Source organism: Thiocapsa bogorovii, assembly GCF_021228795.1.
Lineage (GTDB): Bacteria > Pseudomonadota > Gammaproteobacteria > Chromatiales > Chromatiaceae > Thiocapsa > Thiocapsa bogorovii.
Genome location: NZ_CP089309.1, coordinates 1,498,918 through 1,609,160 on the forward strand (window position 1 = coordinate 1,498,918; position 110,243 = coordinate 1,609,160).

Sequence of the window (110,243 nt, forward strand, 5' to 3'; positions counted from 1 at the left end):
ACCATCCTGCACGTCCTCGCGCGCCCCTACGAGGATCGGCCCGAGCTCGCCGGCTACACCGAGCCGCCGCAGGAGAAGGAGCGTGTCTTGAGGACCTTCTGCGGGACCTGAGCCAACACTGTCGGAGAAGACCGATCATCATCCATTCGGAAGTAGCGCTTCCTTTTTGGAAGCATATCTTCAAAATAACAACACATTGTTTTTAATTTGGTTATTTCGGATTTCACCCAAATCGACGACGAACCCAAATCCAACCACTACACTAAGCTATTGATGATGATCGTATCCCACCCTGGCGCAATCTTTGCCGCGCTCCGGTTGCCGTTCTCGGCCAACCAGAACACCAACTGAGGGTGGGAGAAACGCGATGAGCTATCTGAAAGACGAGATCAACGCACGTGTCGATGCCTATGACCATTGGGCGACGCGCCGCCGCTACGGTCCGGACGGCCCCAACAATCGCAGACTCTGGGTATTGGCCTGTATGGACGAACGCCTGCCGGTCGATGAAGCGCTCGGGATTCGGGTCGATAGCCCGGTCGGCGGCGGCGATGCCCATTGCTTCCGAAACGCCGGCGGGATCGTCACGGACGACGCGATCCGATCGGCGATGCTCACCTGCAATTTCTTCGGAACACAGGAGATCGTTATCGTCCAACATACCCAATGCGGGATGTTGTCTGCGAACGCCAAGGACCTGGAAGCGGCCCTCCGGGCCAAAGGCGTCGACATCGACGCGCTGGCTCTGGATCCGACCTTGCCCGAGTTGAAGCTCGATCCGGGCGGCTTCGCGAAATGGATCGGGATGATGGACGATGTGGACGTGACCTGCATGAAGACGGTGGAGACCTTCCGAAATCACCCGCTGATTCCGAAGGACGTGGTCGTCAGCGGCTGGGTCTGGGAGGTGGAGACCCGGCGCTTGCGCCCGCCGGTACTCGATGACGAGAAGCGTGCCCGCACGGATGTCACCTCCGCGCAGTTCGGCGTCACGACGCCGCAACCCAACCGCTGGCGTTGATCGAAACGGCGCCCGGCTCGGGCGCCGATTTCCCTCGCCGCACGAGCCTTGCTCGACGACGAGCGTTGAAATCAAAAGGGAGTCATCCGATGCCGCTCTACGACTACCAGTGCACCTGCTGCCAAGCCTCCTTCGAGACCTCGCGGGCCATGACCGCCGAGCCGCCGCCCTGTCCCGCCTGCGGGGGCGTAACGGCTCGGGTCTTTCTCTCCGCCCCGGCAGTACACGGCCGCATGGCCCAGGGGCGCGATCAGGCCGTTCGCTCGCTGCAGCCTGCCGACACGCCGCAGACGCACAGACACGGCCCCGGATGCGGGTGCGGGCACGCGTGATGGCCGTTTCTTTTTTCGACCGAGAACGTTGACGGCATCGAACATGCCCGAAACGACCGATTCACCGTCACGCGCGGTCGCTTTTCTCCAATCCTTCGTGTCCGAGATCGCCAAGGCGATGGATCGGGCCGAATGTCCCAATTGTGCCGCTCACCTCGAGCACATCGAGCAGATCGGCTTGACGGCCGGTGTTTGCCTCGAGGAAAAGGCGCGCGAGGTTCTCGGCTCTTCGCAGCCGATGGACCGGGACCAATACGCTGACCTGATCGTCGAGATCAAGAATCAGATCGGCGGGCGATTTTCCCGCGCCTCCGGCGAGGCCGGGATGGTTCGGGTCGTCAACAGCCGCTGCCCCTTCGGCGAGCAGGTCAGACATGCACCCTCGCTCTGCCGGATGACGTCGAGCGTCTTCGGCGGAATCGCCGCGCGCCACTTCGGCTATGCGAAGGTGGAGTTGCGACAGACGATCGCGGGCGGGGATGGCTCCTGCGATGTCTGCATCTATCTGGATCCGCAGCTTGCCGCACGCAACGAGGGGACCGAGTACCGGGCGGACGGCGAGCGCCTGACCTCGGGAAACCTCACGACACTCATGACACCCAAGGTTCGGCGGCGACTGCGCGAGAACTGGTGCCCGCCGCCGGTCGGAATCGGCAGCCCCGATGCAGCCCTGCAGCCGATCGTCGCGGAGTCGGCGGCCATGCGCGATGCCCTGCGGGCCGTCCGGATCGTGGCCCCCACGGACGTGACCGTCATGATCACCGGCGAAACCGGCTGCGGGAAAGAGTTGGTCGCACGCGCACTGCATGGGCTCAGCGCCCGTCGCGACAAGCCGATGGTCACGGTCAACTGCGGGGCCATCCCCGAGAACCTGGTCGAAACGGCCCTCTTCGGACATGAGAAAGGTGCCTTCACGGGCGCCTACGAGGTCCACCATGGTTACTTCGAACGGGCCGAAAAAGGGACGCTTTTCCTCGACGAGATCGACTCGCTCCCGCTTTCGGCACAGGCCAAGTTGTTGCGTGTCATCCAGGAAGGCGAGTACGAACGCGTCGGCGGCAAGCGCTCTCTGCGTTCGGACGTCCGGATCATCGCCGCATCCAACCGTGAGATCGTGGCGCTGGTCGACGCCGGACATTTTCGCCGCGACCTCTTCTATCGACTCAACGTGGTACCGATCGCGATCCCGCCCTTGCGCGAGCGCACCGAGGACATCGACGCCCTGATCAGGCACATCCTCCGCAAGCTCGCCCAACGCTACGCCACGACCGAAAAGACATTGGTTCAAGCCGCTCGCCTGAAAGCCTTCTCCTACCCCTGGCCGGGCAACATTCGGGAGATGGAAAACGTCCTCGAGCGTGCCTTCATCTTCGCCGCCGATGCTCGGATTACAGACATCGACGTCCCGGTGACTGTGCCGAGCGAACCCGTCCCGGCATGGCGCGCGCGCAAACAGCAAGCCGCCAAGCAGGCCGAGGTCGACACGCTCGTCCGGGCCTTGGAGGTCAGTCACGGCAATGTCGATCAAATCGCGACTCAGATGGGGATCACGCCGCGAGCGGTCCGCATGAAGCTCAAGGCGCAAGGACTCAGGGCTGCGGACTACAGGTAGAGTCGCGACGGCTGCGCCGTCGCTCGTCAAAGACACCCCGCCTCCAGAAAACTGAAATAGGCCGTGCGGTTGAAGATGATGTGATCGGGCAACCCGATGTCCAGCAGCTCCCCTGCGGCCTTGAGCTCACGGGTCACATCGAGATCCGCCGGGGACGGCTCCAGACTCCCGGCGGGATGGTTGTGGGAAACGATCACGGCCGAGGCCCGGACGGTCAAGGCGTCGGCGAACGCCTCGCGCGGATGAACGTGCGTTCGGTCGACCAGCCCGATGAACACGGCCCGGATGTTGATGATCTCGTTCGCCCCGTCGATGCCGGCGCAGAGGAAATGCTCTTGCCCGCGGTCGGCACAATGGCGCACATGCGGCAACAAGTCGGCTTGCATCTCGATCCTTACCCAGTCGGGCTTGATGCGGCGACGCGCAAACTCCAGGGCCGCCATCACCAATGTCGATGAAATACTCCTTCTCGCCGAGAACGAGACGGTATTGGCGACCCACGAAACAGAAGCCGTAGCCCAGCTCAAAGAGGAAATCACGCAGTCGCTGGATCAGCCGGTCCTTGACCGCTTGACGCAGGCCGAGAAATTCGGGGTTGTAGGCGTTCTCGAGCATCTCGTCCGCCTGGTCGGAGAGATGCTCCGGCAGGGCGAGGTCGAATTTGTGGGTCTTGTTCTCCAACCTGGCCCGCTCGTAGGACCCGGCCTTGATCTGATTGAGCAGGACATTGCGCGACCAGCCGAGTCGGGCGGTCGCCTGAAGGTCGTATAAACGGGCGGCCGGGTCGTTCAGCTTTGCCAGTGCGTTGGCATGATGTCCCCAGGGAACGGCCGCGACCAGATCTCTCACGCACTGTGAGAGAGTTTCCGTTTGTTCGCGAATCAGCTCGTCTTTCGGACCAAGGGTGACGGTCCGCGTCGTCTCGGTTCCGCCGATCGTCAGACGTACGCGAAACGTCAGCTCGCTGTCGTAGAACTCTTGCTCCTTCTTGAGGTTTGCCGCCGTGAACGCCTTCTCGCACGGCTCGGTGACGGTGGCAGGCCGGTCGTTTTCGTCCAACTGCCAAAAGACGACGCCGACCTTGTGATAGGCAAAGTCTTAGCGCCGGAAACACTTGACCTGCTCGTCGAACAGTGGACCAGAGGACAGGGTGCCGATGTTCAGGCCCGTCCACCGAAGATGCCCTGGATTCTGCCAGGTTTCACCAAGTATCGGGGAATGCGATGGAGAACGTGCTGTGCGTCCTGTCGTCGGAACCTGCGAGAGCCAGCCAGGCCGAGGTCAATTCCGCGCAGGCATTCGATCACTGCGCAGATCCAACTCGACGGATTCGGCCGCGACGAAGGCCGACGGAGATCACCGGAATGATCGCAAAGATGATCGCGGGGGCGACTTGACAGGGAGCGGATGGCGACATAACCTTAATGCCAACGATTCGCATTTGTATAACGACTCGCCCGGAGTGACGGCCATGCCGAGAGAATCCCTATCCGAAAGCCCAAGTCAACGTGCACAGTCAGCCACCGCCATGCAGGCGGAACTGCCGCGGATCGACAGCAACGCGCTGCTGCGCGGCAACAACCTGCTTCTGATCGATCATGCGGGCGATCGCTACGTCCTGAGGATGACGCGAAACAACAAACTGATCTTGACGAAATAGCCGAGCAGACGCGTCCTCGCCGAGCCGTCGCCCGTATCCACAACCCTCATCAGCGCATCTCTCGGGTCTGGATCCAGATCAGTGCACCCTGCTCGACCGAAACCTCTTCGCCGTGGGGATTCTTCATCGGCTCGTCACCCTCGAGCAGCGCTGCGAACCCCCACCAACCCGCTCGGGGCATTGCATAACTGAAGACTCCGTTCGCATCGGTCTTGATGACCTGCGTGATGTAGGGATCCGCGGGCGGCGTGATCGAACCGTCGTTGCGCTACTCGACCTCGACCTCGGCCTCGGCAAAGGGGACCGGCTTTCCGTCTCGTTTGACGATCCCCTGAAAGAGATTGCCGGTCCAGAGTCCGTAGGGACGAACCTATAGTCAAGACGGTAGGTGAGTTTGCCGTCGATCTCCTGCGCCTGAAGTCTCGACTTAAGGTCTTCCCGACCGCCCGAACTCAGCACTCCCAACCGCACGGGCTCTCCCATGACCATCAGCGGACCACCCTACATCGGATGGGTGAAACGCATCTCCAGCGTCAGGGCGTTGCCGGTCTCGGCGTTGACGATATCCGTGGACGGGATGAGCTCTTGGAAATGGGCATCGGCATGGGCCGCGCTCATAAGCGCAATAGCGAGAGAGATCCGGATCGGGCGAGATTGGATGGACAAAGGCGTCATGATGGGCACCAACGACGGTTTGCGGATCGAGTGCGGGCTGAACCGCGTTTCCCGCCGACCTTGTTGGCCCCGCGGACTCAAAAGCTGCCGCCGATGTTTAGCGCCGCGACGATGATCTCCCAGTACCCGATCGCCGGCTCTAGCGCCCCGCCGGCGTCGCAGGAAGAGACACTGAAACGGCCGGAGTGCACGAACGCCTCGGTCATAAACCGCGTGAGCTCGTCGTTGGCGTAGGCGGGTTACGCGGGCGCCGCCGGATTCGGCAAACCGAGGCCGGCGTTTAGACCTCTCGATCCTGGATCGGCAGGGCGCTGCCCAGTTGGATCTCGGCTGCGACAAGGGCCGTCGAGGGGCTGCCTTGAACATCCCGACTCGATGCCGTGCCCTCTACCGGACCGATTCCTGGTCCGAACCGACTCCGAAGCGCAAAGGGAACGCGGGTGAAATCAACGGCGATCCGCTTCTCAAATTGGCGCCGGAGCTTGGCGACTCGGTCACCGTCGTCGTTCTCGCGGAAGCGACGGCGAAAGCGAGCTTCGAGCGTGGACTCCTCGCCGACCGCCGTGAAAGGCAGCGCGGCGAGGGCAATACCTCAGGGCATATGGTCGAGACCAATCTTGGATCCAGCGCGGGTGTTGGCATCTCCGGGGCGAAGAACCAACGGGAGGATCACGATGAGAGTTCCGACGAGGAGCAGGATCTCAAGTGCGTAGACGACATCGTACCCGACCCCCGGCCAAGCGAGATGCTCTCCGAAGACACCTCGATTCGCCATCCCCATGACGACATCCCGCAAAATACCTCCGGCGGCGAAGGCAAGACCCATCGCGGTCGCCTGAACAGCCCCCCATGCGCCGAGCGCCAATCCGCTGAACCCGCCCTCGGCGAGCGCCATTGCAGCGGTCAAGGTTGCCACCATAAATAGCCCGCCCCCAAAACCGATCAGCCCGGCACCGGCCCGATACAGCCAAACCGCATCAAGTGGGGCGGACAGGATGACCGCGGCGAACGCGAGTATTCCGATCAGAGCGCCGACCGCCGCAATACGGTAGGGCTCGCTACCACGCCCCATCAGCCGTGCGGCAAGCACAAAGGCGAGTAACGATCCGGCGGCCCAGATCGCGTTGAGCGCGGTCGTCTGAGAGACACTGAGTCCGAGGATCTGACCGCCGTAAGGCTCCAGTAGGATGTCCTGCATCGTGAATCCGAAGGTCCCTAGCCCAACCACCACCAGTAACCGGCTGGCTCGCCCGCCGCGGGTAAAGTTGCGCCACGTCTCCATAAACGGCGGGCGCGGTGGCGGATTGGCCGCTCGCTGCTGGTCGATCGCCTCCTGCTTCCAGAGGGCAACAACGTTCAGAACAATCGTCGCCAAGGCAACACCCTGGATGACCTGAATCAGCAGCTCGTTGCTGAAGTTCGTGAGCAGTTGCCCGAACAGGAGGGAGCTTGCCGCCCAAGCAGCCAGGAGGGTGACGTAGAGCAACGCCACGACGCGCGGACGCTTCTCCGGCGGCGAAAGATCGGTGGCAAGCGCCAAGCCCGCGGTTTGCGTCGTATGGAGCCCGGCGCCGACCAACAGGAAGGCAAGCGCAGCGCCCATCTGCCCGAGAACGTTGAACTGGTTATTGACATCGGCAAGGAGCAGCAGTGCGAACGGCATCATCGCGAATCCGCCGAACTGCATCATGCTTCCGAGCCAGATAAAGGGAATGCGGCGCAGGCCGAATGCAGAGTGGTGGTAATCCGAGCGATGGCCGATCAGCGCTCGCAGCGGCGCGAAAATCAGCGGAAGCGCCAGCATGAGCCCGACGAGCGACGCGGGCACGGCAAGCTCGACGACCATCACTCGATTCAGGGTTCCTTGCAGCAGCACCATCGCCATGCCGACCGAGACCTGAAACAGCGACAAGCGCAGGATCTTGCGCAGCGGAAAATCAGCCGACGAGACATCGGAAAAAGGCAGTATCCGAGGCAGCAGCTCGCGCCAGGCTTGCGCCCAGGGATCGTCGTTACGACTCATGCCGTGATCAGCTCCACATGTGAACGAGGCTGGGAAACAAGAGCGATGTCTTGAAGGACGGGGATTATCGCACTCGGTGCAGCAATGATCCACCATGCCCGGAACAGGACCGAAAGGCTGTAGGCCCGATCACGCGGGGCACGGCCAGGCATCGGACTCGCAGTCCTGAGGAGGGGTTGATTGCTCGACGGACGAGCGCCTTCGGGAGGGACGTCGGTTTCGGTCGGGGTCTGTGGATCGGCGATCATCGGTGTTTCGAAGGACGGGGTTGCCAGGTAGGACCATCCCCGCCCTTCGGGCACGATGGGCGCGCCGTGCGGCGCCGGCCCATCATCCTCGGGGCTACGCGGCGGCAGCCCCGTCACGCGTAGGCATCAAGCCCAGCCGAATCCCATCTGGAACACGACGGCATGCAGCACCAGCGCGATGATCAGCAACATGAAGAAGATCGGCATCAGCCAAGTTGCGGGGTTCAGAACCAACCACACCTTCCAATCGTCTTCCGGGTTTTTCGGTTTTGCGATTTCGCTCATGATCTTGTTCTCGTCGAGGTCGGGTTAATTAGAACCAAGGATTGGCAGCGATAATGAACAGATGCACCAATGCGGCAAGGCCGACATACGCGGTGTAGGTGATCTTGAACTGCTCGTGGAATTCCTTCGCTTGTTGTTCGGTCAAACCCGACAAGGATTGCTCGGCCATCGATGTATCTCCGATAGAGAGGTGTATGAGGGCGCCGCGTCAGAAATCGGCAGCCAAGTGTCTTATTGAGCAGGCGCTTCCACGGCGACCGGGGCAGCCGGCGTCCAGGCATTGCCCGGCAGCGAGAAGGCGTAGACGTGAACGGCAAGGGCGATGACCAGCAGCGCGGCAAACATCGGGATCAGCCAAGTTGCGGGGTTCAGCACCAGCCAAATCCGATAGTCCTGTTCAAGAGGCTTATAATTCATGACGTTCATTTAGGCCTCTCCTCTCAGAACCAGGGGTTGGCTGCAATGATGAACAGATGCACCAGCGCGGCAAGGCCGACATACGCGGTGTAGGTGATCTTGAACTGCTCGTGAAACTCTTTCGCCTGCTGTTCGGTGAGACCCGAAGGATTTGCCATGAGTTGAACTCCTTGATATGAGCTGCTGATACCGCCGCTTCGTTGGAAACGGTCGGTGACACGTGGGTGCATTGACCGCCACCCGATTCTCTGTGCCCGATCGCGCCAGGCTTGAAAACGTCGTAATGACCAGAGATCTTGTGTGTCATCTTAGCTTTACATTCGACAATGTCAAGGCAATTGGACAAATAACTTTGCCGATGTGGCGAAAAAGCGCACATCTAAATAGATTTCAATATGTTGGAAAGTCAGGACCGGCATCCCGAGCAAAGGATCGGGCGCGGCAGCCCTGGTCCCGGGGATTTCACATCGGGCTTGGCCTAGGGGGAACCGCGCCAAAAGGGCGCGCGCACGCACGTCGGCAAAGGATTAGGACTACAGACGACCGGCACACCAGGGGAGTGCGAAGACAACGCAAGGCAGGTTGAGGTGGCCGCGGAGACCGAGCGTAGCGGGCGCAGCGAGCAGGTTCCACCGCAGCACAAGCGGCGATATCGGAGGCAAAAAGCGGAGGAGATGGGGGCGAGCCCGAACGAGTTCCGAGCAATTGACCGGAGGTCAAAACGTCGATCGTCTTGGCCTGGAAATTGAGGACTCAAAAACAAGATGCGGCGGGTGTGAGCGGCAGATCTGTCGCTCACTACCCGCCGTCGACGACAGGCGCGCCGTGCGGCGCCGGCCCATCGTCCTCGGGGCTACGCGGCGGCAGCCCCGTCACGCGTAGGCATCAAGCCCAGCCGAATCCCATCTGGAACACGACGGCATGCAGCACCAGCGCGATGATCAGCAACATGAAGAAGATCGGCATCAGCCAAGTTGCGGGGTTCAGAACCAACCACACCTTCCAATCGTCTTCCGGGTTTTTCGGTTTTGCGATTTCGCTCATGATCTTGTTCTCGTCGAGGTCGGGTTAATTAGAACCAAGGATTGGCAGCGATAATGAACAGATGCACCAATGCGGCAAGGCCGACATACGCGGTGTAGGTGATCTTGAACTGCTCGTGAAATTCCTTCGCTTGTTGTTCGGTCAAACCCGACAAGGATTGCTCGGCCATCGATGTATCTCCGATAGAGAGGTGTATGAGGGCGCCGCGTCAGAAATCGGCAGCCAAGTGTCTTATTGAGCAGGTGCTTCCACGGCGACCGGGGCAGCCGGCGTCCAGGCATTGCCCGGCAGCGAGAAGGCGTAGACGTGAACGGCAAGGGCGATGACCAGCAGCGCGGCAAACATCGGGATCAGCCAAGTTGCGGGGTTCAGCACCAGCCAAATCCGATAGTCCTGCTCAAGAGGTTTGTAGTCGAATACGTTCATGGATCTCTCCTCTTAGAACCAGGGGTTGGCTGCAATGATGAACAGATGCACCAGCGCGGCAAGGCCGACATACGCGGTGTAGGTGATCTTGAACTGCTCGTGAAACTCTTTCGCCTGCTGCTCGGTTAAACCCGAAAGGCTTGCTTGCTCAGCCATGGTTTAAGCTCCGTCGTGAGAATGTGTAATTGCGCCGCCGATATCGATCGGGGGGCAGACCTCCGTGGCACCGACTACCTCCACGAAACACGCTTGCGTTCCTTATCTCCCGGAACGTTCGGACTGACTTGCTGTCCTTGTGTGTCATCTTAGCTTGACAGCTTTAGATGTCAAGTTCCTTTTACATAAAAAAAGAAGGGAAAGATCGGAACGTCGGCAGGGCTCGATTCAGCGAACGCGGGCGCAGCCCGCACGCGGCATCGGGCCGCATGCGTCCGAGGTTTCGGCTCACGGGGCGAAGAGGGGACGGCGGGCGGGGCGGTGGGCGAAAATCCGCCCACGCGAGATCGACTCAGAGAACGGACCGCAAATAGCGAAACAGCAATCCGAGGGCATAGATTGCAGCGAAGGCCACCACAGCGACCTTCAGCATGTAGAGAACCATCGTTTTGAACGGACGCAGGCTGTCGAGCGGCGTGGCCACGAGCTCAGTGCCCCCGTCCTCCACATCGCGGCCGGTAGCCTCCGCGGACGACTCTCGCGGGGACTCTTGGATCGACGCGCCGCCCCCACCGGCCCGCGGCTCCGCCTGCACGAGCTGGTACGGCGAGGTATTGGCAATCTTGAAGAACTGGATCTCGGCATCCTCGCCTTCGCGTTCGATCACGACCAGCTCGGTCCCTAGGCCGAGTCCCTGGTCGGACGCGAATTCCAGAGCGAACGCCTCGGCCGTTTCCGCCTCCCCCTTGGCCTCCCATGACTTGGGCTTATCCGGCCAGGTTCTCTTTGCAGCGTATTTCACAGATGTCTTCTCCCGACAGACCGACGTTGAAGCCGGGAGGCGCCTCGGATGGGCGTCTCCCCAAAGACTGCGGGGAATTGTATGGCTGGACCCTACGCTTGTCACCGACCCGCCCGGCGGCTCGGCAGTTTCCTTGTCAATCCCGGTCCTCGCAGAGGACCGAAACATCGGGGCATGACCGGGGACAGGTTGTCCTTTCTTGATCCTCCCCGATCGTCGGCGGAGGATCAGATCTGGCTTAGGCCGAACCGGACGGAGTCATCTGCGACTGGAGGTAGTTCTCGAGACCCACCCGCTCGATCAAGCCCAATTGTTGCTCGAGCCAGTCGGCATGGTCCTCTTCGGTGTCTTTGAGCAGCTGCAGCAGAACGGTACGGGTCTGGAAATCCTTGTGCTGCTCACAACAGACGATGGCATCCTTCAGCGCTGCAGCGACCTCGTACTCGACCTGAAGATCGTTGGCCAACATCTCCGGCACGTTCGCGCCGACGCGCAGGCCGTCGCGCTGGCTCAGATCGGGCGTAGCCTCCAGAAACAGCATGCGCCGGATCAACAGCGTGGCGTGCTCCTTCTCCTCCGTAGCCTCATGCTCGATGCGCGCGAACAGCTTGGCGAAACCCCAGTCCTCGTACATGAGCGAGTGGATAAAGTACTGATCGATCGCAGCCAACTCGTTGGAGAGTAGGCGCTGGAGGTGGGCGATGACTTCGGGGTGACCTTTCATGTTTGGATCTCCGGGGCTGCGGTGGTCAGATGGCCGACTCAAGATAGTTCGGCAACCCGACGCTCGCGATCAGTGAAAGTTGGGTCTCGATCCAGTCGATTCGCTCTTCGCTCGATTCCTGAATCTCTTCGAGGTGATGCCGGCTTACGAAATCCCCCTGCTGCTCGCAGTGTGCGATGGCGCTGGCCAGGGCCTCGCGGTAGCGCAGCTCCATCGTAAGATTGCCGTGCAGGATCTCGGGAACGTTCTCGCCGATCAGCAGCTTGCCGAGGTCCTGGAGGTTCGGCAACCCTTCCAGAAAGAGGACCCGCTCGACGATCGTGTCGGCCTCCTTCATGGTCTCGATCGAGGCATGGTAGACCCGTTTCTCCAGCGTCTTAAAGCCCCAGTTGCCGAGCATCCGCGCGTGCAGGAAATACTGATTGATCGCGGTCAGCGCTTCCTTGAGCACCGCGTTGTGATGCTGATTGATGGAGGGTTGGGATTTCATCTGGACTCGACCTTTGGAAATTGACTGAAGAGGCAACACAAAACTATCTTGACACAAATACGAATCATTCCTATCATTTTCTCAACACGCACGAGTTTCGAGGAAGTCTCATGTACGTATGCGTTTGCAGAGCCGTCACCGAGCGCCAGATCATCGCGGCGGCGGAGCGAGGTGCAGAACGACTCTCCGACCTGAGGAAGGAATTAGGCGTGCCCGGCGATTGCGGTCGCTGCGGGAGTTGCGCAAACGCGTTGTTGCGGCAGGTGCTCGAGAACCGCCGCTCCGAACCCGCAATGGCCGCCGCTGCCTTTTAGTCACCTCACGGCTCCTAACTCGGTTCAGCGCGATTCTTATGGAGCGGTTTCTTCGGTGGGATCCAGAGCGGCAAATCATCGAGACGCGACCGTCCACGAAGGAGGTGACGTCGAAACGCGTCGCTTCAAGTGCCCAACGGCGACACCGGAGATTCACGACGCTCCGAGGACCGTAAACGGACCGACGCCAAGAAAGCCTGCAACACCTGCGCAGACTTCGCTGTGTCGCGTTGATCGACGTGCGATGCCGACGCAGGCCGCGCGGCACCGGAATTGTCGCTTGATTCAATGACGGCGACGCGATCGCGTCGCCGTCCGTCAACAAGCCCCGCCCTCTAGTTCGAAACGGGTAACGCCGAAAGGTCGGGGCGCGGCGTCTCGGCCGTCTCCACCGGCAGGATCGGATACTCGATCCTCGGCTGTTCTCCGGTCAGCGAATGCAGGAAGGCGACGATCTGCGCCGCCTCCTCGTCGGAGATCTCGGTCCCGAGCTGAGCGGTTCCCATCAGAGCGACGGCCGCACCCAAATCCCAGACCGCACCTGAATGGAAATAAGGCGCCGTCAAGGCGATGTTGCGGAGGGGCCCGGCGCGGAAGACGTACTCGTCAGACACCGTTTTGGTCACCTCGAAGCGGCCCTTGTCGCCAGGGGGAAGGATATCGGCACCCGGCTTGGTGATGAGACCGAACGGGAAGTAGTCCTGCCCTCCGAGGTTGACGCCGGAGTGGCAGGCACTGCAGCCCTTTTCGATGTAAAGATCAAGACCCTGCTTCTGCTCGTGCGTCATGGCCGCATCGTTGCCTTCGATCCAATCATCGAAGGGCGAGCCCGGCGTGACCAAGGTCACTTCGAAGGCCTCGATGGCCTTGGCCATATTGTCGAAGGTGACCGGATCCGGCTCGTTCGGAAACGCCTTGGTAAAGCGCTCGACATACTCGGGGATGCTCTTGAGCGTGACGACAACGTTTCCCGGCTTGTTCGCCATCTCCACTCCGGCCTGGACCGGCCCCTTGGCCTGCTCCTTGAGATCCTCGGCCCGGCCGTCCCAAAATTGCGCCGCGTTGAATACGGCATTCAGCACGGTCGGTGAATTCCTGGGCCCCGTCTGCCAACCGTGGCCGACGGATGTCGGGAGGTTGTCGTCACCGCCCATGCCGAGGTTGTGGCAGGTGTTGCAGCTGATGACCCCGCTTGCCGACAGACGCGGATCCATGAACAACATGCGTCCGAGATCGACTTTTTCCCGCGTGACGGGATTGCCTGCAACCTCGGGCACGCCGGCGGGGATCGGAAGCAGTCCCGCGGATTTCGCCTTCTCGCGCAGAGCCGAATCGTCCGCCGCCGCCTGGGTCGCAACGAACCCGATCGAGACGGCCAAGGCGATTATTGTCTTCGTCATCGTAGAGATCCTCTTCAGGTTTTCGAGCCCCCATGGCGCAAGTCGCCATCGCAGGGCTCTTGGGATTTGCCGCATTGGATCGTGGGGTCGCGGACAAGGGCGGCTTGACCCGACTCGGCTGGCGTGCCGGACCCTTGTCGTAGCGCCGTTGCCGATCGCCTTTCGGAGCTTGGCACGGCACCCATCGGGTCCGGCACCGAGACCGCGATCGCACGCCGAACGGGAGACGCGACCTCAACGTCACCCCGGTCGCTCCGCATCTCGGCCGATTGTAACCGCACTGCGGAAGACCACGAAGAAGCCACTGGGACCGACATCGTACCCAACCTCCCCATCATCCCATCACGAAATCGCGTTATTATCCCGCTGCTGCACGCCGAGTCGTCGAACCCTCGACCCTCGCTTGCGAACGATGCCCAGGCGCGGTCTCGATCTCGAACAGTGCGTCTTCACGGCGCTGGCTCGCACCGCCTCTTATCATCAAATCCCGGCCGCATGCAGAGCCTCTGCGGCAGCGGTCGACCCGGCCATAACGTCCGACGAGCCACGTGAGATATTCGAGCAACATCCTCATCCCCGTGCTGATCGCCCTCTTGACGGTTGCGGCGTGGGCCCTGCTCAACCGGCCGGCGGAGGAGCCACCTTGGCCCAATCGGATCCAGGGCTTCTCGTTCGCACCCATGCGAGCACACAACGATCCGGCGAACAAGAATTTCCCGACCGTCGAGGAGATCGACGAAGACCTGGCGCTCCTACAGGGAACCGTCCATGCCGTGCGCACCTACACCGTGGAGAGCACGCTCGCGGCGATTCCGCGCTTGGCCGCGGCACGCGGCCTGAACGTGACGCTCGGCGCCTGGATCGGGTCGGACCTCGAGGCCAATGAAATCGAGCTCGCACGCTTCGGCGAGATACTGAGCAAGGGGTATCGAAACCTGGTTCGAGTGATGGTCGGCAACGAGGCGATCCTCCGCGAGGACGTTTCGGTCAGCGAGTTGACCGCCTATCTGGACCGAGCCCGCAAGATGACCTGGCTGCCCGTGAGCACTGCGGAGCCATGGCATATCTGGCTGAAACACCCGGAGCTCGCGGAGCATGTGGATTTCATCACCGTCCACCTGCTGCCCTACTGGGAGGGCGTTCCCATCGACGAGGCCGTAGCCTATGCCGTCAGCCGCTACAACGAGGTCAAAAAAGCCTTTCCGAACAAAGATGTCATCATCGGCGAGGTCGGTTGGCCGAGCAACGGCAGGCGCAATCGCGGCGCCGAGGCATCGCTGACGAATCAGGCGCGATTTCTGCGCAGATTTCTCGCGCACGCCGAGCAGGCAGGCTACGTCTACTATGTCATGGAAGCCTTCGATCAAACCTGGAAGGCCAGGATCGAAGGAGCGACCGGAGCCTACTGGGGCGTCTACAACACCGACCGCGAGCCCAAGTTCGTCTTCACCCAACCAGTGGTACGCATCCCGCACTGGCAAGAGCTTGCAGGCCTTTCCGTGGTCATGGCCATTCTGCTCCTGGTCTTTCTCTATCGGGACAGCTCAAGCCTCTCCAGCAAAGGCAAGGGTTTTCTCGCGCTCGTGATGTACGGGATCTCGACCGCTGCGGTGTGGATCGTCTACGACTACACGCGGCTGTACATGACGCCGGCCACCACCATCGTCGGCATCCTGCTTCTCGTCGGCGGGGTCGGCGTCATCGTGCTGATCATGGCCGAGACCCACGAATGGGCGGAGGCCTTGTGGCTGCGGCGTTGGCGCCGACCGTTCCCTTTGCGCTCGGTGCCCGAGGAGGAGCTGCCGTTCGTCTCCATCCACGTACCCGCCTACAACGAGCCACCCGAGCTCCTGACCGAGACGTTGGACGCCTTGGCGGCATTGGACTATCCGGGCTACGAAGTCTTGGTTATCGACAACAACACCAAGGACCCCGCTGTCTGGCAGCCGGTCGAGGCGCATTGCCGGCATCTCAATGCCGTGGTCGGCGAACGCTTCCGATTCTTCCACGTGGATCCGCTTTCAGGCTACAAGGCCGGCGCGCTCAACTATGCGTTACGCGAGACCGATCCGAGGGCCAAGGTCATTGCCGTCATCGACGCGGACTATATCGTGCAGCCGCTTTGGTTGAGACACCTGGTACCCGCCTTCCAAGACCCCGAAGTCGCCATCGTTCAGGCCCCGCAGGACTATCGCGACGCCGATCAGAACGCCTTCAAAGCCATGTGTATGGCCGAGTATCGCGGCTTCTTCCACATCGGTATGGTCACCCGCAACGAGCGCAACGCCATCATCCAGCACGGCACCATGACCATGATCCGGCGCCCGACACTCGACACTGTCGGCGGCTGGGCGGAGTGGTGCATCACCGAGGACGCCGAGCTGGGGCTGCGACTCTTCGAAGCGGGCCACAAGGCACTCTACATCCCTTGCACCTACGGGCGTGGACTCATTCCCGATACCTTTGCCGACTTCAAGAAGCAACGTTATCGCTGGGCCTACGGCGCGGTGCGCACCCTCAAGCATCATCGCCGCGAGCTGTTGGGGATCCGCAAGACCACCCTCTCGGCAGGCCAGCGCTATCACTTCGTCGCCGGATGGCTACCTTGGTTCGCAGACGGCTTCAACCTCCTGTTCAACTTTGCGGCGCTCGCGTGGTCCGTGGCCATGGTCATGTTTCCGCTCCAGGTGACGCCGCCCTACATGACCGTAGCCTTGGTTCCCTTGGTGTTGTTCGGGTTTAAGATGTCGAAGAGTTTCCTGCTCTATCGGCGCCGCGTGACGGCGACCCTGCGTCAAAGCTTCGCCGCCGGCGTGGCCGGGCTGGCCCTCTCGCACACGATCGCTCGCGCCATGTTCGGCGGTTTTATCTCGGGAGGCCTAGGCTTCTTCAGAACACCCAAGCTCGCACAGGCCCCGGCCTTCATACGCGCCCTGGCCGATGCACGCGAAGAAGGTCTTTTCGTCATCGCCTTCTGGCTCGCGGCCGGCCTGATCATGCTCCGCGACGACGCCTTCATGCTGGATGTCCGAGTCTGGATCGCTGTCCTGATCGTCCAGTCCATCCCGTATTTGGCAGCCATCGTCGTGTCTTTGATCAGCGCGGCCGAGACCTTGCCGGCAAGCCTGGTCGGTCCAATGCCCGAAATGACGGGCACAGGATCGACAGCCGAGATCGAGCACGGACGATAAGGCAAGCGTTCGACGCGCCGTGCGTCGAGCGTCGCGGGTTTTCTGCTGCCTGCCGTCTGCCGTCTGCCTTTAACCCTCACCACTCCGAACTCAGCGGTTCACGCTCGTCCCCATTCGAGCGTTCCGCGTCCTGCCGTACCGGAGACATCGGCTCGATTGCCGACGGCGTGTGAAGGCCCGCGATGGGTGATGGCTGCGTCCGCTCCGCCCTTTCCTTCCTCGACCATCAACAGACCGGGATCGGCCAGCGATACGGGCAAACCCCTTTATATTAGGGTTTACCCTATTGGTGATTTCCCCTATACTCGCGTCCAGGTTATCAACTGACCGGTATCAAGTGCGCCATCAACCTGCGCTAGCCGGCCGTTTCAAAGATGGTTTTCCTTATGAACAAAACGCTGATCTTCGCCTCGCTCGGGGTCTTTCTTCTTGTCTCGGGCCCGAATGCCGAGGCACGCGTCAAGCCCGGATTTGAGCAGAAGGGCATCGCTTCCTACTACCACGACAGCCTGCATGGTCGGAAGACCGCTAGCGGTGCCATCTACAACAAGAACATCCCCAGCGCAGCACACAAGACTCTTCCCCTCGGCAGCAAGGTCCGTGTGACCGACACCAAGACCGGCAAAAGCATCGTCGTCAAGGTCAATGACCGCGGCCCATTCGTGAAAGGGCGCATCATCGATCTTTCCCGCAGTGCCGCACGAGAACTGGGGATGATCAAGAAAGGTTTAGCGCGAGTCGAGGTCGAGGTCTTGAGCGTGCCGAGGACAAACGGCTCCTGATCCGATCTCGCCCGCCACATCACTCCCAACGAAACAGCCAAGCCGCCAAGGTCAAGAAGAGCATGGCGAGGCCGGCCAACAGGCCGATCTGCGGGAGAACCTGCATCACACCGGCGCCGTCGATCATGACGGCCCGCGCAGCGTCGACGATATGGGTCAGCGGCAGAAAACCGGATAGAATTCGGGCGGCGCCGCTGGCCCCCTCCATCGAGAACCACACCCCCGAGAGCAGCAGCATCGGCCAGGAGATGAGGTTGAGCAAACCGTCGGCGACCTCCTCCGTGCGCAAGCGTGACGAGACGATGAGTCCGAGGCTGATCAGGCAGAGCGCACCCGCCACATAGACCAGAAGCAACGCAAGGTAGGAGCCGCGCATCGGGAAGTCGAGCAAGAGACGAGCCCCGGTATAGACGACCAGGCTCGCCCCCAGAACCACCAGCAGCCGCGAGAGCACCTGCGCGGTGAGAAACTCCCACGGACTCAACGGCGTTGCCTTTAAGCGACGCAGCACGCCGTTCTTGCGATACCGCACGATCACCCAGCCGACACCCCAGAGACTGGAGAACATGATGTTCATCGCCAGCACGCCGGGCAGCACCCAATCGACATAGCGCAAGGCGGCACCGCTCACGGTCACCCGCTGCGGGGTCGTCCGCGAGGAGCCGCCATGGTCGCCAAGCAAGAGACGCTCGACGAGATAGCCGTTGGCCGACTCCGAATTGACCCAGTAACGCGGTGTCTCGCTCGGATCCACCAGTAGATCCAGCTGATGGCGCTCCACCTTCGCGATTGCCGCCGCCGTGTCGGTCACCGGGATGAACCGGACATGACGGGTCTTCAGGAAGGGGAAGCTCGCGACCGGTAATTCGGCGCCGTCCGCGATCACGCCGACCTTGAAGACGTCTCGCGACGCATCGGTGAAGATGAAGGCAAAGGCCAGCACCATCATGATCGGCATCAGGATGTTCCACGACAGCCCGGCCCGATCGCGATAAAACTCGCGGTTACGCGCGATGAGGATGGTCAGGATACGGCGCCACATGAGATGTTCCGGGTGTTTGGACGACAATCCGGACAATCGAGGCCGGATGATCAAGGCCGGGGGATCGAGGGGGCCCGAGCCGCACGGGCTCAAGAGCGTAGATCATGTCCGGTCAGTTTCAGAAAGAGATCTTCCAGATTGGGCGTCGCGACCCGCAGATCCGTCAGGTCGGCTCCGACGCGCTCGATCTCGGCCAACATCGGAGGGACCTCCTCGGCATAGATCTCGATGCGGCCGTCGCGCCGATCCGCACCCGCCGGGAGCGCGACACCCCTCGGCCATGCCGTTTCGGGCAAGCGAATCACGGTCGCGGGAAAGTGATCCCGAACCAGACGCGCAGGCTGACCCTCGGCGATGATCCGTCCATGGTCGACGATCGCGATGCGTTCGCAGAGCCGCTCGGCCTCTTCCATATAATGTGTGGTCAGGACGATGGTCTTGCCGCGCCGGCGTACGGTCTCGATCAGCCCCCAGAAGTTGCGCCTCGACTGTGGATCCAGACCGGTCGTCGGCTCGTCGAGAAACACCAGGTCCGGATCGTTGACCAAGGCGATGGCCAACAACAGGCGTTGGCGTTGGCCGCCCGAGAGCATGCGTGTGTCCCGATCCAGGATCTCCGCGAGATTGCAGAGCCGCACGAGCTCGTCTCGATCCGCGGTGCGCCGGTAAAGGGTCGCGAACATGTCGAGCGACTCGCGCACCGTCTGAAAATCCTGCAGCGCGGTCGCCTGAAACTGGATGCCGACCGATTCGCGATAGGTGCGATCAAGCGATCGCCCCCGATAAAGAACAGTGCCCGAGGTCGGGGTCTGGATTCCCTCCAGCATCTCCAAGGTCGTCGTCTTCCCGGCCCCGTTCGGCCCGAGGAGCCCGAAACACTGACCGGCTTCGACCCGGAAACCGATACCATCCACGGCGCGCACACCAGGGTAGAGCCGGACGAGATCATGGGCTTCGAGCAGACTGTTCACAGGCGCGCAGTATACGCGCTTCGCACCGGACACGGCGGGCCGAACCCGGACGGAGTCCTAGACTTCGCCCGGCCGATTCCACTGCCGACAGCCATCGCCGTCTCGCTCTGGACCCATGCCCTCGCCGCCCTGACCTTTGTGCTCATGCTGACTTCCTGCGCCTCTCCTGACATCGTGGAATCTCCCGACACCATCGCAAGGTCCCCCGCCCTCGGCATCGACCACGCGCAGATGGACGACGGCTATCGCCTGCCCCTGCGCGTCTGGGCCGGTGCCGAGCAGCCGCCGATCGTCGTACTCGGGCTACACGGCTTCAACGACTACGCGAACGCCTTCGCGCCCTTGGGCCACGAGCTTGCCGCCGCGGGCATCACCACCTACGCGGTCGACCAGCGCGGCTTCGGAGCCGCCGCCTTCCCCGGTCGCTGGCACGGCAGCGACCGTCTCGCCGCGGATCTGCGCAACCTGATCGATCTGTTGCGTGCTCGCCATCCCGATGCCCGTCTTTATGTCGCCGGCGAGAGCATGGGCGGCGCCGTCGTCCTGACCGCGACAGCGCAGGAGCCGCTGCCGGTCGACGGACTCATCCTGATCGCGCCCGCGGTCTGGTCGCGCGACACCATGCCCTGGTATCAACGCCTCGCCCTGGAAGGTGCCGTGCGCACCCTGCCCTGGTTGAAGTTGACCGGCGAGGGCATCCGCATCAGCCCGTCCGACCACATCGAGATGTTGCAGGCGATGGGCGCGGACCCGCTCGTCATCAAGGCGACCCGGGTCGATGCGCTCTGGGGAATCACCGACCTGATGGACCGCGCGCAGGCGGCGGCCCCCCACCTTCAAACCCCTGCCCTGCTGCTCTACGGCGAGCAGGACGAGATCATCCCCAAGAACGCCTTTTGCCGATTCCTGGCGAAACTACCCGGCACGGGTTCGGGTCTCACGTTCGTGCTCTACGAGCACGGTTGGCACATGCTCCCGCGCGACCGCCAGGGCGCACGGGTACGCGCCGACATCGCCGCCTGGCTCAAGGACCCCGATGCCCCGCTGCCGTCGGGCGAAACCACATCGCCGCGCGGCCCGCGGGCGCGCACATTTTGCGGCGACCCCGGCATACTCTGAAGATCGGACGCCCGAGACCCCGACGCATTAAGCGCTCCTCGGCGATCGGGATCGCAACATCCGCCGCCGACATGGAGAAGTTGTGCCTCGCTGTGCTCGGCACAACCTACGGCGAGACGCAGACTTGTACTGACACAAGCCGTGCCGGAACCTATCATCACCGGCTGAATTCAGACCGATAAGATCGCATCACCACCTCACTCATCCCGACCGGAGATCCAACATGGCCTTCACCCGTCGTCGCTTCACTCAAACCATGATCGGCGCACTCGGCGTCGCAATGCTGCCGCTGCGCCCTGCCGCCGCCAATCTGGTCGAGGGCCGCGATTGGCGCGCCGTCTCGCCGCCGCAGCCTGGATCGGCCCCCGACAAGATCGAGGTTCTCGAATTCTTCTCCTACGGCTGCCCCCACTGCATGGACCTCAACCCGATCATCAAGCCTTGGGCCGCCAAGCTGCCGGACGACGTCACCTTCCGGCAGGTCCCGGTGACCTTCGGTCGGGCCGCCTGGGCCAATCTCGCGCGACTCTTCTATGCGCTCGAATACAGTGGCGACCTGGATCGACTCAACCAAGAGGTCTTCAACGCGCTGCATCGCGACCGGACCAAGCTCTTCACCGAGAAAGACGTCTTCGCATGGGTCGCAAGCAAGGGCGTGGATGTCGCGACCTTCGAGCCCCTGTTCAATTCATTCGCGGTCGAGACTCAGATCAAGCGCGGCGACACCCTGGTCGAGCGTTATCGCGTCGATGCGGTCCCCATGATCACCGTTGGCGGTCGCTATGTGGTCGTCGGTCAACAGGCCAAGGGGTTCCCCGAAATGCTCGCGATCGCCGATGACCTGATCCTGATGGCACGCGAGCAAACGGCCGCGAGTTGACCGGGCGCGCAGCCGCGGCCGGACAGGGTGGCGAGGCCGAATCGGCGCCCCCGTCGGCCGAGGTCGCGCCGATCCCGGACAGCCTCGAGACCGCCGGTGCCGAGCGCGTCTCCACCGGACTTGCCGGACTGGATCACGTCCTCGACGGTCTGCGCACCGGCGACAACGTCGTCTGGCGGGTCGACGACATCGAGGACTATCGCGGGTTCGTCGAGCCCTTCGTCGCCCGGGCGATCGCGGACGGACGCGCCATCGTCTATCTGCGCTTCGGCCGCCATCCACCTTTGGTCGCGCCGGGACCCGGCATCAAGATCGTCTCGATCGACGCCCTGCGTGGCTTCGAGGCCTTCATCCGCCGTGTCTATCAGTTGATCACGGATCACGGCCGCGGCGCCTTTTACGTCTTCGACTGCCTCTCCGATCTGCTCTCGGCTTGGGCCACCGACCTCATGGTCGGCAACCTCTTCCAGGTCATCTGTCCCTACCTCTATCGACGCGACACCGTCGCCTATTTCGGACTCCTCTCGGGGGATCACTGTCACGCGACCATGGCGCGCATCCGCGAAACCACGCGAGTGCTGATCGATGTGCGGCGCGGCGACAACGCCTGCTACGTGCAACCGGTCAAGGTCTGCCAGCGTCAGTCACCGACCATGTTCCTCCCGCACGCGCACGAGGGCGGTGCCTTCCGACCGGTCATCGACAGCAGTGCGGCAACCCGCGTCTACGCCGACCTCGCGCGCCGGCACAACCGGACCGCGCACAGGCAACTCGACACTTGGGATCACCTCTTTCTGGACGCCGCACAAGCCTTGAACCGGACGGACGACGCGGAGCACTGCAGCGAGGTGCGCGAACGGCTCTATTCGGTCTTGATCAGCCGCGATGCACGTGTCATCGCCCTCGCCCGCCGCTACCTCGACATCCCGGACCTCCTCGAGATCCGCGCCCGAATGATCGGCAGCGGCTATATCGGCGGCAAAGCGGTCGGGATGCTGCTCGCCCGGAAGGTCCTGCTGCAGGACGACCCCGAACGTTGGGGGCGACATCTCGAGCCGCATGACTCCTTTTTCGTTGGCTCCGACGTCTACTACTCCTACCTGGTGCACAACGGCTGGTGGCCCAGGGTCATGCGCCAGCGCACCGAGGCGGGCTATTTCAGCGAGGCCCGGTCGCTACGGGAGGACATGCGCGGCGGCCGACTCCCCGACGAGGTCCGCGCGCAGCTGGAACGCATGCTCGACGACTTCGGGCAGTATCCGATCCTGGTGCGCTCGAGCAGCCTGCTCGAAGACGGCTTCGGCAACGCCTTTGCCGGCAAGTACGAAAGCCTCTTTCTGGTCAACCAAGGCTCGCCCGAACAACGGCTCGCCCAACTCGAGGAAGCGATCTGCCGCGTCTTCGCCAGCACGATGAGCGAGGACGCCCTCACCTACAGGCGCCAACGCGGGCTGGCCGACCTCGAAGAGCCGATGGCCTTGCTTCTGCAGCGCGTCTGCGGGCGCTATCACGGGCGCTGGTACTTCCCGGACGCCGCCGGCGTGGGCGTATCGCGCAACACCTTCGTCTGGGAGGAGTCCATGGAGCCGAGCGCCGGCATGGTCCGCCTGGTGATGGGGCTCGGCACGCGCGCGGTCGATCGCATCGACGGCGACCACGCCTGCGTGGTGGCCCTGGACCAACCCCACAAACGCCCCTTCCGGGACCGCGACGATGCCGCGCGCTTCTCGCAGCACGACGTCGACGTGCTCGACATCTCCGACAACCGCCCGCGCACGCTCGCGTTGCGCCATCTGACCGACGCGGCGGAGCTACCGCTGCGGTGGTGCGGCGAGATCGACCGGGAAGCCATGCAGCGCGCGCGCGCCGGCTCCCCCTCGGTCTGGCGTCTCACCTTCACGCCCCTGCTGCGCGAGACCGCCTTCGTGCCCCTGATGCAGCAACTGCTCCGGACCCTCGAAACCGCCTACGCCTATCCGGTCGACGTCGAATTCACCCTGCATCTGACCAACGACGGCACACCCTCCTTCAGTCTGGTCCAGTGCCGCCCGCTGCAAACGCTCGGCCTGAGCCCGCGTGTCGAGCTGCCGCGCAAGGTGCCGAGTCGGCGACTCTTCTTCGCCACCGACGGGCACTTCATGGGCGGCAATATCGACCAACCCCTAGCCCGCGTCATCCACGTCGACGGCCCGCGTTACAGCGCCCTGACGAGCGTCCAGAAGTTTGCGGTCGCCCGCCTGGTCGGCCATCTCAACCGTCGGATCAGCGATCGTGATACGTGCCCCACGCTACTGATCGGACCCGGCCGCTGGGGCAGCAGCACCCCCGAACTGGGCGTACCAATCCGCTTCGCGGACATCAGCCGGGTCGCCGTCATCGCCGAGGTTGCCGATCTCGGCGACGGCATGGTGCCGGACCTCTCCTTTGGTTCCCACTTCTTCCAGGACCTCGTCGAGTCGCGGATCGCCTATGTTGCGCTCTTTCCGACCGGCAACGGAGCGCGCTACAACCCCGGTTGGCTGAGCGCCCTCCCGGCGTCGAGTCGCATCCCCCTCGACCTCGACGACCCGCCGGACAACGCCGTCGCGCAGGCCCTCACGGTCTACGACGTGCACGATACCGGCCTACGCGTCGTCGCGGATGTCTTACGCCAGCGGTTGGTGTGTTATCAAGCGCAAGGGTGAAGCCGCCGCGCGCGGAACGCGGATTGCTCGGGAGGCGACGGCCTAGATCAACCCCATCGCCGACATGGCGTGCCCGACCTTCAGGAAGCCGGCGATATTGGCCCCGACCACATAGTTGCCGGGGGCACCGAACTCCTCGCTGGTTTCATGGCAGCGACGATGGATGGCCACCATGATGGTCTTCAGACGCTGCTCGGTGTAATCGAAGGTCCAGGAATCGCGGCTCGCGTTCTGCTGCATCTCGAGCGCGCTGGTCGCAACCCCGCCGGCGTTGGCCGCTTTGCCCGGTCCAAACGCAATGCCGGCATCCTGAAACACCCGAATGCCCTCCGGCGTGGTCGGCATGTTGGCACCTTCGGCAACCGCGATACAGCCCTGCTCGATCAACGTTTTGGCGTCCTTGGCGGTCAGCTCGTTCTGGGTCGCGCAGGGCAGCGCCACCTGACAAGGGATGGTCCAGATGCAGCCGTTTTCGAGATAGGTCGCGCTCGTCTTTTCCTGGACATAGGCGGTGAGCCGTCTGCGCTCGACCTCCTTGATCTGCTTCAGCAAGTCAAGATCGATGCCGTCACGGTCGACAACGACACCGTTGGAGTCCGAGCAGGCGATGACGCGGCCGCCGAGCGCCTTGGCCTTCTCGATCGCGTAGATGGCAACGTTTCCGGAACCAGAGACGATGCAGGTCTTGCCGACGAGCGAATTGCCACGGACCCTGAGCATTTCCTCCAGGAAAAAGATCGTCCCGTAGCCTGTCGCCTCGCGACGGGCGCGGCTGCCGCCCCAACTCAACCCCTTCCCGGTCATGACGCCGGACTCGTAGCGGTTGGTGATGCGCTTGTACTGGCCGAAGAGATAGCCGACCTCGCGCTCTCCGACGCCGATGTCGCCGGCCGGCACGTCGGTATGGTCGCCGATGTGGCGATAGAGCTCGGTCATGAGGCTCTGGCAGAAGCGCATGATCTCGCAGTCGGACTTGCCCTTGGGATCGAAGTCGCTGCCGCCCTTGCCGCCGCCGATCGGCAGTCCCGTGAGTGCATTCTTGAAGATCTGCTCGAAGCCTAAAAACTTGATGATCCCCAGATAGACCGAGGGGTGGAAACGCATCCCGCCCTTGTAGGGACCGAGCGCGCTGTTGAACTCGACCCGGAAGGCGCGGTTGATCTGGATCTGGCCGCGATCGTCCTGCCAGGGCACGCGGAAGATGATCTGGCGCTCCGGCTCGCAGATGCGCTGGATCATCTTCTGTTCCGCAAACTCGGGGTATTTGACCAGGACCGGACCGAGTGTCTCGATCACCTCGCGCACCGCCTGATGGAACTCGGTCTCGCCCGGATTGCGGCGCAAGACATCCTGATAGATGGGCTCTAGCTTCTCGTCGAGACCGGCGACCATGCTGAATACCTCCGGCACTGCCCGGTGGACCGAGCGATCGGCGGGCGGCTCATTTCATCGTTGCGGGACCTTGACCCGGAGAAGGCGTGCGCGTGCGAAGACTCCGGAGCCAGGCGAAAGACCTTGTGGTTGCCCGAGAGCGGCTTCTCGGGCAAGGCGTGCCGAGGATGGCACAGGGTTTCTTGGCAGTGCATCGTAGGGTGCGGTAAGCGACAGCAAACCGCCGCGTGCCTCGCCCGCATCCGCAGCATCGGTGCGGTTCCTTCGTCACCGCACCCTACGGACTGCTGCCGTGCAGTCGCGCGGAGGTCGACCGCCGGAAGCATTCGCTCGATCGCGTGCTCGGACGCGCCGATCGAGAAGAACACGTCATCCATGGGAGGCCCGGAGCACGGGGGCATCTTGTCGCGACTCGCGCGGAGCACGGATGTCACAGCGTCAACTCGATCCCGGACACCAGCACACCGGGAAGCAGCATGCTGTCTGTGGAGCGCCCGTCGTAGGTCTCGGCTGAGAGCAGTAGCTCGCGCTCGCGTGTCAGGTTCTCGAGGCGATCGCCCAGCAGGTGATAGAGGCTGTCGTCGAAGCGCATGACCTTCACGGGCGCCACGATCTCGCCGTTTTCGACCCAGTAGGTGCCGAAGCGGGTCATGCCGGTGACGCGGCAGTCGTTGGGATCCGACCAATTGCAGTACCAGAGGTTGCCGATCCACAAACCTGTATCGAGCTGACCCGGGACCTCGGATGCGTCCAAGGTGCCGGCATCCAGCCCGAGCGATCCGGGCCCATCGCTCGCGGCGTTGACCGGCTCGCCGTATTCCTTGCCGGAGCGTGCGTCGACCAGGCATCCCGCGAAACGACCGCCTTCGACCAGAGTCACCCGCGGCGGCATCGGGAAGCCCTCGGGCGTGAAGCGGGCCGCGAGGCCGCGATCGTGCTCTTCGTGGATCCTGATGCGCGGGTCGAAGCTGCGCTCGCCGCGTGCCATCTTGAGCAGCGGCGTCTGATGAGTACGGTGGCTCTTGAGATCGAAACCGCCCCACGCGAGCATGCCCATCAGCTCGCCGACGGCGCTCGGAGCAAGATAGGCCCGGTAACGCCCGGGCTCCAGGATACGTGTCGGGCGGGACATGACGTGCAGCCCCTCGCGCATCGCCTCGAGCTTGCCGCGCAGGATCGCCGGATCCCAGCCGAACCCGCTGTAAGCGGATTTGACCGCCTTGTCCGCCTCCAGATAACAGCTCCAGTCCAGGTTGAAACTGGTGCTCGCATGCCAGTGGCGATGCCCGATCGAGCTAGCGAGCCCCTCGGCAATGTCGCCGCTCGCCCAGATTCCGACCAGGTCCATTCCGTCTGCAGCCTCGATCAGCTCGCCGATCGCCTCGGCGATTGGCGGGAGTCGTGCGTCGCCGCAATGGTCGCTCTCGGACGGCTCGACTGAGTAGCTGAGGTAGGGATCGTCCGGCACGTGGGCCAAACGCTCGCGCAGCCGGGCAAGCAGACCACGTGCACGAGCCTGATCCTCCTTCGGATCGCCGCTCAAATCGCAGCCGCCCCCGACCTGTCGTGAATCCTCGATCAGGGTCAAGTCCAAGGTGGTCGAGCGGACATGACCGGCCTGACGGATCCGGTTGCGGTTGAGTCGCACGAAGTCCGACGATTCGCTGGAGAGGTTGCAAAAGAGGATCTCGCTGCCGTGCAGCTCGGCATTCAGATGATCGCTCAAGGCAAAAAAGGCATCGGCGTTCATTCGCCACCTCCGAAGACCGCGACGTCGCGAAACAGACAGGGCGGCGTGGCATGACCGACGTAGACCGATTGATTCGGCTCGCCCTTGCCGCAATTGCGCACCCCGCGGATCTCGAGGCTCTCCGGACCGCCGACGCCGTCGAGGCTGCGCCAGAAGCTCGCGGAGATGCCGCGATAGCCCGGGTTGCGCACCAGCCCCGTGAGCTCGCCGTCCTCGATCAGCCGACCCAGCTCACAGCCGAACTGGAACTTGTTGCGGCTATCGTCGATCGACCAGGAGCGATTGGTGTCCATCAGAACACCCCGTTCCACCTGCGCGATCAGGTCGGCGAGACTGCCCTCCCCCGGCTCCAGATTGATGTTGCCCATGCGATCGATCGGCGGACGATCCCAGCTGCTCGCGCGCGTATTGGCGGTGCCGGGCAGACCGGCGCGGGCCTGCGACAAAGGCCCGCCGAGCGGACGCTCCAGGATGCCGCGTCGTATGAGATATTCACGCCCTGCGGGCGCACCCTCATCGTCGGCCACGCCCGAAACCAGCTCCATCGGCACGGTCGGATCGAAGGTGACGTTCAGCAGCTCAGAGCCGTAGCGGTAGCGGCCGAACATCCCGGGCGTGACGAAGCTGGTGCCGGCATAGTTGCGCTCGTCGCCAAGGATGCGGTCAAGCTCCAACGGATGGCCGATGCTTTCATGGATCTGAAGCACCATCTGACTCGGCAGTAGGACGAGATCACGAGTGTCCTGAGGACATTCCGGGGCATCCAGAAGGGCAAGCGCCTCCCCGGCCACGCGCGGGGCGTCCTCGAGCAGACGCACGGCGACGATCCGCTCCAGTCCGCCCTGCTGAGAGCCGTCCGAGCCACCGCCACGTCTGCGTTGAGTCTGGCTCCCTTCATTGGCGACCGCGACCAGGCCCGGATGCACATAGTCCAGGATCTGCGAGACCCGCCCCCCGTCGCTCGTGATCAGGAGCTGCGATACCCGACGGCGCGTCAGCCAGGCCGACCAGTCGACGATGCGATCGTCGATGGCCAAGGCGTCGTTGGCGGCCTGCAGGATGTCGAGCTTCTCGGCGATCGGCAGAGTCGACCACGGCTCCTCGACCGGCGTGCGATAGTCCGCACGCGTGCTGCTGCGCGGATAGATACCGGCCTCGAAGAGTCCGAGCCGGGCATGTACTTGCGCCCATCCGGCCGCCCGCTCGGTGGCGATGCGCAGGCCGGAGACGCTGAGATCACTGGTCGCGCCGTAGCCGATGCCGCCGTCCTTGACGAGGGTCACCATCGCGCCCGAGCTGTATGTCAGCCGACTCGGCTCGACCACGCCTTGGCGGACCTCGAGATGATCGTGCTCCTCCTCGACCAGACGCAATGTCCAGTAATCACAGGCCGGCGCCCTGCTCAGAAAGAGATCGGCGATGTCGCAAAGGTGCTGCATACGGGGATCCTGCCATTTCAGAATCGAATAACGGCACTCTGGTCGAGCGGCGCTCCCGCTGTCAACCGTACGACGAGCACTTTCCGCATGCGTCACCACCCGTCGCGGCAGACGCGCCTCGGCTCTGGTCGACAGCACTGCAATGCACCCCGATCCGATGGTGATAACATCCGCTCGGCAGCACAATGAAACGCCGGGATGCGACGAAAGGGTCGGGGGGCTTCCGCCGGCCAAAACGTGCAGGGAACACCCGTTCGGGCGGAGCCCATGTCACGGACGTCTGTCTCGTACCTTGCGGGCAGACCGTCCGGTTTTCCAAGTCAACTGCCCTGTCGAGGATGATGACTCAGCGCAATCGTCGGCGATACGATCAAGGCTCTACCGACCCGAAGAAGGATCCGTCTCGGCGTCTCGGTGCTCGGCTCGGTGCCCGGGGACTCGCCCTGATCGGCGTCGCGACGCTGACGAGCGTCGGCGTCCTCTTGTGGGACGTAAACGCGCAGCTGCGAGCCCTGGGTTCGAATCCGGAGCTCTGGTCCGAGTTCGTTCGATCGGGCCTACCAACGCAGTCTGCGCTCCTGTTCGGCACAGTCGCCATCTCCGTCGTGGGCTCGATTCTTTGGTGGATCCTGAGCAGTCGAGCAACCGGACGCGAGATCGCGTTTTTGACGGAAAGCCGGGCGCGCAACCGGGCGATCGTCGACAACATGGCCGACGGCGCCATTCATATCGACGAGGCCGGCCGGCTTGTCGCCATGAACCGGGTCGCTGAACGCATATTCGGATACGGGACCTCCGAGATCCGCGACAAGCCCATGTCGATCCTTTTCGCCGAGCCCTATCGACGAGAGTACGAAGAGCGGATGCGCAACGCGCACACGCTCGGAGACGCGGACGCCCTGACCGAGATCCGCGAGCTTGACGGGCTTCGCAAGGACGCGACGATCTTCCCGCTCTACCTGGCGATGAGCCGGGTCGATGTCGGCACCAGCCGCGTCTTTACCGCAGTCGTGCGCGATCTCACCGAGACCCGCCGTCAGATGGACGCGCTGGCCCGTGCGCGTGACGAGGCCATGTCCGCGGACCGGGCCAAAAGCGAGTTTCTGGCGATGATGAGCCATGAGATCCGCACCCCGATGAACGGCCTGCTGGGCATGCTCGAGCTGCTGCGCGACAGCCAACTCAGTCGCCAACAACAGGACTTCATCGCCACCGCCGAAAAGTCGGGGGGGCTGCTGCTCACGGTCATCAACGACATCCTGGATTTCTCCAAGATCGAAGCCGGCAAGCTCGATCTGCAGGAGGTCGAGCTGGATCTGCGCAACACCGTCGAGGAGATCACCGGATTGGTCGCCTCGAGCGTGCGTGCGCGACCGATCGAGGTCGCGAGCTTCGTTCATCCGGACGTGCCCCGGCTGCTGTCGGGCGATCCCTATCGCATCCGACAGATTCTCATGAACCTGATGGGGAATGCCGTGAAGTTCACCGACCGCGGCGAGGTGGTGGTGCGCGTGGGTTTGGATCGAAAGACCGCGGAGAACTGTGTGGTCCGATTCGAGGTCTCGGACACCGGGATCGGGATCGATCCGCAGACCATCGAAACCCTGTTTCGTCCCTTCACGCAAGCGGATGCGTCCACGACTCGCCGATTCGGAGGTACCGGGCTGGGTCTCGTCATCTCCAAACGCCTTGCCGTGCTGATGGGCGGCGAGATCGGCGTGGAAAGCACGCCGGGCGTCGGGTCGCGCTTCTGGTTCACGCTGAGCTTGAAAACCACAACCTCGACCCCCGTCTGCGATGAAACGGATCTCAACGGGATCCGCACGCTCATCGTCGACGATAACGCCACCAACCGCCTGATCCTGGAGAATCATCTCGCGCGCTGGGGCGCAAGAACCGAATGTGCGGAAGACGGACCACAGGCATTGGAAGCACTGCAGCGCGGACTCGAGCAGGATCGGCCGTTCGACCTGGCGATCCTCGACATGCAAATGCCCGGCATGGACGGGATCGAGCTGGCGCATCGGATCAAGGGCGACGAGGCATTGAGTGCGACACGGCTGATCATGCTCAGCTCGCTCGGCTATCCGGGACCCGAGGCGCGTCGGGTCGGAATCGAGGTCGCCCTTCTCAAACCGGTTCGCGAGATCCTGCTGCACGATGCGGCCGCCAAGGTCTTGGGGATGTCGCGACCGGATGCCGGCATCGTACCCGTCCCAGCGAAACGCCCCACACGGCGGTTCGATGCACGCGTCCTGGTTGCGGAGGACAACGCCGTCAATCAGAAGGTCGTGACCATGATGTTGCGTCGTTTCGGCATCGAGCCCGGAATCGCACCCGACGGTCAGGCGGCCATCGAGGCCGTTGCGCAAGAGCGGTTCGATCTCATCCTCATGGATATTCAGATGCCGAAACTCAGCGGACACGAGGCGACGCGTCATATCCGAGCGACCGAGCAGGCTCGCGGCGACGGAGAACATACCCCTATCGTCGCCATGACCGCCGGCGTCTCCGAGCGCGATCGCGAAGACTGTTCCGCCGCGGGCATGGACGACTTCATCTCCAAGCCTGCGCAGATCGCCGAGCTCGAGGCCGTCCTGCTGCGCTGGCTACCGGGTCACGTGATCGGACCGATCAGTCATCTCCCCGCTGCGGGTGCAGCTCGCTCGGTGCGGGATCAGCACGGGTAGACGCCCTGTCGATATAGGCCAGCAGCGGCTCCGCGTCCTTACGCTTCTCCGGATCGATCCGGATCGCTTCATCCAGAGCGGCCCGAGCGAGGTCGTAACGCGCGCTGTGCAGATAGGCCACGGACATCCCGACGAAGGCGTTCGCGCTGTTCGGGTCAAGTCTCACGGTCTCGCGAAATTGCTCGATGGCACCTGAATAGTCCTGCTTCATCAGGAGCGCCCCGCCGAGACGCAGCCTGGCCAAGGCGGAGCCCGGATCGGTTGCGACGGCCTCGCGCAGGACGGCGACGGCGGCATCAAGCTCGCCGGCCTGCATCTTGGCCTCACCGTCTAGGATCAAAACATCGACATCGGCGGCGAATGTCGCCGACGAGGCCAGCAACAGGACAAGGAAGACGATCGGAATCGTGCGCATGGACGGCTCTCGGCTGCTGGGCGCTCCGGAGACAGGGGAGCGGAGGTTTAGTGACGATTCAGAAACGAAAGAGAAGACCTTGATTCACGGGTAGGCCGGGGCGAGCTTGCGAAGCCCGGCATCCCCGGCTCAGTCATGTCAGAACGTTGCCGTTGCCGTTCTCGTTGTCGGCGTCGGCGTAATCGAGAACGACAACGACGGCCGTCAATGGGCATCTCGACAGCGCCGCGTGCAGGTCATAAGGGGCGACTTCAGTCGCCCCTCCAGCCGAGCGATCGGCGCCTTACTTGAGCGAACCCTCCCCGTAGCGCGCCTCGAAGCCCTTGCGCACCACCTCGAGCTGCTCCTTGCTCATGCCGTTGAAGTACCAGTCATGCCCATCGATAGGCTGGAAGTATTCCTCCAGCAGGGCGACCGCGAACGCGTCGTTGCCGTCCTTTTTGATCACCACCTCGTTCAGCTCCGGAATCCATTTGAAGTAGGTGTGCTGGGCGACCTCGTACATGCCGTGCCACCAGGTGTAGTCCGGCCCGCTCATGGATGCGCCGTGACGGGCGCGACGTCCCTCGTGGTGCCAGATTTCCCACCAGGTCCACTCGATCTTCTCGTCGAACGGAGCCGGCGTGATATAGCCGCCTTCCTTGAGTCGCTCCATCATGGCCGCGATGGGTATGGCAAACTTGTCGTTGTAGAGGTCGACCACATCATCGAACTGCTTGTAGTGGCCCGTGATCACGCTCTCGGCATGACAGCCGAAGCAGACCTTTTCCATCTTGGCGCGCCGATCCTTCCAGGTCAGCACCTCGACAACCGTAGACCCTTTGGCCTCGTCTCCGACCGCGGGGATCTCTTGACCCTCGGGCACATCGAACTCTTGGCCGTTCTCGAGCTTGACCAGATTGATCTTGGTCGAGATCGGCGGACGCAGCGTCCAGGAGATGCGCTCGCCGACGTTGTGCGTCGCCCCGATCCCCGGTCCGGCACTCATGTGGCAGGTCGCGCAGGTGGGTGCGGCCGAGTAATCGACACCGGCGACCCACTTGCGTGAATCCAGATTCATCTCGTCGACCTTGGCGCGGTAGATAATGCCGTGTTTGGATTCGTTGTAAACCTCGATCTGAGGATGATCCGGTCCGACATGGCATTTGCCGCAGGTATCGGGCGTGCGGGCTTGCGCACGCGAGAAACGATGCCGTCCATGACAGGCCGTGCAGGACCCGAGGCTGCCGTCCGGGTTGATCCGGCCGATACCCGTGTTGGGCCAGGTACCGGGTGTCGGCCGGCCCTTGTTCTTGCCTTCGGTGTAGAACGCCAACTCGCCGCCGTGACATTGTTTGCAGCCGGCGTTGACGGCGGCAGGACCGCCGATGACTTCGCCGAGCAGGTTGTCCAGGGACCCCAGGATCTGACCGGCCTTGGCGTGATGGGAGCCGTCCATCTCCTCGAACTCGGTTTGATGGCAGGTCGAGCAATTCTTCGGCGTCACCACGATGGAGATGAACTGCCCCTCGTGCTTGAAGGCATCGACCGCGCCCTCTTCACGCTGATGGCAATCCAGACAGTTCACGCCGGCCTGGCCGTGCGCACTGTGGTTCCACTCCCAGTAGAGGCCCGGGTTCTCGGTCATATGACAATCCACGCACTCTTCACCGCGTGGGTCGCCCCAATCGACCCCTGCCTCTCCGCTTGGACGTGCGGCATCGACGGTCGTTGCCAGGGCAAGAAGCCCGATGGCGAGACCGAATCGGGTGAGATCGACCCGACCCGGACCCGCGGGACTCGGTCCGCGAGGATGTTGCTTCATAGTGCACTCCGGATTCTTTGTTATGGACCCCGTCCCTGGGCCAGTCGGCGAGCTCTCGCGCTGACGACCCTCGCCTGATCGACCGACATGCCGAGAAAACACAGGTGCTCATCGGTCTTGGCGATCATCCCTATCGCCTTGGACGATGCCGAGGGGACCTCCGGGCGGCCTTGATGTAAGTCAAATTTCGCCGGCGGTTGATGGATGATTGATCTTTGTCAATGTCCCTGTCTTTGATCTGACTTTCCCTGGAGAGACCGCCACCGCGCGGCCGATTTCACCTGAGCGATTCGAAAGATACGGGGAAACACCATGCCTTCAGCACGACCAACCTTTTCGACACGCCGTCTTGCCCTGTTCGGCTTGATCGGACTTGCGCTGGTCGGGGCGTCGCGGGCGGCGAATGTCCAACCGAGCGCTCAGCCGGACGTTGATCCGGCGGCCGGACAACAGATCGACGCGTCGCGTCTTCAAGCGCTGGAGCAGCGTGTGGAGGATCTGGTGCGGCGTCTGGAACGCCTGGAATCCGCGCCGAGCTCGGGGGCGTCGACGCCGGCAACATCCAAGACCGGAGATATCCACTGGACCTTCGATGCCGCACTGAGCCGAAGTCCGTTCAACGTGACGCACCAGAGCTTCGATCGAGGGTCCGGGCGGTTCGACATCCTGCTCAAGATCGTCGACCCGCTTCCGGATCCGCTACCCTGGCAGATAGCGATCGGTGCAGAGGTACCCGTCGTCGCCCGAATCGGACTCGCGGACGGCACCGCAAGCGAGGGCCTCGTGTTCCGCTTGGCCCGGGGACCGCGGCTCGACCCGGGCGCCATCCTGCACCTCGAGGCGTACGTCCCGATCGAGCAGGCCGGGGCGATCAGCGGCCTGTCGGTCGAAATGGGTCGGGAGTGAGCAAGTCCGGGATCCGGACGACGTCGCGCGGCGACCGGCCTAAACCGAGCCCGGTGCGGTATGCGTCGTTTGTTGGTTGGCCTGGCCGCGCCAGGACCGACAACTGTCGAAGCTGACGCGGTCTAATGCGTGCCGAGACGACGCGTTTTGACCAGATCGCCGCGATAGTCGACGAAGTCCATCATGTGCGCCCCGAGACGCGCGGCGTAGTCCTGGGGTGACGGCGTAGCGTGTGGGTCGATCTGGCGGTCGTGGGCCAGATCCGGCTCGACCATCTCGACGGTGACATAGGCAAGCAGCCCCTCGGCGATCAGATTGGCGGCCTCGCATTGCCACTGAGGGCGCTCTCGGTCTAAGAGCACCTGCTGATCCTCGCCGAGGGTACCGGCGCGCAACGCCGTCCAGCTGTCGATCAAGAGCCGGATCAGATCGTCTTCGTTTGATTCAATGTCGTTCATCGTGCTCCGAGGTGTGAGCTGTTCGAGGCCGCCCCCTCTCGCTCGAATCCGCAAAGCGGCCTGAGACGGCCACATCGGTTTCGATCGTCTTTCGAAGGCAGCTGCTTCAAAACGACCTTGAGTGCGCGTCAGGCTCCCGCACCGACCAAGGCCGGTCCGGCTGCGGCGATGACGACGGTCGCCAACCCAAGGCCCAGATTGACGGCCATCAAGCCGCGGATCCACCCGAATGCAGACGCGGCCTTCGTCCAGTCGGCCGCGGCAACGCTACCCTGCATTCGGCGGAACGGCATGAAATAGATCACGGCAAAGATCAGCGTCATGATCAGGGCGATGCCCATCATGGCGTGGACATAGAGACCGGCCTTTGCGCCCATCACACCGAGGAACACCCAGAGTCCGCTCAACCAAAGGACCGCGATCGAGCCCCAGACCCAAGGAAAAAAGCGCTGAAAGACGCCAAGTGCGACGCGCAGGCGGGGCTGAGGATCCAATGCCTCTTTGAGCGTCGGGCGCAGGGCGAAGTGGGCGAAGAACATCCCGCCGACCCAGACAAGGCCGGCGGCTTGGTGCAGAGCGATCGGGATCGCGATTTGGAGATCCATGAGCATGATCCTGGTGGTCAATGGGCCTGGTCGTTGTTGAAACCCGGCAAGCGACGAAGGCGACACCCCGCCGCGGGGCGGGACGCGTTCGATCGGCGCAAGGCGGCGATCGAGGGTCCTCAGAAACGCGCGACCCTCCGAGTCAGTCTCCCGCAGCATCCGGGTCCATCAGGACGTCTGTCCTGCCCAGTCCCGCAACCCGAGCGACCGGCAGATCCGCACCGCAACGCCATGCCGCAAGTGCATCGCGTTTGCCGACGCCGGTCACCAGGATCAAACGCTCCGGGGCGGCCGCAAGGGACAAGGGGGTCAGGGTCACTCGATCCGGCGGCGGTTTTGGGGCCCCGTGCACCGGGGCCGCGCGCACAGTCGCCGGGGTCGCATGACCGGGGAAGAGGCTCGCGGTGTGACCGTCCTCGCCCATGCCCAACAGGATCAGATCGAAGGGCATCCAATCGGCGATCAGCGCGTTGTAGCGGTCCGCCGCCGACTCTGCCCCCGACTCCGCGGAAATCCAATGCAGATTCTCCGACGGAAGGGCAACACGCTCCGTCAGGGCCAAAGCGATCGCGCGACTGTTGCGCTCCGGGTCCTCGGTCGGAAGACAGCGCTCGTCGCCGAGAAAGAGATGCCAATGCGCCCAGTTCTCGGGCCGGTGGACCAAACGCTCGTAAGCGGCCAGGGGCGTGCGCCCGCCGGCCAAAACGCACAGAAATCGCCCGCGCGCGTGGATTGCACGGCGCGCCGCGTCGCTGATTCGGCGTGCCGCTTCCTCGGCCACGGCATCCGCCGATTCGAGACGAATGAAGTGGATCATCTGCTCGCCCATGGCACTTTGCCCCCTCCGACCGGTAAACTGGCGGCGTTCTCTCAACTCGACCGATGCCGCCCGTCACGACCCCATGAAGATCCTCCTGATCGACGACTCCAGAGTCACGCGATACGCCTTGCGCATCGAGCTGAAGAATCGCGGTATCGACGTCGATACGGCCGACTCCGCGGAGGCGGCCTTGGAGATACTCAAGAGCCGCGTCCCGGACGCCATTTTCATGGATCATATCATGCCGGGTTTGAACGGCTTGGAGGCCCTGGAGATCATCCGCGCGGACCCGGACACGGCCCATGTGCCGATCGTGCTCTGCACCTCGCAAGAGGACAGCGACTTCGCCGCGGCGGCCCGAAAAAAGGGCGTGCTCACCGTCCTGCCCAAATCGCTCGCCGCCGAACGGCTCCCCGAGGTCCTCGAATGCGTGCGCGCGGCGGTCGAGAACGAGACGCCGGCCCCGCGCGATCAGGTTCCGCAGTCCGCCAACTCCATCCCGGCCCCACCCTCCCCGCTCGAACCGCCGAGCCAAGCCGAGCTGATCGCATTGATCGACGAACGCATGGAGGCCGGCCTGAACAAGCGCCTGACGAACCTGGTGGAATCTCTGCGACGCGACCTCACCGAGATCTTGATCGCCGAGACACGGCATCTCGTCGACGAGCGCCTCGGCGAGACGCTCGCGGCACGCGCTGCTGTGCCACCCTCGGCAACCCCGCAGGATCTTCGCGATCTCGAGACGCGCCTGATCCGCGAGATCCTTCCGGACTTGATCGGGGATCGTGTCTCCGCGGCGCTTGCACACCAACACCCCGAGATCCTCGAGGGGTCGAGGCAATCGCTTCCCGACGCGGCGCAACAGCCGACAGCGGGGAGCGACGGGGTCGGATTCGGCGAGCGTGCACCTTCACGACCGCAGGCCGGGCGCCGCAGCAGCGCCTCCGACATGGAGGTCGCCGATGCAGCAAACCGTCTGCGCGACATGGCCACGACCGCCCTACAATCGTTGCGCGCGGCCATCAAGCGTCACGACCGCTGATTTTGTCCTCCTCGACCCGCGCCCCAGCCGACGGACGGGTCAGCTGCGCGGATCCTCGTCGTTTTCTCCTGTAGCCTCGTCCGAGGGGTCATCGTCCGGGCGACGCCGATCCCGTCGGGCGGCGATAAATTGGGAGTAGACCAACCAGGCGGCGAGTGCCATGAAGCCGTAGAACTCGATCGCCTTCAGTGCATGTCCGTCCATTCGATGTCCCCCGCTCAGGATGGCCCAGGTTCGTTGAAGGCTGCAGGAAACGAACCGCTGCAAGCCCGTTGTCGCCGCCGCAGGGGCGCTCAGCGGCACCTCGCGTTCATCCGAGTCTTTTACTATGCTGGCACGACCGACGACGGACACACGGAGAACCCCATGACGACAAGCAACCTCTCCACGACCGAAATCGACGCCAAGCCGCTGCCCCCCGACGTTGTGACCAAGATCGATGCTTACTGGCGCGCCTGCAACTATTTGGCCGCCGGCATGATCTATCTGCAGGATAACCCGCTGCTGCGCGAACCGCTCGCCGAGGGCCATCTCAAGAAACGCCTGCTCGGTCATTGGGGCTCGAGTCCCGGCCTTTCCTTCATGTATGTGCACCTCAACCGCATCATCCGGGAACATGCACAGGAGGCGATCTTCCTCGCCGGCCCGGGCCACGGCGCGCCGGGCGTCCTTGCTCCAGTCTACTTGGAGGGCACCTACTCCGAGATCTACCCCAACAAGAGCGAGGATGAAGAAGGCATGCGCGCCTTCTTCAAACAGTTCTCCTTCCCGGGCGGCATCGGCTCGCACTGCACACCGGAGACGCCGGGTTCCATCCACGAGGGTGGCGAGCTGGGCTACTCGATCTCGCACGCCTTCGGTGCCGCCTTCGACAATCCGAACCTCTTGGTCGCGGTCGCCGTAGGCGACGGCGAGGCCGAGACGGGACCGCTCGCGACGTCGTGGCATTCAAGCAAGTTTCTCAATCCCATCCGCGACGGCGCGGTGCTGCCGATCCTCCATCTGAACGGATACAAGATCAACAACCCGACTCTGCTCGCACGCATCCCTCGCGAGGAGCTTGCCGAGTTGATGCGCGGCTACGGCTGGACGCCGTACTTTGTCGAGGGCGACGACCCGATGGTGCTGCATCAAACGATGGCGGCAACGCTGGATGCCTGCCTCGCGCAAATCCGCTCCCTTCAGCAAGAGGCCCGCGCGAGCGGCAAGGCGACGCGCTGCCATTGGCCCATGATCGTACTGCGCACGCCGAAGGGCTGGACCGGCCCCGCCGAGGTCGACGGCAAGAAGGTCGAGGGCTTCTGGCGTGCGCATCAAGTGCCGCTGTCGGGCATGCACAACAACCCTGCGCATCTCAAGCAGCTCGAAGGTTGGATGCGCAGCTACAAACCGGAAGAGTTGTTCGACAGCACCGGCAAACTGATCCCGGAGCTCCGCGCGCTTGCACCCGAGGGGACCCTGCGTATGAGCGCCAACCCGCACGCGAACGGCGGTTTGCTGCGCAGGCCCTTGCGAATGCCCGACTTCCGCGAGTACGCCCTGGATGTCGCCGAGCCGGGTAAGATCCGCGCGATGAATACCAAGCCGACGGGCGCCCTGCTGCGCGACGTGATGGCGAAGAACATGGATAATTTCAGGGTCTTCGGCCCGGACGAGAATACCTCGAACAAGCTCGACGCCGTCTACGAGGTCTCCAAAAAGCTCTGGCTCTGCGACTACAAACCCGAGGATGCCGACGGCGGCGAGCTCTCGCCGGACGGGCGCGTGCTCGAGATGCTCTCCGAGCACACCTTGGAGGGCTGGTACGAAGGCTATGTCCTGACCGGTCGACACGGCTTTTTCGCAACCTACGAGGCCTTCGTCCATGTCATCGACAGCATGTACAACCAGCACGCCAAGTGGCTGGCGATCTGCGAGGAGATCCCCTGGCGGGCACGTATTTCCTCTCTAAACCTCTTGATCACCTCGACAGTCTGGCGCCAGGACCACAACGGCTTCACCCATCAGGATCCGGGTTTCCTGGATGTCGTCGTGAACAAGAATCCGCAGGTGACCCGCATCTATCTACCCCCGGACGTCAACACACTGCTCTCGACGGTCGACCACTGCCTGCAGAGCCGCGACGACATCAACGTGATCGTGGCCGATAAACAGAACCATCTCCAGTATCTGGACATGGACGCCGCCATCAAGCATTGCACCAAAGGCATCGGCATTTGGGATTGGGCCAGCAACGATCAGGGCGTGGAGCCGGACGCGGTGATGGTCGGCTGCGGGGACATCCCGACCAAGGAGGCACTGGCCGCCACTGCTCTGCTTCGCGAGCACTTCGCCGACATACGACTGCGGTTCATCAACGTCGTGGACCTCTTCCGCATGCAACCCGCGGGGGAGCATCCGCACGGGCTCAACGATCAAGACTTCGACAGCCTCTTCACCAAAGACCGCCCGATCATCTTCAGCTTCCACGGCTATCCTTGGTTGATCCATCGCCTCGCCTATCGCCGCACCAACCATAAGAACCTGCACGTGCGCGGCTACAAGGAAAAGGGCAATATCAACACGCCGCTGGAGCTCGCGATCGAGAACGAAATCGACCGCTTCAGTCTCGCGATCGACGTCATCAAGCGGGTCCCCCGCCTGCAGATCACGGGTGCGCATGTGAAGGAAAAGCTGCGCGACATGCAGATCGACTGCAGAAATTACGCACATGAGCATGGAATCGACAAGCCCGACGTCGATGACTGGATTTGGCCCTTTTAAACCGCGCCAGCTCCAGCAGACGTCAAGTCTGCCGGGGCCGATCCCATCCAAACACATCGCATGCCGCGCTGGGCGCGGTTTAAGCCCCAAACGCTGCCCTGCCGACGAGACGCCGCCATGAACACCGCAGTCGCCCCCGAAACCGAGACCCCAACCGAGGTCCCGGCCGCAACCCCCGAGCACACCCGCACCGGTATGTCGAAGGCGTCTCTGAAGCAGGCCTACATCGACAATCTCTTCTATATCCAAGGGCGCTTCCGCGAAGTCGCCACGCCGCACGACCTCTACATGGCCGCCGCCTATACGGTGCGCGATCGCATGCTGGACCGCTGGGTGAAGTCGGCTCAGATCTACAAGACATCCCATGCGCGCACCGTCTGTTATCTCTCGGCGGAGTATCTGCTCGGGCCGCAACTGGCCAACAATCTCGTGAATCTCGGGATCTCGGAGATCGCCCAGCGTGCGGGCGAGGAGCTGGACCTCGATTTCGAAGCCATCCTGGAGGAGGAGGAGGAGCCGGGTCTGGGCAACGGCGGGCTCGGTCGGTTGGCCGCCTGCTATATGGATTCACTGGCGACGGTCCAGATTCCCGCAATCGGCTACGGCATTCGCTACGAGTTCGGCATCTTCGACCAGGTGATCGAAGACGGCTGGCAGGTCGAATGCAGCGACACCTGGCTTCGCAACGGCAACCCCTGGGAGATCCCGCGACCCAAGATCAGCTTCCCGGTGATGTACGGCGGTCACACCGAGCACTATCGCGATCACGCGCAACGCACGCGTGTGCGCTGGGTTCCGGACATGGTCATCAGCGGCGTCGCCTTCGACACACCCGTTCTGGGTTACGGGGCCGGCAATGTGAATCTGCTGCGTCTCTGGAAAGCGGAGGCACCCGAATCGTTCGACTTCCAAGTCTTCAATGTCGGGGACTACTACGGCGCGGTCCGCGCCAAGATCGAGGCGGAAACCATCTCGAAGGTGCTCTATCCGAACGACGAGCCCGAGGTCGGGAAGGAGCTGCGCCTGAAGCAACAGTATTTCTTCGTGTCCTGCTCGATTCAGGACATGATCCGGCTGCATCTGAACACGGTCGGCCCGCTCGACACCTTCCACGAAAAGTTCGTCGCCCAGCTCAACGACACCCATCCGGCAATCGCCGTCGCCGAGCTGATGCGCCTGCTCATGGACGATCACGAGATGCCCTGGGATGCCGCTTGGAGCATCACCCGCGAGACCTTCTGCTACACCAACCATACCCTGCTGCCCGAAGCACTCGAGACCTGGTCCGTCGCCCTCTTCGAGCGCCTCCTACCCCGCCATCTGGAGATCATCTACGAGATCAACCGGCGCTTTCTCGACGAGGTACGCATGCGCTATCTCGGCGACGAAGAACGCGTCGCGCGGATGTCTTTGATCGACGAGTCGGATGGACGGCGGATCCGGATGGCGCACCTTGCCGTGGTCGGCAGCCGCGCAGTCAACGGGGTTGCCGCGCTGCATTCGGAGCTCATCAAGACGACGATCCTCAAGGATTTCTACGAGATGTCTCCGGAGCGCTTCTACAACGTCACCAACGGTGTGACGCCGCGTCGCTTCATCGTGGTCAGCAATCCCCGTCTGGCCAGCCTGATCACCGAGATGTGCGGGAATGACCGCTGGATCCGGGATCTCGGCTGCCTACGCGACCTGGAGGCTCACGCCGACGACTCCGGGCTCCAGGCACGTTGGCGCGAGGTCAAGACCGCCGCCAAGCGCGACTTGGCGCTCTGGCTGAAACGCCATGCCGGCGTGCTCCTCGATCCGCAGACCATGATGTTCGACATCCAGGCCAAGCGCATGCACGAGTACAAGCGTCAGCACCTGAACGTCCTGCACATCATCCGCGTCTATCAGCGCCTGAAGCAGAGCCCGAATCTCGGCATGGTGCCGCGTGCCTTCATCTTCGGCGGCAAGGCAGCCCCCGGCTATTACATGGCGAAACTGATGATCAAGCTCATCAACGCGGTCGCCGAGGTCATCAACAACGACCCGCAGGTCAACGGATTTATCCGCGTCGCCTTCATGCCGGACTTCAACGTCAAAAACGGGCAACGGCTCTACCCGGCCGCGGATCTCTCCGAGCAGATCTCGCTCGCCGGCAAGGAGGCATCCGGAACCGGAAACATGAAATTCTCGATGAACGGTGCGCTCACGGTCGGCACGCTCGACGGTGCCAATATCGAGATCCGCGAAGAGGTCGGCGCCGAGAACTTCTTCCTGTTCGGCATGACCGCCGAGGAGGTCCGTCACAGGCAGGCCGAGGGCTACCGGCCTTGGGATTATTATCACGGCGACGACGAGCTGAAATCGGACATCGACCTCATCGCCTCGGGACTCTTCTCGCACGGCGACACCAATCTCTTCCGCCCATTGACGGAGCACCTGATCAATCAGGATCCTTTCATGGTCTTGGCCGACTACCGCGCCTATCTGGACTGCCAGGACAAGATCAGCGAGGTCTATGCCCGGCCCGCCGATTGGGATCGTATGTCGATCCTCAACGTCGCGCGGATGGGGAAATTCTCCTCGGATCGGTCGATTCGCGACTATGCGCAGCGGATTTGGAGGATCGAGCCGATGCCCATCGGGAGCTGATCACTCTCCTTCACGCTGAAATGAGGCACCTCGGCGTCGAAGCAGTCTGTTTCGGTCTCTCATTGATCCAGGACAAAAAAACTCGGAACAGCCCAACTCGCCGATAGCCATAGCTCGGACCCCTCTGCATACTGACGCGAACACGCACACCCCAAAACAAGACGACGAGCATGGATCATGGATAGGCTCAACAAGGTCGCCGACGTCGCGCATGGATCGCTTCTCTGCACACCAGACGCCTCCACGCACCGGCGCAGGGCATTGCGTTCGACACCTTTATTCATGGGGCCGTCTTCCTCGGATCGGGCTCGGTTGCGCGGAACTGTCGCCGACGTTTCGGCGCGGCGGAGATCGCGCGATACCCGACTGTCGAACAACGCAGCCGGCGCCCGAAGGCACATCCTCGATCACCCCTCTTCTTCCCGACTCGCGGCCACTTCCGAACACACTGCAGCGCACCCGATTCCCCGAGCCGACGTTTGCTCGCCGACGTCCCGGCGGCCGCACCGGATATCGCCGCGCAGTGGGCAGTCTCGCATGCCGCCCGTCGAGGGCGGATGATTCGCGCACCCAAGGATTTAAACCACCAACCAAGCAAGGAGCAAGGCGATGACTGCAAAACCCAAGACACTCGTCGATATCACGGTCTTGATGGACGCACTCAACAACGACCAGGAAACGGGAAACGCATCGAGCGCTATCCTCGCGCTCGCCGCGAAAAGACGGATTCAAGGCTTTGTCTGCGCCTCGGCCATCGATCCGCTGCACACCGAGCTTGCCCGCAGTCAGGGCGCAGACTACGCGCGATCGACCATCCAGCGCATCTGCGCAATCCTGGCGGTCGCCCCGGTCGATGCCGGGGTGATCGACGCCGCAATCGGGCTCGGCTGGCGGCATCTCGATGATGCCCTCACCTTCGAGAGCGCACGCCGGATGGGACTCGACTACCTCGTCACGTTCAACGGTCCCGATTTCGACGATCCGTCGGTCACCGTTCAGGCACCCGAGGAGTTTATGCAATCCCTCGAACAAAGACCCTAAGATCCGAAAGGGTTGGCGAACCGCAACGGTACAACCCGATCCGGATCCACGCAGCCGAGGGGCCGGAGTGCCCTCACTCCGAGCAGTCGCTGACCGCCAACTCGCAGTCCGCGGATCCGGTCTCGCAGAAGTCCAAGCAGGTGAACAACCGTCCTTCGAAGGCCGCATCGACCGCGACATGTCCGGATTCTGCACGCACTTCGAATCCGGGCTGCGTGGGCGGTTGGTGTTGCACGAGGGCGAGCCGATCGGCCGGGTAAGACACATCCAACACGACCTGCATGGGGTAGTAGCCGTCGAGAAAGCGGCGCATGTAGGGACCGTTGCGCAGCCGGTAACGCCCGTCGCCGAGCGCGAACAGGGCCCGACTTTCAGCGCGGATGCAGAGCGTCGCCTCAGGCGCGATATCCGTGAGCTGGACCGAGTGACCTTCCACCCAGGCACGCCCGATCCCCTGCGCACTGACCACCTCCAGACCGCGGATCCGCTCGGCGCTGAAGAGGATCTGTGCTGCGCGGACCGCGTCGAGGTTCTCGTGGCATTGGCTCAGCTCGATCCAACCCTCGCGCAGACTCTCCGGTCCGATGCGGATCCGATTGACGTGCCGATGCGTCTCGGCGGCACGCTCGTGACCGACAAACCGAAGCTCGCCGTCACTGACCGCAGCGATACGGGCCTCGAGGTCCATCTCCGGCCATTCCGCTTCATCCGGGAACGCGGTCTCGGCGAGCGCATCTTCGGCAAACGAGGGTCCCGGCGCCAGCCCCCACGACAAGATTGCGAAGAAGCAACTCAGCGGCGCGAACGAACGCGCGCGCGCGCGGAGCCGTAATTCGGTGGTCGGGTTCATGCGTCGCAACATGCTCGCTCCTCAGCGTACGGGGATGTCGAAATAGGTCTCGGGATAGGGCTCGTCGACCAACGTGTAGTGCCACCATTCCTCGGCGAGGTTGCGGAAGCCCTCCTCGCTCATGGAGGATTTCAGCAACAGGCGATTCGCCATTGCCTCGCCCGTGATGGACGGGTTCAATGTATGTGAGAGCGGACTGAAGCAATCGAAACCCGTGCCCATGTCGACACTGTTGTCCGCGAAACGCTCCGAAGCCGGGTTTTCGCACGAACGCAGAGGTGCAGCGGGATCGAACTCCGGTTGATCGGGTGTGGGCACGGGAACGATGGTCAGATCGACCGTACTGCCGCGTGAATGTCCCGAGCGGGCCGCAATATAGCCGTCGCCGAACAGCGCAGCCTTTTCGACATGCGGATAAAATTCGGCCTTCATGCGTTGGTCGTCGAGATCCTCGGCCCAGGCGACGAACTGGTCGACGGCACGCTGCGGGCGGTAACAATCGTAGAGCTTGAGCGACATATCTTGACGGCGTAGCTTCCTCTGCACCCCGGCCAGGGCAGCTGCGGCCCGATGGGTCAATAGACAGGTGGGGGTCTCGTAGCCGTCGATCGGGCGACCGATGAAATTGTGCGCCGTGGCATAGCGGATATCGAGCACCACATCCGGAATCACATCGCGGATGTCGACCAGATCGGGCTCGACGAGTACGGATGACTCGGCAAACACCGAGATCGAGGCCGACGTCAAGACCGACGTCGCCAGCAACGCACTGGCCAGCCTCTGAAAAAAAGCCTTTCGCATTCCCTAACCCTCCACCGCTTTGTAAAATGCGCCGGCGTGCCGGGCGGCCAAGCCCGATCGCGACGCCCGCGCGTCCGCGTTACCCCTCATCCGGCCCGTTCAGCTTGACCCGTCCAGGCCGGCCGGACGATTCGGTATTCGATCACTATACTGCTCAAACATGCCCGACCGACATTCGGCGAAGGACGATGCACCGTACGACATTGCTGCGGCAACGCCTGCTTCTCCTCTTTCTAGCCGGAATGCTGTTCCTGTTCTCGCCGCTCGTGCTGCAGTTCGAAACGCTCGGGCGCTGGCTCGGGGTCCCCGCCCTCTTCGTCTATCTCTTCCTGACTTGGGCAGCTTTGATCGGCGCCGCGGCCTGGATCGTCTCGCGGACACGCGATTGAGCCGCGCGGCAACCGACCCATGATCAACGGCCCCCTGATCATCGGCATCTCGTTCGCGTACCTGGGTTTGCTCTTCGCGGTCGCTTATTGGGCCGACCGGCGCGCCGAGCAGGGCCGCTCCGTCATTGCCCATCCAACAGTCTATGCCCTCTCGCTTGCCGTCTATTGCACCGCTTGGACCTTTTACGGCAGCGTCGGGCGCGCCACCCAGAACGGCTTGGGTTTTCTCCCGATCTATCTCGGACCGACCCTGATCGCGCTGCTTTGGGGTTCGCTCCTGCTCAAGATGGTGCGGGTCAGCAAGGCCGAGCGCATCACCTCCATCGCCGACTTCATCGCCTCGCGTTACGGCAAGAGTCAACTCCTCGGCGGCCTCGTGACCATCATCGCCGTGATCGGCGTGGTTCCCTACATCGCGTTGCAGCTCAAGGCGATCGCCTGGAGCTTCACCATCCTGTCGCATTATCCGGATGTCCGAATGCCGGTGCACGGCGACGGACCCTTTTGGCGCGACACCGCCTTCGTGGTCGCGCTGCTGCTGGCCGCATTCACCATCCTGTTCGGCACCCGTCATCTGGATGCGAGCGAGCGCCACGAAGGACTCGTCGCGGCCATCGCGCTGGAGTCCATCGTGAAGCTCGTCGCCTTTCTCGCGGTGGGCCTCTTCATCACCTTTGGCCTGCTCGGGCTCGGCGGGCCGGCACTCCCGCCGATTCGAGGCGACGTTCAGCTGAAACCCTTGCTCGAGCCGAGCATTGCACCCTTCGCAGACTGGTTCGCGATCTCCGTGCTGGCCGGTCTGGCGGTCATGCTGCTGCCGCGGCAGTTCCAGGTCGCGGTCGTGGAGAACAGCGACGAGCGCCATTTGCGCCGCGCGATCTGGCTCTTCCCCCTCTACCTGCTGCTCATCAACCTCTTCGTGGTGCCGATCGCCATCGCGGGGCTCCTGACCTTCCCGGACGGGACGGTCAACGCCGATACCTTCATGCTGACTTTGCCGATCGCCTTCGACCGGCCCTGGCTCGCGCTCCTGGTCTACATCGGCGGGCTCTCGGCCGCCACCGGCATGGTCATCGTCGAAACCATCGCACTCTCGACCATGGTCAGCAACGACCTGGTCCTGCCGGCACTGCTGCACCGCTGGCGTCGACGACCGCCCGCCGCGGACCTCGGGCGGCTGCTGCTGAGGATCCGGCGCGGCGCGATCGTCGTGATCCTGCTGCTCGGCTTTCTCTACTACTGGCTCGCGGGCGAGGCCTACGCCCTGGTGGGAATCGGCCTGATCAGCTTCGTCGCCGTCGCACAGTTCGCTCCGGCCGTCATCGGGGCACTCTATTGGCGAGGCGGGACGCGCGAGGGCGCGCTTGCGGGCTTGTCCGCGGGCTTTCTGGTCTGGATCTACACCCTGCTCCTGCCGTCGTTCGTCAAGTCCGGCTGGCTCCCGCCCGCGTTCATGGAGTCGGGCCTCGCCGGGCTCGACATCCTAGCCCCGACGGCGCTGTTCGGCCTGAGCGACTGGAACGAGATTACGCACGGTCTCTTCTGGAGCCTGACCGCGAATATCGGCGCCTTTCTATTCGTCTCCTCGCTGCGCGCGCCCAACGCCGCGGAGGCGTCCCAGGCCGGGATCTTCGTCGATGCCTCTCGGCGCACCGCACTCGCAAGCGCTCCCTTATGGCGCGGGAGCGCCGAGATCCCGGAGTTGATGAGGCTAGCCGAGCGCTTCCTCGGATCGGTGCGTACCCGCGCGGCCTTCCGGCAATACGCGCATCTGCGCGGGCTGGACTCGCCGGACGCACTCCCGGCCGATGCGGAGACCGTGTATTTCGCCGAGACGCTCCTCTCCGGGGCGATCGGCGGCGCCTCCGCCCGGGTGATGGTCGCCTCGGTGACCGAAGAGGAGCCGCTCGGGCTCGACGAGGTCCTGAACATCCTCGACGAGGCATCCCAGATCCGCGCCTACAGCCGCCAGCTCGAGCAGAAGTCGCAAGCCTTGGAGACGGCGACCGAGGAGCTGCGTGCGGCCAACATCCGACTTCAGGAACTGGACCGCATGAAGGACGATTTCATCTCTTCGGTCACCCACGAGCTGCGCACGCCGCTCTCCTCCATCCGCGCCTTTTCCGAGATCCTGTTCGACGACCCCGACATCGATTTCGAGCAACGCCGCCGCTTCCTCGGCATCCTGGTCAGCGAGACCGAGCGGCTCTCGCGCCTGGTCAACCAGGTGCTCGACCTCGCCAAGATCGAATCCGGCCATGCCGATTGGCGCTCCGAGGTGGTGGAGCTTCAGACGGTCATTCACCAAGCCGTGTCGGCCACCGAGCAGTATGTCGAGGAACGCGGCTGCCGCGTCCGTCTCGAGCTACCCGACGAGTCGGCCCTGGTCTGGGGCGACCGCGACCGCATCGTGCAGGTGCTGGTGAACCTCTTGTCCAACGCCGCCAAGTTCGCCCCGACTGGATCCGGCGAGGTCTGGATCCGTCTCACGTCCGACAGCGCCGGTTGGCGGGTCTGTGTCGAGGACAATGGCGACGGCATCCCCGCGAGCGACTTGGAGCTGATCTTCGAGAAGTTCCATCAGACCGCGCGCGGCGGCATCAAGCCGGGCGGCACCGGACTGGGTTTGCCCATCAGCCGTCGCATCATCGAGAATCTAGGCGGTCGCATCTGGGCGGAAAGCGCGCCCGGAAAAGGTGCTACCCTTTGCTTCGAGCTGCCCGCCCATTCGGGGACCCCAACGGACCGAAGGCCTGATCATGAGCCCAACCATGAAAAAGCGGATCCTGATCGTTGACGACGAGCCCAACATCGTCATCTCGCTTGAATTTCTGATGATGCGCGAGGGTCACGAGGTGCGCGTGGCGCGCGACGGCGAGGCCGGCCTGGCCGCCGTGCGGACCCATCGTCCGGACCTCGTGGTGCTCGACGTCATGATGCCGAAGCTCGACGGCTTCGCCGTCCTCGAGGCGGTGCGCTCCGATCCCGGGCTCGCCGGGACACGCATCCTGATGCTGACCGCGAAGGGACGCGAGTCCGAGCAGAACAAGGGGCTCGCCCTCGGAGCGGACGCCTATATGTCCAAGCCCTTCTCGACCCGCGACCTGGTCGACAAGGTCAAGGAACTGCTCGATCGCACCTGACGAGAACGGAGCAACAGCATGCCCGAGACCGATCATCCGGTGAGCGAAACGTCGGATCTCATGGCCGCGGGGGGGACCGGCCAGGGTCTTCTGCGCAGTTTGGAGCGGCGAGAGCCCTTGATCGTCGGCCCCGAGACCAGCCTGCGCGAGACCCTCTACCATTTCAGTCAGGATCATCTGGACGCCGCCGTCGTCTGCGATCCCGCGAGCGGCCTGCCGCTCGGTCTGATCCGGCTGCGTGACATGCTGCATGTCATCGGCTTCGAGGGCGGCGGGCTCGACGACCCTGTCGCCGTCCACATGATCGGCGCACCACTCACACTCACCGCCGATGCACCCGCACATCGCGCACGGGTCATGATGGCCAAGCGCGGTGTCGAGCACCTGCTCCTCACCGAGCACGACGGACGCCTCTTCGGTCTGGTCAGCCAGGCCGACCTGCTCGGACTGCGGGCCGGCGGTGCGGAGGTTTTGATTGCGGGCATCAAGGCCGCTCGCGACGTCGAGGCCATGGCGCTGGCCGCAGATCGGGTGCGGCGGCGCGGCGCGGAGCTCTTCCATTCAGGCATGGGCGTGGAGACACTCTGCTACTGGATGTCCGGCCTCAACGACCTGATCTCGATGCGGGTCATCGAGCTGATCGAGGACGAGTTCGATCTCCCCGCCGTGCCCTGGTGCTGGATGGCCTTCGGCTCGGAAGGTCGATTGGAGCAGACCTTCTCGACCGATCAGGACAACGGCTTACTCTTCGTGCCGCCGGACCCGGACAGCACCGAGCCGGTCCGTCGGGCTTTCCTGCCCTTCGCCCAAGCCGTCAATCAAGCCCTGCATTTCTGCGGCTTCGAGCGCTGCCGCGGCAACATCATGGCCGGCAACCCCAACTGGTGCCTGAGTGCGGACGAGTGGCGCAGACACTTCCAGAGCTGGCTGCATGTACCCGAACCGGAGGCACTGCTCAATGCCGTCATTTTTTTTGACTTCCGCCCCCTCTACGGCAGCGACGAACCGGTCGACCGTCTGCGCGACTGGCTGAGCCGAACTGCACCCGAGCAGACCCGGTTCTTCCACTGTCTCGCGGAGCAGGCGCTCGGTGTCGCACCGCCGCTCGGCTGGGCCGGACAATTCGCGTTCGATCGCAACCGTGACTTCCCGCATACCATCGATCTCAAGCTCCAGGGCGCGCGCTTCTTCATGGACGCCGGCCGCCTTTGGGCACTTAGGCACGGCATCTGGGCGACCAGCACCGCCGAGCGTTTGCGCCTGGCCGGTGCGGCAAGACAGCGCGACCCGGAAGAGGTCACCGCCGAGATCGAGTCCTTCCACTTGATCCAGCGGTTCCGCATCCACCAGCAACTCACGACCAAGGACTCGGAGGCCGTCAACCGTATCGACCCCGACGACCTCAACGAGCTGCACCGATTGATGCTCAAAGAAGCGTTCAAGCAGGCCAAAAAGCTCCAGACGCGCATCAAACAGGAGTTCGCCCCGTAAGGTGCGCCGACGCTAGGTCACGGTTCAGAAACAACGGTTGTCAGTTCAGCGCGGCAGAAGTATCGAGACCATTCGTTGTCGTTGTCGTCATCGACCATCGATACGAGCACGACAACGACAACGAAAATGATCTCCGGCGGTCTCGGACTCTCTGCACGATACCGCCGACTACGGGGCAAAGACTGCTGCGAGGATCACAACAACGAGCAGGATCGCCGTTTCGGTGATCTCGACGAGCGCACCGGCGGTATCTCCGGTAAACCCGGCGATACGGTTCATCATGGTCCGGCGGGATAGACCAAAGACCAGAAGCGTCATGACGCAAAGCACGAACCCGCTCCAGCCGGCGAGCGAGACGCTGACGATCCCCGCAATCAGGGTGACCGCCCAAGCCGCGCGACGCGGCAGCTGCGCCACCTGCTCGGAGGCCATCCCATGGGCCCGGGCATAGGGTGTGGTCAGCATCAGGAGCGGCAACTGCGCACGCGCCAACAGCGGAACCAGGATCAGGAGCCAAACCGAACCGCCGGCCATGAGGGCCTGGAGCGCGGCCCATTTCGCAATCAAGACGAGCCCGATCGCGGTCACCGCGGCCGGTCCGCTGCGCGGGTCTTTCATGATCTCCAGGGTCCGCTCGCGGCTCGCGATCCCGCCGACCCAGGCGTCCGCGCTGTCGGCCAGACCATCCAGATGCAGCGCACCGGTGGACCAGACCCAGAGGATCAGGATCAAGGCCGCCGCGACGCCCGGATCCACGGGCACGAGCGCGCCCCCGCCAAGCGCCAGCAAACAGCCCAGCAACGCCCCGATGAGCGGATACCAAGGTACCGACAGACCCGCATGCAGACCCGCAAGTCCGGGTTCGATCTCACGGGGCTCTGGAAACGGCAGCCGCGTTAGGAGACGTCCGGCAAGCCAAAGCGGACGCAGGTCCACTCAGGGAGGTCCGTGGCGCATGAGACTGGGTCGCCCAGGAGACTCCGGAATCCGCAGTCGGGACAGAGAAGCCGGGGGGACTTCGATCAGGAGCGATGCCTCGGGCGGCATCCGCAGCACCTCGGCGAGGACGACCCGAATCACGCCGCCGTGGGTGACGGCCAGTGTGAAGTCCTCGCCCTCCTCGCACACCTGACCCCAAGTCGCCATGACCCGCTCGCGAAAGACGTCGAAAGGTTCCCCGCCGGGCGGCGCGTAGCCGACCGGATCATCCCAAAACCGGGTGAGCTCCTCGGACGGGATCTGATGCGCGGCCAGTCCTTCCCAGGCACCGAATCCGCGCTCGCGCAGCCCGGACAGGCTGGATACGGGAAGTTTGCAGCGCTCGGCAAGGCGCTGTGCGAACGCGCTGCAACGCAGCGACGGCGAGCAGACAATCCGCGTCCAATCCGGATTCTCGGCGGTCGCGCGCGTCATTTGCTCCCAGCCTTCTGCACTCAGGGGATCGTCATGTCCGCCCCGAAAACGCGCGCCACCCTGTGCCTCGCCATGGCGCAGCAGATCCACGAAGCGATCCTGCATCAGGCCTCGCTCACGCCGGCCTCGCCGAAGGTCGCCATCTGCTGGTGCAGTGTGCAGGCCAGCCGCAGCAGGGGCACGGCGACGGCCGCGCCGCTCGCTTCGCCGAGTCGCAGTCCCAGATCGAGCAGCGGGTCGGCATCCAGCGCGTTCAGGATGCGACGATGCCCGGGTTCTGCCGAGCTGTGTGAAAACAACAGCCAATCGCGAACCTCCGGCTGCAGGCGCACGGCCGCAAGCGCAGATGCACTTACGATGAAGCCGTCGACCAACACCGGGAGTCCGCGCTGTGCGGCCGTGATGAAGGCACCGACCATGGCGGCAAGCTCGAAGCCGGAGAGACGGGCCAGAAGCTCCGACGTCGTTCGACCCGAGGTGGCGTGCAGCACAAGCGCCCTGGTGATGACCTCGGACTTATGCAGAACCCCGGGCTCATCGAGCCCAGTGCCGGGCCCGACGATCGCAGTGGCCGGCAACTCCAGCAGCGCACAGGCCAAGGCCGTGGCCGCGGTGGTGTTGGCGATCCCCATCTCGCCGCAGATCAACAAACGCGCCCCGCTGTCCACCGCACGCTCGGTCGCGGCGCGACCGGCATTCATGGCTGCGGCGAGTTGCTCGTCGGTCATCGCCGGCTCGCGCACGATGTTTCCGGATCCCGGGCCGATGCGCTCGGAGCGTACGTTCGCGATCGGCCCGGGATCCTCGACCGTCCCGAGATCCGTGATCTCCATGCGCGCATCCAGTGCACGGGCGAGCACCGAGATCGCGGCGCCGCCCCCGGCGATGTTGCGAACCATCTGGTTGGTCACGGCCTGGGGGAAGGCCGAGACCCCCTCGGCCGCCACCCCGTGATCGGCGGCGAACAGCAAAATCTGCACCGGATCGGGGGACGGCGTGGGGGTGCCCTGCAATCCGGCGAGGCGGATCGCAATCTCTTCGAGACGTCCCAGAGAGCCGCGTGGTTTGGTGAGCTGATCCTGCCGGCGCCGCGCCGCATCGGCGGCCATGGCATCGATCGGCAGGCAAGGTTGGCTCACCCAGCGCAGACCTTCGATCATATCGGTTCTCCTTTCAGCACGAGCGGTAGACCGGCCACGGTCAGCACGACACGGTCGCAGCACGCCGCCAGATCTTGGTGCAGCACACCGGCCAGGTCGCAGAACCGCCGCGAGAGCGCACCGAGCGGTACCACACCCATATTCGTCTCGTTGCCGACCATGATGAGGCGTCCGGGCACCCGCGAAACCACATCGAGCAATGCCCGGATCTGATCGTGCAGACCCGATTCATCCGTTTCCATAAGCCAATTCGTCAACCAGAGTGTAAGACAGTCGACCAGGATGCAGCGATCGGGCGCACCTTCGCGCGCCAGCACCTCGGCCAACAAGAGCGGTTCTTCGATGAGGCCCCAGTCGGGCGGGCGACGGTCACGATGCCCGGCAATCCGCCGGGTCATTTCGGCGTCCCCCGCCCGGGCGGTCGCGACATAGACAACCGGAAGTGTACTTTCGACCGCCAGACGCTCGGCCAGCCGACTCTTGCCCGAGCGCACCCCGCCGAGGATCAGGCAGCGTCCGCCCGCGTCGGAGCGGGGGCGATGCGGATCATCCAGACTCAGAGCTCGACCCCTTTCTGCGCCATGATGCCGGCATCGAAGGCATGTTTGAGCGGGCGCATCTCGGTGACCGTGTCGGCGATCTCGATCAACTCCGCGGGAGCCGCACGTCCGGTGACGACCGCATGTTGATGGATGGGACGATTCTGCAGGGCATCAAGAACCACATCGAGCGGAACCAGGCGGAGCTTGAGCGCAATGTTGAGCTCGTCCATCACCACCATGCCGAACGCGGGATCGGCGAGAAAAGCGGCCGCCTTCTCCCAGGCGGCCATGGCTGCACGCCGGTCGGCCTCCGCGTCCTGAGTCTCCCAGGTGAAGCCCTCGCCCATGACGTGATACTCCAGCTCGGGGAAGCGCCTGAAGAAAGCCTCCTCCCCCGTCGCGAAGCTGCCCTTGATGAACTGGACCACGGCAACCTTCATGCCGTGGCCCATCGCGCGAGCGACCATCCCGAAAGCCGAGGAGCTCTTGCCCTTGCCGTTGCCGGTATTGACGACCAGGACACCGCAGTCCTGGTCCGCCCGCGCAATGCGGGCATCCACGAGCTCCTTTTGGCGCTGCATGCGCCGGCGATGGCGCTCCTGTAAGCTCTCGTCGGTCATTGCGGGCGGGCACGCTCGGAACGCGCACCCGGCAGAGCGCGAGCGAGCGTCAGATGAACCACGGCGGCCAGACCCACATAGACCATCAGATGCAGCAGGGTCGCCGGCATGTAGGTCGCAAAGCGTCCGAGCAGCTCAAGCGCGCTCAGGTCAGCGAAGCGACCGGAGAAGAGATAAAAGCCGCCGCTGGCGAAGACCTCGGACAGAACACCGCCGAGAAGCAGCGTACCGAAGAGCAAAGGCAAGCCTTCCTTGGTCATCTCGAGGCGGCCGGCGGACCAGCGCCCCATCCCCCAGACCACACCGTAGGCCGGAACCAACATCCAATAGGCCGGGGTCATGCAGTAGCCGCTCACACCGCCCCAGCCGATGGCGGTCAGATCGATGACGGTCGCCAGACCGAACAGGGCTGGGAAGCCCCAGATCGAGCGCAGATACAGACCGGCCAAGAAGAATACGGCCAAAGAGGCATCCGGAAGATGATGAGCCAGCGGTGCAAACTGCTGGCCGCGGGTCGCCGCCATGAGCGCGGCCAAACCAAGGCCGATCAGGATACGGCTGCGAGAATCTGTGATTGGGGTCATGTGGTCGGATCTCCTGGTCGCGTCGCCGGGGCGACAATGTGGTGTTGCTCAAATCTCGTGCGGCCATTGTAGGTGGTCGCACGGGGTGTCGAAAGCGGAGCGACGTAGGGTGTCTACGGCTCATATCTCAAGGTCAGGTAAAACGCCCTCCCGGGCTGGTTGAACAGATAAGCGGTCTGGTAATCCTCGTCGAGTGCATTCTCCAGTCGCCCCTGGATGCGTACCGCCGGGGTGAAGGCATACTCGGCGCGCAGACCCAACAGGGTATATCCATCCAATCGCTCGTTGTTGGCCAGGTCGTCGAATGTTCGCCCGGCGACATAGAGGCTCAGGCCCGCCGACCAACGCTCGAACCGGCGGTCCAGATCGAGCTGGACCATCTGCTCGGGGCGCCTAGGCAGCAGGTTACCCTGATTCGGCCCGTTCGACCGGTTTTCGGGATCCAGCAGGGTGAGACTCGCGCCGAGATCCCACTCCCGAATACTCAGCATGCCGGACGCCTCGAAGCCGCGGATGCGGGCCGAGGCGATGTTGGCCGGGGCATAGGTGACCGCATCGAAGGCGATCAGGTCGTCGATGTCGGTCTGGTAGAGACTCAGTTCCCAGCGACCGAGAGGGAGGATTCCGGTCAAACCCAGCTCGACGCTGGCCGACTCTTCGGGAGACAAATCCGGGTTGCCGAAGCCGGGATAGTAGAGGTCGTTGAAGGTCGGCGCCTTGAAGGCGGTACCGTAGGATGCAGAGACGCGAATCCCTTGCTCGAACAGATAACCCCAAGCGACGTTGCCGGTCGTCTGTCCGCCGAACTGCTGGTAGTCGTCGTATCTGAGGCTGGCGGCAAGCTCGTTCGCCCCAATGGAGCCGAGATATTGGCCGTAGACACCCGTGTTGCTTCGCGAGTCGTCAGTGTAGTCCACGGTGCCCGAGATCCGATCGACCTGGTAGTCCAGACCCAAAGTAAAGAGTTGATCCGGGATCAAGGCGAGATCGTTCTGGATGCCGAAGTTGTCGCGCTCGGTCTCGAAGCTGTCGACGAAACGCTCGGACACGAAGGCGTCGGAATAAAACGCCCGATACTTGTCCTGACTCCGACCGGCCGAGAGGATGAGGGTCCAGGGATCGAGCGGACGCAAGGTGCCTTCCACGCCGAACACTTGCTGCTCGGAGCGTGAGAGGTTGCCCGAGAAGATGGAGCCGTCGAAATCGGTGCGATTGTCGGAGGTGAGAAGACTGAAATCGACCTTGGCCCTGTCGGTGAACGCATAGCCGGCGCGTGCACTCACGCCCAGGTTGCGGTAACCGTCGCGATCCGGCTCGTCCACGCCGCAGCCGGCGAAGGGGAAGGCGCGGCCATCGCAGGCGTTGATCCCTTCGGTCTGCTCCATGTTGGCGCCGACGTCGAACCAGCCACGCTCCCCGCCGCCGGAGATGCCGCCTGCGATACTCGCCGTGTCGAAGCTCCCCGCGCCGACGCTGAATCGTGGTCGTAAGGGACCGCCACCGCGCCGGGTGAAGATCTGGATCACGCCGCCGATCGCCTCCGAGCCGTAGAGGCTCGAGCGCGGGCCACGCACGACCTCGATGCGCTCGATCTGAGCGATGGGTAGATCCTGCAGCGGTGCGGTCCCGAGGGTCGCCGAACCCACCTTCACGCCATCGATCAGGACGAGCACATGGCCGGCATTGGTCCCGCGCAGGAAGAGCGACGAAGGCTGACCGGCCCCGCCGCTGCCCGAAATGGAGACGCCCGGCAGGCCGCGCAACGCATCCGGAACCGAGCGAAACTGACGACGCTCGATCTCTTCGCGATCGATCACGCTGACCGACGCCAGGGTCTGATCTTCGGACTCCGGCGTGCGCGTTGCCGTCACCACGAGGGGATCAAGGGTCACGGTCTGGGTGTCCGCATGAAGCGGCAGACCGAACGACAGCGACAAGGCCGCCGCCACAACTGGGATTCTCATCGACAAACTCCATCAGAGGCCCGAGCGCACCCGCGGGGGCCAGCAGAAGAAGGGGTCGAGAGAGCGACGTCGGGCGAGAGCGGAGCCGCAGCAGAACGACGGGGCCGGCATCCCGGCCGGCCGCCCCGCGCGACCCCGGTTCGGGGCTCCGCCAGAGGCCTCGAAAACGCCAAGGGCCGACGGCAGGTCGGCCCTTGCACGCGCGCGAAACGTATCGGTACGGTCCCCGATCATCCGGCCGGTCTCCGGGCTCACGAGCGGGGTCGAACCCCGGACGCGGCGCCTTCCCGTGAGGACTCACAGTGGCATCTCGCCGCGTCTTGACTCGTCTACCGTTGCGGGGGCAGCGTCGGATTTGCGGGTCCCGAGGACACCGCGCACCGTCTTCCCGTTTAACCCGGAAGGCGAAGGCCTTCGAGGCACCGAACAATCAACGCAGCACTGTAGGGTTTTTGGAATCGGCGCGTCAATCCGCAGAGCGCTTCTTCGAGGCCTAGCGCTGACCTGGATCAATAGACCGAGCACACGCGGGTCAGAAGATGGTGCTGATCAGATAGGAGGTGTAGGCGACAAAACAGCCGAGGAGGAGCAGCCCCTCGAGTCGATTGATCCGACCCGGACCACGAAATCCGTAGCCGATGACGAACAGGGAGAGTGTCAAGGCGCCCATGACCATCATATCGCGCGAGACCACCTCAGGTGGCACCGTCGTCGGATGGATGGCGCCCGCGATCCCGACGACCGCAAGGGTATTGAAGAGGTTGGAGCCGATCACGTTCCCGAGGGCCAGGTCGTGCTCGCCCTTGCGCACGGCGATGAGCGAGGAGGCCAGCTCGGGCAACGAGGTCCCGATCGCCACAATGGTCAGACCGATGACGAGGTCGCTTACACCCAGGCCGTGGGCGATCTCGACCGCACCCCAGACGAGGATGCGCGAGCTGACGATCAGGAGCACCAGGCCGACGGCCAACCAGGTCAGGGCGCGAGGCAGCGGTATGGGATGCGCTTCGAGCGACTCTACCACCTCGCCGGCCAGGGTATCGGAGCGCTGACGCAGACCCTCTCGGATCGACCAGCCCATCAGGAGCGCAAATACAATCAAGAAGGACCAGGCATCCATGCGCGTGAGCTCCCCGTCCCACATCACGAGCACGGCGAAGGCGGTCACGGCCGCCAGGATCGGCAACTCCTTGCGCAGGATACTCGAATGCACGGCGATCGGGCTGATCAACGCCGTCAGACCCAAGATCAGGGCAATGTTCGTGATGTTTGATCCGTAGGCGTTGCCCAACGCCAGCCCCGGATTCCCCTGAGACGCCGAGATGGCGGAGACCACCATCTCGGGCGCGGAGGTACCGAAACCAATGACGACCATGCCGATCAAAAGCGGCGGCATGCCCATGTGTCGGGCGGTCGCGGCAGCCCCGTCGACAAAGCGATCCGCGCTCCAGACCAGCAGGGCCAAACCAACGATGACGGCAAGTATCGGCAGAGCCATAGCGAGCGGGACGCCTCCTCGCGAGAATCCGGATGTGAAAAGGCCCCGCATTTTATCAGCCCGGAGCGTCGCGGACGCAGCCTCGCACCGCCGGATGGACGACGTGACCCGCGACCCTCCGCCCTCGCCCTACGGCTTGAATAGGGTGCTGATCAGGTAGGATGTGTAGCCGACATAGCAGGCCAGGAGCAGCAGTCCCTCGATGCGATTGATGCGACCCGGTCCGCGGAACCCGTAACCGATCACGAACAACGACAGGGTCAGCAGGCCCATCACCATCATGTCGCGCGAGATGACCTCCGGGGGCACGACCATCGGATGGATCGCCCCCGCGATCCCCACCACGGCGAGCGTGTTGAACAGATTCGAGCCGATGATGTTGCCCAGGGCAATGTCGTGCTCGCCCTTGCGCGCGGCGATGATCGAGGAGGCGAGCTCGGGCAGCGAGGTTCCCACGGCGACGATCGTCAAACCGATGATGAGGTCGCTCACACCGAGCGCGTGCGCGATCTCGACCGCTCCCCAGACCAAGAGTCGCGAGCTGACGATCAGAAAAACGAGGCCAATCACCAACCAGAGCAGCGCGCGGCGCAACGGCATCTCCGCCGCATCGAGCTCCTGCGTCATCTCCCCGGCCAAGGCATCGGAGCGATGTCGAAGACCTTCGCGAACGGTCCAAGCCATCAGTGCCGCAAACACGCCCAGGAAGGCCCAAGCGTCCATTCGAGTCAAGTCGCCGTCCGCGAGCATGAAGACGGCAAAGACCGTGACTGCCGCGAGGATCGGAAGCTCCTTGCGGAGCACGCTTGAGTGAACCGCGATGGGGCTGATGATCGCGGTGAGACCCAGGATCAACGCGATATTGGTGATGTTCGAACCGTAGGCATTCCCAAGCGCGAGCCCGGGGTTGCCCTGCATGGCTGCCAAGGCGGAGACGACCATCTCAGGGGCCGAGGTTCCGAAGCCGACGATCACCATGCCGATCAGCAAGGGCGGCATGCCCAGATGTCGGGCGGTCACGGCGGAGCCTTCGACGAAGCGATCGGCGCTCCACAGCAGCAATGCCAGACCGAAGACGACGGAGAATGAAGCTAGAACCATAAAGAGCGGAGACGCCTCGTCATAGTGGTTGGATCCAACAGGCTGCGGAGTCTACAGCGCCGACGGGAAGGTGCGAAGCGCCCGCGCTTCGCTAAAATCAAGGCATGGATCCGATCTCCGCCGCCATCCTGCTCGCCATCATCATGGACCCGCTTGGGAACATCCCGGTGTTCCATGCGTTGCTCGGGCGCTATCCGCGCGGAAAACGTCTGCGCATCATCGGGCGCGAGCTGGCGATCGCCTACCTGGTGCTGGCGTTCTTCCTAGCGAGTGGCGACCTGGCGCTGAGGTATCTAGGGCTGAAGCAACCGGCGCTCGGTGTCGCAGGAGGCGTGGTGCTCTTCATCATCGCACTGCGGATGGTCTTCCCGGATCACGAAGCGGTCGAGCGTCGCGAGCTCGACGAGGAGCCATTCATCGTGCCGCTCGCGATACCCATGATCGCCGGCCCCTCTGCCCTCGCGGCCGTTCTGCTGCTGGTGAGCCGCGAGCCGGATCGTTTCTGGACCTGGCTCGCGGCATTGACCGCGGCCTGGGTCGTCAGCGCCGCCATCCTCTTGGCCTCGGGCCTCTTGATGGAGAAACTCGGCCCGCGAGCGCTTCGAGCCCTGGTCCGACTCACCGGGATGCTGCTGATCATGATGGCCGTGCAGATGCTGATGGACGGCGTGACGGCCTATATCGCCGACCTGCGGACCGGCTGAGCAGGGGCATCTTTGCTACGAGTTTGACCAGCGCGTGACCTGGTAGCCGCGCCTCCTGCACGCAAAGGCACAGCCGCCCTTGTGCGCCGCCTGTCTGCGGTACCCGAGAATCCCGTTTCAGCACACGGCAACACGACATCTCTGCTCCACCGTGAGGCCGGTGAGCGACCGGATGGCGCCTTGACCGATCCTCGACACCCCGTTAGCCTCGAAACGCGAGCGTCGCTAGACGGGCAAAAACGGTTGGATTTTCTATCCTCTGTCCGCTGCGCATCCTCTACCGTTACTGTCGAACCATCCAGTCCGAAAAATCCGGGAGCGAGACGATGAAGACGACGATGCTCACGGCAGCCGTCTTGGTCTGCGGTCTGGCGCAGGGCGTGGCTGCTGCCGATCTCGAGGGCAAGTGGGAGGCGCTGAGCAACACAGCGACCTCGATCACCGGCAACATTCAGGTCGCGGAGGATGCGATCACGTTCGGCGACGGGACCAGGCTGGGGATGTCCGCCGACGGCTCGGCAACGGGCAAGTGGGGCGATCACCATGACCCGGTCGAGGGAGCGATCTACCGGCTGCAGCCGCCCGCCGACCCGGCGCTTCTCAACGGCAACCACTTCTGCGGCATGCCGGACAACAAGGTGACCTACGTCGTGCTCGCGCCCTTCGACTCCGGGTTGAGCCTGCTCGTGTACACGGGCGACGCCAAGCCGACGCCGGACGCCAGTTCCTGCGCCATCTACAACTACGCCCGGTAGGCGGTTCCGGGGCCTTTCGGTCGTTCGACGGGAGTCCCGACCCGGAAGCCGTGCGACTGGTCGCTGGCCCGAGAAACAATTCCGGGAAGAACACAGGGTCCCCCAGCGGCTGTCTTCCGTGAACCGGCAACTCCGCTGTGCGAGGCCGAAGTCAGCCGTGTCGTCGAGCGCCGTTTGGTCCTGTATGAACGACGGTTTTTGGTGATCATCGCAGAGCACAGTCTGCCAATAGGCACAAGAAGAAACGCAGGCACTCGACCTTGAGGGATGTCTGAAGGCGATCTTCCCCCTGGGATACCATCGAACCTGTCACCAAAGGAATTCGCGGCGCGGACGTCATCTAGCGCGTTCGTGACGGTATGAATCGCGCGTGCCGATCAATCATCCGGGAGTCCAAGCGTACCAAGAGTTGGTCCGGCGGCTGAGTGCAGTAGGTCAAAGACGATCAGCGTTCTGCGACGACTGATATCGCCGTCCGGGTCTCGCAGGTGCTGCCCAACGACATGGGGAATTTTGGCGAGCAATACGGTGTGTGGGTCAGCGAATACCGATCTTTCATCGGGCTCGCCGCGGCACTGCGTGAGCAACGGATCCACGTGGCCGAGGCGAAGCGTGCCCCCTCGGGAAAGACCAGAAGATGGAGGTGCTCTGCCTCTCGCCTGTGGCCCTGAAGCGCGATCCGGGGATCAGGCATCCGGCATGGAGGGAACTCTTTAAACCGGCGATTTTATTTGTTATTTTAACCCGATACTTATCCCTTGATGCGATCTCGTTCATGGCTACTCTGTACCCGAAGCACAACCCGGTGACCCCCTGCGGCTGGATCAAGCGCGGCGAAGATCACGAGGTGCGCGACAACACCCGGCGGCGGAGGCTCGACGCCACCCAAGGTAGCGGGCACCGTTTGGCTGTTCGCATTTGCGCCCCGCGTCAACTCTCAGCATCCTTGCCTTCGAGCGTGGCCGGAAGGGCGTTATGCCTGTGCCTGAGTCTGCTGGCTGTCGGTTGCAGCCCGCAACTAGCAACCAAGGCGGAAAACGGCGCTCATATGCCTAACCCGTTATTCAATGCAGCGTATTCTGAAGACGCAGATGTCCCGTTCGTTATGGAGCCGAAAAAGGCCATCGCCCATGGTTCCGGGCGGGATCTCTTCCAGTCGGAGAGCGCATCGCGCAGGACCAGGGCGATGGCAGATTGGGTTGTCAGCTCAAGAGACAATCTCAACATGCCGTTCGCAATTATCGATAAGGTCAACGCCAAGGTCTATGTCTTTGGCGCGGACGGACAGTTCTATGGAGCAGCGCCGGTGCTGCTTGGGCTGGCGAAGGGTGACCACTCTCTCCCCGGAATCGGCAAAATGCCAATGTCGCTTATCCCCCCCTCGGAGCGTACGACACCGGCGGGTCGTTTCGTCACCCAAATGGGCCGCGATCCCAAGGGCGAGCAAACACTCTGGCTGGACTACGAAGACGCCCTCTCGATGCATGCGGTCGTCAAGGGCACAGCCAAAGATCGCCGGGCGGAGCGTCTGGCCAGTCCGTCGCCGCTTGATAACCGCATTTCGTTTGGCTGCATCAATGTTCCAGCGCCGTTCTTCCACAATGTGATCGCGACCAAGTTCTCCGATGCGGCAGGCATCGTTTATATCTTGCCGGAAACCAAGCAGTTCGAAAAATCATAACTCGATTCCAGATCGTTCCATGCCTCACTGGAAGACAGCCGCCCCTGGCGCCAGGGTGCCAAGCGGCTGCGTATTGCATAGCTCGTCGATTGAGTGGGGGACCGAATTTAGATCTTGGAAAGGCGGTTCCCACCCTTTTTTCTTGTCGATCCAGCTCCGCAGGGGCATGACCATAGGCAGATGGCCGTTCGGGCGATACCAGGAATCGACGCTCCAGGGCATTCCGGTCTCCATATCGATGATGACTGCGGTCCAGTGAACCGCGGTGAGATCGAAACGACTGCGCACCCTGGGCGATGAGACCGCCCACCCGGCGAGCTCCCCGATATCCCGGAGAATGTGCAGATAGGTCGTGCTGTTGCTGGCGTTATCGACGCAATCCGTGCGTCCTGCGATTCCCGCCTCGTATGCGTTGACGGGAAGGTCATTGGCCAACAATGGCTGATATTTTTGTGCCAGCAATTCCATTTGCCAGACACCGATACGCACGTGCTGTAATCGATCGTGCAGACTCGTGCCCGGACATACGGCCATTTGCCTTTTGAGCAGGGCGATATCGTCGGGAGTGAAGGTCATGGCCTGTCTGCGCGCGCACGACCAGTTGAAACAGATTCGCAGCGTGACGGACCCGTCCCTGTGGATCGCGTACTCAGGCGGAAGTGGAATCGAAACCGATTCCCGAAGGTCATCGAAAAATTTCGCCGGTGACGGGGCGGCCGCGACCGAATCGGTATGGCCGAGGAGTATCGCGAAAAGGCCAATCACAGCGGGCCAAATGAGCATGACAGCCACCGGACTGGCATCAAAGGCTTGCCAGAATGAAGCTGGACGGCCTTTCATCGGGGCGCGCGTCCCTTGGTGCTCCTTCCTCGAGGGAAGTCTGTTCTGACGATCAGACGTCTCCTGCAGCTGAGCCGCGCCCCAGTTTTTCAGGGACTGCATTGCGGGTATAGTGCCGGGTGCAGCGCAAGCGCCGAGTCCTTTCACCCGGCATCCCGCCGTCGCCACTTGCCGTCAACTTGGGTCTTTCGATCTCCAAGTTAACGGCAAGAGCCATCAATGCCGTGAAGGGATCAGCCGCGAGGCGGTATTGGTGCCGGCATCGGCGCTGGGGCCGGTGGCGGTGGCTCATGCTTTGATGCGGTACTGCAAGCCGAGAGCCCCAACCCCAACCCCAGGCTCAGCCCCAAGACCAAAGAAATGCTGGTAAGAAGGGCACTTATGGATGTCTTGTTCATTTGCCGTTACCCCTTTTTTTAGCTCTGCAAATTCACGTTGCTGGAAGCACGGCAGCGACTTCGGTGCTCGGCTGCCCGCATCACCCACACGGAACTTTCTGTTCGTGTGCTTCCCAATATCCGATCTCTCCACCTGACTGTCAACGTAAAGATAGAAAATCCAACCGCCTACATTCAACCTCAATAGAGCAGTCGAACCCCTCAACCGTCGCATTTGCGAGGCTGCTGGGTGCACACAACCTAGCTGGCTGGGCGTTTTGGCTGAGGTCGGCGCCTGCAAGGGGTCGGGCGGTCACTCTCAAAAACGGGAGTCTCTAACCGCCATGAACTATGTCAAGCAATTCGGGGTGAAGCCGGGCAGCAAGGTCGACCTCGCCAAGGTCGCCGCGAGCTTTTCCAAGGTGCACGAATCCCACGAGCACGCCCTGCCCGAGATCGAGCAGTACAGTCAGAAGCTGCATGACCCGCAGTACTTGATGTACGCCGAGGACAAGCGCTGGCTGCTGATTTGCCTGCAGGGGCGCGACGCGGCCGGCAAGGATGGCACCATCAACCGCGTGCTCGGCGCCATGAACCCGCAGGGCTGCACGGTCACCGGCTTCAAGGTGCCGTCCAAGGACGAGGCGGATCACGATTTTCTGTGGCGCTATCATCGACAAACGTCGGCCAAGGGGCAGGTGGCGATCTTCAACCGCTCCCATTACGAGGACGTGCTGGTCGTGCGGGTGCACGACCTGGTGCCGAAGGAGGTGTGGTCCAAGCGTTCCGCGCAGATCAACGACTTCGAGAAGACCCTCGCCGACAACGGCACCCACATCCTGAAGTTCGACCTGCACATCGACCCGGAAGAGCAGCTCGAGCGCTTCAAGCAGCGCATCGACGACCCCGCCCGTCACTGGAAGATCAGCGATGGCGACTATGCGGAACGACCCTTCTGGGACGTCTACACCCAGGCCTTCGAGGATGCGATCGGCAAGTGCAGCACCGAGCACGCCCCCTGGTTCGTCATCCCGTCGAATCATAAGTAGTTCCGCAACCTCGCCATCTCCCGCATCGTCGCCGAGACCCTCGAGTCGCTGAACATGCAGTTCCCGGAACCGACGGTCGACATCGAGGAGATCAAGCAGAAGTACCACGCGATTGTGGGCGCTGAAGGGGGTGATGGCGACGAGCAAACATCGACCGATGCGCAGAAGGAAAAGAAGGGCAAAAAGAAGACGAAGAAAAAGAAAGGCAAGCAATAGTCGGCAGCGGCACCGGATTCGACGGGCTCGGAGCCGCACCGCGGAGCCCTGTTTGCGCTCGACGTCCGAGATACTCTTTGAGCAAGCCCGCAGAGGCATCCTCTAGGAGCATCCCATGAAGACGACAAGCACCAAGCCTAGGGGTTGGAGCCTGCCCATCCTGCAAGGTGCATTGCCGATCAAAGCGGACCAGGTTCCGGCCGAGATCATTGCCGGGCTCACGCTGGCGGCGCTCGCGATCCCCGAGGTCATGGGCTACACGAAGATTGCGGGTATGCCGGTAATTACCGGTCTGTACACCATGCTGATTCCCACGGCGCTGTTCGCGCTGTTCGGCTCCTCGCGGCACCTGGTCGTCGGGGCCGATTCCGCGACCGCGGCCATCCTCGCCGCGGGCTTGGTCGGCATCGCTTCGGTCGGCAGCGACCAGTATGTCGCGCTGGCGGCGTTGCTCGCCTTCATGGCGGCAAGCTTTCTGATCCTGGCGCGCGTCATCGGCTTGGGGTTCCTGGCCAACTTTCTGTCGCGCACCGTGCTGGTGGGTTTCCTGACCGGGGTGGGCATTGAGGTGGCGCTCGGGCAGGTCTCGGGCATGCTCGGGCTCAAGGGTGGCGGGCATGGCACCGTCGAGAAGGTCTGGGCCGATCTGCAGCAGCTCGATGCAGTGAATCTCTATGCTTTGGCCATCGCGATCGCGGTGCTGGTGGTCATCGTCGGTTCCAAGCTGGTGTCGAAGAAGATCCCCGGTGCGCTGATCGCCGTGATCGGCGCCATCGTCTTGTCGCTGATCGACCACACCCGGCGCGGTTACCGACCGAAGAACGCGCTGCTGGTGCCGGATGCATCCGGCGTGCTGAAGCCACGGCCGGTGACGTCCGGAGCCCAGGCCCTGCCCGGCCTGATCATCTACCGCTTCACGCACGGCATGTATTACGCCAACGCCCAGCAGCTGTCCGAGGAGGTCACGGGGCTTGCCGACAGCGCCGAGCCGCCACTGCGTTGGTTCTGCATCGACGGCTCGGCGGTCGACGATGTCGACTTCTCGGCCGCCGAGACCATGCGCTCACTGTTCGCCATCCTGAAGGACAAAGGGATACGCCTGGTCGTCGCGCAGCTCATGGATGACGTCGAAGACAACAGCCGTTACCACTTCCACCAGTTGTTCGGGAAGGATGCCTTCTTCGACACGGTGGACGACGTCGTCGATGCCTACCGTTCGGCAGTGATTGACTCCCGGAAGATCGAAGCTGCCGTGAGTCTCCCTCCTTTGACGGACCGTCCCAGCGCTTAGGGGCATGTGACATCCGCTGCGCGGTGCCACACATCCCCCTTGGCGCTCCTCACCGCGGCGCCCACCGCAACGAAATCACGAACGAGGCCGACGATGCACCCCTCGCCGATCCTCGGTGCGATTCCGCGATCGCGGGCACAGATGGTCAGGATAGGGTTCCCGCTCGACGTCGTTCCGCCGGCGAAAAGCCGGCTGCCGCGCGGTGTTGAACAGACTGGCCGTTCACGCTGAACAAGACCGTACCCTTCGCTTCACGCTTGACCCGGTACATAAGGTCGTCGGCAGCGGCCACTGCTTGCTCAGGCGATATGACCGAGTCCAGGAAGGTGACGACCCCGATGCTGCATGTGATCCTCCGATCATCCGGGCCGAAAGCGCGGTGAAGCTTCCCCGTGAGGTGCGAAATCACGTGCTTCGCTCCAGACCCATCGGTATTGGGCAAAACCAGTGCGAACTCATCGCCCCCGAGTCGAGCGGCGGTGTCAACCTCGCGGACCGAGCTTCTCAGGACCTCGCCGATCGTTCGTAGCGCCCGGTCGCCCTCAGCGTGACCGTCCGTGTCGTTGTTCGGACGCGCCTGTCACGACACGCCCGCCCGACTCTTGTGCAGTTGGCGGATCTCGTCGTGGCGGCGTTCGATCTCACGCCGGAACTCCCTTCGCAGGGCGGCGCTCTCGTAGCGGCGGCGTTCGTTGGGTGTTTCGATCTGCAGCTCGGGTACCTTCACCGGTCGGCCCTCGTCGTCGACCGCGACCATCGTGAAATAGGATGTCATGGCGTGCCGGGTGGACTTGTGAATGATGTCCTCTGCGATGACCCGGATCCCAACCTCCATCGAGGTGTTGCCGGTGTAGTTCACCGAGGCGAGGCAGGTGACCAGCTCGCCGACGCGGAGCGGCTGGCGAAAGAAGACCTGATCCACCGAGAGGGTCACCACATAGTGGTTGGAGTACCGTGCCGCGCACGCATAGGCAACCTGGTCGAGCAGCCGCAGGGTCGCACCTCCGTGGACATGACCTGAAAAATTGGCCATGTCCGGGGTCATCAGAAGTGTCATCGTCAGTGTCTTGTGTTGTTGTTCCATGTAAAACCCGCTTGGCTCGTGAGGAATCCGCTAGTATCTTGGGCACCGCCGCCGGCGCACGACCCGGGCACCGAGGCATCTGCGCCCTGTAGCGTCGTGAGACGGCGCCTCTGGATTGACGAAATCCTATGCAGACTCTCGAGGATGGGCCGCGCGATCGACTTTACGGCGATCGCCGGTGATATTCATACCGGATCAGAGCAAGACATCTGGCATGAATATCGCTCGAACATGGTCACCAACACGGACGCGCCCGCCCGCGACTCCGACACCTCTTCCCAGCAGGATTCATCATGATGCGTGCCCCCGGACGCCTTTCGCTTGGACTCTACATGGGTCTTCTTGCTCTTCTCGTGCCGGGCCTTTCGCTCGCGAGCGAGTCGGGACAGTGGATCGACTTGACCGCGCATACCGTCGGCTATGCGGCCCTGATCATCTTCGTCGTCGCCTACGCGTTGGTGATGGCCGAGGAGTTCCTGCACCTGCGTAAATCCAAGCCGGTCATCATCGCTGCCGGGTTGATTTGGGCGCTGATCGCATACGTCTACTCCCAGAACGGTCTCACCCACGAGGCCGAGGCGGCGGTGCGGCACAACCTGCTGGAGTACTCCGAGCTGATGCTCTTCCTGCTGGTGGCGATGACTTATATCAACGCGATGCAGGAACGTCAGGTATTCGACGCCTTGCGTGCTTGGCTGATCCGCAGGGGATTCGGTCTGCGCGCCCTCTTCTGGTTGACGGGAGGACTGGCGTTCGTCATCTCCCCGGTGGCCGACAACCTCACCACGGCGCTCTTGATGTGTGCGGTCGTCATGGCCGTCGGCGGTGACAACACCCGTTTCGTAACCCTGGCCTGCATCAACATTGTGGTCGCGGCAAATGCGGGCGGGGCCTTCAGCCCGTTCGGCGACATCACGACGCTGATGGTCTGGCAAAAGGGCATCATCGAATTCAATGGTTTCTTCGCGCTCTTCATTCCGGCACTCGTCAATTTTCTGGTTCCCGCGCTCTTTATGCATGCCGCCGTGCCGGACATCAAACCCGAGACGGTGTCGGTGCAACAGCCGCGTCGGGTATCCTTCTCGTACCATCGAGCCTCCGAGCCCACAGCCGAAACGGCGCCGGCGACAATCCATATGCGGCGCGGCGCCAGGCGCATCATCCTGCTGTTTCTGCTGACGATCGCTACGGCGGTAGGGTTTCACAGCTTCCTCAATCTACCACCCGTCATCGGCATGCTGACGGGCCTCGGCTATCTGCAATTCTTCGGCTTTTTTCTGCGGATGAGCCATCACGGCTGGCAGAAGCGCAACGCCGAGCGCGCGAACCTCATCGGCGACATCACGCCGTTCGATGTCTTCAACAAGGTCGCGCGCGCGGAGTGGGACACCCTGCTCTTCTTCTATGGCGTCGTCCTCTGTGTCGGCGGACTGGGATTCATCGGCTATCTCAGTCTGGCTTCGGATGTCATGTATGAACAATGGGGACCGATTCCGGCCAATGTCGCCGTGGGGCTCCTGTCGGCGGTGGTCGACAATATCCCGGTGATGTTCGCCGTTCTGACCATGAATCCGGACATGGACCAAACGCAGTGGCTCCTGGTCACTTTGACGGCAGGCGTCGGCGGGTCACTGCTCTCGATCGGGTCGGCCGCAGGGGTCGCGCTGATGGGGCAGGCGCGCGGCATCTATACCTTTTTCGCACACCTGCGATGGACGCCCGAGATCGCCTTGGGATATTTCGCGAGCGTCGTCGTTCATTTGTGGATCAATGGCTGACGTCCGCATACCGCGGCGAACCTACCGATGAGGCGATGGTGGCGCGGGCGTCGCTCTGCCGTCTCGAGCCTCATGATCGCGCTGATCCTAACCGGCGCTTGGTTGATGGAGCGCTGGGGACCGGGTCTGAACCCGGTCGATTGGTCGTTCGCCGCGTCCGGTCGGCTCTGCGCCTTGGATCAGGTGGTGGATGGAGATTCGCTGCGACTGACGTGCAGCGGCAAGCCCGTCGAGGTCCGTCTGTACTGTATCGACGCACCCGAGAAAGACCAGAAGCCGTGGAGCAATCGGTCCCGAGCACATCTGAAGCGAATCGCCGCGGATCGGGTCGAGCTGCGGCCCATCGAGACCGACCGCTTCGGGCGGACGGTGGCCGAGGTGTACTCCGCCGACGGCGAGCGACGCTCGTTGAACCTCGAGCAGGTCAAGCAGGGGCAGGCTGCGGTCTATCCCCGCTATTGCGCAGAGTCGCGTTTCTTCCGCGCGGAGCGCGAGGCTCGCGCCGCGGCGATTGGTATCTGGAGCACGCAGGGGGAGCATCAGACGCCTTGGGCCTTTCGCCATCGGCATTGAGGTGCCCGCAAGAGACGCGATGATGCCGCTCCGATCAGGGCCTCAGTATCCTGCCCGTACGCCCGTCTCGGATGCAGGAGGGTTGGTCGGATCCGACACAGGGCCCTGTTAGGATCATGTCCGGAGCCTCGTCGAGCGCCAGTCGGACCTGCAAGGCCGTCCGGGCCGGTCTTCGGCTGGCTTGGTTGGCACTCGTGGAGACGATGGCGCCACCGTAGGTACGGCAAAGCGCAGCGGCGAGCGGATGTGCCGTCACCCGAACCCCGAGGGTCTCGAAACGCCCGGTGAGCCAGCGGGGTGTCTCGGACCGCGCCGGCAGAAGCCAGGTATTCGGCCCCGGCCAGGTGGCCCGGATCTCAGCCATTCGATCGGCATCGAGCTGCAGCACGAAGGGTTCGATCTGGCCCGGATCCGAGGCGATCAGGATCAACCCCTTGGCGACATCACGGCGCTTCATGCTCAGAAGCCGCGCGACCGCATCGCCGTTCCAGGGGTCGCAACCCAAGCCGTATACGGCCTCGGTCGGATACGCGACGACGCCTCCGCTCGCAATGATGCGCGCGGCACGCCGTAACCCATAGTCGTGAAAATAAGGCGAGGTCATCGGGGAACCAAGCTGGGTGCCGGGGATCCCACGGAGGCGACCGAGATTCGGGCGTGGTCACGGTCGGGGGACGAGCCCCGGCCCGCATTGCCGGATCGCAACGCACCCAGAGACCGGGAATCGGTATACTTCGACGCTTCTCGCCGACGGTGATCCAGGCAGGAGCAGCCGGGCCAGAAATGCGAATCCCGCAGGGATGGCCTCGGTATTCCCGCACCCTCGGCGATGCCCGGCACGTGCCCGAACTCTTTTCCCCTCTTACCTACCGGAGTTAATGTCATGACCCTGATCAAAAATGTTGGTAAAACCGATCGAAATATCCGTCTGGCCGCCGGCGGCGTGCTGGTTTTCCTCGGCATCGTCACCAACACCGTGCTCTTTTCGATCATCGGCTTGGTCGTTCTCGCGACCGGCGCGATCGGCACTTGCCCCGCGTACATGCCGTTGAACATCAACACCAACAAGGACGACAAGGCCTGATCTAGGCCACGGGAGCAGGCTTGCCGACCACCCGCCCTTCACGGGCGGTGACCGGCAAGCAGAACGGAATCGAACGGCTCGGATTCGAAAGAACCCGAGCCGTTTGGGTCTGTCGTTCGGGTCCCGAGACCTCAAGCGGCGACGATCAAGCCGGACGCTCGAAAAGATAGTGACTCACGTACCACTCCTGCCCCTTTCGGTACCCGAATAGTTCGGCGCAGGCCATGAAAAACAACCGCCAGCGCATCCACCACACGCCCGCTTGAGCGCCGCCGTAGGTCTCTTCGAGAATCGGCCAGACGCGATCGCGTGCGGCATCTATCCGCTCCAACCAGGCATTGAGCGTGCGCTCGTAATGCCGGCCATCCCAGCGCCAGCGCGTCACCAGCTTGAGATGTTCCTGAAAATGCAGCGGTAGATCGTCGCTCGGCATGATACCGCCCGCGAAGAAATAGTGACTCATCCAGTCGCTCGGCCCCACGTCCTCGAAGGGATAGGGATGCTCGCGATGGACGAAGATATGCATCAGGAAGTGCCCGCCCGGCCTCAGCCAGTCATGCACGCGCGCGTACAGCTTGCGGTGGTTTCGCATGTGCTCGAACATTTCCAGCGACACGATCCGGTCGAATTGGCCGTCCGCCTGGAAATCGTTCATATCCGCGGTCACGATCTCCAGATTGGTCAGACCCCGTCGGTCCCGCTCTGCCTCGATGAAGGCGCGCTGCCCGCTTGAGTTCGATACGCCGGTGATTCGGCAGTTCGGGAATCGCTCGGCCAGATACAGACTCAAGGCGCCCCATCCGCAACCCAGCTCCAGCACCCGATCGCCGTCTTGGATCCCGGCCCGCTCGGCCGTGATGGCCAAGGAGGCCTCTTCCGCTTCTTCGAGCGACGTGATGCTCTCGGGCCAATAGCAGGAGCTGTATTTGCGACGCGGCCCCAACACGAGATCGAAGAAGGAGGCCGGCAGCTCGTAGTGCTGCTCGTTCGCACGCTCCGGCACGTCCGCGATCGGCGAGGCGTCCATCATGGCGATGAAGTCGCGTTTCTCGCGCATCGCCGCCTCGCAATCCTCCGTCGGCAAGGTCGCCAGTCGTCCGCGCAGCAAGGCGCGAATGCCGCTACGCGTCACGCTGTCGGGGACCTTACCTTGCTCGACCCACCGGATCGCCGTCTCTGTTGCACGCACCATCGTCGTCTCCTTGTTCGTCCCGTGACCAGGCGTCGACACGGAGGTATTGGCGAGGAACCCCGAGGGCAAGCCGGCCGTGCAATTTTCCGCCGGACAAGCTCGACGCTAGCGCGGCGGCAACTGCTCCAACGCAAGCTTCAAGGCAGCCTCGCGATCCTCGACCCAACGATCCTCACGCATGGCGCCGCGCAAACCCAGGTGCTCCAGACGCTCGCGCGGCTGGCCGTGAACACCGGCCATGTAGACCGCGTGACCTTGCGAGAGCGCATCGCGTACCGTCGACTCGACGGCGACCGCGGTCGTCACACCCATGTGCGGGACCTGACTCAGATCGATCACGACCGCCTGTGCACCCTTGAGCTTGGGGCTTTGACGACTGATGGCGGCCGCGGCACCGAAGACCAGCGGGCCGCTGAGATACAGGATCTTCACCCGACCGCGCCCTTGGGCGAGCAGCGATCGCTCCTCGCACGAGAGACCGGCGCACGGGGCCTCGTCGCGCGTGCGACGTGCCGGGAGAACACAGACGGACTCTTCCTGCACGTCGGCGAGACGTCGAATGGTGAGGACATTGGCGACGAAGAGACCGATCGCCACGGCGGTAATCAGATCGACGAAAACCGTCATCAAGATCACGGCGTAGGTGATCAAGGCGCCCTTGAGCGACACGCGATGGGCGCGGGCGAGGAAACTCCAATCGATGATGTCGATACCGACCTTCACGGCGATGCCCGCAAGAACCGCGAGAGGGATGTTCGCGGTCAGTGCACCCGCCCAGACCACAACGACGGCCAGGATCGCCGCCCGAGTCAGACCCGAGAGTGCGGTCCGCCCGCCGGCCTGAATGTTCACGACCGTGCCCATCGTCGCCCCGGCACCCGGCAGACCGCCGAACAAGCCGGAGGCCAGATTACCGATCCCCTGCCCCAACAGTTCCTTATCGGAATCCACCTGTTTGCGGGTCAAGCTGCCTGCGATCACCGAGGTCAGCAGGGCGTCTACCGAGCCGAGCATCGCCAACACGAGCGCGTCGATCAGGATGGTCTGCCATTGCGCGACGCTGAACACGGGCATCTGTAACGAGGGCAGACCGCTCGGGATCTCGCCGATGCGCCGAATGTCCTGATCGCCCAGCCAGTAGACCGCGATCAGGGTGCCCACGACCAACACGACCAATTGCGGCGGCAGGATCCGCTTGACGCGGGCCGGCATCAGAAAAAGGATCGCGAGCGTCATCGCGGCCAAGGCGGCCTCGCGCAGATCGATCGACCCGATCAACCCGGGCAGTGCCCGCAGGGTTCCGATCACCCCGCCGCCCGGGGCCGCGTGTCCGAGCAATCCGGGCAGCTGGAGGATGACGAGAATAATGCCGATCCCCGACATAAAGCCGGAGATGACAGTGAAAGGCATCATGGTGACATAGCGCCCGAGCTTCATCGCACCGAACGCGATCTGAAAGAGACCGGCGAGCATCACGACCGTAAAGGCCATGGCCATGCCTTGCTCGGGATCGGCGGCGATCAGCGAGGCAATCACCGCGGTAAACACCACGGTCATGGGACCGGTGGGCTCGGAGATGAGCGTGGGCGTCCCGCCGAACAGCGCTGCGAACAAGCCGATCAGGACCGCGCCGTACAGTCCGGCCTCCGCGCCCGCCCCGGATGCGACCCCGAAGGCGAGCGCCATCGGCAGCGCGATCACGGCAGCAGTCACCCCGCCGAAGAGGTCACCGCGGAGGTTATCGAAACGGATCTCGTTGAAAACGCGCATAGATGACTCCGAGGGGCGACTCCGATGTCTTAAAGTCGGCTAACCAGTATCCCGGCCGGCCCGATTGAGCGATAATAGTTGTTTCTTAAGTCTTACATTGATCTTCGTCTATGGGCGAGTCGATTCTCATGGCAACGCTAACGCTGAAGCGACCGGGGCTGCGAATGCCGCGCCGTCGTTACATAGACTATCGCTGATGCCATTGATAGAAAATATCGACTTTTTCCTATAGCACCACTTCAAGTAAGGTTGCGATCTCAGAGTTCGAAACGGCCTCCGCAGGCGAGGCGGACCAGGCACAGACCACAGGAGCTGACCATGAGCGTGAAGACCTACGATGCCGGTGTAAAAGAATACCGGGCCATGTATTGGACGCCGGACTATGTCCCTCTCGACACCGACCTCTTGGCCTGTTTCAAATGCACCGGCCAGCCGGGCGTGCCGCGCGAAGAGGTCGCCGCCGCCGTGGCTGCAGAGTCCTCGACCGGCACCTGGAGCACGGTGTGGTCGGAGCTCCTGACCGACCTCGAATTCTATAAAGGCCGCGCCTACCGCATCGAAGACGTGCCCGGCGACAAAGAGTCCTTCTACGCCTTCATCGCCTACCCGATCGATCTCTTCGAGGAAGGCTCCGTCGTCAACGTCCTCACCTCGCTCGTCGGCAACGTGTTCGGATTCAAGGCGTTGCGCCACCTGCGCCTGGAAGATATCCGCTTCCCGATCGCTTACGTGAAGACCTGCATGGGTCCGCCCAGCGGCATCCAGGTCGAGCGCGACAAGCTCAACAAGTACGGACGACCGATGCTCGGCGCCACGATTAAGCCCAAGCTCGGCCTGTCGGCCAAGAACTACGGGCGTGCCGTTTACGAGTGTCTGCGTGGCGGTCTCGACCTGACGAAGGACGACGAGAACGTCAACTCCCAACCCTTCATGCGCTGGCAGAACCGTTTCGAGTTCGTCGCCGAGGCCGTATCTGCGGCTCAGGCCGAGACCGGAGAGCGCAAGGGCCATTACCTGAACGTGACCGCCCCGGATCCGGAGCAGATGTACGAGCGTGCCGAGTTCGCCAAAGAGCTGGGTCAGCCGATCATCATGCACGACTTCCTGACCGGCGGATTCACCGCGAACACGGGCCTGGCCAAGTGGTGTCGGAAGAACGGACTCCTGCTCCACATCCACCGCGCCATGCACGCGGTCATCGACCGTCATCCCAAGCACGGTATCCATTTCCGGGTGCTGGCCAAGTGCCTGCGTCTCTCGGGCGGCGACCACCTGCACACCGGCACGGTCGTGGGTAAGCTCGAGGGCGACCGCGGCTCCACGCTCGGCTTCGTCGATCTGCTGCGCGAATCCTTCATCCCCGAAGACCGCGCCCGCGGCATCTTCTTCGATCAGGATTGGGGCTCCATGCCAGGCGTCTTCGCTGTCGCCTCCGGCGGTATCCACGTCTGGCACATGCCCGCGCTGGTCACCATCTTCGGCGACGACTCGGTCCTGCAGTTCGGTGGTGGTACCCAGGGTCATCCGTGGGGCAACGCGGCCGGCGCCGCTGCCAACCGCGTGGCGCTCGAAGCCTGCGTAAAGGCCCGCAACGAGGGACGCGAGCTCGAGAAGGAAGCGCGCGAGATCATGACCGCAGCGGCCAAGCACAGCCCGGAACTGGCGATCGCGATGGAGACCTGGAAAGAAATCAAGTTCGAGTTCGATACCGTCGACAAGCTCGACGTGGGTTGAGGGAAGCCTCCAGTCTTCTGCCGCCAGCCTCCTGCTCGGGATAGCCCGAGCTGCGATGCGAATCCGGCACCAGCCGAGAGCTGGCGGCTGGAGCCCGGCGGCAGGAAGCGCTGACCCACTTACGACCGAACCCAACGCATTCGCACAACGAGGACCGAAACCATGCCGTTCCAAAGCACCACGGGCGATTACCAGACCAAATACACACTGGAGACCTTCGGGTTTCTGCCGCCGATGACGCAAGAGGAGATCTTCGATCAGATCGCCTACATCATCGCGCAGGGTTGGACGCCGGGCATTGAGCATATCCATCCCAGCAAGTCCATGAACCACTACTGGACCATGTGGAAGCTGCCCTTCTTCGGGGTGACCGATCTGGCCCAGGTGGTGAGCGAGCTCGAGGCCTGCCATCGCTCCTATCCGGATCACCACGTCCGTGTGACCGGCTACGACAACTACACCCAGAGCCAGGGTTCCTGTTTCGTGGTGTTCGAGGGTCGCGGCTGATCGTAGAGCCGTCGGCAGTCAACGTCCGGCGGTGCGTCCAGGCACCGTCGGATGGAGAGGTGCCGAACACTTGAGATCCAGTGTTTCAACACCGAGCGGGCGGCGCGTTCGCCGAGCCGGTGATGCGAACGGAGTCAGGCGTACATCCCGCCGTCGCTATCACCGCTGATGCGCTCCACGTCCAAGGGAACGACCATGGCTAGCAAAGCGAATCTGAGATCGAGCGGCCGCGAGGCGGCCCTGGCACGTCGCCGTGCCTTGTCCACTCAGGGCAAACGCACCAGCGCTGCCCCCGGAACGGCCGAGCGCAGCCGCAAGCCCGACGCCGCTGCGGTACGTCGCCCTGCCCCGTCGCAGCCGCAGGCATCTCCGGCTGCTACGGCGGAATCGGTGTCGAGCACTGGATGGGCCGGCGGCTCATCGGCCCCTTCGGCATCCAGGCTCGCAACGCCCGTTCGGCGAGTTCAGGCCCAGGTGTCTGCCTCCGGCTCGAGTCGGGCAGAGGCCAGGGCGCGACGCGAAGCGCTGTCCAAGGCCGGCAAGCGAGCGGACCGCAGGGCGGATCGCACACGCGCCCCTGAGACGAAAGCGTCGGCCAAGGTCGTTCGCGAAAAAGGTACCGACTGCGGCTGCGGCTGCGGGGGGAGTCCGGAGACGGTGGAGGAGCGTGGCTCGATGGCGAGCGCGGCACGTCAATCGTCGGATCGCCGCGGCGCATCTTCGCTCGGGAGCGCGACCAACGGGTCGCGTCGCAACAACGGCAAGCGCATCACCGCCGTCAAACCGACGGGTCGGATGTTGGCGCTCGCCCGGCGCACGGCGACCTCCGGACGCGGCAAGGCTGCGGTGAACACGCCGACCACAACGGCGAGCCTCGCGCGGCAAGCCAATCCAAAGTTGTCGGGGCGCGACCTCGCGCAGACCGTCCGCGCCAGCCGCAGTGCCGCAGGCGCGGCGGGAACACGCAAGGTCCAAGCAACGGGCCGGGTGAGACCCGGACGCGAGCGGCCGGTCGGCGGCGCGCAGGACCAACCCTGGAAGGTCGGTCTGAGCGAGACCGCGCAAGGCCAGTTCGTGACCGGAACCCGCGTCGGACGCAGTCAATCGGTGACGGGCGACGAACCGAGCGTATGTCGCGAGGTCACGGGGACCGAATACATGGGCGCCGAGATCTTTCGCGAGTTCTGCCAGACCGAGCCGCCGAAACCAACCCCGAAGGTTCGCGTCACGACGACGAGCCACGGCAACGCCGTGACCGGGAACGAGGTGGGGCGTTCGACCCGCGTCACGGGTGATGAGCCCGGCACCTGCAAGACCGTCACGGGTACCGAGTATCTGTCGGCCGAGCAGGCGAGCGCGTTCTGCGGAACCGAGCTCCCCCCGAACCCCCGGCAAACCGGGCGGACGCGGACCACCGGCGGTCGCCCCGTATCCGGTGTCGCCCCGGGGCTTTCGGCCAAGGTGACAGGCAACGAGCACGGTGCAGGCATTCAACCGACCGGCAGTCAGTACATGTCCTCGGCCAACGGCGAGGTGTCGGAGCTCAAAAAGGCGCCGCCGAAGGTCGAGCTGACGCAGACGCTCGGCGGTGGTTCCGTGACCGGAACTCGCGTCGGGCGCAGCACCAAGCTGACCGGCGACGAGCCTGGCAGCTGTCGGCTGGTGACCGGCGACGAGTATGTCGGCGCCGAGCAATATAAGGAGTTCTGCGGCATCCAGCCCGCACCGCTGGAGGCACCCAAGGTCGGGCGATCCTCGACCCCGAAGGGCCTATCGGTCTCCGGCACCCAGACCGGTCGCTCGGGTCGCGTGACCGGCGACGAGCCCGGCACCTGCAAGGTGGTGACCGGAACGCCCTATGCGGGACTCGAACAGGCGGCGACTTATTGCGCTCCGGAACAGCAGCGCATGATTGCCGAGCGGATGCGCCCGATGGCGAGCGCCATGGCGGCGGCGCGCATGACCGGCATCCAGCCGGGGATCGGTGGCGTCATGACGGGTGCGTCTCGGGGTGCCTGCGAGGACATCAGCGGAACGCCGTACGTCGGTGTCGACCAGATGGAAGAGACCTGCGGAAACGCCGCTCGCCCCGGCGACAGCGACTTCCCTCAGCCGCTCCCTCAATCCAGCGAGGGCGCGCCTTGGCAAAGTTTCAGTGTCGAATCCCCGGCCCGACAAGCCTTTCAGTCGCGTCAGGACAACGCGGTCACGGGAACACTCTACGAGCAGGAGGGGCGGATTACCGGCCCTTTCGGGATGGGCACGGGCAAGATCACGGGCACTGAGCAATTTCGCTTCGACCGTGGACAGTCCGTGCCGAGCAACCTCCTGCAGATGGAGCCCGCCGAGACGCCAGGGGTCGACACGGCAGCGGCAGCGGTCCGCTCCCGCGTGACGGGCGAGGGTCAGACCGCCGGAAAGAAGATCACGGGTGACGATTGGGAACGTGGGGAGCGTGTCACCGGGACCGAAGGTCCGTCGGCACGGCGTCGCAACCCGACGCGCCCCGGCCCGGTGGCTGCGATGGGGGCCGTCAAGCCCAAACGCAACGAGGAGCTTCCCGCGCCGGTGAGTCGTGTGACCGGAGCGAGCGGCAATACGGACCGCGGCTCGCTCATCACCTACTCGGGTGGAGCGCGGGGCTGAGCCACGCACGAGCGCACGGACCCGAGCGATCGGGTCCGCCGTGCCGAATCGCACGCGAACCATCACCGGAATCTGACGAGACAACGAGGTCATGTCGAGACAACGCCGTCCAACCCGAGCGAGCCTCATCTGGGCATCCGCACCCGCACCCGCCGCGCCGGCCTACCGCCCGCGCGCTCGGGGCGAGTCCGGGTCCGGCGCGCCCACGGCGACGCGTGAACCGACCGTGGCCGAATCGGCTGCTCCGACACCGAGCACGCCCGAGCCGACGCCAAAGACGCGTGGCGCGCGGATGCGTCCGCGGCCGTCGTCTCGAACAGCCGCTACCGATGCCGCCAAGCGATCGGCACGCCAGGCCAAGCGGCCCGTCGTTGCGGCAGAGGTGTCTCGACAGGTTCGGGGCCCGAGCGGACAACACCCGCTGACCGACCGCGAGGGCAACGCGAGGCTGCAGCGGTATGAGGATCGGATCAAGACGGGATTCGATCGGATCGTGCCGGTACTCAAGCAGATCTCGGCGCTCCAGCATGAGGCCGACTTCGAACGGCAAGCCCAGGCGATCGCCCGCGCCGAGCTGGGGTTTGAGCTGCCCGATCACATGCTGGCGGATGCGTGGGTGACCCAGCTCGATCTACGGCGTCTGTTCGCCTGGTGCGTGTTCGAGACCTACCGTCGGATGGCGGATGACTTCTTCGCGAACGACCCGCTCGGCGGGCGCGAGGTGAGAGATTTCGACCGCTTTCTTCAAGACTGCGGATTTCATCAGCTGGATGTGACGCCCTGCGCCGACGGACGATTGGCCCACGCGATCAGCTACGTGCTGCGTCTGCCGTTCGGCGCCGTGCGGCGTAAGCCCTACGCCGGTGGACTGTTCGATATCGAGAATACCGTGTCCAAGTGGGGCGAGGTCGAGCTCGGTCGCTTCCGGGAAGGCGTTCCGAACACCGCGGATGCGCCGACCCGCTATTTGAAGGCGGTGATCTACCACTACAGCTCGGTGGATCCGCACCATCAGGGCTGCGCGGCCCATGGATCGAACGATGCTGTGGCTGCACAGGCCGCCTTGGACCGACTCCTGGCCTTCCGGCAATCGGTCGAAAATGGGTTCTGCTGCGGTGCCTCTGTGGCGCTGCTGCTGATCGGTTTAGATACGGACACGGACGCGATCCGGATCCACGTGCCCGACGGCGAGGGCCACATCGATCTCACGCAATCGGTGGATGCGATCAAGGTGCATGCGATCACGCGTGAGCTGGAGCCGACCGCAGCACGTGCGAGGGTCGCCGAGCTGATCAAGGCGCACGCCCCGGCGAACGCCGACCCGGGCATGCTCCGGTTGGTCGCACGGCTGATCGAGAACAACCTGTCGCAGATCGACTACGTGCGCCAGGTACACGGCGGACACTACGCGGATGTGGGTCACGCCGAGCGGTTCATGGGCGTGGGCATCGGGTTCGAGGAGATCCAGCTGCGCAACCTGACCTACTTCGCCTATCTCTACACGGTCGAGGAAGGAGCGGCAGATCTGGACGTCGGACGCAAGATCTTCGGCGGACTCAATGTTTCACGCGGACTGCCGATCCCGATCGTCGTCCGCTTCGATTATCACGGCGGGGTGCCGGGCGCGCGCGAGCGCGCGGCGACACGCTGTCGGCAGCTCGATGCAGCGCTCGCCGACCGGTTCGCCGATCTGGCAGACCAGGGTCTCCTGCACCGACTGCTCGTCGTGCGCGACAGCGACTCTGGCGCGGGTATCGAGGTCATCGGATCCTCGCTGGAACCGGTCACGGCGGGAGGTCACTGAATGAAGATCTGTCAGGTGGAACGCCCGCTGGTTTCGACCAACCGGATTCCGGGGTTTGAACATAAGAACCTCCAGGTGGTGCGCGACGGGAGCACACAACAGGTCGCGGTCGATGCCGTCGGCTGCATGCCCGGTGACTGGGTGATCTGTGTCGGCAGCTCCGCGGCACGCGAGGCGGCGGGCAGCAAAGAGTATCCGAGCGATCTGACCATCGTCGGCATCATCGATCATTGGCCGCCCGAGACGGGCGCCGCCGGGTCGGGAGGCGCAGGCTGATGGAGATCAGGCAGGTCGTCGGGTCGCTGGTCTGCACGCATCGTATCGCCGGTCTCGGACATTGGGATCTGCGGCTGCTGCAGGACACGAAGGGCAAGCATTATGTCGCGACCGACCCGGTGGATGCCCGCCCCGGCGACTGGGTCTTCGTGGTCAGCGGATCGGCCGCGCGGTACGCGATGGGGGACGCCGGGATCCTCACCGACTTGACGATCGGCGGGATCATCGACCGCTGGGAGGAGGAGCGAGCCGCGGCGGTCGAGCCGACCTCGGCCACCTCGGCCACCACGGCCCGAGCGGCATGAGTGACAGCATCGAGCGCGGATCGCCCGGCGCGATCGGCATCGACGAAGGGCTTTGAAACTGGATTGAAGATGATCGGGCAGCATCGCCCGGGGCGACTTGGTACACAGAGGAGACACGAACGATGGCAAGCGACAAATTCGGAATCGCGCTCGGGATGATCGAGACCCGCGGACTGGTCCCCGCGATCGAAGCGGCGGACGCCATGACCAAGGCCGCCGAGGTGCGCCTGATCGGGCGCGAGTTCGTTGGTGGGGGCTACGTCACCGTACTGGTACGCGGCGAAACGGGCGCGGTCAACGCCGCGGTCCGCGCCGGTGCCGATGCCTGCGAGCGCGTCGGTGACGGCCTGGTCGCGGCGCACATCATTGCCCGCCCGCACCGCGAGGTCGAGCCGATCCTCCCGGTCGGCGGCCCCGCCGTCGACTGAGCAAAACGCGGCAGCCCGCGACGCGCCGAAGGCCGCGAGGCCAAAGCGAGTCGCGACCCATTCATCAACGATTAACACGACACTTAGAGATTGGAGAGCACAGATGGCCAGTGAAAGCTACGGTATCGCATTGGGGATGATCGAGACGCGCGGACTGGTTCCCGCCATTGAAGCGGCGGACGCCATGACCAAGGCCGCCGAGGTGCGCCTGATCGGGCGCGAGTTCGTCGGTGGGGGCTACGTCACCGTACTGGTACGCGGCGAAACGGGCGCGGTCAACGCCGCAGTCCGCGCTGGTGCAGATGCTTGTGAGCGTGTGGGCGACGGACTGGTCGCGGCACACATCATTGCCCGTCCGCACCGCGAGGTCGAGCCGATCCTGAACCGGACCCTGCCGGCGGCTTCCGACTGATCGAGTGGCGTTCAGCCATGAGCCGCTCGATACCGGCGGCAAGGGTGTTGAAGCATGAGACACGCACGCATTCATCCTCGTACCCTTGGCTATCTCGGTCGTGCCTTGAGCTTGGAGCTGTCCGCAGTCCAGCAGTACATGACCCAGGCCTCGCTCGCAGAGGCCTGGGGTCTGCCCGAGGCAGCGGTGCGTTTTCGCGAGGAAACGGTCGAAGAAATGCAGCATGCCGAGCGCATTATCCAACGGATGTTGGCGCTGGGTGTCGCACCGAACGGCTCGCACCTGCGCCCGGCCGGCGTCGCACGCAACCTGGTCGACCTGTTGCGACAGGATGCAGTGCTCGAAGTCGAGATCGTCGCCCTCTATCGGGAGGCCGTGACCTTCTGTCGTCGGATCGGGGATCGCGACAACGGTGACTTCTTCGAGGCACTGCTCGACGAGGAGGCCGCCCATGCCCGCGAGATCGATGACTGGCTCGCCTCACTCGGTGTGCCGCGCTATCGCGAGGCCGCTGAACGTGCCTATTTCTGAGGGATCCCCGTCATGAACCAAGGCTGGACCGAACGTCGCCGTCCGATACGCCTCGAACGCCGTTTGGAGTTCGCCGACTACGAGAACACCCGCGATTTTCTCGATCGGGCGGCCGCACTCTCCGAGCGTGTCGGTCTGTACCCGGACATGAGCTTCGGACGAACCTACGTGAACATCACTTTGCATGCCGAAGACGACGCGAACGAGGTGGGAGAGCCGCTTCGGCAGTTCGCGCGCGAGATCGATGCGCTGCTCGACACCGAGAGGACCCTCGATGAGTGATCAGCCCGTCAAAGAAGACGTTCCCGAAAGACCCGAGGCGCCGACCGAGACATCGCCCGCCACTCCTGCAAAGCGCCGAGCGTCGGCCAAGCCGAAAGCGGTACCTCGATCCACCGCGAGCAGCACTGCCTCCGCGTCGACAGCCGGCAAGCGCACGGAGAAGAGCCAATCCGGGCCGCGCTCCGCGATCGTCGCCGGTACACGAACCACCACCTCAAAGCCCATCAAAACACAGGCAGAGCCGACGAACACGGTGTCGCGGTCCCGCAGGGTTTGGCCGGACTGAGCGCCCGAACGCTGCTCACCCCCACCCGGCAGTGACCCACTTCGTGCTGAACACAAGCCTTCAACGGCCTTAACGATCGCATTCAAGCGATCGCTCACCTGCCGGGCGACGACCGCTTCGGCTCCCGGATCCCGGTTCAATCGTTAGCAGGGCAAGATGATGACCACGTCGAGCCAGGCCCCAAAAGGGTTGCCCCAAAGCGATGCAACCGGTCGCTTCGTGCGACACGCCACCTTGCGTCAGCTCCAACTTCTCGAGGCCATCGTCCGTCTCGGCAGTTTCACGCGTGCCGCCGAAGAGATGTTCTTGACCCAACCCACGGTGTCGATGCAGATCAAGAAACTGACCGACACGGTCGGGACGCCTCTCTTCCTGCATGTGGGTCGCAACGTCGAGCCGACCGACGCCGGACGCGAGGTCTATGCCGCCTGCCGCACCATCCTGCGCTCGCTCACCGACCTCGAAATCAAGCTCGCCGACCTCAAGGGACTAAAGAGCGGGCATTTTCGTCTAGGCGTCATTACGACCGCAAAATACTTCGCACCCGAGATCCTCGGTGCCTTCTGCGAGCGGTTTCCCGGCATCGACGTCTCGCTGAAGGTCACGAACCGCACCCGCATCATCGAGCGGATGGCAGCCAACGACGACGATCTTTACATCTTCGGCGAGCCCGCCCACGCCGGCCTGGATGTCGAGGCGACCTTTCTCGCACCGAACCCCCTGATCATGCTCGCGCGGACCGATCATCCGCTGGTCGGTCAATCCGGGATCACGATGGAACGTCTGGCACAGGAGCGCTTCCTGCTCCGCGAGCCCGGCTCGGGCATCCGCGACTCGGTCGTGCGCAGCTTCGCAGAGAAGGGCCTGCGCCCGAACGTGCGGATGGAGCTCGGCAGCAACGAAGCGATCAAACACGCGATCATCGCCGGCCTCGGAATCTCTGCGCTTTCGCTTCACACCCTCACGCTCGACGGGGGTGCCGGGCGACTCGCGATGCTGGATGTCGAGGGCTTCCCGATCGAGCGGAGCTGGTATCTAGTCCACCCGAAGGGCCGCGATCTTTCGACCATCGCCAAGGCATTCCTGGCCTTCGCCGTCGACCTCGAGCGCGAGATCACCGCCTCGCTCGAGCGAACCTACGACCTCTTGCGAGCCCCGTCGGCACGCTAAAACGCATCGGGAAGACTTGCCGGCTCTGCGTTGGGCTTTGCGATTCGAGCCGGCGACCGCAAATATCGGTTACCGGAAATTCACCTGAGTAACGACCATGCCGACGCGACTTTTCCTGGTTCGCCACGGTGCGACCGAGCTGACTGCCGAGGATCGTTTCTCGGGCGCGACCGATGTACCGCTCTCCGAGGAGGGACGCAAGCAGGTCGAAAATCTTGCCAGCCGCCTCGCTGGCGAGCCGCTCGATGCCATCTATGCGAGCCCGATGGGGCGCACGGTGGAGACGGCACGGATCCTGGCCAAGCCTCACGGCACTGCGGTTCGCGTCGAGACGGAGCCCGCGCTGCGCGAGATCGATTACGGACACTGGGAAGGAAAGACACGGGCCGAGGTCGAGGCGCAGTACGGCGACGAATACGAGAATTGGCAGGAAGACCCACTCACGATCGCGCCGCGAGACGGTGAATCCGGCGTTCAAGTGCTCGCGCGGGCCTTACCGGTTGTGCGACGTATCGTGGAGCAGCACCACAAAGGCTCCGTGTTGGTGGTCTGCCACAAAGGAACCAACAGGCTTCTGATCAGTAGCCTGCTGGGTTTCGATGCGCGCGGTTATCGCGATCGGTTGGATCAGAGTCCGGCGGCGTTGAATATTCTAGATTTCGTCAGCCCGGTGCGGGCACGCCTCCGCCTCTTCAACGATGTCTCGCACTACGAAGGTGTTCCCGATCGCACCTTCTCGCAACGCCTGTCGCGTTGGTGGTCGCCGCGCAGCTGATCTTTGCCCGCGCCGGGGATGGGTTGTGCCAAGGGAGAAACGACCAGCTCTCTCAGACGGCGGCAACTCGCCCTGCGCCGCATCGCACGGTGCCGAGATCATTGCCGATCGGTTTCATCGGCACATACGGACCGGCCGCACGTTCGGCTTGCGCGATTTCAGCCCGCGCCTCTAAGCATGCCTCGGGCAGGCACCGCGACCGCCATGCTGGCCCCAAGCCCGGCCGCAGGATCACCCGCACGTGCGACATGTTTGCCCCATTCAAAGAAGAATGCGTTCGATAGACTGCCCCCGTAATGTCCCCGCAATGTAGAGGCCGATATGACTGATGCTCCTGCAGACACCGGCGAATTCATCCGCTGGGAATCCGGCTTCCGGAATTGGGTTACGCCGGACGGCAGCCCGGGTCCGTGCGGCGAGGGCGGCTTCAAGGCCGAGCCCGGCCGCTATCACCTCTATGTGTCATACGCTTGCCCCTGGGCCCATCGCACGCTGATCTTCCGAGCGCTGAAGGGCCTGGAGGATGCGATCTCCGTATCGGTCGTGCATCCGGTGATGCCGTCGGAGAGCTGGGTGTTCGGCGACTATCCGGGCGCAACGCCGGATCAGCTTCACGGCTTCGAGAAATTGCACCAGCTCTACGAGCACAGCGCACCGGGCTTCGATGGCGTGGTCACTGTGCCGGTGCTGTTCGACAAGCAGCGTGACGTCATCGTCAATAACGAGTCGTCAGAGATCATCCGCATGCTGAACAGCGCCTTCGACCACTGGGGGCGGGCCGACGTGGACTTCTATCCGTCGGAACTGCGCGAGGACATCGACGCCGTCAACGCGTTGGTCTACGAAAACATCAACAACGGCGTTTACCGGACCGGCTTCGCAACGACGCAGAACGCTTACGAGGCGGCCTTCGATCGGCTGTTCGAGACCCTCGATCAGCTCGAAGCCCGGCTCGTACGGCAGCGCTACCTGGTCGGCGACGCGATGACAGAGGCAGACTGGCGCCTGTTCACGACCCTGGTGCGCTTTGACCCCGTCTACCACGGCCACTTCAAATGCAATCAGCGGCGCCTCGTGGACTATCCCAACCTCTGGGCCTATACGCGCGAGCTCTATCAGGTGCCCGGCGTTGCGCCGACCGTGAACATGGACCACATCAAGCGGCACTACTACGGCAGCCACAAGCAGATCAACCCGAACGGCATCGTACCGAAGGGGCCGGCGCTGGACTTCACGGCGCCCCACGGGCGCGATCGGCTCGGCGGCGGAGGCAGTCCCGAGGAAAAGCGGGGAACGTGAGAAAAAGGGGACGGCAAACGCGGGGAGCCCGTCCGCTGAAGGATCCGAGCGAGCACCGAGACGCTCAGGGACAACCTGCGCGCCCGTGTCGAGCATCCGTTTCACGTGATCAAGAAACGGCGTGACCTAATGACCGAATGGACGACCCGTATGAGCAGCACACCTTCAGAACAGAATTGCTACTTTTGTAAAGTTTCAAGGGGCGAAGCCGACCCCTTTATCTTTGAAAACCGGTCTTTTGTGGGAATCTTCGACACTCACCCCGTCAATCCAGGGCACGCCTTGATGATTCCAAGGAGGCATGTCCTATCCATTTTTCAGCTGACCGAAACAGAGCAAGCGGACTATTTCGATGCCATTCGTGGGGTCAAAGCCGCTATTGAAGACACTGATCTGAAGGAGCTTTACTTAAACATGCTCGGCAGGGACGATCTCAAAGACCGGCCCAAAGACCATATCGAGACAGTCTTGAAGCTGAGTTTCCTGGGAAATAAGCCTGATGCATACACTGTCGGCAACAACGATGGAAGAGAAGCAGGAAGAAGCATTGACCATTTACATGTCATTCTCTTGCCGCGCTATCGCGGAGATGTCGACGACCCTAAGGGCGGTATTCGCAATGTGATACCGGGAAGAGCAAACTATCCGAGACGTTGAAGGTTGGACGGGGGGCAGAACGGGAATGGGGGGCGAGTACCTGTCTTGTCGCCACTGAAACCGGCCAACCCTTCCTTGGTGGCAATTTGCCAAGCGGTCGCCGCGCTCACCCAAACAGGATTCGCCTCGTTTCCGATCGCGGTACGCGCGGCCGGAGACAGTTTGGCATCTCCATCAAGCCACCACAGCAGGGCATGCGTATCGAGCAACAAGCGCATTTTAGTCACAACGGCAACTCGCCCTGCCCCGCATCATCGGCTCAGCCTGCTCGTCCAGCTTCCGCTGGCCTGCCGCACTTGGGCAACTAGAAGCACTGCACGGTCATCGCTTCAAACTCCCGACAGAAGGAATCATTGCCGACGGGCTGTTCTTGATCGAGTGCCGGCCGCAGATCGCCCACCGATTTGTCGTCGGGCGCTCCGCGTAACAGCGCCCGATAGACGCTTCGGCGCGTTTTATCGTCATCGCCGAGGCCGGGATAGCGCGCGTCCGGCGTAAGCAGCGCGATCGGTTCGCCGCAGGCATTGGCGCGGTAGCTGCGTCAGACGTCGAGAGCAGCAGAGCCGGGGAAGGTTCCCCGGCGCCGCCAGCGCGTTATTGATATTTCGCGCAACCATCCTTGTCTTTGATCGGTTCTAAGAACATGGCGTCGAACCATGGCACCTGTTTTCCACAGATATGGTAAAGGTTAACCGAATTAGAGTGGCCCTTAAAGAACAAACCTATGCCAACGACCACGATGGCGAATATAAACAACAGGAACAGTGATCTCATCAAAGATTCTCCTGAAGTGGCGGCAAGTGACGGCTCGACGGCCAGTGTTATCTCGATCTCTCTGCATATTCGAAATCCAAGCGCCCACGCGAGTCCAAGACGCCAGGAGGCTTGAGATTAGCGAGGACTGACGGGCTGGTCAACGGTTACGAAACAAGTTGACTGTCAATCAGATAGCCTCGACTGCGCGCAAGAGCGACGGGGATAAAGGCGTCGGCCTCAATTGATTCAACGGCCACGCGTCCTGTCGGTATCCTTGGCTATTGCGGCTCGTCCAGCTTCCGCGGCCTGCCGCGCTTGCGCAATCGGCAACGCTGGCCGGTCATCGCTTCGCTCTCCCGATAGAAGCGATCATTGCCAACAGGCTGGTCTTGGTCGAGTGCGAGCCGCAGATCGCCTGGCGGTTTGTCGTCCGGCGCTATGCGGAAGTGTTCCCGGTAGGCGGCACGGCGCGCGTCTTCGTCATCGCCGAGTCCGATGTGGCGCGCGTGCGGCGTCAGTAGCGCGCCGAGCTCACCGATCGCGCTGGCCGGGTAGCTGAACCAGCGGTACAGGGCGGGGTCCGCCACCATGCCGGCGTGCACGGGTTTCAGCTCGACGCGACGCTGGCCGAGCAGCAGGTCGGTTTCGGCCGGGACCAGCGAGAATTTGTAGCGGCCGTCCCAGAGGGTGCGGGTACGCCCATAGGTGTGGTTGACGCACTGCACGTAGCAGCGACCGACCGAGACCAGCACCAGCGGCACGCGTTCGGCCTGTTCGGGCGCAAGCAACAGATGGAGCTGGTCATCAGCACGTAGGCGTCCATCCGGCAGCGCTCGCGCGTCCGCCCCTTGCGCTGCCAGCCGGGGAAATAAGCCAGTCTTGGCCCTCGAAGAAGCGCGCCGCTCGGTTCTGGCCGCGCTGCATACTGTGCAGCGGCAAGTCATCGACATGAATCCGTGTCCGGCGGAGCATGAGGAACAAGGATAGCAGCAGAAATTGAGCCCCATTTTGACGCCCCTCTGCTGCGGCTCCTGCCTTGACGACATTGAACTGCCCGACTGCTATCCTGTCCGCTGATAGATCTTCGCGAGCTACATTTGAAGGTAGGCTATGGACATTGACCGAATCACCTTGGATCCGGCTGTCATGGGCGGCAAGCCCTGCATCCGAGGTCTGCGGGTCACGGTCGGAACGGTGCTCGGACTCATGGCCGAGGGCGTCAGCAGGGAGCGCATCCTTTCCGCGTACCCCTATCTCGAGCCCGAGGACCTGGATGCAGCGCTGGCCTATGCCGCCTGGCGTCTGGAGGAACGTGAAGAGGACCTAACCGCGGCATGACCCTGCGGCTGGTCATCGATGTCAATCTCTCGCCGGAGTGGGTACCTGTTCTGACCGAAGCGGGATTCGAGACCGTCCACTGGACGCAGGTCGGAGATCCTTCTGCGCCTGACCGCTGTTGTCTCTCACACTGTTTCACCGGCCGGTTCTCGGATTATGTCGCAGCACACTGCGGGCGCTTTCCCGCACTCATGACTCCGGTGGAGCAGTGTTGGGAGATGGAATACGGTGAGGAAGGTCGCGTGAGCGGGCGGTGTGCGTAAGCGGCCGCGGACCGGGGTTCGTCGGGGTCGCGACGGGGTGAAGGGTCAGGTCTCACATGTAACGCAACCGCAGGTCCGGTCAGAATGGTAGGGCGAGGTCTCCGACGACACCCTCGTGACGTCTCATGGTCCGACTGACGGTCATGCGGCTGACGCCGAAATGCTCGGCGATGGCCTGCATGCTGTAGGCGCCGCTGCGGAACGCCTCGACAATCGCGGAGTCGCGGTCGGGACAGCTCGAAGCATAGTCGTCCAACGGCTTTGCCAACGCACGGCGCTGGCGTTTCGGGATCTCGCGCAGCGGACGCTTCGGGTCGATCAGCGCCTGCATGCGCTCGACAAATTGCTCGGATCCCAGGTAGATCTGGCCCTTCAGCCCCGACCAGGGACCGGCGGCGCCGATGCCTTCGGCGACGAACCGCCGGTAGCCGGCCACCGCTTCGACCCTGCGCTCGGCGAACGCCCGCAACAACCAGTCCGTCTCCAGGAATGCCGGTACCGAGCCCTCCTCTCCGACCGTCGCACGGTAACTGCTCCACGGCCAGTCGCCCGGCGCTCGCACCATTCCGGCGCGGACGGGATTCAGCACGACATAGCGGGCCAGCTCCAGCAGGTAACGCTCACGCTCCACCAGGATGGCCTTGAAACGGCCCTGGAACAGGTGCCCGACGCGCCCGTGGGCGCGGTTGACATACTGCGTGTAGACGCCGTTGAGCTGGCGCATGCCTTTGGAGAGATTGGCATCCGGCGTCTCCAACAACAGGTGGTAGTGGTTCGTCATCGGGATCTCGCGCAGCGGACGCCTCGGGTCGATCAGCGCCTGCATGCGCTCGACAAATTGCTCGGAGCCCATGTAGATCTGGCCCTTCAGCCCTGACCAGGGACCCGCGTCGCCGATGCCTTCGGCGACGAACCGCCGGTAGCCGGCCACCGCTTCGGCCCTGCCCTCGGCGAACGCCCGCAACACCCAGTCCGTCTCCAGGAATGCCGGGACGGGGATCTCCTCTCCGACCGTCGCACGGTAACTGCTCCACGGCCAGGCGCCCGGCGCTCCTACCATTCCGGCGCGGACGGGAATCAGCACCACATAGCGGGCCAGCTCCAGCAGGTAACGCTCACGCTCCACCAGGATGGCCTTGAAGCGGCCCTGAAACAGGTGCCCGACACGCCCGTAGGCGGCGGTTCAGGTACTGCGTGTACAAGAGCGAACCCTCGCCATATGCACAGAGCGAGGCGTCGATGTATCCCGGACAGACGGGCCGGCGATTGTCCCTCCCCCAAGAGAACCTCCCTCAGGAAAACCTCCCCCAAGAACCGAGCGGTAGTTGAACCGCAGTGAACATGTTTTGACCGTTGCCTTTGTCTGTTTTGAACAGCATCTGAGCAGGGCGGGGATAAGATCCTCACCGTCTGTGCTACTTCAACCTTTCAGAGAGACGCAAAACATGTCGATCCGCAACGCAACACTGACCACCGCCGCCCTACTCGCCCTTGGACTGAATGCCGGAGCCATCTCGTCCGCCCTTGCCGGCGAGGGCTGCGACCGCATGAAGGCCGCCCGGGGTCATTCGGGCTATGAGTATCCCCCGATGGCAGGATTCGTCAGTCACGGTCACGGGTATCACCGTCCGCCGATGATGGACCCTTACGGAATGCAGCCCGCCATGTACTGGGGCACGCAGCCGCCGACCCTCGTGAAGACGTCGCTGGCAGAGACCGCGGCCGCCGCCCCCGGCGACATCGTCGACGTTGCGATCGGCGCCGGGAGCTTCGAGACGCTCGTGGCCGCCGTGAAGGCCGCCGGATTGGTTGAGACCCTTAAGGGCGAAGGCCCTTTTACGGTGTTTGCACCGACCGACGAGGCATTCGGGAAGATTCCCCGGGATGAGCTCGAGGCCCTGCTCGCAGACAAGGATGCCTTGGTTGCCGTGCTCACCTACCACGTCGTCCCGGGCAAGGTCATGGCGGCGGATGTCGTCGGCCTCGACAAAGCCACGACAGTACAAGGAAGCACGCTCGCGATCGACACCAGTGACGGCGTCAAGGTCGACGGCGCAAAGGTCGTGCAGGCGGATATCGAAACGAGCAACGGCGTCATACACGTCATCGATGCGGTCATGATGCCCGAGTAATCAAGCACGGCATGCCGTGACGTGTGACCCTCCGCGACGCAGCGCTCAGGAGCCAATCGCGTCGCGGCACTCTCTTCCCTGCCGTGCCAAACTCACCCGGAGAATCCTCATGTATCCATCGAGATCATATCGCCCGTCCTACGGAAAGACCCTGATCATCATCGGGGCCTTGTTCGCCCCGACCCTTGCAATGTCATCGGAATCTGGGCCGCACACCGAAGGGGTCGGTCTCCCCGGCGCGGCGATGTCGGCGCCCAGTCGAACGCCCGCACCCGCCCCGCTCACCAACTCGGTAAACGATCGGGTCAACTGGGCCGGATTTGTTGCGGACGTCCTCGAAAACAAAGTGACGAGTGCGGTCGATACACCCGTTTCGGTCGAGTTCTTCATGAGTCTTTTCCGCGCGGTCAGTTGGGGATCGGCACCCGGCGTCGATGGGGCCTATACGCTTTTCCTTCCCATCGACAGCGCCTTCTCGCAAACCTCCGGAGAGAGGCTTGATGCGCTGATCCATAACCCCGAAGCGTTGCGGTCACTGATCGGCGCACACATCGTCTCCGGCAGATTGACGGACGCAGACTTGGAGCGCGGCGGGGCATTCACGTCGTTGAGTGGCGATCGGATCGCGGCCGACTGGACCGAAACCCCGTCTGTCAACGGGGCAGCCGTGATCGGCACGACAGAGCTCGAGCACGGTGTTGTGCACGTGATCGATCGCTTGTTGTGAGATCCGAACAGCCCGGACGGTGACGCCGCGGCGGCCGACAAAGAGGTCTGGTAATTGAGCGAAAAATGGTGGTCCCTTTTCGCATTTGGAGGGATAGGCTGTACCTCCTAACCTGCTGCCGACCAGTCGGGCCCGGTCGTCATTCTGCTGCGACTCCGGCCCTTGAAGACAGTGAACAGTCCGACTGCTATTCCGCCTGCTCAACGATCTTCGCGTGCCGCATGTCGAGGTAAGCCATGGACATCGATCGAATCACCTTGGATCCGGCTGTCATGGGAGGCAAGCCCTGCATACGAGGTCTGCGGGTCACGGTCGGAACGGTGCTCGGACTTAGGGCGGAGGGTGTCGGCAGGGAGCGCATCCTTTCCGCTTTTCCCTATCTCGAGCCCGACGACCTGGATGCAGCGCTGGCCTATGCCGCCTGGCGTCTGGAGGAAGTAGAAGATTGACAAAGCGTCGCAGTGTCACCCTTTAGCTGACCCCGCCCGTATGAGGCGGCCATTAGACTACCTCAACGGCCTCGACCGGCATCATATCTACCTCCCGGGCCGAGCAGACGGGCCTCCGCGAGCGCGCCATGCCCTTCGGTCAGCGGGTGGCTGGTGGAATATGTCGTTCGTGGTAGACCCGGACCACCGCCTTGACATCTTCGGGGTGGTCAGCTCGCTCCATTTCGACAACGGCCTCGCGCAAGAAGGCGGGGAGGTCTGCCGGCATGTGTTCCGCCATTCGGTCGAAGGCGCACTCCATGAGCTCGCTGTCGTGACTGCGGATGGCGACACTGTTCAACTCATTGTGCATCAGGCGCGAGGATTCGGCGGACTCGATGCCGGACTCCACGCCCGGGGTGAAGGCGGTTAACACCTCGTCCATCAAGTAGCCGAGCGTTGCCAGCCGCTCGGGCTCATGGGTCTCGCGGGCCAGGGCAGCGAAGGCATTCGCCACGGGCTCCAGGCTTTCGAGCCTAGCGCCGAGGCGGGCAATGGATACCGCTAGGCCGGCGACCGCATGGCGCAGTTGTTTCAGTTCTTCGAGACAACCGGCGGTCTCCAGGTCCGCGACCAATCCGGTCGTGGCGCGCAGGAGTTGGTTGCCGGCGACCTCGATGTCTTCGGCGGAGCCCATCGCTGCGCCATCGCCGTCCAGGTTCACCTGCGTCCCGTCGCTGCTTAAGCTCACGGCGAGGTTGACGAACTTAACCAGTGCGTAGCCCGCGGAATGGGCGCGTTCCAGGGTCTCCGGGTCATCGGGATTCGCTTCGGTCAGAACATCGAACGCCGCACTGATGACGCTTCCGATGCTCTCGATTGCTACGTTACCTTGGCTCATGGTCAGGGAATCCTCACACGGATGAAGGGCGAATGCCCACAGGTCGTTCGCGCGCTGCCGTGCGTTGGAGTGATGCAAGTGGTTGGTGCGCAACAGACGCAAGTCATACGACGTCTCCAATTTTCCGCACGCAAACAGTCGGGTATCAGCCGAGTATAGGCTACCCAGGACTCTCTTGCGGTTTGAGGTTCCCCACGAAAATTGGAGAATCCGCGGTGCGGCAAAGGCAAGCGCGGCGCACGTCGGACCATCTGTTTGTGGCTCGAAGCCGACCTGCAGATCTCCGGGTGGCCGGGCCTCCGATGTAAGTAAGCGTCCGGCGAACTACCGGATTGACCCTTCCCTTTTGAGGTCGTCCATTTTCAGATTGTGCGGCAGCAGCGCCGCGACCGCCTCGGGGGACTTGGCACCGGGCAGGTGCTCGAAGAGGTGGTTGAGGTAGGCCCAAGGCTCCAGGCCATTGGCCTTGGCGGTTTCGATCAGGCTGAAGAGCAGCGCGCTGGTTTCGGCGCCCTTGGGACTGCCGGCGAAGAGCCAGTTCTTTCTCCCGACCACAAAGGGCCGGATGGCGTTTTCGGCGATGTTGTTGTCGATCTCCAGGTGCCCGTCCTCGAGAAAGGTGATGAGGATCGGCCATTGGCCGAGGGCATAGGCGATGGCTTCGCCGAGCAGGCTTTTGGGAAGCACGCGGGTGGCGGTGCGATCCAGCCACCGGCGGATGCGCATGAGGATCGCTCGACTGTGCTCGCTACGCCCGCGCAGCCGGGTCTGGGGATCGGCGTCGCGCAGGCGCCGCTCCACCGCATAGAGCTCCCCGATCAGGGCCACCATCTGCTGCGCGGCACCGGCGTTGCGCCCGTTGGCGGCATCGACGAACTTGCGTCGCACGTGCGCCCAGCACCCGGCATGGCCGATGACTCCGGGCGCAGCGGCGAGGACACCATAGGCGCCGTAGCCGTCGGATTGCAGATACAACGGCAGCGGCGGCGGATCGACGTCGCTCGCGAACAGCACCCGACGAGGGACTTCCGCGGCCCGGCTCGGGGCATACTCGAACCAGCGCACCGGTGTGCCCGGCGGCCCGCCGCAAAACACCCACATGTAGGAGTCTTGCGTGTTCTCGCGTCCGGGCTCGCGCAGGACCTGCACCGGCGTCTCGTCGATATGCACCACCGCTCCCCGGCGCAGCAGGTCTTTCAGCGCCGCGGCGACGGGTTGCAGCGGAACCTGCAGTTGGATGAGCAAGCCCGCCATGGTTTGGCGCCCGAGCGCGATGCCCTCGCGCGCGAAGATCGTCTCCTGACGATACAGCGGCAGGGCATCGACGAACTTGGCCGTCACGATGGAGGCCAGCAATGAGCTGTGGGCGATGGATTTGGGGATGATCTGCGCCGGACGCGGGGCGATCTTCACCCCGACCTCCGCGCCCGGCACATCTTCGTTACGGGCAACGTATTTGGCGCGCTTGTATTCGATGACGTAGGTCTGGCGGGGGATGACCGCCAGTTGCTCGGAGCTGTCGTAGCCGATCAAGACCCAATCCTCGCCCATGGCGGCTTTCTCCGCCTCGGGCAGATCCAGGATACGCTCGACCCGCGGCAGATGGCTCGGCAGCGGCCGGCGCACCGGCTTGCCCTTGGGCGGCGCGAGGGTGTCTTCGGCGGGTGTCGCCGGCGGCGCGGTGTCGGCCGGCAGCTCGGCTTCCAGTTCGGCGATCAGCGCCTCGAGCTCGGTCTCGTCAAACAGCCCGAGCTGACTCTCGGGGATGCGATCGGCACTGCGGCCGAAGCGCTTGCGCCGCAACAGCTCGATGTACTCGAGCAACTGGTCAATACGCCGGGTCTGCTGTTGCAGGGTATTGGAGTGCTGTTCCAACTGCAGCGACTGTTCGGCTCGCTCGCGTTCGGATTGCGCCAGTTGATCGCTTAACCGGCCAATGATCCCGTGGAGCATCTCGGGGTCATTCGGAAGTCTTTGAAGCGGGCCGTCCATGAACTGAATAATACCGGAATACCGACCTTCATTCGAGCGTCATCGCGTTTAAAGCAGGTCGAATTCAGCCCGCCGATGGGCTTTGACACGGCGCGGATCGAGCCCTTCGAGCAACCAGCCCAATTCGCGGATCGAGAGCATGACCGGTGTGACGCTCTGCGGCGCCGGCCACCAAAACCGCTCGCGCTCCAAACGCCGATACCACAGCCAAAAGCCGTTGTTGTGCCAATAGAGAATCTTGAGCTTGTCGCGGCTGCGATTACAGAAGACGAACAGATGATCCGAGAACGGATCGGCCTGCAGCACATCGACCACCAAGGCCGCAAGACCGTCGATTTGTTTGCGCATGTCCGTGGCCCCTGCAGCCAGATACACCTGCGTGCGTGCGCCGAAGCCGATCATGCCGTCGTGCGCTGCGCGAGCACATCCACCACCCGCGCGAGTGTGGCGCCATCGCATCCGGGCGGGACCTCCAGGCGCACGCCGTCACCGAAGACGACGGTCAGCACCCGATCACGGCGCGCCGGCTCGAGGGCTTCACTGAATTGCACCGGCAGCAAGCATAACGGCGCCTCGGCGCGGGATCGCGCCGGGCCGCCGCCCGCTTGGTGCTCCCGGCCGAAGACGGCCCGCCACCGCGACAGACTCCCGGTGGAAATGCCGTGGTGTTCGCAGTACTGTGCCTGCGTCAGACCACTGCCCGGCCAGCCCCGGACCAACTCCCGCCACTGCTCGCGACTGCGCCGCTTCTCTGCCATGCTTTTCCCCTCGGTGCGTGGAACATGGCGGCATCTTGCAGATCGCGCAGTGCGCGGGATAGATGTATTTCGCTGGACGCTTACCGATGTAACGCAACCGCCGGTCGGGTCAGAGTGGCCGGGCGAGGTCTCCGAGGGCACCCTCGTGACTTTTACGGCACGACTGACGGTCATGCGGCTGACGCCGAAATGTTCGGCGACGGCCTGCATGCTGTAGGCACCGCTGTGGAATGCCTCGACAATCGCGCAGTCGCGGTTTGGAAATCTCGAAGCATCGTCGGCCAACGGCTTTGCCAAGGCACGGCGCTGGCGTTTCGGGATCTCGGGCAGCGGACGCTTCGGGTCGATCAGGGTTGCGGTCGCCGGACTCGCTCGGCTCGCCGATCTTTAACGTCGCGTTCAGCGCGTGACCGTTTCCGGGAATGATCCGCCGAGCTGGCTGCGGATTTGCCGGCGAACGTGGCTCGAGAGATAGAGTCCGTGGATGTCCACAAGCTCATCGACCTTGGTCATGGCGGTCGATGCGTCGAGGTGGCCCAGGCGGTGGGCCAAAACGATCAGTCCAAGGGTGCCGATTGGCCTCAGGCCCATCTGACTGGCTCTGCTCCTGGCGGCTTTGTCGTCGATGGCAACGAGATCGATGCCCTGCTCGCGTGCCAGGACGATGGCTTCGACCTCCCCCCGATGCAGGGTGCCGATCGCGCCTCGAACGAACGCATCCCCGATCTCGGATAATCCCCGGCATTCGATGAAGCCGGGCAGATCCAATCTGGTCTCGGCCACCACCGCCGGTGGTGCGAGAACCTGCAAGAAGCAGCTCTGCAGCATCGGAAGCAACTCAATCTTCGCGAGGAAGATCAGAGGACTGGCATTGGTGACGAGTCTCACGAACGCCGGTCCACGAGCGCTTCGACGAGCCGCAGGTCGTCGTCCACGGTCTCGTCGGCGATGACAAAGCCGTGACCGAAGTGCTCCTTAAGCCGGTAGTGGAACTCCTCGTAGCCAAGGCCGGCGAGGGCCGCGGCGGCGCCGTAAGCGTCCGGCGAACTACCGGATTGACCCTTCCCTTTTGAGGTCGTCCATTTTCAGATTGTGCGGCAGCAGCGCCGCGACCGCCTCGGGGGACTTGGCACCGGGCAGGTGCTCGAAGAGGTGGTTGAGGTAGGCCCAAGGCTCCAGGCCATTGGCCTTGGCGGTTTCGATCAGGCTGAAGAGCAGCGCGCTGGTTTCGGCGCCCTTGGGACTGCCGGCGAAGAGCCAGTTCTTTCTCCCGACCACAAAGGGCCGGATGGCGTTTTCGGCGATGTTGTTGTCGATCTCCAGGTGCCCGTCCTCGAGAAAGGTGATGAGGATCGGCCATTGGCCGAGGGCATAGGCGATGGCTTCGCCGAGCAGGCTTTTGGGAAGCACGCGGGTGGCGGTGCGATCCAGCCACCGGCGGATGCGCATGAGGATCGCTCGACTGTGCTCGCTACGCCCGCGCAGCCGGGTCTGGGGATCGGCGTCGCGCAGGCGCCGCTCCACCGCATAGAGCTCCCCGATCAGGGCCACCATCTGCTGCGCGGCACCGGCGTTGCGCCCGTTGGCGGCATCGACGAACTTGCGTCGCACGTGCGCCCAGCACCCGGCATGGCCGATGACTCCGGGCGCAGCGGCGAGGACACCATAGGCGCCGTAGCCGTCGGATTGCAGATACAACGGCAGCGGCGGCGGATCGACGTCGCTCGCGAACAGCACCCGACGAGGGACTTCCGCGGCCCGGCTCGGGGCATACTCGAACCAGCGCACCGGTGTGCCCGGCGGCCCGCCGCAAAACACCCACATGTAGGAGTCTTGCGTGTTCTCGCGTCCGGGCTCGCGCAGGACCTGCACCGGCGTCTCGTCGATATGCACCACCGCTCCCCGGCGCAGCAGGTCTTTCAGCGCCGCGGCGACGGGTTGCAGCGGAACCTGCAGTTGGATGAGCAAGCCCGCCATGGTTTGGCGCCCGAGCGCGATGCCCTCGCGCGCGAAGATCGTCTCCTGACGATACAGCGGCAGGGCATCGACGAACTTGGCCGTCACGATGGAGGCCAGCAATGAGCTGTGGGCGATGGATTTGGGGATGATCTGCGCCGGACGCGGGGCGATCTTCACCCCGACCTCCGCGCCCGGCACATCTTCGTTACGGGCAACGTATTTGGCGCGCTTGTATTCGATGACGTAGGTCTGGCGGGGGATGACCGCCAGTTGCTCGGAGCTGTCGTAGCCGATCAAGACCCAATCCTCGCCCATGGCGGCTTTCTCCGCCTCGGGCAGATCCAGGATACGCTCGACCCGCGGCAGATGGCTCGGCAGCGGCCGGCGCACCGGCTTGCCCTTGGGCGGCGCGAGGGTGTCTTCGGCGGGTGTCGCCGGCGGCGCGGTGTCGGCCGGCAGCTCGGCTTCCAGTTCGGCGATCAGCGCCTCGAGCTCGGTCTCGTCAAACAGCCCGAGCTGACTCTCGGGGATGCGATCGGCACTGCGGCCGAAGCGCTTGCGCCGCAACAGCTCGATGTACTCGAGCAACTGGTCAATACGCCGGGTCTGCTGTTGCAGGGTATTGGAGTGCTGTTCCAACTGCAGCGACTGTTCGGCTCGCTCGCGTTCGGATTGCGCCAGTTGATCGCTTAACCGGCCAATGATCCCGTGGAGCATCTCGGGGTCATTCGGAAGTCTTTGAAGCGGGCCGTCCATGAACTGAATAATACCGGAATACCGACCTTCATTCGAGCGTCATCGCGTTTAAAGCAGGTCGAATTCAGCCCGCCGATGGGCTTTGACACGGCGCGGATCGAGCCCTTCGAGCAACCAGCCCAATTCGCGGATCGAGAGCATGACCGGTGTGACGCTCTGCGGCGCCGGCCACCAAAACCGCTCGCGCTCCAAACGCCGATACCACAGCCAAAAGCCGTTGTTGTGCCAATAGAGAATCTTGAGCTTGTCGCGGCTGCGATTACAGAAGACGAACAGATGATCCGAGAACGGATCGGCCTGCAGCACATCGACCACCAAGGCCGCAAGACCGTCGATTTGTTTGCGCATGTCCGTGGCCCCTGCAGCCAGATACACCTGCGTGCGTGCGCCGAAGCCGATCATGCCGTCGTGCGCTGCGCGAGCACATCCACCACCCGCGCGAGTGTGGCGCCATCGCATCCGGGCGGGACCTCCAGGCGCACGCCGTCACCGAAGACGACGGTCAGCACCCGATCACGGCGCGCCGGCTCGAGGGCTTCACTGAATTGCACCGGCAGCAAGCATAACGGCGCCTCGGCGCGGGATCGCGCCGGGCCGCCGCCCGCTTGGTGCTCCCGGCCGAAGACGGCCCGCCACCGCGACAGACTCCCGGTGGAAATGCCGTGGTGTTCGCAGTACTGTGCCTGCGTCAGACCACTGCCCGGCCAGCCCCGGACCAACTCCCGCCACTGCTCGCGACTGCGCCGCTTCTCTGCCATGCTTTTCCCCTCGGTGCGTGGAACATGGCGGCATCTTGCAGATCGCGCAGTGCGCGGGATAGATGTATTTCGCTGGACGCTTACGCGGCGCCGAAGCTGATTTTGTGCGCTTGGTAAAGACCGGCAGCGAGGAAGAAATCGCCGGCACCGCTCCCGAGGGGCTCCAGCACCGGGGCGAAGTCCGGATTGATGGTTGGTGTCGGCATGGTCGGGCTCCGGACTTGGTTAGCTGAATCGGGTGGTTGATCTTCTTGAGTTTAACGTGAAATACGTCGGGGCCTCAGACCAAGCCGGCAGCCGCACCATCGTCTTTCATCGTCGTGGGTACCCCAGGATCCGAGAGGCATGAAAGTTATCAACGGTTCAGAAACAACCGGTGCATCTTCGGACTGTCGACCGGGTGATTCAGGCTCAAGTGTCACCGAGCCTGAACCAATTGTTTCTGAATCGTCACGGCGTCAACTGTCAGCGGAATGAGGTGTCGCCGGTCGGCGCGACCGGTGATTGCTACCTTAATTGGCTAAAGCGCGCGGGGATCGAGCAGAAATTAAGCCTAACCCCGGCTTACCAGAGCCGCTGCACCTTAAAGCTGTCGAACAGAGTTTCATTGCTGACTAGCGTCATGCCCTCGACCTGCGCCTGAGCAATCAGCATCCGGTCGAAAGGATCGCGATGGGCGTGCTGCAAAAGGCCAGCCTTGCGGGCATGCTCGACGCTGATCGCGAGTGGGATGAAGACTTGATCGGACAGGATCTCGGGAAGCCGCGCGGCCACCTCGACGGCTTCAGGCAGCTTGCCGATCCGAACCTTGGTGGCAATTTCCCAAGCCGTCGCCGCGCTCACCCAAACAGGATGCGCCTCGTTTCCGATCGCGGTACGCGCGGCCGGAGACAGTTTGGCATCTCCATCGAGCCACCACAGCAGGGCATGCGCATCGGGCAACAAGCGCATGCGTCATCCCTCCCAAGCGCTCAACTCATCCTCGGGCAACGGCTCGAAGAACCCCTCATCGACCCGTGCTCGTCCGGCCATGGTTCCAAACCGGCGTCCCACACGGGACGACCGAATGGCACTGAGACGCGCAATCGGCACGCCGCCCTCCACGATCAAGATGTCATCTCCGTGGCTCGCCTGCTCGATCAACCTGGAGAGCTGAGTTTCGGCCTCACGCACGCTGACTTGCTGCATCTGAACGCTCCGGCTGGTGTGGGCTGAGCAGCCCTCAAAGCGCCAGGGATTGGCAAAACCTGGCGCTCTGGATTAGAGAGACGTGATAAGCATCTAGCCGACCCCCGCCGGCGGGCCTGCAGTTAAGGGGGTGGAAGAGAGCACCTGAGCTGGAGACCCGGCAGGAGGAGTCGACGATGAAACTCTACGGCGGAATCGATCTGCATTCCAACAATAGTGTCGTGGCCCTGTTGGACGACGAGGACCGCGTGGTGTAACGCAAGCGGTTGGCGAACGGGGCGCCGCTCATGCTCGCATCCCTGGCGCCGTATCGCGAGACGATCACGGGATTGGTGGGTGGCGGGGTCAGGTGGATGGCGGGGTCAGGTCGCCTACGTAACGCAACCTCCGATCGGGTCAGAGTGGCGGGGCGAGGTTTCAGAGGACACCCTCGTGACGTCTCACGGCCCGACTGACGGTCATGCGGCTGACGCCGAAATGCTCGGCGATGGCCTGCATGCTGTAAGCACCGCTGCGGAACGCCTCGACAATCGCGCAGTCGCGGTCGGGAAAGCTCGAAGCATAGTCGGCCAACGGCTTGGCCAAGGCGCGGCGCTGGCGCTTCGGGATCTCGCGCAGCGGACGCTTCGGGTCGATCAGTGCCTGCATGCGCTCGACAAATTGCTCGGAGCCCAAGTAGATCTGGCCCTTCAGCCCTGACCAGGGCGCGGCGGCGCCGATGCCTTCGGCGACGAACCGCCGGTAGCCGGCCACCGCTTCGGCCCTGCGCTCGGCGAACGCCCGCAACACCCAGTCCGTCTCCAGGAATGCCGGTACGGAGCCCTCCTCTCCGACCGTCGCACGGTAACTGCTCCACGGCCAGTCGCCCGGCGCTCCCGCCATTCCGGCGCGGACGGGATTCAGCACCACATAGCGGGCCAGCTCCAGCAGGTAACGCTCACGCTCCACCAGGATGGCCTTGAAACGCCCCTGAAACAGGTGCCCAACGCGCCCGTGGGCGCGGTTGACATACTGCGTATAGACGCCGTTGAGCTGGCGCATGCCCTTGGAGAGATTGGCATCCGGCGTCTCCAACAGCAGATGGTAGTGGTTCGTCATCAGGCAATAGGCATGACAGATCCAGTTGAACCGCTCGCAGGTCTGTCCCAGGATGCCGAGAAACGCCGCCCGGTCGCCATCGGCGTCGCCGAGAAAGATGCTGCGCCGCTCGTTGCCGCGTGCCGTCACGTGATAGAGCGCGCCGGCAAATTCCAGCCGGAGGGGCCTCGCCATCGTTCTCCTCGTCGCCGCGAAAAACTACAGAACACCATAGAGCAAGCCCGCAGGATGTTCAATGTGAGACCTGACCCCCCGCCTCTTCGGTCTTGGCAAGAGTAAAGACCCGACCCCGAACCCCCGCGGGCGCCTCATGCAGCCAGCCGAGGTAGGCAAGCCGATCTTGGTCGTCGAAGAAGCACGCCGCATCGTTGTGGCCGCGCTGCACGATGTGCAGCGGCAAGCCGTCGATATGGATGCGTGTGCGGCGACGCATGGGGCGCAAGCGCAGCAAAAATTAAGCCTGGCCCCTTTTCCCCGCCGCCGGTGGTGCGAGAACCTGCAAGAAGCAGCTCCGCAGCATAGGCGCAAGCATAGCAGAAATTGAGCCTGGCCCCTTTTCCTCGAAAACCTAAAGCACACCATAGACCAAGCCCGCCGGATGTTCAATATGAGACCTGACCCTAGGCCTAGGGAGTTCAATCTGACGGTTTTCACGCACTTTCCGGTCCCGCAGTCCCTTGCCGGAGAAATGCCGCCTTGAGCTCTGCAAGATATTGATCTTGTTAGAATCTTCCTCTTTTTTTGAGTCGGACAAAACTGCATGAGCGGAACATGGGCTAGACCAGGCAAATTGAACATCCTACCCTAGGCCCCTCAGCCTTCTTTGTGACCCCAGCCTTCTTTCTCGCGCCTCCCGCTAGATTTCGAACCACCAGCACTTTCCAACCCCAACGGAATAGCAGTCATAGTTATACTTCTGGGGATCTGCATGTACCACCTCAACGCTTCTATTCTCTTGACAATACTTAAGGGCGCCTAGAACTTGGACCTTGGTTCCGTTCAGATTCACCACGATGTTGAAAGCCGCGCCGTAAAGTTCGCCGATGCGACACATTACATTGTAAGAACCGACATAATCACGCGAACCCACGAGAAAGATCTTCTCAATCTTATAACCAAACTCATTTATTACTGCTTCGCTCCTCCTGAGAAACACTTGATCCACATCTTTTTTGTACTGTTGCTCGCTCTGCCCTATCACAATGATTCGATCTGGCTCCAATTTCTTGATCGTCATTAAAGCGCGCTCGGGCTCGTGGCCCAACTGAACAGCTAAGAGGCTGCTCTTATGCACTCCTTGCCGACCGTTAAATCCAGGTATAGAGGAAATTCGCCTCACCCCCTTACTGAGCCACCCAATCGACTCCTTTTCGATTTCCGAAGCATAGCGCTCAGGCTCGTGATAAAAAATCCCAATACGAGTGCAAGGATTCAGGCGCGCCACGTAATCAACCAGAATTATCATCCTTTCTCGCGGAAACGTGGAAATATCGACAACTACCCGCCCCCCCGCCCTCAAGTCAAGCCCCAGCTTATTGTCCAGGCAATTAAGTAATTCGCCACCAAACCCCCGCGGAACGGCCACTTCTTCAACAGTTACTCCAACGGCTTCCCTGAGTCGTCGGACCAGCGTCTCATGATTACAGGCATACTTTTCCGAGCCACTGAAACTCTCCGTATGAACCACGACCGCCCTTGTGGCAACCGATAAGAGTGCAGTCTGGCCCAATATACCAAGGCAGCGGTCCTCATAGCTCGAATGGCAGACCACTGCAACCGCGCCATTGCCAACTTCGGCAATTATTCCGTCATGACATTCGCTCAATTTCATTCATCCATCTCCGCCCACAAACCGAGATGACCCTGCCTCCCTTCGTCTCCCTTGTCTCTCGAACCAAAGACCACATTTCGTAGGAAACTCTCCGGGTCTCTGGCTGCCAACTCAACATCCTGAATGCGGATCTCACATCGCCCTTGAAGCTTGACTCCAAGCCCCTTACGCGGCACCAGCCTCCGATTCAAAACGTAAGTTGGAAATTTCACTCCGGTCGGAGTCTTTGCTGGGTAGTCCTGCTTCCGCCGATGCAGCACAGACTCTCTCACGGCGATATCCAATATCGTCTTCCCAAATGAGCCCTCTTCTATAGTCCCCTTGATTGCGACCGCAATGACTTCACCGTCTTTTACATCTGAATGCAACCGATGATAGAACAACGCCGAAAGGCTCTCCGCCAAGTTTATTATGTGCCTTCCATTCACCTCGTGTTCATTGTGGGACAGCGAACTGGTATCACCGGCAGTCTCACCCATGCTCTTAATCATGTCGTTTGAATACGCCTTGATCGCGTCATTCTGAATTTCCACCCCAATTTTTTTCCCTTTTGCGGGAGTCCACCCAGCGTCGAGAGCCTTCGATACGATATGACTGCAAATCTCCAGAAACTGCCGAAATATTCCCGATGAGATATCAACAATAGTGTTCTGGCCAGCATACCTATGCTCGACCTTGTTCTTTCTCAAATACCGGAAATAATACGAAACCTTTTGCTTGTCATAGAAGCTCTGGAAACTATTCGGTCGCCTGCCCGCTGGCATATGATCAAAAGCTTCCCGCATTTCAGCTTTCACCAAATCGCGAAGCTCACTACCCCTCCGCCAATCCTCAAAAAGGGACGAAAACGATAGATCGCTTGGCCAATTGGAAGATTCGAGACGTTTGTTCGCAATTTCGATCACTGTTTTCTTATAATTCCCTTCTCCACGGGCTCCTTCAAGCCCCTTGTCCAGCCAAATCAGCTCGATTAAATCATAGTCATCTCCCTCTCTGTAGGTTCGACCTCGCCCTGCCAAATTCGTCCTCCGCCCAAAGGTCATAATGCCAAATTTATAGCATATGAGCGCATGATTTCTTTCGGCAGCGCAACGAAATAGATACTCTTGCTGCTCGGAGTTCAACGAGTCGAAGTCATCGATCAGCAAAAAGAAAGGACAAGTTAAATTTAAAGTCTTATGAATTGCTGTCAAGAAAGAATAAAACGAGGTAGAGACCGCCAGCCGCGTATTATACGAAGTTGCATCTGCGCCTGGCAGAAGAGAAGCAATGTGATTATCGATTTCCTCAATACACTCATCGCATTTCTCCAAAGCGACGCAACTGAGTTTACCCCAAGTATTGCAAGCCTCCCCATCCTCAAGCCGCAACAAGCGACTTAATTTTCCCCGAATTGCCCCAAGCCATTCTCTATCCTCGTGTTCTCGTCAATCAAGACAGACAGACTATCGACGGCTCTAGCAACGAAAAACAGGGTCAACCGTTCCCCGAAAAGAGCGGCGCGTCGATCGCGGTCACCTATAACCTGAACATCCGTTCGCGCAAAGCCCTTCGTTGATATCCTGCAATAGATCCCAAAATATTCGAGCTGCCTTAGACGTTCGTCAGCTTTTCTTGATTCCAACGCTGCATGCTGTGCGTCAATAGAGAGATACCGCAATAACATTGTCTTTCCGGTGCCTCGCTGACCCTCTACTATAGCGTCAAACTTATTTGTTATCCTATTCAGGAAATTATTCTTATCTACAAATAGCTTGGGTATTATATGTGGATTGATGTCGTTGGCCGCGACTGAATCAAAAGGATTCTCATACTGAACAGCAACGTGAACTCTCTCTATCGGGACCTCTTCTATTCGACCGCCTTGGTCGGCCACTGACGGCAAACGAACAGGAATCGATTTACTCAATTTGGCGTTCTTCTCCCATGTACCAGAGTCGTTGGCGTATTCAACCAACTGACACACCAGCCTAGACTTCGCCAGGTCCACGTCAATAATCCAAAACGATTGCTCCCACTCCGCACCCTGATAGGCTGCGCCTGCTGCAAATGATGCGATACCAGCACCAGTCGCCGCGAACGCGCTTTTCCCAGATCGTTCATGCAGGTGTCCGTGAAGGTAGACGTGCGGACCCGTTTCTTGATTGAGCGTCGATGAAAGCTTCTGCGCGTTCCAGTCCGCAAGCCAATCTAGCGGATGATGCCCTACAGCAATTATTAAGTTTGTCTCCGCATCAAAGTCTTTCAGACAACCATTGATGCTATTCATGTCGACGCACAGTCTTCTTTCATCATCGTTGCCACAGGAAAGAACAGCTGTATTCAAGCATAAAAAATGGATCGGCAACCCTTGCTTCTCGACACTTACGCAGTCGATGAACGGGTTCTCTCGCCATCCATTTAGAAAGTTATCATTCTGAATTTGCTCAAAGCAATCGAAGAACGGCCGAAGATGATTGTGAGAGCGATATATCTTCCCTTTCTGTCGATTGAACGAATCTTCCGTAGGCGACGCTAGCCTTAGATCGTCAATCTCCGCCGACGCGCGATCTACATCATGATTTCCCGGGACCACCAAAATCTGGCTACAAGTAACCGCTGCCAAACGCGAAAGCCAGTCAAATCCCTCCATCAGTTCCGTTTCGTTAGCGCGTTGTGAGAGGTCTCCGGAAAAGATCAGAAAATCCAAGTTAATGCTGTTGGTATCGAAGTACTTCGATATGCCTTTGAGCATACGTTCCTGCTCAGCCGCGTTGTCTGAGATCCCGAAGTGAACATCTGAAACATGAAGAATCCGAACCATTGTCAGCGCCCTGTACTGTGCATGGCAGCGTGTATTGGATGAAAGCTAAGCGTCATGCCGAGACGATTTTATCAAATATTGCTTTCGCAAGCAGTGGTGGAACTGCGTTACCCACCTGTTGTTGTTGGAATCCTATCGACCCCTTGAAGTGATACCAGTCCGGGAAGGACTGCAGTCTTGCTGCCTCTCGCACTGACAGTCCTCGGTTTTGCCTAGGATGAATAAGCATGTTCTTTCGAAAGTTTCCAAGAACGACGGAGGGCTGATCTTCTGCAAGCCTGCGATAGATTCCTGTATGGCAACGACGGACGTCTTTGTAATTTCCCATCATCTTTTCTGGAATGCTCTCCCAATTGGCTCCCTGTGGAATATACGCGTATCTTTCAAGCACCTGCGAACTATTTCTTGACACGAGGTGGTTCGTACACCCTATTTGGCTACCACGGAGTGAATACGCGTAAGACGTTGTCGGCTCCGCCACATATGGTAAGAAGCATGTTGATGCACCATTATTGAGTTCCGGTAAGTCAAATATTGCGTCGCGAACACAAACGGCACCCCCACGGTGGGCTTGAGGAAATTCGAATGCTCTCTCCCCTAGCGAAGCAACAATAAAAAAACGCTGCCGGTTCTGAGGCACACCATAGTCAACAGCATTCAGGATCGCTTGTGCGAAAGAGTAGCCCAAGCCAGTAAGTTCCTCGCCGATCATCCTTACAAAAAAACCCCCTTCCGTTTCGACGAATCCCTTGACGTTCTCAAAAACCACCCATTCAGGCATATAAAGTGAAACGATCCTCAAGAATTCTTTGAACAGCCAGTTGTTCAGATTACTTTTCGACCTATTCCTCTGATTCGAAGTTGAAAAACCCTGGCAAGGAGGCCCCCCAAAAAGGACTATCTCGGATTTACGTGTAATTGGGAGTTTCTCAAACTTGCGGATATCGTCGTTGAAGAATACGGATGGGCGTCCGTGATTATGAAGATAGGTTTCACCCGCGTGCCTGTCGTGCTCGGCAACAATACAAGGGGTAATGCCTGCTAGTCTTGCGCCCAGCGACATGCCCCCCGCTCCTGAGAATAAATCTATCCCGATCACAAGCGCCAATTCACTCGCTGAGCAATGTTAAGAACGTTCCGCATAAAACGGGGAATTAAAATAATTAAAAGGAGGCAGGCCATGTTTTCAACCGCGTCAGCTCCTCATACATCCAAGCCGGGTTGAGATCCGCGCCATTCGGCCAGGTGACAACGCCCATTTCAAGACGCGCTTGCTTGAAGTAGCTCGGATCATTGAGCGGTTCGTAGATGCCGCGGTCATGAGCCGAGGTGAACGCCGAGAGATCTGCGACGCCGCTGGTGCCATCTTGGAATGTCACCGCCCGGCGATAGTCCGGCAATATCGACAATCCCTTCACGCGCCAAGGAGAGGCCGGAATCACTCCAATGGCGCGATCCGTTTCGGAAGCTGCTTCAATTGGCATAGTGTCCAATCCTCCATCTGTTCTTCGCTGTGCTCGACGGCCACTCGATTGTCAGGGAACTAAAAGGGGGGTCGCGGTAGGGACGGAGGTTACCCCCCGCCCCCCGCACAGATCCGTACGTGCGGAATTACCGCATACGGCTCCTGCCTCGGGTCATGACGCGAAGCGAACCGTCGGGTAGGGGTGAGCCAGTTTCACCGACGGTAGATATTTTCGAGCCAGCCTGTTACACCTCGACCAGGGCATCCGGTGCTTGTGACTACGCCGCATGAGAGACTGACGCCAGGCGCGGGTGACTTCCGCTCGGAAGCCGTCCAGGCGTTTGAGATTGCCCGGCACCGCGTGGTAGTTGAAGTAGCCCCGCAGGACGCGGCCCAGCCATTTTCCTTGCTCCGGAATTGGCGCGTGGCGCTGCTCCCTCAGTCGCCCCCGGATCGCCGCCAGCGTCGCCCGCATCCGCTTTTTGACGGTGCGTCTGACGATCGCGAATCGGCCTTTCCGGGTCTTGCCGCAGATGTGCGTAAAGCCGAGAAAATCAAACGTCTCCGGCTTTCCCAATCCCTGGCGTTTCCGGTTGGAAGCAGCGTAGCGGCCAAACTCGATCAGCCGCGTCTTCTCCGGATGCAGTTCCAGACCGAAGCGCTGAAGGCGTTCGCGCAGGTCCGCAAGGAAGCCGCGCGCCTCCACCTCAGCCTGAAATCCATACACGCTATCATCGGCATAGCGGACCAGGATGACCTGGCCGCGCGCGTGCCGCCGGCGCCATTGGTGCGCCCAAAGGTCGTGAACGTAGTGCAAGTAGATATTCGCCAGTAACGGCGAAATCACCGCACCTTGCGGCGTACCCCGTTCGCCGGGAACCCGCCGTCCTTGTTCGTCGATGACGCCTGCTTTCAGCCAGTTGCGGATCAGTCGAAGGATCCGTCGATCCGCGATCCGGTGTTCCAGGAATCGCATCATCCACCCGTGATCGAGCATGTCGAAGAACGAACGGATGTCTGCGTCCAAGACCCAGTTGACCGGCCTGGTGTCGATGGCGACATAGAGCGCGTCCAGCGCTTGGTGTTGGCTCCTGCCAGGTCGAAAGCCATAGGAGAACCCCAAGAAATCCGTTTCATAAATCGCGTTGAGGACGGTCACCACCGCCTGCTGCACGATCTTATCTTCCAAGGCGGCAATCCCCAGCGGACGCAAACGACCATCCGCCTTGGGGATGTAGACTCGCCGCGACGGCGTGGCGCGATAGGCACCGGTATGAATCCGCCGGTGCAAGTCCTCCAGCCGACTGGCGAGGCCCCCCTCGTAGCTGGTCCAGGTCACGCCGTCCACCCCCGCCGCCGCGTCCCGGCGAAGCGCATGGAAGCTCTCCTCCAGTAGCGTCGGTGTGATGTGGTGCAGCAGTGCCGTGAACTGTGCCCGCCGATCCCGGCGGGCCGCTTCGCGTACGCCTTCGAGACCCATCGACACGCGATCCCGGCTCTGTGTCCGGTGCGTGGGCGCCTCTCCAGCGTTCCCCTCGGCTACGCCCCTTCCCTCCACCACCTCCGCGGGGTTGTCCCCCTTGTTCGGCAGCTTCTTCGGTACTACGAGCGTATCCGACTTCTCATCCGCGTCGATGGCGGGATGACGGCTTTGCCTTCCCCGCCCCACCCGGTCGGCGCCGGGTACGGATGAGACCTCCCAGGTCCTGTGCAAAAGGCTTCCCGGCATGCTCAGGGTCTCCGACCGCGCGGGATCGTCTGCGCACTTGCGATTAGCGCCCGCAGCCGTGTCGCCTTCCGCCTGTCTGTACGACGTCGGCATCCCGGAGTTCGTGATTTCGCGGCTCAATGGCTGGCCTGCCGGTTTCCCCTGTCAACGCTTGGAGCTACGCCTCACGGCATATCCCCCATGACTCGGGGCCGAAACGAATCGCCCTTTCTATTTCGTATCGAACTTTCATCGACTACCTC

At 62.7% G+C, this 110,243-nt stretch carries 116 protein-coding genes, 5 pseudogenes and 1 riboswitch (2 of these 122 only partly in view); of the genes and pseudogenes, 51 read left to right on the plus strand and 70 right to left on the minus strand.

Annotated elements, in window-relative coordinates; translation table 11 throughout:
- The 4 genes from LT988_RS06700 to LT988_RS06715 form a co-directional block, all read left to right on the plus strand.
- Positions 1 to 111, plus strand: the 3' end of a protein-coding gene (locus LT988_RS06700) for a protein adenylyltransferase SelO (protein ID WP_232409437.1). Its footprint begins 1,377 nt before the window's first position; the window shows 111 of its 1,488 coding nt (coding positions 1,378-1,488); its start codon lies beyond the left edge, outside the window; it ends in the stop codon at positions 109 to 111.
- Between the two features lie 256 nt (positions 112 to 367).
- Positions 368 to 1,021, plus strand: a complete 654-nt coding sequence (locus tag LT988_RS06705; protein ID WP_232409438.1) for a beta-class carbonic anhydrase — start codon at positions 368 to 370, stop codon at positions 1,019 to 1,021.
- Positions 1,022 to 1,110: 89 nt separating this feature from the next.
- Positions 1,111 to 1,353, plus strand: coding sequence for an FmdB family zinc ribbon protein (locus LT988_RS06710; protein ID WP_232409439.1), 243 nt, complete (start codon positions 1,111 to 1,113; stop codon positions 1,351 to 1,353).
- Between the two features lie 43 nt (positions 1,354 to 1,396).
- Positions 1,397 to 2,965 (plus strand): sigma 54-interacting transcriptional regulator, encoded by a 1,569-nt coding sequence (locus LT988_RS06715; RefSeq protein ID WP_232409440.1) that lies wholly within the window; start codon positions 1,397 to 1,399, stop codon positions 2,963 to 2,965.
- Positions 2,966 to 2,991: 26 nt separating this feature from the next.
- Here LT988_RS06715 and LT988_RS06720 read toward each other — a convergent pair whose 3' ends face one another.
- Both LT988_RS06720 and LT988_RS25380 read right to left on the minus strand, forming a co-directional pair.
- Positions 2,992 to 3,408: a JAB domain-containing protein gene (locus tag LT988_RS06720; protein ID WP_232409441.1), complete on the minus strand. Its 417-nt coding sequence runs from the start codon at positions 3,406 to 3,408 to the stop codon at positions 2,992 to 2,994.
- A 64-nt stretch (positions 3,409 to 3,472) separates the two neighbouring features.
- A pseudogene (locus tag LT988_RS25380) lies at positions 3,473 to 3,814 on the minus strand (DUF1016 N-terminal domain-containing protein); the annotation flags it as partial.
- Positions 3,815 to 4,436: 622 nt separating this feature from the next.
- Between LT988_RS25380 and hemP the strand changes: the two are divergent.
- Positions 4,437 to 4,625 carry a hemin uptake protein HemP gene (hemP, locus tag LT988_RS06730; RefSeq protein ID WP_232409442.1) on the plus strand — a complete coding sequence of 63 codons (189 nt, stop codon included), beginning with the start codon at positions 4,437 to 4,439 and terminating at the stop codon, positions 4,623 to 4,625.
- Between the two features lie 49 nt (positions 4,626 to 4,674).
- Here the strand turns inward: hemP and LT988_RS25385 are convergent, their stop codons facing one another.
- The 15 genes and pseudogenes from LT988_RS25385 to bfr (LT988_RS06795) all read right to left on the minus strand — a co-directional run bounded on the left by LT988_RS25385 (position 4,675) and on the right by bfr (LT988_RS06795) (position 11,915).
- Positions 4,675 to 4,806 (minus strand): hypothetical protein, encoded by a 132-nt coding sequence (locus LT988_RS25385; protein WP_332460548.1) that lies wholly within the window; start codon positions 4,804 to 4,806, stop codon positions 4,675 to 4,677.
- Positions 4,807 to 4,815: 9 nt separating this feature from the next.
- Positions 4,816 to 4,878 (minus strand): annotated as a pseudogene (locus tag LT988_RS25390) (hypothetical protein); the annotation flags it as partial.
- 499 nt (positions 4,879 to 5,377) lie between these two features.
- The gene (locus LT988_RS25220) at positions 5,378 to 5,506 is read right to left on the minus strand and encodes a hypothetical protein (protein WP_269752108.1); all 129 of its coding nucleotides are present in this window, start codon (positions 5,504 to 5,506) and stop codon (positions 5,378 to 5,380) included.
- A 386-nt stretch (positions 5,507 to 5,892) separates the two neighbouring features.
- Positions 5,893 to 7,323 carry a BCD family MFS transporter gene (locus tag LT988_RS06740; protein WP_232409443.1) on the minus strand — a complete coding sequence of 477 codons (1,431 nt, stop codon included), beginning with the start codon at positions 7,321 to 7,323 and terminating at the stop codon, positions 5,893 to 5,895.
- A 374-nt stretch (positions 7,324 to 7,697) separates the two neighbouring features.
- On the minus strand, positions 7,698 to 7,856 hold the full coding sequence (gene pufA / locus LT988_RS06745) for a light-harvesting antenna LH1, alpha subunit (RefSeq protein ID WP_007194987.1): 159 nt from the start codon (positions 7,854 to 7,856) through the stop codon (positions 7,698 to 7,700).
- Between the two features lie 28 nt (positions 7,857 to 7,884).
- Positions 7,885 to 8,025 (minus strand): light-harvesting protein, encoded by a 141-nt coding sequence (locus tag LT988_RS06750; RefSeq protein ID WP_093028033.1) that lies wholly within the window; start codon positions 8,023 to 8,025, stop codon positions 7,885 to 7,887.
- Between the two features lie 62 nt (positions 8,026 to 8,087).
- Complete coding sequence (pufA, locus tag LT988_RS06755) at positions 8,088 to 8,282, minus strand: light-harvesting antenna LH1, alpha subunit (RefSeq protein WP_232409444.1); 195 nt, start codon at positions 8,280 to 8,282, stop codon at positions 8,088 to 8,090.
- 14 nt (positions 8,283 to 8,296) lie between these two features.
- Complete coding sequence (locus tag LT988_RS06760) at positions 8,297 to 8,431, minus strand: light-harvesting protein (RefSeq protein ID WP_232409445.1); 135 nt, start codon at positions 8,429 to 8,431, stop codon at positions 8,297 to 8,299.
- A 727-nt stretch (positions 8,432 to 9,158) separates the two neighbouring features.
- Entirely contained in the window at positions 9,159 to 9,317 is a 159-nt protein-coding gene (pufA, locus tag LT988_RS06765; RefSeq protein WP_007194987.1) for a light-harvesting antenna LH1, alpha subunit, read from the minus strand.
- Between the two features lie 28 nt (positions 9,318 to 9,345).
- Positions 9,346 to 9,486 carry a light-harvesting protein gene (locus LT988_RS06770; protein WP_093028033.1) on the minus strand — a complete coding sequence of 47 codons (141 nt, stop codon included), beginning with the start codon at positions 9,484 to 9,486 and terminating at the stop codon, positions 9,346 to 9,348.
- A 62-nt stretch (positions 9,487 to 9,548) separates the two neighbouring features.
- Entirely contained in the window at positions 9,549 to 9,743 is a 195-nt protein-coding gene (gene pufA, locus LT988_RS06775; protein WP_007194989.1) for a light-harvesting antenna LH1, alpha subunit, read from the minus strand.
- 12 nt (positions 9,744 to 9,755) lie between these two features.
- Complete coding sequence (locus LT988_RS06780) at positions 9,756 to 9,899, minus strand: light-harvesting protein (protein ID WP_093028040.1); 144 nt, start codon at positions 9,897 to 9,899, stop codon at positions 9,756 to 9,758.
- Positions 9,900 to 10,251: 352 nt separating this feature from the next.
- Positions 10,252 to 10,701, minus strand: coding sequence for a hypothetical protein (locus LT988_RS06785; RefSeq protein ID WP_232409446.1), 450 nt, complete (start codon positions 10,699 to 10,701; stop codon positions 10,252 to 10,254).
- 238 nt (positions 10,702 to 10,939) lie between these two features.
- On the minus strand, positions 10,940 to 11,425 hold the full coding sequence (bfr, locus tag LT988_RS06790) for a bacterioferritin (protein WP_232409447.1): 486 nt from the start codon (positions 11,423 to 11,425) through the stop codon (positions 10,940 to 10,942).
- 25 nt (positions 11,426 to 11,450) lie between these two features.
- Complete coding sequence (gene bfr / locus LT988_RS06795) at positions 11,451 to 11,915, minus strand: bacterioferritin (RefSeq protein WP_232409448.1); 465 nt, start codon at positions 11,913 to 11,915, stop codon at positions 11,451 to 11,453.
- Between the two features lie 110 nt (positions 11,916 to 12,025).
- On the opposite strand from bfr (LT988_RS06795), the gene LT988_RS06800 reads away from it, so the two are divergent.
- Positions 12,026 to 12,229, plus strand: coding sequence for a (2Fe-2S)-binding protein (locus LT988_RS06800; protein WP_232410526.1), 204 nt, complete (start codon positions 12,026 to 12,028; stop codon positions 12,227 to 12,229).
- Positions 12,230 to 12,564: 335 nt separating this feature from the next.
- Here the strand turns inward: LT988_RS06800 and LT988_RS06805 are convergent, their stop codons facing one another.
- Entirely contained in the window at positions 12,565 to 13,629 is a 1,065-nt protein-coding gene (locus LT988_RS06805; RefSeq protein WP_232409449.1) for a cytochrome-c peroxidase, read from the minus strand.
- Between the two features lie 548 nt (positions 13,630 to 14,177).
- Here LT988_RS06805 and LT988_RS06810 point away from each other — a divergent pair.
- On the plus strand, positions 14,178 to 16,820 hold the full coding sequence (locus tag LT988_RS06810) for a glycosyltransferase (protein WP_232409450.1): 2,643 nt from the start codon (positions 14,178 to 14,180) through the stop codon (positions 16,818 to 16,820).
- Between the two features lie 386 nt (positions 16,821 to 17,206).
- Entirely contained in the window at positions 17,207 to 17,602 is a 396-nt protein-coding gene (locus LT988_RS06815) for a septal ring lytic transglycosylase RlpA family protein (protein WP_232409451.1), read from the plus strand.
- Between the two features lie 19 nt (positions 17,603 to 17,621).
- On the opposite strand, the gene LT988_RS06820 is transcribed toward LT988_RS06815, so the two are convergent.
- Together LT988_RS06820 and LT988_RS06825 are read right to left on the minus strand one after the other, a co-directional pair.
- A complete protein-coding gene (locus LT988_RS06820; protein ID WP_232409452.1) occupies positions 17,622 to 18,644 on the minus strand; it encodes an ABC transporter permease in 1,023 nt (340 codons plus the stop codon).
- Positions 18,645 to 18,733: 89 nt separating this feature from the next.
- On the minus strand, positions 18,734 to 19,615 hold the full coding sequence (locus LT988_RS06825; RefSeq protein ID WP_232409453.1) for an ABC transporter ATP-binding protein: 882 nt from the start codon (positions 19,613 to 19,615) through the stop codon (positions 18,734 to 18,736).
- On the opposite strand from LT988_RS06825, the gene LT988_RS06830 reads away from it, so the two are divergent.
- The 3 genes from LT988_RS06830 to LT988_RS06840 all read left to right on the plus strand — a co-directional run bounded on the left by LT988_RS06830 (position 19,592) and on the right by LT988_RS06840 (position 24,298).
- The gene (locus tag LT988_RS06830; protein WP_232409454.1) at positions 19,592 to 20,734 is read left to right on the plus strand and encodes an alpha/beta hydrolase; all 1,143 of its coding nucleotides are present in this window, start codon (positions 19,592 to 19,594) and stop codon (positions 20,732 to 20,734) included. The two genes, LT988_RS06825 and LT988_RS06830, sit on opposite strands and share 24 nt — an antisense overlap.
- A 223-nt stretch (positions 20,735 to 20,957) precedes the next feature.
- Positions 20,958 to 21,614, plus strand: a complete 657-nt coding sequence (locus LT988_RS06835) for a thiol:disulfide interchange protein DsbA/DsbL (protein WP_232409455.1) — start codon at positions 20,958 to 20,960, stop codon at positions 21,612 to 21,614.
- Between the two features lie 71 nt (positions 21,615 to 21,685).
- Positions 21,686 to 24,298 carry a PEP/pyruvate-binding domain-containing protein gene (locus LT988_RS06840; protein ID WP_232410527.1) on the plus strand — a complete coding sequence of 871 codons (2,613 nt, stop codon included), beginning with the start codon at positions 21,686 to 21,688 and terminating at the stop codon, positions 24,296 to 24,298.
- A 42-nt stretch (positions 24,299 to 24,340) separates the two neighbouring features.
- On the opposite strand, the gene gdhA is transcribed toward LT988_RS06840, so the two are convergent.
- The 3 genes from gdhA to LT988_RS06855 form a co-directional block, all read right to left on the minus strand.
- Complete coding sequence (gdhA, locus tag LT988_RS06845; RefSeq protein ID WP_232409456.1) at positions 24,341 to 25,690, minus strand: NADP-specific glutamate dehydrogenase; 1,350 nt, start codon at positions 25,688 to 25,690, stop codon at positions 24,341 to 24,343.
- A 430-nt stretch (positions 25,691 to 26,120) separates the two neighbouring features.
- The gene (locus LT988_RS06850) at positions 26,121 to 27,440 is read right to left on the minus strand and encodes a TldD/PmbA family protein (RefSeq protein WP_232409457.1); all 1,320 of its coding nucleotides are present in this window, start codon (positions 27,438 to 27,440) and stop codon (positions 26,121 to 26,123) included.
- A complete protein-coding gene (locus LT988_RS06855; RefSeq protein ID WP_232409458.1) occupies positions 27,437 to 28,879 on the minus strand; it encodes a TldD/PmbA family protein in 1,443 nt (480 codons plus the stop codon). The genes LT988_RS06850 and LT988_RS06855 overlap by 4 nt, the downstream gene beginning before the upstream one ends.
- Positions 28,880 to 29,220: 341 nt before the next feature.
- Between LT988_RS06855 and LT988_RS06860 the strand changes: the two genes are divergently transcribed.
- The gene (locus LT988_RS06860) at positions 29,221 to 31,569 is read left to right on the plus strand and encodes a response regulator (protein ID WP_232409459.1); all 2,349 of its coding nucleotides are present in this window, start codon (positions 29,221 to 29,223) and stop codon (positions 31,567 to 31,569) included.
- On the opposite strand, the gene LT988_RS06865 is transcribed toward LT988_RS06860, so the two are convergent.
- Complete coding sequence (locus LT988_RS06865; RefSeq protein ID WP_232409460.1) at positions 31,514 to 31,984, minus strand: tetratricopeptide repeat protein; 471 nt, start codon at positions 31,982 to 31,984, stop codon at positions 31,514 to 31,516. The genes LT988_RS06860 and LT988_RS06865 overlap by 56 nt on opposite strands.
- Before the next feature lie 283 nt (positions 31,985 to 32,267).
- Entirely contained in the window at positions 32,268 to 33,788 is a 1,521-nt protein-coding gene (locus LT988_RS06870; RefSeq protein WP_232409461.1) for a multiheme c-type cytochrome, read from the minus strand.
- 312 nt (positions 33,789 to 34,100) lie between these two features.
- Between LT988_RS06870 and LT988_RS06875 the strand changes: the two genes are divergently transcribed.
- On the plus strand, positions 34,101 to 34,694 hold the full coding sequence (locus tag LT988_RS06875; protein WP_232409462.1) for a hypothetical protein: 594 nt from the start codon (positions 34,101 to 34,103) through the stop codon (positions 34,692 to 34,694).
- Between the two features lie 122 nt (positions 34,695 to 34,816).
- Here the strand turns inward: LT988_RS06875 and LT988_RS06880 are convergent, their stop codons facing one another.
- The 3 genes from LT988_RS06880 to pgl all read right to left on the minus strand — a co-directional run bounded on the left by LT988_RS06880 (position 34,817) and on the right by pgl (position 36,586).
- Complete coding sequence (locus tag LT988_RS06880; protein ID WP_232409463.1) at positions 34,817 to 35,152, minus strand: hypothetical protein; 336 nt, start codon at positions 35,150 to 35,152, stop codon at positions 34,817 to 34,819.
- A gap of 128 nt (positions 35,153 to 35,280) precedes the next feature.
- On the minus strand, positions 35,281 to 35,757 hold the full coding sequence (locus tag LT988_RS06885; protein WP_232409464.1) for a CopD family protein: 477 nt from the start codon (positions 35,755 to 35,757) through the stop codon (positions 35,281 to 35,283).
- Between the two features lie 142 nt (positions 35,758 to 35,899).
- A complete protein-coding gene (pgl, locus tag LT988_RS06890) occupies positions 35,900 to 36,586 on the minus strand; it encodes a 6-phosphogluconolactonase (protein WP_232409465.1) in 687 nt (228 codons plus the stop codon).
- A gap of 73 nt (positions 36,587 to 36,659) precedes the next feature.
- Between pgl and LT988_RS06895 the strand changes: the two genes are divergently transcribed.
- Positions 36,660 to 37,619 carry a response regulator gene (locus LT988_RS06895; protein ID WP_232409466.1) on the plus strand — a complete coding sequence of 320 codons (960 nt, stop codon included), beginning with the start codon at positions 36,660 to 36,662 and terminating at the stop codon, positions 37,617 to 37,619.
- 39 nt (positions 37,620 to 37,658) lie between these two features.
- Here LT988_RS06895 and LT988_RS06900 read toward each other — a convergent pair whose 3' ends face one another.
- Positions 37,659 to 37,823, minus strand: a complete 165-nt coding sequence (locus LT988_RS06900) for a hypothetical protein (RefSeq protein WP_232409467.1) — start codon at positions 37,821 to 37,823, stop codon at positions 37,659 to 37,661.
- 162 nt (positions 37,824 to 37,985) lie between these two features.
- On the opposite strand from LT988_RS06900, the gene LT988_RS06905 reads away from it, so the two are divergent.
- The 3 genes from LT988_RS06905 (at position 37,986) to LT988_RS06915 (ending at position 44,057) form a co-directional block, all read left to right on the plus strand.
- A complete protein-coding gene (locus LT988_RS06905) occupies positions 37,986 to 40,382 on the plus strand; it encodes a phosphoketolase family protein (RefSeq protein ID WP_232409468.1) in 2,397 nt (798 codons plus the stop codon).
- 117 nt (positions 40,383 to 40,499) lie between these two features.
- A complete protein-coding gene (locus LT988_RS06910; RefSeq protein WP_232409469.1) occupies positions 40,500 to 43,016 on the plus strand; it encodes a glycogen/starch/alpha-glucan phosphorylase in 2,517 nt (838 codons plus the stop codon).
- A gap of 609 nt (positions 43,017 to 43,625) precedes the next feature.
- Positions 43,626 to 44,057: a type II toxin-antitoxin system VapC family toxin gene (locus LT988_RS06915; protein WP_232409470.1), complete on the plus strand. Its 432-nt coding sequence runs from the start codon at positions 43,626 to 43,628 to the stop codon at positions 44,055 to 44,057.
- Positions 44,058 to 44,130: 73 nt separating this feature from the next.
- Here LT988_RS06915 and LT988_RS06920 read toward each other — a convergent pair whose 3' ends face one another.
- Both LT988_RS06920 and LT988_RS06925 read right to left on the minus strand, forming a co-directional pair.
- Positions 44,131 to 44,907, minus strand: a complete 777-nt coding sequence (locus LT988_RS06920; protein WP_232409471.1) for an alpha/beta hydrolase — start codon at positions 44,905 to 44,907, stop codon at positions 44,131 to 44,133.
- A gap of 21 nt (positions 44,908 to 44,928) precedes the next feature.
- The gene (locus LT988_RS06925) at positions 44,929 to 45,708 is read right to left on the minus strand and encodes a M15 family metallopeptidase (protein WP_232409472.1); all 780 of its coding nucleotides are present in this window, start codon (positions 45,706 to 45,708) and stop codon (positions 44,929 to 44,931) included.
- A 188-nt stretch (positions 45,709 to 45,896) separates the two neighbouring features.
- Here LT988_RS06925 and LT988_RS06930 point away from each other — a divergent pair, with 188 nt between their 5' ends.
- The 4 genes from LT988_RS06930 to LT988_RS06945 are packed head-to-tail and all read left to right on the plus strand — an operon-like array spanning position 45,897 to position 50,731.
- On the plus strand, positions 45,897 to 46,097 hold the full coding sequence (locus LT988_RS06930) for a hypothetical protein (protein ID WP_232409473.1): 201 nt from the start codon (positions 45,897 to 45,899) through the stop codon (positions 46,095 to 46,097).
- Positions 46,098 to 46,116: 19 nt separating this feature from the next.
- Positions 46,117 to 48,894 carry a sensor histidine kinase gene (locus tag LT988_RS06935; RefSeq protein ID WP_232409474.1) on the plus strand — a complete coding sequence of 926 codons (2,778 nt, stop codon included), beginning with the start codon at positions 46,117 to 46,119 and terminating at the stop codon, positions 48,892 to 48,894.
- On the plus strand, positions 48,869 to 49,240 hold the full coding sequence (locus LT988_RS06940; RefSeq protein WP_232410528.1) for a response regulator transcription factor: 372 nt from the start codon (positions 48,869 to 48,871) through the stop codon (positions 49,238 to 49,240). The genes LT988_RS06935 and LT988_RS06940 overlap by 26 nt, the downstream gene beginning before the upstream one ends.
- A gap of 18 nt (positions 49,241 to 49,258) precedes the next feature.
- On the plus strand, positions 49,259 to 50,731 hold the full coding sequence (locus tag LT988_RS06945) for a DUF294 nucleotidyltransferase-like domain-containing protein (RefSeq protein ID WP_232409475.1): 1,473 nt from the start codon (positions 49,259 to 49,261) through the stop codon (positions 50,729 to 50,731).
- Positions 50,732 to 50,899: 168 nt separating this feature from the next.
- Here the strand turns inward: LT988_RS06945 and LT988_RS06950 are convergent, their stop codons facing one another.
- The 9 genes from LT988_RS06950 to LT988_RS06990 form a co-directional block, all read right to left on the minus strand.
- Positions 50,900 to 51,667: an adenosylcobinamide-GDP ribazoletransferase gene (locus tag LT988_RS06950; RefSeq protein ID WP_232409476.1), complete on the minus strand. Its 768-nt coding sequence runs from the start codon at positions 51,665 to 51,667 to the stop codon at positions 50,900 to 50,902.
- A complete protein-coding gene (locus LT988_RS06955) occupies positions 51,668 to 52,249 on the minus strand; it encodes a histidine phosphatase family protein (RefSeq protein WP_232409477.1) in 582 nt (193 codons plus the stop codon).
- Positions 52,249 to 53,304 carry a nicotinate-nucleotide--dimethylbenzimidazole phosphoribosyltransferase gene (gene cobT, locus LT988_RS06960; RefSeq protein WP_232409478.1) on the minus strand — a complete coding sequence of 352 codons (1,056 nt, stop codon included), beginning with the start codon at positions 53,302 to 53,304 and terminating at the stop codon, positions 52,249 to 52,251. The genes LT988_RS06955 and cobT overlap by 1 nt, the downstream gene beginning before the upstream one ends.
- Complete coding sequence (gene cobU, locus LT988_RS06965) at positions 53,301 to 53,858, minus strand: bifunctional adenosylcobinamide kinase/adenosylcobinamide-phosphate guanylyltransferase (RefSeq protein WP_232410529.1); 558 nt, start codon at positions 53,856 to 53,858, stop codon at positions 53,301 to 53,303. Before cobU ends, cobT begins: the two co-directional genes overlap by 4 nt.
- A 2-nt stretch (positions 53,859 to 53,860) precedes the next feature.
- Complete coding sequence (cobO, locus tag LT988_RS06970; RefSeq protein ID WP_232409479.1) at positions 53,861 to 54,466, minus strand: cob(I)yrinic acid a,c-diamide adenosyltransferase; 606 nt, start codon at positions 54,464 to 54,466, stop codon at positions 53,861 to 53,863.
- Positions 54,463 to 55,050, minus strand: a complete 588-nt coding sequence (locus LT988_RS06975; RefSeq protein WP_232409480.1) for a hypothetical protein — start codon at positions 55,048 to 55,050, stop codon at positions 54,463 to 54,465. The genes cobO and LT988_RS06975 overlap by 4 nt, the downstream gene beginning before the upstream one ends.
- 113 nt (positions 55,051 to 55,163) lie before the next feature.
- On the minus strand, positions 55,164 to 57,014 hold the full coding sequence (gene btuB / locus LT988_RS06980; RefSeq protein ID WP_232409481.1) for a TonB-dependent vitamin B12 receptor: 1,851 nt from the start codon (positions 57,012 to 57,014) through the stop codon (positions 55,164 to 55,166).
- A gap of 219 nt (positions 57,015 to 57,233) precedes the next feature.
- A riboswitch (cobalamin riboswitch) is annotated at positions 57,234 to 57,456 on the minus strand.
- Between the two features lie 90 nt (positions 57,457 to 57,546).
- A complete protein-coding gene (locus tag LT988_RS06985) occupies positions 57,547 to 58,512 on the minus strand; it encodes a calcium/sodium antiporter (protein ID WP_232409482.1) in 966 nt (321 codons plus the stop codon).
- A gap of 129 nt (positions 58,513 to 58,641) precedes the next feature.
- Positions 58,642 to 59,613 carry a calcium/sodium antiporter gene (locus LT988_RS06990; protein WP_232409483.1) on the minus strand — a complete coding sequence of 324 codons (972 nt, stop codon included), beginning with the start codon at positions 59,611 to 59,613 and terminating at the stop codon, positions 58,642 to 58,644.
- Positions 59,614 to 59,717: 104 nt separating this feature from the next.
- Here LT988_RS06990 and LT988_RS06995 point away from each other — a divergent pair, with 104 nt between their 5' ends.
- The 4 genes and pseudogenes from LT988_RS06995 to LT988_RS07005 all read left to right on the plus strand — a co-directional run bounded on the left by LT988_RS06995 (position 59,718) and on the right by LT988_RS07005 (position 62,753).
- Positions 59,718 to 60,317 carry a MarC family protein gene (locus LT988_RS06995; RefSeq protein WP_232409484.1) on the plus strand — a complete coding sequence of 200 codons (600 nt, stop codon included), beginning with the start codon at positions 59,718 to 59,720 and terminating at the stop codon, positions 60,315 to 60,317.
- Positions 60,318 to 60,643: 326 nt separating this feature from the next.
- Positions 60,644 to 61,072, plus strand: a complete 429-nt coding sequence (locus tag LT988_RS07000; RefSeq protein ID WP_232409485.1) for a hypothetical protein — start codon at positions 60,644 to 60,646, stop codon at positions 61,070 to 61,072.
- Between the two features lie 449 nt (positions 61,073 to 61,521).
- Positions 61,522 to 61,743 (plus strand): annotated as a pseudogene (locus tag LT988_RS25515) (DUF2130 domain-containing protein); the annotation flags it as partial.
- Positions 61,710 to 62,753, plus strand: coding sequence for a L,D-transpeptidase (locus tag LT988_RS07005; protein WP_232409486.1), 1,044 nt, complete (start codon positions 61,710 to 61,712; stop codon positions 62,751 to 62,753). The pseudogene LT988_RS25515 and the gene LT988_RS07005, both read left to right, overlap by 34 nt.
- A 24-nt stretch (positions 62,754 to 62,777) precedes the next feature.
- Here LT988_RS07005 and LT988_RS07010 read toward each other — a convergent pair whose 3' ends face one another.
- Positions 62,778 to 63,593, minus strand: coding sequence for a hypothetical protein (locus LT988_RS07010; protein ID WP_232409487.1), 816 nt, complete (start codon positions 63,591 to 63,593; stop codon positions 62,778 to 62,780).
- A gap of 721 nt (positions 63,594 to 64,314) precedes the next feature.
- Here LT988_RS07010 and LT988_RS07015 point away from each other — a divergent pair.
- From LT988_RS07015 to LT988_RS07025, 3 genes are all read left to right on the plus strand, one after another.
- Entirely contained in the window at positions 64,315 to 65,019 is a 705-nt protein-coding gene (locus LT988_RS07015) for a PPK2 family polyphosphate kinase (RefSeq protein WP_232409488.1), read from the plus strand.
- Between the two features lie 54 nt (positions 65,020 to 65,073).
- On the plus strand, positions 65,074 to 65,235 hold the full coding sequence (locus tag LT988_RS07020) for a hypothetical protein (RefSeq protein WP_232409489.1): 162 nt from the start codon (positions 65,074 to 65,076) through the stop codon (positions 65,233 to 65,235).
- Positions 65,236 to 65,350: 115 nt separating this feature from the next.
- Complete coding sequence (locus LT988_RS07025; protein ID WP_232409490.1) at positions 65,351 to 66,526, plus strand: SulP family inorganic anion transporter; 1,176 nt, start codon at positions 65,351 to 65,353, stop codon at positions 66,524 to 66,526.
- Between the two features lie 145 nt (positions 66,527 to 66,671).
- Here the strand turns inward: LT988_RS07025 and LT988_RS07030 are convergent.
- Positions 66,672 to 67,079: pseudogene (locus tag LT988_RS07030) on the minus strand (GGDEF domain-containing protein); the annotation flags it as partial.
- Positions 67,080 to 67,106: 27 nt separating this feature from the next.
- The gene (locus LT988_RS07035) at positions 67,107 to 67,610 is read right to left on the minus strand and encodes an acyl-CoA thioesterase (RefSeq protein WP_232409491.1); all 504 of its coding nucleotides are present in this window, start codon (positions 67,608 to 67,610) and stop codon (positions 67,107 to 67,109) included.
- A 144-nt stretch (positions 67,611 to 67,754) separates the two neighbouring features.
- Here LT988_RS07035 and LT988_RS07040 point away from each other — a divergent pair, with 144 nt between their 5' ends.
- The 3 genes from LT988_RS07040 to LT988_RS07050 all read left to right on the plus strand — a co-directional run bounded on the left by LT988_RS07040 (position 67,755) and on the right by LT988_RS07050 (position 69,961).
- Positions 67,755 to 67,907: a hypothetical protein gene (locus LT988_RS07040; protein WP_232409492.1), complete on the plus strand. Its 153-nt coding sequence runs from the start codon at positions 67,755 to 67,757 to the stop codon at positions 67,905 to 67,907.
- Entirely contained in the window at positions 67,904 to 69,388 is a 1,485-nt protein-coding gene (gene nhaD, locus LT988_RS07045) for a sodium:proton antiporter NhaD (protein ID WP_232409493.1), read from the plus strand. The genes LT988_RS07040 and nhaD overlap by 4 nt, the downstream gene beginning before the upstream one ends.
- A 72-nt stretch (positions 69,389 to 69,460) precedes the next feature.
- Positions 69,461 to 69,961 carry a thermonuclease family protein gene (locus LT988_RS07050; protein WP_232409494.1) on the plus strand — a complete coding sequence of 167 codons (501 nt, stop codon included), beginning with the start codon at positions 69,461 to 69,463 and terminating at the stop codon, positions 69,959 to 69,961.
- 34 nt (positions 69,962 to 69,995) lie between these two features.
- On the opposite strand, the gene LT988_RS07055 is transcribed toward LT988_RS07050, so the two are convergent.
- Positions 69,996 to 70,565, minus strand: a complete 570-nt coding sequence (locus LT988_RS07055; protein WP_232409495.1) for an L-threonylcarbamoyladenylate synthase — start codon at positions 70,563 to 70,565, stop codon at positions 69,996 to 69,998.
- Between the two features lie 279 nt (positions 70,566 to 70,844).
- Here LT988_RS07055 and LT988_RS07060 point away from each other — a divergent pair, with 279 nt between their 5' ends.
- Complete coding sequence (locus tag LT988_RS07060) at positions 70,845 to 71,045, plus strand: YgaP family membrane protein (protein ID WP_007195599.1); 201 nt, start codon at positions 70,845 to 70,847, stop codon at positions 71,043 to 71,045.
- Between the two features lie 145 nt (positions 71,046 to 71,190).
- On the opposite strand, the gene LT988_RS07065 is transcribed toward LT988_RS07060, so the two are convergent.
- Positions 71,191 to 72,237, minus strand: coding sequence for an SAM-dependent methyltransferase (locus LT988_RS07065; RefSeq protein WP_232409496.1), 1,047 nt, complete (start codon positions 72,235 to 72,237; stop codon positions 71,191 to 71,193).
- A 105-nt stretch (positions 72,238 to 72,342) separates the two neighbouring features.
- Positions 72,343 to 74,007 (minus strand): SulP family inorganic anion transporter, encoded by a 1,665-nt coding sequence (locus LT988_RS07070; protein ID WP_232409497.1) that lies wholly within the window; start codon positions 74,005 to 74,007, stop codon positions 72,343 to 72,345.
- A 318-nt stretch (positions 74,008 to 74,325) separates the two neighbouring features.
- On the opposite strand from LT988_RS07070, the gene LT988_RS07075 reads away from it, so the two are divergent.
- From LT988_RS07075 to LT988_RS07120, 10 genes are all read left to right on the plus strand, one after another.
- Positions 74,326 to 75,741: a form I ribulose bisphosphate carboxylase large subunit gene (locus LT988_RS07075; RefSeq protein ID WP_232409498.1), complete on the plus strand. Its 1,416-nt coding sequence runs from the start codon at positions 74,326 to 74,328 to the stop codon at positions 75,739 to 75,741.
- Positions 75,742 to 75,903: 162 nt separating this feature from the next.
- Entirely contained in the window at positions 75,904 to 76,248 is a 345-nt protein-coding gene (locus LT988_RS07080; RefSeq protein WP_093187728.1) for a ribulose bisphosphate carboxylase small subunit, read from the plus strand.
- A gap of 675 nt (positions 76,249 to 76,923) precedes the next feature.
- Positions 76,924 to 78,894, plus strand: coding sequence for a CsoS2 family carboxysome shell protein (locus tag LT988_RS07085; protein ID WP_232409499.1), 1,971 nt, complete (start codon positions 76,924 to 76,926; stop codon positions 78,892 to 78,894).
- 91 nt (positions 78,895 to 78,985) lie between these two features.
- The gene (locus LT988_RS07090) at positions 78,986 to 80,698 is read left to right on the plus strand and encodes a carboxysome shell carbonic anhydrase (RefSeq protein WP_232409500.1); all 1,713 of its coding nucleotides are present in this window, start codon (positions 78,986 to 78,988) and stop codon (positions 80,696 to 80,698) included.
- On the plus strand, positions 80,699 to 80,974 hold the full coding sequence (locus LT988_RS07095; RefSeq protein WP_232409501.1) for a carboxysome peptide A: 276 nt from the start codon (positions 80,699 to 80,701) through the stop codon (positions 80,972 to 80,974). It begins immediately after the preceding gene.
- Entirely contained in the window at positions 80,974 to 81,279 is a 306-nt protein-coding gene (locus LT988_RS07100) for a carboxysome peptide B (protein ID WP_232409502.1), read from the plus strand. Before LT988_RS07095 ends, LT988_RS07100 begins: the two co-directional genes overlap by 1 nt.
- Positions 81,280 to 81,401: 122 nt before the next feature.
- Positions 81,402 to 81,707 (plus strand): BMC domain-containing protein, encoded by a 306-nt coding sequence (locus LT988_RS07105; RefSeq protein ID WP_007195590.1) that lies wholly within the window; start codon positions 81,402 to 81,404, stop codon positions 81,705 to 81,707.
- A gap of 103 nt (positions 81,708 to 81,810) precedes the next feature.
- Entirely contained in the window at positions 81,811 to 82,119 is a 309-nt protein-coding gene (locus tag LT988_RS07110) for a BMC domain-containing protein (protein WP_007195589.1), read from the plus strand.
- Positions 82,120 to 82,173: 54 nt separating this feature from the next.
- The gene (locus LT988_RS07115; RefSeq protein WP_232409503.1) at positions 82,174 to 82,650 is read left to right on the plus strand and encodes a ferritin-like domain-containing protein; all 477 of its coding nucleotides are present in this window, start codon (positions 82,174 to 82,176) and stop codon (positions 82,648 to 82,650) included.
- A gap of 12 nt (positions 82,651 to 82,662) precedes the next feature.
- Entirely contained in the window at positions 82,663 to 82,932 is a 270-nt protein-coding gene (locus LT988_RS07120; RefSeq protein ID WP_232409504.1) for a 4a-hydroxytetrahydrobiopterin dehydratase, read from the plus strand.
- On the opposite strand, the gene LT988_RS07125 is transcribed toward LT988_RS07120, so the two are convergent.
- Positions 82,933 to 83,316: a hypothetical protein gene (locus LT988_RS07125; protein ID WP_232409505.1), complete on the minus strand. Its 384-nt coding sequence runs from the start codon at positions 83,314 to 83,316 to the stop codon at positions 82,933 to 82,935.
- 61 nt (positions 83,317 to 83,377) lie between these two features.
- On the opposite strand from LT988_RS07125, the gene LT988_RS07130 reads away from it, so the two are divergent.
- From LT988_RS07130 to LT988_RS07145, 4 genes are all read left to right on the plus strand, one after another.
- Positions 83,378 to 84,388, plus strand: a complete 1,011-nt coding sequence (locus LT988_RS07130; RefSeq protein ID WP_408648074.1) for a LysR family transcriptional regulator — start codon at positions 83,378 to 83,380, stop codon at positions 84,386 to 84,388.
- Positions 84,389 to 84,485: 97 nt separating this feature from the next.
- The gene (locus tag LT988_RS07135) at positions 84,486 to 85,163 is read left to right on the plus strand and encodes a histidine phosphatase family protein (protein WP_232409507.1); all 678 of its coding nucleotides are present in this window, start codon (positions 84,486 to 84,488) and stop codon (positions 85,161 to 85,163) included.
- 321 nt (positions 85,164 to 85,484) lie between these two features.
- Positions 85,485 to 86,462, plus strand: coding sequence for a glutathione S-transferase family protein (locus LT988_RS07140; protein ID WP_232409508.1), 978 nt, complete (start codon positions 85,485 to 85,487; stop codon positions 86,460 to 86,462).
- A 150-nt stretch (positions 86,463 to 86,612) separates the two neighbouring features.
- A complete protein-coding gene (locus LT988_RS07145; protein ID WP_232409509.1) occupies positions 86,613 to 87,119 on the plus strand; it encodes an HIT family protein in 507 nt (168 codons plus the stop codon).
- Between the two features lie 74 nt (positions 87,120 to 87,193).
- Here the strand turns inward: LT988_RS07145 and LT988_RS07150 are convergent.
- Both LT988_RS07150 and LT988_RS07155 read right to left on the minus strand, forming a co-directional pair.
- Positions 87,194 to 87,337: pseudogene (locus LT988_RS07150) on the minus strand (type II toxin-antitoxin system VapC family toxin); the annotation flags it as partial.
- An 816-nt stretch (positions 87,338 to 88,153) separates the two neighbouring features.
- A complete protein-coding gene (locus tag LT988_RS07155; RefSeq protein ID WP_232409510.1) occupies positions 88,154 to 88,663 on the minus strand; it encodes a hypothetical protein in 510 nt (169 codons plus the stop codon).
- 322 nt (positions 88,664 to 88,985) lie between these two features.
- Between LT988_RS07155 and LT988_RS07160 the strand changes: the two genes are divergently transcribed.
- Both LT988_RS07160 and LT988_RS07165 read left to right on the plus strand, forming a co-directional pair.
- Positions 88,986 to 89,213 carry a DUF433 domain-containing protein gene (locus tag LT988_RS07160; protein WP_232409511.1) on the plus strand — a complete coding sequence of 76 codons (228 nt, stop codon included), beginning with the start codon at positions 88,986 to 88,988 and terminating at the stop codon, positions 89,211 to 89,213.
- Positions 89,210 to 89,476 (plus strand): DUF5615 family PIN-like protein, encoded by a 267-nt coding sequence (locus LT988_RS07165; RefSeq protein WP_232409512.1) that lies wholly within the window; start codon positions 89,210 to 89,212, stop codon positions 89,474 to 89,476. Before LT988_RS07160 ends, LT988_RS07165 begins: the two co-directional genes overlap by 4 nt.
- 79 nt (positions 89,477 to 89,555) lie before the next feature.
- On the opposite strand, the gene LT988_RS07170 is transcribed toward LT988_RS07165, so the two are convergent.
- Positions 89,556 to 90,602, minus strand: coding sequence for a transposase (locus tag LT988_RS07170; protein WP_232409513.1), 1,047 nt, complete (start codon positions 90,600 to 90,602; stop codon positions 89,556 to 89,558).
- Positions 90,603 to 90,921: 319 nt separating this feature from the next.
- Here LT988_RS07170 and LT988_RS07175 point away from each other — a divergent pair, with 319 nt between their 5' ends.
- The 3 genes from LT988_RS07175 (at position 90,922) to LT988_RS07185 (ending at position 92,784) form a co-directional block, all read left to right on the plus strand.
- Positions 90,922 to 91,608, plus strand: a complete 687-nt coding sequence (locus tag LT988_RS07175) for a fasciclin domain-containing protein (RefSeq protein WP_232409514.1) — start codon at positions 90,922 to 90,924, stop codon at positions 91,606 to 91,608.
- 109 nt (positions 91,609 to 91,717) lie between these two features.
- Positions 91,718 to 92,335, plus strand: coding sequence for a fasciclin domain-containing protein (locus LT988_RS07180; RefSeq protein WP_232409515.1), 618 nt, complete (start codon positions 91,718 to 91,720; stop codon positions 92,333 to 92,335).
- Between the two features lie 236 nt (positions 92,336 to 92,571).
- Positions 92,572 to 92,784: a DUF433 domain-containing protein gene (locus LT988_RS07185; protein ID WP_232409516.1), complete on the plus strand. Its 213-nt coding sequence runs from the start codon at positions 92,572 to 92,574 to the stop codon at positions 92,782 to 92,784.
- A 139-nt stretch (positions 92,785 to 92,923) separates the two neighbouring features.
- Here the strand turns inward: LT988_RS07185 and LT988_RS07190 are convergent, their stop codons facing one another.
- The 20 genes from LT988_RS07190 to LT988_RS07280 all read right to left on the minus strand — a co-directional run.
- On the minus strand, positions 92,924 to 93,664 hold the full coding sequence (locus LT988_RS07190; RefSeq protein WP_232409517.1) for a hypothetical protein: 741 nt from the start codon (positions 93,662 to 93,664) through the stop codon (positions 92,924 to 92,926).
- Positions 93,665 to 93,988: 324 nt separating this feature from the next.
- On the minus strand, positions 93,989 to 95,656 hold the full coding sequence (tnpC, locus tag LT988_RS07195; RefSeq protein ID WP_232406791.1) for an IS66 family transposase: 1,668 nt from the start codon (positions 95,654 to 95,656) through the stop codon (positions 93,989 to 93,991).
- Between the two features lie 48 nt (positions 95,657 to 95,704).
- A complete protein-coding gene (tnpB, locus tag LT988_RS07200; RefSeq protein ID WP_232406790.1) occupies positions 95,705 to 96,058 on the minus strand; it encodes an IS66 family insertion sequence element accessory protein TnpB in 354 nt (117 codons plus the stop codon).
- Positions 96,055 to 96,414, minus strand: a complete 360-nt coding sequence (gene tnpA / locus LT988_RS07205; RefSeq protein ID WP_232406789.1) for an IS66 family insertion sequence element accessory protein TnpA — start codon at positions 96,412 to 96,414, stop codon at positions 96,055 to 96,057. The genes tnpB (LT988_RS07200) and tnpA (LT988_RS07205) overlap by 4 nt, the downstream gene beginning before the upstream one ends.
- A 399-nt stretch (positions 96,415 to 96,813) precedes the next feature.
- Positions 96,814 to 97,302 carry a DUF3368 domain-containing protein gene (locus LT988_RS07210; protein ID WP_232409518.1) on the minus strand — a complete coding sequence of 163 codons (489 nt, stop codon included), beginning with the start codon at positions 97,300 to 97,302 and terminating at the stop codon, positions 96,814 to 96,816.
- A gap of 159 nt (positions 97,303 to 97,461) precedes the next feature.
- A complete protein-coding gene (gene tnpC / locus LT988_RS07215) occupies positions 97,462 to 99,129 on the minus strand; it encodes an IS66 family transposase (RefSeq protein WP_232406791.1) in 1,668 nt (555 codons plus the stop codon).
- A 48-nt stretch (positions 99,130 to 99,177) separates the two neighbouring features.
- Positions 99,178 to 99,531: an IS66 family insertion sequence element accessory protein TnpB gene (tnpB, locus tag LT988_RS07220; protein ID WP_232406790.1), complete on the minus strand. Its 354-nt coding sequence runs from the start codon at positions 99,529 to 99,531 to the stop codon at positions 99,178 to 99,180.
- Complete coding sequence (gene tnpA, locus LT988_RS07225) at positions 99,528 to 99,887, minus strand: IS66 family insertion sequence element accessory protein TnpA (protein WP_232406789.1); 360 nt, start codon at positions 99,885 to 99,887, stop codon at positions 99,528 to 99,530. The genes tnpB (LT988_RS07220) and tnpA (LT988_RS07225) overlap by 4 nt, the downstream gene beginning before the upstream one ends.
- Positions 99,888 to 99,967: 80 nt before the next feature.
- Entirely contained in the window at positions 99,968 to 100,093 is a 126-nt protein-coding gene (locus tag LT988_RS25225; protein WP_269752109.1) for a hypothetical protein, read from the minus strand.
- A 358-nt stretch (positions 100,094 to 100,451) separates the two neighbouring features.
- On the minus strand, positions 100,452 to 100,838 hold the full coding sequence (locus tag LT988_RS07230) for a type II toxin-antitoxin system VapC family toxin (protein ID WP_232409519.1): 387 nt from the start codon (positions 100,836 to 100,838) through the stop codon (positions 100,452 to 100,454).
- Positions 100,839 to 100,841: 3 nt separating this feature from the next.
- The gene (locus LT988_RS07235; RefSeq protein ID WP_232409520.1) at positions 100,842 to 101,075 is read right to left on the minus strand and encodes a type II toxin-antitoxin system Phd/YefM family antitoxin; all 234 of its coding nucleotides are present in this window, start codon (positions 101,073 to 101,075) and stop codon (positions 100,842 to 100,844) included.
- A gap of 417 nt (positions 101,076 to 101,492) precedes the next feature.
- A complete protein-coding gene (locus tag LT988_RS07240; RefSeq protein WP_232409521.1) occupies positions 101,493 to 102,347 on the minus strand; it encodes a transposase in 855 nt (284 codons plus the stop codon).
- Positions 102,348 to 102,405: 58 nt separating this feature from the next.
- Positions 102,406 to 102,606 (minus strand): hypothetical protein, encoded by a 201-nt coding sequence (locus LT988_RS07245; RefSeq protein WP_232409522.1) that lies wholly within the window; start codon positions 102,604 to 102,606, stop codon positions 102,406 to 102,408.
- Between the two features lie 423 nt (positions 102,607 to 103,029).
- Positions 103,030 to 104,004 (minus strand): hypothetical protein, encoded by a 975-nt coding sequence (locus LT988_RS07250; protein WP_232409523.1) that lies wholly within the window; start codon positions 104,002 to 104,004, stop codon positions 103,030 to 103,032.
- Positions 104,001 to 105,377 carry an ORC-CDC6 family AAA ATPase gene (locus LT988_RS07255; RefSeq protein WP_232409524.1) on the minus strand — a complete coding sequence of 459 codons (1,377 nt, stop codon included), beginning with the start codon at positions 105,375 to 105,377 and terminating at the stop codon, positions 104,001 to 104,003. The genes LT988_RS07250 and LT988_RS07255 overlap by 4 nt, the downstream gene beginning before the upstream one ends.
- Before the next feature lie 5 nt (positions 105,378 to 105,382).
- Complete coding sequence (locus tag LT988_RS07260; RefSeq protein ID WP_232409525.1) at positions 105,383 to 106,807, minus strand: metallophosphoesterase family protein; 1,425 nt, start codon at positions 106,805 to 106,807, stop codon at positions 105,383 to 105,385.
- A 52-nt stretch (positions 106,808 to 106,859) separates the two neighbouring features.
- Positions 106,860 to 107,906, minus strand: coding sequence for a DNA cytosine methyltransferase (locus LT988_RS07265; RefSeq protein WP_269752136.1), 1,047 nt, complete (start codon positions 107,904 to 107,906; stop codon positions 106,860 to 106,862).
- Positions 107,907 to 107,970: 64 nt separating this feature from the next.
- On the minus strand, positions 107,971 to 108,291 hold the full coding sequence (locus LT988_RS07270) for a DUF2442 domain-containing protein (RefSeq protein ID WP_232409527.1): 321 nt from the start codon (positions 108,289 to 108,291) through the stop codon (positions 107,971 to 107,973).
- Between the two features lie 153 nt (positions 108,292 to 108,444).
- Positions 108,445 to 110,001, minus strand: a complete 1,557-nt coding sequence (ltrA, locus tag LT988_RS07275; protein WP_408648051.1) for a group II intron reverse transcriptase/maturase — start codon at positions 109,999 to 110,001, stop codon at positions 108,445 to 108,447.
- A gap of 228 nt (positions 110,002 to 110,229) precedes the next feature.
- Positions 110,230 to 110,243, minus strand: the 3' end of a protein-coding gene (locus tag LT988_RS07280) for a DUF2442 domain-containing protein (protein WP_232409528.1). 337 nt of this gene lie beyond the right edge of the window; the window shows 14 of its 351 coding nt (coding positions 338-351); its start codon lies beyond the right edge, outside the window; its stop codon occupies positions 110,230 to 110,232.

What these genes read in the sequence shown, in the direction of transcription:
- LT988_RS06705 (WP_232409438.1), top strand. Translation starts at nt 368, where the DNA reads ATGAGCTATCTGAAAGACGAGATCAACGCACGTGTCGATGCCTATGAC.
- LT988_RS06710 (WP_232409439.1), top strand. Translation starts at nt 1,111, where the DNA reads ATGCCGCTCTACGACTACCAGTGCACCTGCTGCCAAGCCTCCTTCGAG.
- LT988_RS06715 (WP_232409440.1), top strand. Translation starts at nt 1,397, where the DNA reads ATGCCCGAAACGACCGATTCACCGTCACGCGCGGTCGCTTTTCTCCAA.
- LT988_RS06720 (WP_232409441.1), bottom strand. Translation starts at nt 3,408, where the DNA reads ATGGCGGCCCTGGAGTTTGCGCGTCGCCGCATCAAGCCCGACTGGGTA.
- hemP (WP_232409442.1), top strand. Translation starts at nt 4,437, where the DNA reads ATGCCGAGAGAATCCCTATCCGAAAGCCCAAGTCAACGTGCACAGTCA.
- LT988_RS25385 (WP_332460548.1), bottom strand. Translation starts at nt 4,806, where the DNA reads ATGCCCCGAGCGGGTTGGTGGGGGTTCGCAGCGCTGCTCGAGGGTGAC.
- LT988_RS25220 (WP_269752108.1), bottom strand. Translation starts at nt 5,506, where the DNA reads ATGACCGAGGCGTTCGTGCACTCCGGCCGTTTCAGTGTCTCTTCCTGC.
- LT988_RS06740 (WP_232409443.1), bottom strand. Translation starts at nt 7,323, where the DNA reads ATGAGTCGTAACGACGATCCCTGGGCGCAAGCCTGGCGCGAGCTGCTG.
- pufA (WP_007194987.1), bottom strand. Translation starts at nt 7,856, where the DNA reads ATGAGCGAAATCGCAAAACCGAAAAACCCGGAAGACGATTGGAAGGTG.
- LT988_RS06750 (WP_093028033.1), bottom strand. Translation starts at nt 8,025, where the DNA reads ATGGCCGAGCAATCCTTGTCGGGTTTGACCGAACAACAAGCGAAGGAA.
- pufA (WP_232409444.1), bottom strand. Translation starts at nt 8,282, where the DNA reads ATGAACGTCATGAATTATAAGCCTCTTGAACAGGACTATCGGATTTGG.
- LT988_RS06760 (WP_232409445.1), bottom strand. Translation starts at nt 8,431, where the DNA reads ATGGCAAATCCTTCGGGTCTCACCGAACAGCAGGCGAAAGAGTTTCAC.
- pufA (WP_007194987.1), bottom strand. Translation starts at nt 9,317, where the DNA reads ATGAGCGAAATCGCAAAACCGAAAAACCCGGAAGACGATTGGAAGGTG.
- LT988_RS06770 (WP_093028033.1), bottom strand. Translation starts at nt 9,486, where the DNA reads ATGGCCGAGCAATCCTTGTCGGGTTTGACCGAACAACAAGCGAAGGAA.
- pufA (WP_007194989.1), bottom strand. Translation starts at nt 9,743, where the DNA reads ATGAACGTATTCGACTACAAACCTCTTGAGCAGGACTATCGGATTTGG.
- LT988_RS06780 (WP_093028040.1), bottom strand. Translation starts at nt 9,899, where the DNA reads ATGGCTGAGCAAGCAAGCCTTTCGGGTTTAACCGAGCAGCAGGCGAAA.
- bfr (WP_232409447.1), bottom strand. Translation starts at nt 11,425, where the DNA reads ATGAAAGGTCACCCCGAAGTCATCGCCCACCTCCAGCGCCTACTCTCC.
- bfr (WP_232409448.1), bottom strand. Translation starts at nt 11,915, where the DNA reads ATGAAATCCCAACCCTCCATCAATCAGCATCACAACGCGGTGCTCAAG.
- LT988_RS06800 (WP_232410526.1), top strand. Translation starts at nt 12,026, where the DNA reads ATGTACGTATGCGTTTGCAGAGCCGTCACCGAGCGCCAGATCATCGCG.
- LT988_RS06805 (WP_232409449.1), bottom strand. Translation starts at nt 13,629, where the DNA reads ATGACGAAGACAATAATCGCCTTGGCCGTCTCGATCGGGTTCGTTGCG.
- LT988_RS06815 (WP_232409451.1), top strand. Translation starts at nt 17,207, where the DNA reads ATGAACAAAACGCTGATCTTCGCCTCGCTCGGGGTCTTTCTTCTTGTC.
- LT988_RS06820 (WP_232409452.1), bottom strand. Translation starts at nt 18,644, where the DNA reads ATGTGGCGCCGTATCCTGACCATCCTCATCGCGCGTAACCGCGAGTTT.
- LT988_RS06830 (WP_232409454.1), top strand. Translation starts at nt 19,592, where the DNA reads ATGGGCTTCGAGCAGACTGTTCACAGGCGCGCAGTATACGCGCTTCGC.
- LT988_RS06835 (WP_232409455.1), top strand. Translation starts at nt 20,958, where the DNA reads ATGGCCTTCACCCGTCGTCGCTTCACTCAAACCATGATCGGCGCACTC.
- gdhA (WP_232409456.1), bottom strand. Translation starts at nt 25,690, where the DNA reads ATGGTCGCCGGTCTCGACGAGAAGCTAGAGCCCATCTATCAGGATGTC.
- LT988_RS06850 (WP_232409457.1), bottom strand. Translation starts at nt 27,440, where the DNA reads ATGAACGCCGATGCCTTTTTTGCCTTGAGCGATCATCTGAATGCCGAG.
- LT988_RS06855 (WP_232409458.1), bottom strand. Translation starts at nt 28,879, where the DNA reads ATGCAGCACCTTTGCGACATCGCCGATCTCTTTCTGAGCAGGGCGCCG.
- LT988_RS06860 (WP_232409459.1), top strand. Translation starts at nt 29,221, where the DNA reads ATGACTCAGCGCAATCGTCGGCGATACGATCAAGGCTCTACCGACCCG.
- LT988_RS06865 (WP_232409460.1), bottom strand. Translation starts at nt 31,984, where the DNA reads ATGCGCACGATTCCGATCGTCTTCCTTGTCCTGTTGCTGGCCTCGTCG.
- LT988_RS06870 (WP_232409461.1), bottom strand. Translation starts at nt 33,788, where the DNA reads ATGAAGCAACATCCTCGCGGACCGAGTCCCGCGGGTCCGGGTCGGGTC.
- LT988_RS06875 (WP_232409462.1), top strand. Translation starts at nt 34,101, where the DNA reads ATGCCTTCAGCACGACCAACCTTTTCGACACGCCGTCTTGCCCTGTTC.
- LT988_RS06880 (WP_232409463.1), bottom strand. Translation starts at nt 35,152, where the DNA reads ATGAACGACATTGAATCAAACGAAGACGATCTGATCCGGCTCTTGATC.
- LT988_RS06885 (WP_232409464.1), bottom strand. Translation starts at nt 35,757, where the DNA reads ATGGATCTCCAAATCGCGATCCCGATCGCTCTGCACCAAGCCGCCGGC.
- pgl (WP_232409465.1), bottom strand. Translation starts at nt 36,586, where the DNA reads ATGGGCGAGCAGATGATCCACTTCATTCGTCTCGAATCGGCGGATGCC.
- LT988_RS06895 (WP_232409466.1), top strand. Translation starts at nt 36,660, where the DNA reads ATGAAGATCCTCCTGATCGACGACTCCAGAGTCACGCGATACGCCTTG.
- LT988_RS06900 (WP_232409467.1), bottom strand. Translation starts at nt 37,823, where the DNA reads ATGGACGGACATGCACTGAAGGCGATCGAGTTCTACGGCTTCATGGCA.
- LT988_RS06905 (WP_232409468.1), top strand. Translation starts at nt 37,986, where the DNA reads ATGACGACAAGCAACCTCTCCACGACCGAAATCGACGCCAAGCCGCTG.
- LT988_RS06910 (WP_232409469.1), top strand. Translation starts at nt 40,500, where the DNA reads ATGAACACCGCAGTCGCCCCCGAAACCGAGACCCCAACCGAGGTCCCG.
- LT988_RS06915 (WP_232409470.1), top strand. Translation starts at nt 43,626, where the DNA reads ATGACTGCAAAACCCAAGACACTCGTCGATATCACGGTCTTGATGGAC.
- LT988_RS06920 (WP_232409471.1), bottom strand. Translation starts at nt 44,907, where the DNA reads ATGAACCCGACCACCGAATTACGGCTCCGCGCGCGCGCGCGTTCGTTC.
- LT988_RS06925 (WP_232409472.1), bottom strand. Translation starts at nt 45,708, where the DNA reads ATGCGAAAGGCTTTTTTTCAGAGGCTGGCCAGTGCGTTGCTGGCGACG.
- LT988_RS06930 (WP_232409473.1), top strand. Translation starts at nt 45,897, where the DNA reads ATGCACCGTACGACATTGCTGCGGCAACGCCTGCTTCTCCTCTTTCTA.
- LT988_RS06935 (WP_232409474.1), top strand. Translation starts at nt 46,117, where the DNA reads ATGATCAACGGCCCCCTGATCATCGGCATCTCGTTCGCGTACCTGGGT.
- LT988_RS06940 (WP_232410528.1), top strand. Translation starts at nt 48,869, where the DNA reads ATGAAAAAGCGGATCCTGATCGTTGACGACGAGCCCAACATCGTCATC.
- LT988_RS06945 (WP_232409475.1), top strand. Translation starts at nt 49,259, where the DNA reads ATGCCCGAGACCGATCATCCGGTGAGCGAAACGTCGGATCTCATGGCC.
- LT988_RS06955 (WP_232409477.1), bottom strand. Translation starts at nt 52,249, where the DNA reads ATGCAGGATCGCTTCGTGGATCTGCTGCGCCATGGCGAGGCACAGGGT.
- cobT (WP_232409478.1), bottom strand. Translation starts at nt 53,304, where the DNA reads ATGATCGAAGGTCTGCGCTGGGTGAGCCAACCTTGCCTGCCGATCGAT.
- cobO (WP_232409479.1), bottom strand. Translation starts at nt 54,466, where the DNA reads ATGACCGACGAGAGCTTACAGGAGCGCCATCGCCGGCGCATGCAGCGC.
- LT988_RS06975 (WP_232409480.1), bottom strand. Translation starts at nt 55,050, where the DNA reads ATGACCCCAATCACAGATTCTCGCAGCCGTATCCTGATCGGCCTTGGT.
- btuB (WP_232409481.1), bottom strand. Translation starts at nt 57,014, where the DNA reads ATGAGAATCCCAGTTGTGGCGGCGGCCTTGTCGCTGTCGTTCGGTCTG.
- LT988_RS06985 (WP_232409482.1), bottom strand. Translation starts at nt 58,512, where the DNA reads ATGGCTCTGCCGATACTTGCCGTCATCGTTGGTTTGGCCCTGCTGGTC.
- LT988_RS06990 (WP_232409483.1), bottom strand. Translation starts at nt 59,613, where the DNA reads ATGGTTCTAGCTTCATTCTCCGTCGTCTTCGGTCTGGCATTGCTGCTG.
- LT988_RS06995 (WP_232409484.1), top strand. Translation starts at nt 59,718, where the DNA reads ATGGATCCGATCTCCGCCGCCATCCTGCTCGCCATCATCATGGACCCG.
- LT988_RS07000 (WP_232409485.1), top strand. Translation starts at nt 60,644, where the DNA reads ATGAAGACGACGATGCTCACGGCAGCCGTCTTGGTCTGCGGTCTGGCG.
- LT988_RS07005 (WP_232409486.1), top strand. Translation starts at nt 61,710, where the DNA reads ATGGAGGTGCTCTGCCTCTCGCCTGTGGCCCTGAAGCGCGATCCGGGG.
- LT988_RS07010 (WP_232409487.1), bottom strand. Translation starts at nt 63,593, where the DNA reads ATGAAAGGCCGTCCAGCTTCATTCTGGCAAGCCTTTGATGCCAGTCCG.
- LT988_RS07015 (WP_232409488.1), top strand. Translation starts at nt 64,315, where the DNA reads ATGAACTATGTCAAGCAATTCGGGGTGAAGCCGGGCAGCAAGGTCGAC.
- LT988_RS07020 (WP_232409489.1), top strand. Translation starts at nt 65,074, where the DNA reads ATGCAGTTCCCGGAACCGACGGTCGACATCGAGGAGATCAAGCAGAAG.
- LT988_RS07025 (WP_232409490.1), top strand. Translation starts at nt 65,351, where the DNA reads ATGAAGACGACAAGCACCAAGCCTAGGGGTTGGAGCCTGCCCATCCTG.
- LT988_RS07035 (WP_232409491.1), bottom strand. Translation starts at nt 67,610, where the DNA reads ATGGAACAACAACACAAGACACTGACGATGACACTTCTGATGACCCCG.
- LT988_RS07040 (WP_232409492.1), top strand. Translation starts at nt 67,755, where the DNA reads ATGGGCCGCGCGATCGACTTTACGGCGATCGCCGGTGATATTCATACC.
- nhaD (WP_232409493.1), top strand. Translation starts at nt 67,904, where the DNA reads ATGATGCGTGCCCCCGGACGCCTTTCGCTTGGACTCTACATGGGTCTT.
- LT988_RS07050 (WP_232409494.1), top strand. Translation starts at nt 69,461, where the DNA reads ATGATCGCGCTGATCCTAACCGGCGCTTGGTTGATGGAGCGCTGGGGA.
- LT988_RS07055 (WP_232409495.1), bottom strand. Translation starts at nt 70,565, where the DNA reads ATGACCTCGCCTTATTTTCACGACTATGGGTTACGGCGTGCCGCGCGC.
- LT988_RS07060 (WP_007195599.1), top strand. Translation starts at nt 70,845, where the DNA reads ATGACCCTGATCAAAAATGTTGGTAAAACCGATCGAAATATCCGTCTG.
- LT988_RS07065 (WP_232409496.1), bottom strand. Translation starts at nt 72,237, where the DNA reads ATGGTGCGTGCAACAGAGACGGCGATCCGGTGGGTCGAGCAAGGTAAG.
- LT988_RS07070 (WP_232409497.1), bottom strand. Translation starts at nt 74,007, where the DNA reads ATGCGCGTTTTCAACGAGATCCGTTTCGATAACCTCCGCGGTGACCTC.
- LT988_RS07075 (WP_232409498.1), top strand. Translation starts at nt 74,326, where the DNA reads ATGAGCGTGAAGACCTACGATGCCGGTGTAAAAGAATACCGGGCCATG.
- LT988_RS07080 (WP_093187728.1), top strand. Translation starts at nt 75,904, where the DNA reads ATGCCGTTCCAAAGCACCACGGGCGATTACCAGACCAAATACACACTG.
- LT988_RS07085 (WP_232409499.1), top strand. Translation starts at nt 76,924, where the DNA reads ATGGCGAGCGCGGCACGTCAATCGTCGGATCGCCGCGGCGCATCTTCG.
- LT988_RS07090 (WP_232409500.1), top strand. Translation starts at nt 78,986, where the DNA reads ATGTCGAGACAACGCCGTCCAACCCGAGCGAGCCTCATCTGGGCATCC.
- LT988_RS07095 (WP_232409501.1), top strand. Translation starts at nt 80,699, where the DNA reads ATGAAGATCTGTCAGGTGGAACGCCCGCTGGTTTCGACCAACCGGATT.
- LT988_RS07100 (WP_232409502.1), top strand. Translation starts at nt 80,974, where the DNA reads ATGGAGATCAGGCAGGTCGTCGGGTCGCTGGTCTGCACGCATCGTATC.
- LT988_RS07105 (WP_007195590.1), top strand. Translation starts at nt 81,402, where the DNA reads ATGGCAAGCGACAAATTCGGAATCGCGCTCGGGATGATCGAGACCCGC.
- LT988_RS07110 (WP_007195589.1), top strand. Translation starts at nt 81,811, where the DNA reads ATGGCCAGTGAAAGCTACGGTATCGCATTGGGGATGATCGAGACGCGC.
- LT988_RS07115 (WP_232409503.1), top strand. Translation starts at nt 82,174, where the DNA reads ATGAGACACGCACGCATTCATCCTCGTACCCTTGGCTATCTCGGTCGT.
- LT988_RS07120 (WP_232409504.1), top strand. Translation starts at nt 82,663, where the DNA reads ATGAACCAAGGCTGGACCGAACGTCGCCGTCCGATACGCCTCGAACGC.
- LT988_RS07130 (WP_408648074.1), top strand. Translation starts at nt 83,378, where the DNA reads ATGACCACGTCGAGCCAGGCCCCAAAAGGGTTGCCCCAAAGCGATGCA.
- LT988_RS07135 (WP_232409507.1), top strand. Translation starts at nt 84,486, where the DNA reads ATGCCGACGCGACTTTTCCTGGTTCGCCACGGTGCGACCGAGCTGACT.
- LT988_RS07140 (WP_232409508.1), top strand. Translation starts at nt 85,485, where the DNA reads ATGACTGATGCTCCTGCAGACACCGGCGAATTCATCCGCTGGGAATCC.
- LT988_RS07145 (WP_232409509.1), top strand. Translation starts at nt 86,613, where the DNA reads ATGAGCAGCACACCTTCAGAACAGAATTGCTACTTTTGTAAAGTTTCA.
- LT988_RS07160 (WP_232409511.1), top strand. Translation starts at nt 88,986, where the DNA reads ATGGACATTGACCGAATCACCTTGGATCCGGCTGTCATGGGCGGCAAG.
- LT988_RS07165 (WP_232409512.1), top strand. Translation starts at nt 89,210, where the DNA reads ATGACCCTGCGGCTGGTCATCGATGTCAATCTCTCGCCGGAGTGGGTA.
- LT988_RS07175 (WP_232409514.1), top strand. Translation starts at nt 90,922, where the DNA reads ATGTCGATCCGCAACGCAACACTGACCACCGCCGCCCTACTCGCCCTT.
- LT988_RS07180 (WP_232409515.1), top strand. Translation starts at nt 91,718, where the DNA reads ATGTATCCATCGAGATCATATCGCCCGTCCTACGGAAAGACCCTGATC.
- LT988_RS07185 (WP_232409516.1), top strand. Translation starts at nt 92,572, where the DNA reads ATGGACATCGATCGAATCACCTTGGATCCGGCTGTCATGGGAGGCAAG.
- LT988_RS07190 (WP_232409517.1), bottom strand. Translation starts at nt 93,664, where the DNA reads ATGAGCCAAGGTAACGTAGCAATCGAGAGCATCGGAAGCGTCATCAGT.
- tnpC (WP_232406791.1), bottom strand. Translation starts at nt 95,656, where the DNA reads ATGGACGGCCCGCTTCAAAGACTTCCGAATGACCCCGAGATGCTCCAC.
- tnpB (WP_232406790.1), bottom strand. Translation starts at nt 96,058, where the DNA reads ATGATCGGCTTCGGCGCACGCACGCAGGTGTATCTGGCTGCAGGGGCC.
- tnpA (WP_232406789.1), bottom strand. Translation starts at nt 96,414, where the DNA reads ATGGCAGAGAAGCGGCGCAGTCGCGAGCAGTGGCGGGAGTTGGTCCGG.
- tnpC (WP_232406791.1), bottom strand. Translation starts at nt 99,129, where the DNA reads ATGGACGGCCCGCTTCAAAGACTTCCGAATGACCCCGAGATGCTCCAC.
- tnpB (WP_232406790.1), bottom strand. Translation starts at nt 99,531, where the DNA reads ATGATCGGCTTCGGCGCACGCACGCAGGTGTATCTGGCTGCAGGGGCC.
- tnpA (WP_232406789.1), bottom strand. Translation starts at nt 99,887, where the DNA reads ATGGCAGAGAAGCGGCGCAGTCGCGAGCAGTGGCGGGAGTTGGTCCGG.
- LT988_RS25225 (WP_269752109.1), bottom strand. Translation starts at nt 100,093, where the DNA reads ATGCCGACACCAACCATCAATCCGGACTTCGCCCCGGTGCTGGAGCCC.
- LT988_RS07230 (WP_232409519.1), bottom strand. Translation starts at nt 100,838, where the DNA reads ATGCGCTTGTTGCCCGATGCGCATGCCCTGCTGTGGTGGCTCGATGGA.
- LT988_RS07235 (WP_232409520.1), bottom strand. Translation starts at nt 101,075, where the DNA reads ATGCAGCAAGTCAGCGTGCGTGAGGCCGAAACTCAGCTCTCCAGGTTG.
- LT988_RS07240 (WP_232409521.1), bottom strand. Translation starts at nt 102,347, where the DNA reads ATGGCGAGGCCCCTCCGGCTGGAATTTGCCGGCGCGCTCTATCACGTG.
- LT988_RS07245 (WP_232409522.1), bottom strand. Translation starts at nt 102,606, where the DNA reads ATGCGTCGCCGCACACGCATCCATATCGACGGCTTGCCGCTGCACATC.
- LT988_RS07250 (WP_232409523.1), bottom strand. Translation starts at nt 104,004, where the DNA reads ATGAAATTGAGCGAATGTCATGACGGAATAATTGCCGAAGTTGGCAAT.
- LT988_RS07260 (WP_232409525.1), bottom strand. Translation starts at nt 106,807, where the DNA reads ATGGTTCGGATTCTTCATGTTTCAGATGTTCACTTCGGGATCTCAGAC.
- LT988_RS07270 (WP_232409527.1), bottom strand. Translation starts at nt 108,291, where the DNA reads ATGCCAATTGAAGCAGCTTCCGAAACGGATCGCGCCATTGGAGTGATT.
- ltrA (WP_408648051.1), bottom strand. Translation starts at nt 110,001, where the DNA reads ATGCCGGGAAGCCTTTTGCACAGGACCTGGGAGGTCTCATCCGTACCC.